The 113,420-nt window shown below is 44.3% G+C and carries 120 protein-coding genes, 1 tRNA gene, 2 pseudogenes, 2 riboswitches and 1 other annotated feature (1 of these 126 running past the window's edge); of the genes and pseudogenes, 83 read left to right on the forward strand and 40 right to left on the reverse strand.

Annotation, left to right across the window (positions count from 1 at the left end; genetic code table 11):
- The 6 genes and pseudogenes from N6H06_RS20340 to yhfH all read right to left on the reverse strand — a co-directional run.
- Positions 1-457 (reverse strand): annotated as a pseudogene (locus tag N6H06_RS20340) (collagen-like protein); the annotation flags it as partial.
- A 266-nt stretch (positions 458-723) separates the two neighbouring features.
- Entirely contained in the window at positions 724-1,530 is an 807-nt protein-coding gene (locus N6H06_RS20345; protein WP_263707830.1) for a polysaccharide deacetylase family protein, read from the reverse strand.
- Positions 1,531-1,669: 139 nt separating this feature from the next.
- Positions 1,670-3,529, reverse strand: a complete 1,860-nt coding sequence (locus tag N6H06_RS20350) for a sensor histidine kinase (RefSeq protein WP_062749909.1) — start codon at positions 3,527-3,529, stop codon at positions 1,670-1,672.
- Positions 3,526-4,212, reverse strand: a complete 687-nt coding sequence (locus N6H06_RS20355) for a response regulator transcription factor (RefSeq protein ID WP_062749908.1) — start codon at positions 4,210-4,212, stop codon at positions 3,526-3,528. Before N6H06_RS20355 ends, N6H06_RS20350 begins: the two co-directional genes overlap by 4 nt.
- A 355-nt stretch (positions 4,213-4,567) precedes the next feature.
- The gene (gene aceA / locus N6H06_RS20360) at positions 4,568-5,839 is read right to left on the reverse strand and encodes an isocitrate lyase (RefSeq protein WP_062749907.1); all 1,272 of its coding nucleotides are present in this window, start codon (positions 5,837-5,839) and stop codon (positions 4,568-4,570) included.
- Between the two features lie 114 nt (positions 5,840-5,953).
- A complete protein-coding gene (gene yhfH / locus N6H06_RS20365) occupies positions 5,954-6,091 on the reverse strand; it encodes a protein YhfH (RefSeq protein ID WP_263707831.1) in 138 nt (45 codons plus the stop codon).
- Between the two features lie 514 nt (positions 6,092-6,605).
- On the opposite strand from yhfH, the gene licT reads away from it, so the two are divergent.
- The 8 genes from licT to N6H06_RS20405 all read left to right on the forward strand — a co-directional run bounded on the left by licT (position 6,606) and on the right by N6H06_RS20405 (position 16,548).
- Positions 6,606-7,463 (forward strand): BglG family transcription antiterminator LicT, encoded by an 858-nt coding sequence (gene licT / locus N6H06_RS20370; RefSeq protein ID WP_062749906.1) that lies wholly within the window; start codon positions 6,606-6,608, stop codon positions 7,461-7,463.
- A gap of 131 nt (positions 7,464-7,594) precedes the next feature.
- On the forward strand, positions 7,595-9,532 hold the full coding sequence (locus N6H06_RS20375) for a beta-glucoside-specific PTS transporter subunit IIABC (RefSeq protein WP_062749905.1): 1,938 nt from the start codon (positions 7,595-7,597) through the stop codon (positions 9,530-9,532).
- A gap of 76 nt (positions 9,533-9,608) precedes the next feature.
- The gene (ascB, locus tag N6H06_RS20380) at positions 9,609-11,039 is read left to right on the forward strand and encodes a 6-phospho-beta-glucosidase (protein ID WP_263707832.1); all 1,431 of its coding nucleotides are present in this window, start codon (positions 9,609-9,611) and stop codon (positions 11,037-11,039) included.
- Positions 11,040-11,082: 43 nt separating this feature from the next.
- The gene (locus N6H06_RS20385) at positions 11,083-12,489 is read left to right on the forward strand and encodes a 6-phospho-beta-glucosidase (protein ID WP_263707833.1); all 1,407 of its coding nucleotides are present in this window, start codon (positions 11,083-11,085) and stop codon (positions 12,487-12,489) included.
- A 141-nt stretch (positions 12,490-12,630) separates the two neighbouring features.
- Complete coding sequence (locus N6H06_RS20390) at positions 12,631-13,365, forward strand: class I SAM-dependent methyltransferase (RefSeq protein WP_263707834.1); 735 nt, start codon at positions 12,631-12,633, stop codon at positions 13,363-13,365.
- Positions 13,366-13,477: 112 nt separating this feature from the next.
- Positions 13,478-14,467, forward strand: a complete 990-nt coding sequence (locus N6H06_RS20395) for an aldo/keto reductase (protein ID WP_263707835.1) — start codon at positions 13,478-13,480, stop codon at positions 14,465-14,467.
- A gap of 167 nt (positions 14,468-14,634) precedes the next feature.
- Positions 14,635-15,453, forward strand: a complete 819-nt coding sequence (locus N6H06_RS20400) for an AraC family transcriptional regulator (RefSeq protein WP_062749900.1) — start codon at positions 14,635-14,637, stop codon at positions 15,451-15,453.
- Between the two features lie 111 nt (positions 15,454-15,564).
- Positions 15,565-16,548, forward strand: coding sequence for an ABC transporter substrate-binding protein (locus tag N6H06_RS20405; RefSeq protein WP_062749899.1), 984 nt, complete (start codon positions 15,565-15,567; stop codon positions 16,546-16,548).
- 116 nt (positions 16,549-16,664) lie between these two features.
- On the opposite strand, the gene N6H06_RS20410 is transcribed toward N6H06_RS20405, so the two are convergent.
- On the reverse strand, positions 16,665-17,843 hold the full coding sequence (locus tag N6H06_RS20410) for an MFS transporter (RefSeq protein WP_062749898.1): 1,179 nt from the start codon (positions 17,841-17,843) through the stop codon (positions 16,665-16,667).
- Positions 17,844-17,940: 97 nt separating this feature from the next.
- Here N6H06_RS20410 and N6H06_RS20415 point away from each other — a divergent pair, with 97 nt between their 5' ends.
- Both N6H06_RS20415 and N6H06_RS20420 read left to right on the forward strand, forming a co-directional pair.
- Positions 17,941-18,810 carry a LysR family transcriptional regulator gene (locus N6H06_RS20415; RefSeq protein WP_263707836.1) on the forward strand — a complete coding sequence of 290 codons (870 nt, stop codon included), beginning with the start codon at positions 17,941-17,943 and terminating at the stop codon, positions 18,808-18,810.
- 170 nt (positions 18,811-18,980) lie between these two features.
- The gene (locus tag N6H06_RS20420) at positions 18,981-19,835 is read left to right on the forward strand and encodes an aminoglycoside phosphotransferase family protein (RefSeq protein ID WP_062749896.1); all 855 of its coding nucleotides are present in this window, start codon (positions 18,981-18,983) and stop codon (positions 19,833-19,835) included.
- Between the two features lie 137 nt (positions 19,836-19,972).
- On the opposite strand, the gene N6H06_RS20425 is transcribed toward N6H06_RS20420, so the two are convergent.
- Positions 19,973-20,524 carry a dihydrofolate reductase family protein gene (locus N6H06_RS20425; protein WP_062749895.1) on the reverse strand — a complete coding sequence of 184 codons (552 nt, stop codon included), beginning with the start codon at positions 20,522-20,524 and terminating at the stop codon, positions 19,973-19,975.
- Between the two features lie 298 nt (positions 20,525-20,822).
- On the opposite strand from N6H06_RS20425, the gene N6H06_RS20430 reads away from it, so the two are divergent.
- The 12 genes from N6H06_RS20430 to N6H06_RS20485 all read left to right on the forward strand — a co-directional run bounded on the left by N6H06_RS20430 (position 20,823) and on the right by N6H06_RS20485 (position 31,024).
- Complete coding sequence (locus tag N6H06_RS20430; RefSeq protein WP_263707837.1) at positions 20,823-21,293, forward strand: helix-hairpin-helix domain-containing protein; 471 nt, start codon at positions 20,823-20,825, stop codon at positions 21,291-21,293.
- A 527-nt stretch (positions 21,294-21,820) separates the two neighbouring features.
- On the forward strand, positions 21,821-22,135 hold the full coding sequence (locus tag N6H06_RS20435; RefSeq protein WP_263707838.1) for a hypothetical protein: 315 nt from the start codon (positions 21,821-21,823) through the stop codon (positions 22,133-22,135).
- Positions 22,136-22,341: 206 nt separating this feature from the next.
- A complete protein-coding gene (locus tag N6H06_RS20440) occupies positions 22,342-22,794 on the forward strand; it encodes a PH domain-containing protein (protein ID WP_062749892.1) in 453 nt (150 codons plus the stop codon).
- A gap of 11 nt (positions 22,795-22,805) precedes the next feature.
- Positions 22,806-23,189, forward strand: a complete 384-nt coding sequence (locus N6H06_RS20445) for a DUF5082 domain-containing protein (protein ID WP_263707839.1) — start codon at positions 22,806-22,808, stop codon at positions 23,187-23,189.
- Positions 23,190-23,388: 199 nt separating this feature from the next.
- The gene (locus N6H06_RS20450; RefSeq protein WP_263707840.1) at positions 23,389-24,240 is read left to right on the forward strand and encodes a DUF72 domain-containing protein; all 852 of its coding nucleotides are present in this window, start codon (positions 23,389-23,391) and stop codon (positions 24,238-24,240) included.
- Between the two features lie 77 nt (positions 24,241-24,317).
- The gene (locus N6H06_RS20455) at positions 24,318-25,163 is read left to right on the forward strand and encodes a sulfite exporter TauE/SafE family protein (protein WP_258184696.1); all 846 of its coding nucleotides are present in this window, start codon (positions 24,318-24,320) and stop codon (positions 25,161-25,163) included.
- 44 nt (positions 25,164-25,207) lie between these two features.
- The gene (locus N6H06_RS20460) at positions 25,208-26,554 is read left to right on the forward strand and encodes a bifunctional metallophosphatase/5'-nucleotidase (protein ID WP_263707841.1); all 1,347 of its coding nucleotides are present in this window, start codon (positions 25,208-25,210) and stop codon (positions 26,552-26,554) included.
- A gap of 54 nt (positions 26,555-26,608) precedes the next feature.
- Positions 26,609-26,920, forward strand: coding sequence for a YunC family protein (locus N6H06_RS20465; protein ID WP_094426374.1), 312 nt, complete (start codon positions 26,609-26,611; stop codon positions 26,918-26,920).
- 29 nt (positions 26,921-26,949) lie between these two features.
- Entirely contained in the window at positions 26,950-27,744 is a 795-nt protein-coding gene (locus N6H06_RS20470) for a thymidylate synthase (protein WP_263707842.1), read from the forward strand.
- Entirely contained in the window at positions 27,741-28,229 is a 489-nt protein-coding gene (locus tag N6H06_RS20475) for a dihydrofolate reductase (protein WP_263707843.1), read from the forward strand. Before N6H06_RS20470 ends, N6H06_RS20475 begins: the two co-directional genes overlap by 4 nt.
- A gap of 55 nt (positions 28,230-28,284) precedes the next feature.
- Positions 28,285-29,049: a sporulation protein YunB gene (gene yunB / locus N6H06_RS20480; RefSeq protein WP_062749885.1), complete on the forward strand. Its 765-nt coding sequence runs from the start codon at positions 28,285-28,287 to the stop codon at positions 29,047-29,049.
- Between the two features lie 77 nt (positions 29,050-29,126).
- Positions 29,127-29,300, forward strand: a riboswitch (Lysine riboswitch).
- Between the two features lie 89 nt (positions 29,301-29,389).
- Entirely contained in the window at positions 29,390-31,024 is a 1,635-nt protein-coding gene (locus N6H06_RS20485; protein WP_263707844.1) for a Na+/H+ antiporter NhaC family protein, read from the forward strand.
- A gap of 53 nt (positions 31,025-31,077) precedes the next feature.
- Here N6H06_RS20485 and N6H06_RS20490 read toward each other — a convergent pair whose 3' ends face one another.
- On the reverse strand, positions 31,078-32,088 hold the full coding sequence (locus N6H06_RS20490; RefSeq protein WP_062749942.1) for a M23 family metallopeptidase: 1,011 nt from the start codon (positions 32,086-32,088) through the stop codon (positions 31,078-31,080).
- 199 nt (positions 32,089-32,287) lie between these two features.
- Here N6H06_RS20490 and lipA point away from each other — a divergent pair, with 199 nt between their 5' ends.
- On the forward strand, positions 32,288-33,217 hold the full coding sequence (lipA, locus tag N6H06_RS20495) for a lipoyl synthase (RefSeq protein ID WP_062749883.1): 930 nt from the start codon (positions 32,288-32,290) through the stop codon (positions 33,215-33,217).
- 93 nt (positions 33,218-33,310) lie between these two features.
- Here the strand turns inward: lipA and N6H06_RS20500 are convergent, their stop codons facing one another.
- The gene (locus tag N6H06_RS20500; RefSeq protein WP_212954106.1) at positions 33,311-33,856 is read right to left on the reverse strand and encodes a YhcN/YlaJ family sporulation lipoprotein; all 546 of its coding nucleotides are present in this window, start codon (positions 33,854-33,856) and stop codon (positions 33,311-33,313) included.
- Between the two features lie 136 nt (positions 33,857-33,992).
- On the opposite strand from N6H06_RS20500, the gene N6H06_RS20505 reads away from it, so the two are divergent.
- Complete coding sequence (locus N6H06_RS20505) at positions 33,993-34,277, forward strand: YutD family protein (RefSeq protein ID WP_011247790.1); 285 nt, start codon at positions 33,993-33,995, stop codon at positions 34,275-34,277.
- A gap of 101 nt (positions 34,278-34,378) precedes the next feature.
- Here N6H06_RS20505 and N6H06_RS20510 read toward each other — a convergent pair whose 3' ends face one another.
- Entirely contained in the window at positions 34,379-34,642 is a 264-nt protein-coding gene (locus N6H06_RS20510) for a hypothetical protein (protein WP_318527600.1), read from the reverse strand.
- Positions 34,643-34,702: 60 nt separating this feature from the next.
- On the opposite strand from N6H06_RS20510, the gene N6H06_RS20515 reads away from it, so the two are divergent.
- Together N6H06_RS20515 and N6H06_RS20520 are read left to right on the forward strand one after the other, a co-directional pair.
- A complete protein-coding gene (locus tag N6H06_RS20515) occupies positions 34,703-35,155 on the forward strand; it encodes a DUF86 domain-containing protein (RefSeq protein WP_062749880.1) in 453 nt (150 codons plus the stop codon).
- Positions 35,156-35,171: 16 nt separating this feature from the next.
- The gene (locus tag N6H06_RS20520) at positions 35,172-35,924 is read left to right on the forward strand and encodes a TIGR01457 family HAD-type hydrolase (RefSeq protein ID WP_212954104.1); all 753 of its coding nucleotides are present in this window, start codon (positions 35,172-35,174) and stop codon (positions 35,922-35,924) included.
- 101 nt (positions 35,925-36,025) lie between these two features.
- Here N6H06_RS20520 and N6H06_RS20525 read toward each other — a convergent pair whose 3' ends face one another.
- On the reverse strand, positions 36,026-36,514 hold the full coding sequence (locus N6H06_RS20525; RefSeq protein WP_062749878.1) for a phosphatidylglycerophosphatase A family protein: 489 nt from the start codon (positions 36,512-36,514) through the stop codon (positions 36,026-36,028).
- 101 nt (positions 36,515-36,615) lie between these two features.
- Here N6H06_RS20525 and yutH point away from each other — a divergent pair, with 101 nt between their 5' ends.
- From yutH to thrB, 4 genes are all read left to right on the forward strand, one after another.
- A complete protein-coding gene (gene yutH / locus N6H06_RS20530) occupies positions 36,616-37,656 on the forward strand; it encodes a spore coat putative kinase YutH (protein ID WP_263707846.1) in 1,041 nt (346 codons plus the stop codon).
- Between the two features lie 104 nt (positions 37,657-37,760).
- On the forward strand, positions 37,761-39,062 hold the full coding sequence (locus N6H06_RS20535; protein ID WP_062749876.1) for a homoserine dehydrogenase: 1,302 nt from the start codon (positions 37,761-37,763) through the stop codon (positions 39,060-39,062).
- Positions 39,062-40,132: a threonine synthase gene (thrC, locus tag N6H06_RS20540; protein WP_062749875.1), complete on the forward strand. Its 1,071-nt coding sequence runs from the start codon at positions 39,062-39,064 to the stop codon at positions 40,130-40,132. The genes N6H06_RS20535 and thrC overlap by 1 nt, the downstream gene beginning before the upstream one ends.
- Complete coding sequence (thrB, locus tag N6H06_RS20545) at positions 40,132-41,025, forward strand: homoserine kinase (RefSeq protein ID WP_062749874.1); 894 nt, start codon at positions 40,132-40,134, stop codon at positions 41,023-41,025. Before thrC ends, thrB begins: the two co-directional genes overlap by 1 nt.
- A 128-nt stretch (positions 41,026-41,153) precedes the next feature.
- On the opposite strand, the gene N6H06_RS20550 is transcribed toward thrB, so the two are convergent.
- Positions 41,154-41,393 carry a NifU family protein gene (locus N6H06_RS20550; RefSeq protein ID WP_011247781.1) on the reverse strand — a complete coding sequence of 80 codons (240 nt, stop codon included), beginning with the start codon at positions 41,391-41,393 and terminating at the stop codon, positions 41,154-41,156.
- Positions 41,394-41,545: 152 nt separating this feature from the next.
- On the opposite strand from N6H06_RS20550, the gene N6H06_RS20555 reads away from it, so the two are divergent.
- Positions 41,546-41,860: a YuzD family protein gene (locus N6H06_RS20555; RefSeq protein WP_062749873.1), complete on the forward strand. Its 315-nt coding sequence runs from the start codon at positions 41,546-41,548 to the stop codon at positions 41,858-41,860.
- A gap of 41 nt (positions 41,861-41,901) precedes the next feature.
- Here N6H06_RS20555 and N6H06_RS20560 read toward each other — a convergent pair whose 3' ends face one another.
- Both N6H06_RS20560 and N6H06_RS23205 read right to left on the reverse strand, forming a co-directional pair.
- Positions 41,902-42,969: an NAD(P)/FAD-dependent oxidoreductase gene (locus N6H06_RS20560; RefSeq protein WP_062749941.1), complete on the reverse strand. Its 1,068-nt coding sequence runs from the start codon at positions 42,967-42,969 to the stop codon at positions 41,902-41,904.
- A 399-nt stretch (positions 42,970-43,368) separates the two neighbouring features.
- Positions 43,369-43,536 (reverse strand): annotated as a pseudogene (locus N6H06_RS23205) (TetR/AcrR family transcriptional regulator); the annotation flags it as partial.
- A gap of 221 nt (positions 43,537-43,757) precedes the next feature.
- Between N6H06_RS23205 and N6H06_RS20565 the strand changes: the two are divergent.
- From N6H06_RS20565 to dapF, 3 genes are all read left to right on the forward strand, one after another.
- Positions 43,758-43,994 carry a YuzB family protein gene (locus N6H06_RS20565; RefSeq protein WP_062749872.1) on the forward strand — a complete coding sequence of 79 codons (237 nt, stop codon included), beginning with the start codon at positions 43,758-43,760 and terminating at the stop codon, positions 43,992-43,994.
- 63 nt (positions 43,995-44,057) lie between these two features.
- Positions 44,058-44,297: a hypothetical protein gene (locus N6H06_RS20570; RefSeq protein ID WP_062749871.1), complete on the forward strand. Its 240-nt coding sequence runs from the start codon at positions 44,058-44,060 to the stop codon at positions 44,295-44,297.
- 8 nt (positions 44,298-44,305) lie between these two features.
- Positions 44,306-45,154: a diaminopimelate epimerase gene (gene dapF / locus N6H06_RS20575; RefSeq protein WP_212954101.1), complete on the forward strand. Its 849-nt coding sequence runs from the start codon at positions 44,306-44,308 to the stop codon at positions 45,152-45,154.
- 51 nt (positions 45,155-45,205) lie between these two features.
- Here dapF and mqnE read toward each other — a convergent pair whose 3' ends face one another.
- On the reverse strand, positions 45,206-46,300 hold the full coding sequence (gene mqnE / locus N6H06_RS20580) for an aminofutalosine synthase MqnE (protein WP_062749869.1): 1,095 nt from the start codon (positions 46,298-46,300) through the stop codon (positions 45,206-45,208).
- A gap of 230 nt (positions 46,301-46,530) precedes the next feature.
- Between mqnE and N6H06_RS20585 the strand changes: the two genes are divergently transcribed.
- Positions 46,531-46,719 carry a Spo0E family sporulation regulatory protein-aspartic acid phosphatase gene (locus N6H06_RS20585; RefSeq protein ID WP_051881153.1) on the forward strand — a complete coding sequence of 63 codons (189 nt, stop codon included), beginning with the start codon at positions 46,531-46,533 and terminating at the stop codon, positions 46,717-46,719.
- A 53-nt stretch (positions 46,720-46,772) separates the two neighbouring features.
- Complete coding sequence (locus N6H06_RS20590; protein ID WP_062749868.1) at positions 46,773-47,126, forward strand: HesB/IscA family protein; 354 nt, start codon at positions 46,773-46,775, stop codon at positions 47,124-47,126.
- Between the two features lie 455 nt (positions 47,127-47,581).
- Here the strand turns inward: N6H06_RS20590 and N6H06_RS20595 are convergent, their stop codons facing one another.
- On the reverse strand, positions 47,582-48,247 hold the full coding sequence (locus N6H06_RS20595) for an amino acid ABC transporter permease (protein ID WP_062749867.1): 666 nt from the start codon (positions 48,245-48,247) through the stop codon (positions 47,582-47,584).
- An 11-nt stretch (positions 48,248-48,258) separates the two neighbouring features.
- Positions 48,259-49,098, reverse strand: coding sequence for a transporter substrate-binding domain-containing protein (locus N6H06_RS20600; RefSeq protein ID WP_062749866.1), 840 nt, complete (start codon positions 49,096-49,098; stop codon positions 48,259-48,261).
- 235 nt (positions 49,099-49,333) lie between these two features.
- On the opposite strand from N6H06_RS20600, the gene N6H06_RS20605 reads away from it, so the two are divergent.
- The 4 genes from N6H06_RS20605 (at position 49,334) to N6H06_RS20620 (ending at position 54,718) form a co-directional block, all read left to right on the forward strand.
- Positions 49,334-51,040 carry a PTS mannitol-specific transporter subunit IIBC gene (locus N6H06_RS20605; protein WP_212954100.1) on the forward strand — a complete coding sequence of 569 codons (1,707 nt, stop codon included), beginning with the start codon at positions 49,334-49,336 and terminating at the stop codon, positions 51,038-51,040.
- Between the two features lie 65 nt (positions 51,041-51,105).
- Entirely contained in the window at positions 51,106-53,166 is a 2,061-nt protein-coding gene (locus N6H06_RS20610) for a BglG family transcription antiterminator (protein ID WP_263707900.1), read from the forward strand.
- Positions 53,163-53,594 carry a PTS sugar transporter subunit IIA gene (locus tag N6H06_RS20615; RefSeq protein WP_263707847.1) on the forward strand — a complete coding sequence of 144 codons (432 nt, stop codon included), beginning with the start codon at positions 53,163-53,165 and terminating at the stop codon, positions 53,592-53,594. The genes N6H06_RS20610 and N6H06_RS20615 overlap by 4 nt, the downstream gene beginning before the upstream one ends.
- Positions 53,594-54,718, forward strand: coding sequence for a mannitol-1-phosphate 5-dehydrogenase (locus N6H06_RS20620; RefSeq protein WP_263707901.1), 1,125 nt, complete (start codon positions 53,594-53,596; stop codon positions 54,716-54,718). Before N6H06_RS20615 ends, N6H06_RS20620 begins: the two co-directional genes overlap by 1 nt.
- A gap of 85 nt (positions 54,719-54,803) precedes the next feature.
- Here the strand turns inward: N6H06_RS20620 and N6H06_RS20625 are convergent, their stop codons facing one another.
- Entirely contained in the window at positions 54,804-55,841 is a 1,038-nt protein-coding gene (locus N6H06_RS20625; protein ID WP_179289391.1) for an NAD(P)/FAD-dependent oxidoreductase, read from the reverse strand.
- A 247-nt stretch (positions 55,842-56,088) separates the two neighbouring features.
- Between N6H06_RS20625 and N6H06_RS20630 the strand changes: the two genes are divergently transcribed.
- The 3 genes from N6H06_RS20630 to N6H06_RS20640 all read left to right on the forward strand — a co-directional run bounded on the left by N6H06_RS20630 (position 56,089) and on the right by N6H06_RS20640 (position 58,568).
- Positions 56,089-57,291 carry an NAD(P)/FAD-dependent oxidoreductase gene (locus N6H06_RS20630; RefSeq protein ID WP_082808396.1) on the forward strand — a complete coding sequence of 401 codons (1,203 nt, stop codon included), beginning with the start codon at positions 56,089-56,091 and terminating at the stop codon, positions 57,289-57,291.
- Between the two features lie 247 nt (positions 57,292-57,538).
- Positions 57,539-57,865, forward strand: a complete 327-nt coding sequence (locus N6H06_RS20635) for a YuiB family protein (protein WP_062749861.1) — start codon at positions 57,539-57,541, stop codon at positions 57,863-57,865.
- Positions 57,866-57,947: 82 nt separating this feature from the next.
- Entirely contained in the window at positions 57,948-58,568 is a 621-nt protein-coding gene (locus N6H06_RS20640; protein WP_212954096.1) for a 3D domain-containing protein, read from the forward strand.
- Positions 58,569-58,608: 40 nt separating this feature from the next.
- On the opposite strand, the gene N6H06_RS20645 is transcribed toward N6H06_RS20640, so the two are convergent.
- Positions 58,609-59,079, reverse strand: a complete 471-nt coding sequence (locus N6H06_RS20645; protein WP_062749859.1) for a divergent PAP2 family protein — start codon at positions 59,077-59,079, stop codon at positions 58,609-58,611.
- A gap of 137 nt (positions 59,080-59,216) precedes the next feature.
- On the opposite strand from N6H06_RS20645, the gene N6H06_RS20650 reads away from it, so the two are divergent.
- The 3 genes from N6H06_RS20650 to N6H06_RS20660 all read left to right on the forward strand — a co-directional run bounded on the left by N6H06_RS20650 (position 59,217) and on the right by N6H06_RS20660 (position 62,634).
- Positions 59,217-60,707 carry a leucyl aminopeptidase gene (locus N6H06_RS20650; RefSeq protein WP_263707848.1) on the forward strand — a complete coding sequence of 497 codons (1,491 nt, stop codon included), beginning with the start codon at positions 59,217-59,219 and terminating at the stop codon, positions 60,705-60,707.
- Between the two features lie 110 nt (positions 60,708-60,817).
- Entirely contained in the window at positions 60,818-61,099 is a 282-nt protein-coding gene (locus N6H06_RS20655) for a hypothetical protein (RefSeq protein WP_011247761.1), read from the forward strand.
- A gap of 206 nt (positions 61,100-61,305) precedes the next feature.
- Positions 61,306-62,634, forward strand: coding sequence for a Na+/H+ antiporter family protein (locus N6H06_RS20660; protein ID WP_062749857.1), 1,329 nt, complete (start codon positions 61,306-61,308; stop codon positions 62,632-62,634).
- Between the two features lie 54 nt (positions 62,635-62,688).
- On the opposite strand, the gene N6H06_RS20665 is transcribed toward N6H06_RS20660, so the two are convergent.
- Both N6H06_RS20665 and N6H06_RS20670 read right to left on the reverse strand, forming a co-directional pair.
- Positions 62,689-62,961 carry an HU family DNA-binding protein gene (locus N6H06_RS20665; RefSeq protein WP_011247759.1) on the reverse strand — a complete coding sequence of 91 codons (273 nt, stop codon included), beginning with the start codon at positions 62,959-62,961 and terminating at the stop codon, positions 62,689-62,691.
- 72 nt (positions 62,962-63,033) lie between these two features.
- Complete coding sequence (locus N6H06_RS20670) at positions 63,034-63,864, reverse strand: YihY/virulence factor BrkB family protein (RefSeq protein WP_062749856.1); 831 nt, start codon at positions 63,862-63,864, stop codon at positions 63,034-63,036.
- Positions 63,865-63,990: 126 nt separating this feature from the next.
- On the opposite strand from N6H06_RS20670, the gene N6H06_RS20675 reads away from it, so the two are divergent.
- The 6 genes from N6H06_RS20675 to yugI all read left to right on the forward strand — a co-directional run bounded on the left by N6H06_RS20675 (position 63,991) and on the right by yugI (position 68,879).
- Positions 63,991-64,461 carry an S-ribosylhomocysteine lyase gene (locus N6H06_RS20675; RefSeq protein WP_212954093.1) on the forward strand — a complete coding sequence of 157 codons (471 nt, stop codon included), beginning with the start codon at positions 63,991-63,993 and terminating at the stop codon, positions 64,459-64,461.
- 162 nt (positions 64,462-64,623) lie between these two features.
- Positions 64,624-65,121 (forward strand): Lrp/AsnC family transcriptional regulator, encoded by a 498-nt coding sequence (locus N6H06_RS20680; RefSeq protein ID WP_062749854.1) that lies wholly within the window; start codon positions 64,624-64,626, stop codon positions 65,119-65,121.
- On the forward strand, positions 65,121-66,308 hold the full coding sequence (locus N6H06_RS20685) for an aminotransferase (protein WP_404830371.1): 1,188 nt from the start codon (positions 65,121-65,123) through the stop codon (positions 66,306-66,308). Before N6H06_RS20680 ends, N6H06_RS20685 begins: the two co-directional genes overlap by 1 nt.
- 102 nt (positions 66,309-66,410) lie before the next feature.
- Entirely contained in the window at positions 66,411-67,193 is a 783-nt protein-coding gene (gene thiM, locus N6H06_RS20690; RefSeq protein ID WP_263707849.1) for a hydroxyethylthiazole kinase, read from the forward strand.
- A 63-nt stretch (positions 67,194-67,256) separates the two neighbouring features.
- The gene (locus tag N6H06_RS20695; protein ID WP_263707850.1) at positions 67,257-68,393 is read left to right on the forward strand and encodes a DEAD/DEAH box helicase; all 1,137 of its coding nucleotides are present in this window, start codon (positions 67,257-67,259) and stop codon (positions 68,391-68,393) included.
- An 84-nt stretch (positions 68,394-68,477) separates the two neighbouring features.
- Entirely contained in the window at positions 68,478-68,879 is a 402-nt protein-coding gene (gene yugI, locus N6H06_RS20700; RefSeq protein WP_011247752.1) for a S1 domain-containing post-transcriptional regulator GSP13, read from the forward strand.
- A gap of 38 nt (positions 68,880-68,917) precedes the next feature.
- On the opposite strand, the gene N6H06_RS20705 is transcribed toward yugI, so the two are convergent.
- Complete coding sequence (locus tag N6H06_RS20705; RefSeq protein WP_011247751.1) at positions 68,918-69,151, reverse strand: DUF378 domain-containing protein; 234 nt, start codon at positions 69,149-69,151, stop codon at positions 68,918-68,920.
- Between the two features lie 192 nt (positions 69,152-69,343).
- Between N6H06_RS20705 and N6H06_RS20710 the strand changes: the two genes are divergently transcribed.
- The 6 genes from N6H06_RS20710 to N6H06_RS20735 all read left to right on the forward strand — a co-directional run bounded on the left by N6H06_RS20710 (position 69,344) and on the right by N6H06_RS20735 (position 74,050).
- A complete protein-coding gene (locus tag N6H06_RS20710; protein ID WP_062749851.1) occupies positions 69,344-70,507 on the forward strand; it encodes an iron-containing alcohol dehydrogenase in 1,164 nt (387 codons plus the stop codon).
- Positions 70,508-70,580: 73 nt separating this feature from the next.
- The gene (ddlA, locus tag N6H06_RS20715) at positions 70,581-71,687 is read left to right on the forward strand and encodes a D-alanine--D-alanine ligase (RefSeq protein ID WP_062749850.1); all 1,107 of its coding nucleotides are present in this window, start codon (positions 70,581-70,583) and stop codon (positions 71,685-71,687) included.
- Positions 71,688-71,751: 64 nt separating this feature from the next.
- Entirely contained in the window at positions 71,752-73,107 is a 1,356-nt protein-coding gene (locus N6H06_RS20720) for a glucose-6-phosphate isomerase (protein ID WP_263707851.1), read from the forward strand.
- 122 nt (positions 73,108-73,229) lie between these two features.
- Complete coding sequence (locus tag N6H06_RS20725) at positions 73,230-73,643, forward strand: YugN-like family protein (protein ID WP_062749848.1); 414 nt, start codon at positions 73,230-73,232, stop codon at positions 73,641-73,643.
- Positions 73,644-73,700: 57 nt separating this feature from the next.
- A complete protein-coding gene (locus N6H06_RS20730) occupies positions 73,701-73,865 on the forward strand; it encodes a hypothetical protein (protein WP_213028963.1) in 165 nt (54 codons plus the stop codon).
- Between the two features lie 112 nt (positions 73,866-73,977).
- Positions 73,978-74,050 (forward strand) — tRNA-Ala (locus N6H06_RS20735).
- Positions 74,051-74,290: 240 nt separating this feature from the next.
- Here N6H06_RS20735 and N6H06_RS20740 read toward each other — a convergent pair.
- A complete protein-coding gene (locus tag N6H06_RS20740; RefSeq protein WP_263707852.1) occupies positions 74,291-75,106 on the reverse strand; it encodes an oxidoreductase in 816 nt (271 codons plus the stop codon).
- Between the two features lie 133 nt (positions 75,107-75,239).
- Between N6H06_RS20740 and N6H06_RS20745 the strand changes: the two genes are divergently transcribed.
- Positions 75,240-75,899 (forward strand): TetR/AcrR family transcriptional regulator, encoded by a 660-nt coding sequence (locus N6H06_RS20745; protein WP_062749846.1) that lies wholly within the window; start codon positions 75,240-75,242, stop codon positions 75,897-75,899.
- Between the two features lie 114 nt (positions 75,900-76,013).
- Here the strand turns inward: N6H06_RS20745 and N6H06_RS20750 are convergent, their stop codons facing one another.
- Both N6H06_RS20750 and N6H06_RS20755 read right to left on the reverse strand, forming a co-directional pair.
- Positions 76,014-76,439, reverse strand: a complete 426-nt coding sequence (locus N6H06_RS20750) for a DUF488 domain-containing protein (protein WP_238583357.1) — start codon at positions 76,437-76,439, stop codon at positions 76,014-76,016.
- Positions 76,440-76,568: 129 nt separating this feature from the next.
- A complete protein-coding gene (locus N6H06_RS20755; protein WP_263707853.1) occupies positions 76,569-77,504 on the reverse strand; it encodes a manganese-dependent inorganic pyrophosphatase in 936 nt (311 codons plus the stop codon).
- A 351-nt stretch (positions 77,505-77,855) separates the two neighbouring features.
- On the opposite strand from N6H06_RS20755, the gene cyoE reads away from it, so the two are divergent.
- The 3 genes from cyoE (at position 77,856) to N6H06_RS20770 (ending at position 79,817) form a co-directional block, all read left to right on the forward strand.
- Positions 77,856-78,791: a heme o synthase gene (cyoE, locus tag N6H06_RS20760; protein ID WP_062749843.1), complete on the forward strand. Its 936-nt coding sequence runs from the start codon at positions 77,856-77,858 to the stop codon at positions 78,789-78,791.
- Between the two features lie 73 nt (positions 78,792-78,864).
- Entirely contained in the window at positions 78,865-79,353 is a 489-nt protein-coding gene (locus N6H06_RS20765; RefSeq protein ID WP_062749842.1) for a CcdC family protein, read from the forward strand.
- An 83-nt stretch (positions 79,354-79,436) separates the two neighbouring features.
- On the forward strand, positions 79,437-79,817 hold the full coding sequence (locus N6H06_RS20770; RefSeq protein ID WP_062749841.1) for a YisL family protein: 381 nt from the start codon (positions 79,437-79,439) through the stop codon (positions 79,815-79,817).
- Positions 79,818-79,845: 28 nt separating this feature from the next.
- Here the strand turns inward: N6H06_RS20770 and N6H06_RS20775 are convergent, their stop codons facing one another.
- Positions 79,846-80,304 carry a DinB family protein gene (locus N6H06_RS20775; protein WP_062749840.1) on the reverse strand — a complete coding sequence of 153 codons (459 nt, stop codon included), beginning with the start codon at positions 80,302-80,304 and terminating at the stop codon, positions 79,846-79,848.
- 87 nt (positions 80,305-80,391) lie between these two features.
- Between N6H06_RS20775 and N6H06_RS20780 the strand changes: the two genes are divergently transcribed.
- Positions 80,392-80,865 (forward strand): small multi-drug export protein, encoded by a 474-nt coding sequence (locus tag N6H06_RS20780; RefSeq protein ID WP_062749839.1) that lies wholly within the window; start codon positions 80,392-80,394, stop codon positions 80,863-80,865.
- 208 nt (positions 80,866-81,073) lie between these two features.
- Here N6H06_RS20780 and N6H06_RS20785 read toward each other — a convergent pair whose 3' ends face one another.
- Positions 81,074-82,471 (reverse strand): L-cystine transporter, encoded by a 1,398-nt coding sequence (locus tag N6H06_RS20785; protein ID WP_062749838.1) that lies wholly within the window; start codon positions 82,469-82,471, stop codon positions 81,074-81,076.
- A 244-nt stretch (positions 82,472-82,715) separates the two neighbouring features.
- Between N6H06_RS20785 and N6H06_RS20790 the strand changes: the two genes are divergently transcribed.
- The 6 genes from N6H06_RS20790 to N6H06_RS20815 all read left to right on the forward strand — a co-directional run bounded on the left by N6H06_RS20790 (position 82,716) and on the right by N6H06_RS20815 (position 88,076).
- The gene (locus N6H06_RS20790) at positions 82,716-83,342 is read left to right on the forward strand and encodes a phosphatase PAP2 family protein (protein ID WP_212954087.1); all 627 of its coding nucleotides are present in this window, start codon (positions 82,716-82,718) and stop codon (positions 83,340-83,342) included.
- Between the two features lie 149 nt (positions 83,343-83,491).
- The gene (locus N6H06_RS20795) at positions 83,492-84,445 is read left to right on the forward strand and encodes an ABC transporter permease (RefSeq protein WP_062749836.1); all 954 of its coding nucleotides are present in this window, start codon (positions 83,492-83,494) and stop codon (positions 84,443-84,445) included.
- Positions 84,435-85,388: an iron chelate uptake ABC transporter family permease subunit gene (locus N6H06_RS20800; RefSeq protein ID WP_062749835.1), complete on the forward strand. Its 954-nt coding sequence runs from the start codon at positions 84,435-84,437 to the stop codon at positions 85,386-85,388. Before N6H06_RS20795 ends, N6H06_RS20800 begins: the two co-directional genes overlap by 11 nt.
- A complete protein-coding gene (locus N6H06_RS20805; RefSeq protein ID WP_202968026.1) occupies positions 85,385-86,206 on the forward strand; it encodes an iron ABC transporter ATP-binding protein in 822 nt (273 codons plus the stop codon). Before N6H06_RS20800 ends, N6H06_RS20805 begins: the two co-directional genes overlap by 4 nt.
- 116 nt (positions 86,207-86,322) lie before the next feature.
- Positions 86,323-87,294 carry a siderophore ABC transporter substrate-binding protein gene (locus N6H06_RS20810; RefSeq protein ID WP_062749834.1) on the forward strand — a complete coding sequence of 324 codons (972 nt, stop codon included), beginning with the start codon at positions 86,323-86,325 and terminating at the stop codon, positions 87,292-87,294.
- Positions 87,295-87,467: 173 nt separating this feature from the next.
- Positions 87,468-88,076, forward strand: coding sequence for a restriction endonuclease (locus N6H06_RS20815; RefSeq protein WP_212954086.1), 609 nt, complete (start codon positions 87,468-87,470; stop codon positions 88,074-88,076).
- A 36-nt stretch (positions 88,077-88,112) separates the two neighbouring features.
- Here the strand turns inward: N6H06_RS20815 and N6H06_RS20820 are convergent, their stop codons facing one another.
- Both N6H06_RS20820 and N6H06_RS20825 read right to left on the reverse strand, forming a co-directional pair.
- Complete coding sequence (locus N6H06_RS20820; RefSeq protein WP_212954085.1) at positions 88,113-88,742, reverse strand: deoxynucleoside kinase; 630 nt, start codon at positions 88,740-88,742, stop codon at positions 88,113-88,115.
- Between the two features lie 11 nt (positions 88,743-88,753).
- Positions 88,754-89,377 carry a deoxynucleoside kinase gene (locus N6H06_RS20825; protein WP_263707854.1) on the reverse strand — a complete coding sequence of 208 codons (624 nt, stop codon included), beginning with the start codon at positions 89,375-89,377 and terminating at the stop codon, positions 88,754-88,756.
- A gap of 155 nt (positions 89,378-89,532) precedes the next feature.
- Here N6H06_RS20825 and N6H06_RS20830 point away from each other — a divergent pair, with 155 nt between their 5' ends.
- The 5 genes from N6H06_RS20830 (at position 89,533) to ytkD (ending at position 93,363) form a co-directional block, all read left to right on the forward strand.
- The gene (locus N6H06_RS20830; RefSeq protein ID WP_263707855.1) at positions 89,533-90,708 is read left to right on the forward strand and encodes a MalY/PatB family protein; all 1,176 of its coding nucleotides are present in this window, start codon (positions 89,533-89,535) and stop codon (positions 90,706-90,708) included.
- Between the two features lie 85 nt (positions 90,709-90,793).
- Positions 90,794-90,946: a hypothetical protein gene (locus N6H06_RS20835; protein ID WP_193754518.1), complete on the forward strand. Its 153-nt coding sequence runs from the start codon at positions 90,794-90,796 to the stop codon at positions 90,944-90,946.
- Between the two features lie 39 nt (positions 90,947-90,985).
- Positions 90,986-91,477, forward strand: a complete 492-nt coding sequence (locus N6H06_RS20840; RefSeq protein WP_062749830.1) for a YwpF-like family protein — start codon at positions 90,986-90,988, stop codon at positions 91,475-91,477.
- 123 nt (positions 91,478-91,600) lie between these two features.
- Positions 91,601-92,815, forward strand: coding sequence for an MFS transporter (locus N6H06_RS20845; RefSeq protein ID WP_318527596.1), 1,215 nt, complete (start codon positions 91,601-91,603; stop codon positions 92,813-92,815).
- A gap of 65 nt (positions 92,816-92,880) precedes the next feature.
- Complete coding sequence (gene ytkD, locus N6H06_RS20850) at positions 92,881-93,363, forward strand: RNA deprotection pyrophosphohydrolase (protein ID WP_062749829.1); 483 nt, start codon at positions 92,881-92,883, stop codon at positions 93,361-93,363.
- Positions 93,364-93,388: 25 nt separating this feature from the next.
- On the opposite strand, the gene N6H06_RS20855 is transcribed toward ytkD, so the two are convergent.
- The 3 genes from N6H06_RS20855 to N6H06_RS20865 are packed head-to-tail and all read right to left on the reverse strand — an operon-like array spanning position 93,389 to position 95,930.
- Positions 93,389-94,156, reverse strand: coding sequence for an ABC transporter permease (locus N6H06_RS20855; protein ID WP_062749936.1), 768 nt, complete (start codon positions 94,154-94,156; stop codon positions 93,389-93,391).
- A gap of 16 nt (positions 94,157-94,172) precedes the next feature.
- Positions 94,173-94,931: an ABC transporter ATP-binding protein gene (locus N6H06_RS20860; RefSeq protein WP_212954081.1), complete on the reverse strand. Its 759-nt coding sequence runs from the start codon at positions 94,929-94,931 to the stop codon at positions 94,173-94,175.
- 12 nt (positions 94,932-94,943) lie between these two features.
- Positions 94,944-95,930, reverse strand: coding sequence for an ABC transporter substrate-binding protein (locus N6H06_RS20865; RefSeq protein ID WP_263707857.1), 987 nt, complete (start codon positions 95,928-95,930; stop codon positions 94,944-94,946).
- Between the two features lie 97 nt (positions 95,931-96,027).
- Here N6H06_RS20865 and N6H06_RS20870 point away from each other — a divergent pair, with 97 nt between their 5' ends.
- On the forward strand, positions 96,028-96,810 hold the full coding sequence (locus N6H06_RS20870) for an alpha/beta hydrolase family protein (protein WP_263707858.1): 783 nt from the start codon (positions 96,028-96,030) through the stop codon (positions 96,808-96,810).
- A 94-nt stretch (positions 96,811-96,904) separates the two neighbouring features.
- Here the strand turns inward: N6H06_RS20870 and pckA are convergent, their stop codons facing one another.
- Complete coding sequence (gene pckA, locus N6H06_RS20875; protein ID WP_062749825.1) at positions 96,905-98,488, reverse strand: phosphoenolpyruvate carboxykinase (ATP); 1,584 nt, start codon at positions 98,486-98,488, stop codon at positions 96,905-96,907.
- A gap of 253 nt (positions 98,489-98,741) precedes the next feature.
- Positions 98,742-98,849: riboswitch (SAM riboswitch) on the forward strand.
- Between the two features lie 175 nt (positions 98,850-99,024).
- On the opposite strand from pckA, the gene metK reads away from it, so the two are divergent.
- Positions 99,025-100,242, forward strand: coding sequence for a methionine adenosyltransferase (gene metK / locus N6H06_RS20880; RefSeq protein WP_062749824.1), 1,218 nt, complete (start codon positions 99,025-99,027; stop codon positions 100,240-100,242).
- A 97-nt stretch (positions 100,243-100,339) separates the two neighbouring features.
- Here metK and N6H06_RS20885 read toward each other — a convergent pair whose 3' ends face one another.
- Entirely contained in the window at positions 100,340-100,879 is a 540-nt protein-coding gene (locus N6H06_RS20885) for a gamma carbonic anhydrase (RefSeq protein WP_062749823.1), read from the reverse strand.
- 93 nt (positions 100,880-100,972) lie between these two features.
- On the opposite strand from N6H06_RS20885, the gene N6H06_RS20890 reads away from it, so the two are divergent.
- A complete protein-coding gene (locus tag N6H06_RS20890) occupies positions 100,973-101,755 on the forward strand; it encodes an alpha/beta hydrolase (protein ID WP_062749822.1) in 783 nt (260 codons plus the stop codon).
- An 84-nt stretch (positions 101,756-101,839) separates the two neighbouring features.
- Here N6H06_RS20890 and N6H06_RS20895 read toward each other — a convergent pair whose 3' ends face one another.
- Genes N6H06_RS20895 through N6H06_RS20905 form a run of 3 tightly spaced genes read right to left on the reverse strand, consistent with a single transcriptional unit; the run spans position 101,840 to position 103,239 of the window.
- Positions 101,840-102,433, reverse strand: a complete 594-nt coding sequence (locus tag N6H06_RS20895) for a beta-class carbonic anhydrase (RefSeq protein ID WP_062749821.1) — start codon at positions 102,431-102,433, stop codon at positions 101,840-101,842.
- Between the two features lie 24 nt (positions 102,434-102,457).
- Positions 102,458-103,075, reverse strand: a complete 618-nt coding sequence (locus N6H06_RS20900) for a class I SAM-dependent methyltransferase (protein WP_062749820.1) — start codon at positions 103,073-103,075, stop codon at positions 102,458-102,460.
- Positions 103,072-103,239: a hypothetical protein gene (locus N6H06_RS20905; protein WP_263707859.1), complete on the reverse strand. Its 168-nt coding sequence runs from the start codon at positions 103,237-103,239 to the stop codon at positions 103,072-103,074. The genes N6H06_RS20900 and N6H06_RS20905 overlap by 4 nt, the downstream gene beginning before the upstream one ends.
- A 197-nt stretch (positions 103,240-103,436) precedes the next feature.
- Here N6H06_RS20905 and N6H06_RS20910 point away from each other — a divergent pair, with 197 nt between their 5' ends.
- From N6H06_RS20910 to N6H06_RS20935, 6 genes are all read left to right on the forward strand, one after another.
- A complete protein-coding gene (locus N6H06_RS20910; RefSeq protein WP_062749819.1) occupies positions 103,437-104,633 on the forward strand; it encodes an MDR family MFS transporter in 1,197 nt (398 codons plus the stop codon).
- Between the two features lie 183 nt (positions 104,634-104,816).
- Positions 104,817-105,815 (forward strand): L-lactate dehydrogenase, encoded by a 999-nt coding sequence (locus N6H06_RS20915; RefSeq protein WP_263707860.1) that lies wholly within the window; start codon positions 104,817-104,819, stop codon positions 105,813-105,815.
- A 77-nt stretch (positions 105,816-105,892) separates the two neighbouring features.
- Positions 105,893-106,116 (forward strand) — a binding site (T-box leader).
- Between the two features lie 44 nt (positions 106,117-106,160).
- Positions 106,161-108,575 (forward strand): leucine--tRNA ligase, encoded by a 2,415-nt coding sequence (leuS, locus tag N6H06_RS20920; protein ID WP_062749935.1) that lies wholly within the window; start codon positions 106,161-106,163, stop codon positions 108,573-108,575.
- A 194-nt stretch (positions 108,576-108,769) separates the two neighbouring features.
- Positions 108,770-110,041, forward strand: a complete 1,272-nt coding sequence (locus N6H06_RS20925) for a M20/M25/M40 family metallo-hydrolase (RefSeq protein ID WP_212954078.1) — start codon at positions 108,770-108,772, stop codon at positions 110,039-110,041.
- A 17-nt stretch (positions 110,042-110,058) separates the two neighbouring features.
- On the forward strand, positions 110,059-110,847 hold the full coding sequence (locus N6H06_RS20930; protein ID WP_263707861.1) for a DUF3100 domain-containing protein: 789 nt from the start codon (positions 110,059-110,061) through the stop codon (positions 110,845-110,847).
- A complete protein-coding gene (locus tag N6H06_RS20935; RefSeq protein WP_062749815.1) occupies positions 110,848-111,339 on the forward strand; it encodes a hypothetical protein in 492 nt (163 codons plus the stop codon). It abuts the gene before it with no gap.
- 94 nt (positions 111,340-111,433) lie between these two features.
- Here N6H06_RS20935 and N6H06_RS20940 read toward each other — a convergent pair whose 3' ends face one another.
- Both N6H06_RS20940 and N6H06_RS20945 read right to left on the reverse strand, forming a co-directional pair.
- Positions 111,434-112,705, reverse strand: coding sequence for a BaiN/RdsA family NAD(P)/FAD-dependent oxidoreductase (locus N6H06_RS20940; RefSeq protein WP_263707862.1), 1,272 nt, complete (start codon positions 112,703-112,705; stop codon positions 111,434-111,436).
- A gap of 9 nt (positions 112,706-112,714) precedes the next feature.
- Positions 112,715-113,420, reverse strand: the 3' portion of a protein-coding gene (locus N6H06_RS20945; RefSeq protein ID WP_263707863.1) for a recombinase family protein. It continues 698 nt past the right edge of the window; the window shows 706 of its 1,404 coding nt (coding positions 699-1,404); the start codon falls outside the window, past its right edge — the gene reads right to left on this strand; it ends in the stop codon at positions 112,715-112,717.

Here is a 113,420-nt window from a genome sequence, read left to right on the forward strand (position 1 = left end):
CTAACTGGTTGATGTTCGTATTGGATGCAACGGCCGTCGATAGCGGAAACGCGCCAACCGTATCGGCTTCTAACGTTACGACACCTGTTAAGCCATTGATGCTTTCAACTCCACCAGGCGCTCCTGTAGCTCCCCTTGGTCCTGCAGGTCCTTGGAGCGTTGGGATATTGGTCGCAGATCTCATTTTCGAATCCAACATCATTTCCTGTTTAAAAACCGTTTCTAACATCGATTGGGTGCTTTGATTCACGCTTAAAATATCTTGTAAGGTGACGCCTGTTGGTCCTGTGACCCCCTGCAAAGTGCCAAGGGCATACTGAATTTTTTCGCCTTCGGCATTGATAATATGGGATAGGCCCATTTCCTCCATGGCGATGGAGGCTAATAATAAGTTCACCACGTCATCCCGGGTTAATTGGATGTTGGGTGAAATATTTGGCAAGTTCGGTAGGGACACTCGCGTTCACTCCTTTGTTTTTGTTGACATAGATATTCCGTATCAATTTGTCTTCATGACAGACATTTATATTTATATGTGTTTTCTTAAAATTGGTTAGGCATTTTTATTAGCAAAATATGGTCTATTCTCTTTGGTTCAATTGGATATAAAGAAGCCCCGGCTATGTGGAACCGGGGCGTTTGATCCTATCTATGTAAGGAACAGGGAAGTTTCATTGACTAAACGACAAACTTTTTGTTCAAGCCTACACGCTTTTTAGTAGTTCAAGGAGTAAGGCTATAGCAGCGGTCATTACAGTTAAAGCTGTAAGGTTCTACTTCGTTGTCAATTTTTTCAGGTTTATAGCCATTTTCCAGAAGGTAGTTTAATAGGGGAGGGAGCTGCTTAGCGGTTTCTGTTCTGTCATGGAGAACGATAATGGGGGATTGGCCATTGTTTTCTACTTTTTCTATTTGTGCAATGACACTATCCAAAAAAGACCCTGATGATAAATTCCAATCTTCGCTATCGACATTCCAGTCCCACAATTTGAAGCCATTTTGATCAAATACCTCTCTGAAGCTATCTGTTAGATAAGGGATACTTCCATAAGGGGTGCGAATTAAATCCGATTCAATTCCGGCAATAGTGTACAAAGTTTCTTGGGCTTTAACCATTTCTTGAAGCGCCGCTTGTTCGGATTGATAAAATTGATCTTTGTCATGAGTAACGCCATGAAGGCCAGCGCTGTGACCGTCGCTTATCATTCGTTTTACGAGGTCTGGAGATTTTTTCATTTCAGGTTCGAGCATAAAAAAAGTCGCTTTCGCATTAAATTGATCCAGTATGTCTAAAATTTCGGATGTAGCGGAATTAGGCCCGTCGTCAAATGTTAAATAGACGACTTTCTCATTTTTTTCTGTTTTGTATTCTTCTTTGCTTTCCGCATGCCTACCTATTTTAGTTTGGAGTACTTCGTATGTTAGTTCAATTGGGAGCTCCGTTTTTTCTGAACTGGTGGCTTTTATGATTCCTAATATGGACATTATCAGCAATAGTCCGGCGGTAAAAAATAGCATTTTTTTCTTCATTTGAGGTCATCCTTTTCTGTTCATATAGTCATTGTGGTTCAAATTGAAATGGTATGTATAGACTAATTGAATGAAATAAAGATGAGATAAAGATAGAGTGGAGGTGAGTTAAAGTTTTATAAATAGAAAAAACAGCCAATCAACGTACGTTGATTGGCTGGTAAGATGATTCGCTCTTTTGTAAATAAAAGTAGAAGCAAACCCCTTTATCGGTATTCGTCACTCCATATTCTACATCATGTAGCTTTAAGATATTTTTCGTAATCGCTAGACCTAATCCTGTGCCTTCTTTGGAACGCTGCGTTTTTTTCTCTTGGTAAAACCGATCCCAAATGTTTCCGAGCTGGTCTGTATCGATGGGATGCCCCTCATTTTCAACGCTTATTTTTACCCTATTTCCTTCATCCTCAGTTGAGATGAAAATCATTCTTTCGACGGGTGTATGGCGAATGGCATTCGTCAAAAAATTTGTCATAACCTGTTCAATTTGATGTGGATTACCAACAACGTCAATCGGCTTTAGCTTGAGATTTATATGGAGCTGTTTATCACGAGCTTTAATTGATAGCTGATTGTTTACGCTATGAATGGAGTCCTTTATATTGAATACATCCATCTTAACTTTATAGGTACCTGACTCGAACTTTGCTAGTTCGAGCATATCGACAATCAATCGATCCATTCGATTCACTTCACTATTCATTGCCTGAAAATAATGGCCGCTTTTTTCAATCGCTACCCCGTCTTGCAGAATCGACATACAACTTTTTATAATGCTTAACGGTGTTTTTAATTCATGTGAAACGCCTGCTATAAATTCTTTTCGCGTTTTTTCGAGCTGTTTCTCTTTCTCGATATCCTGTTGTAATTTTTCAATGTGCATTTGCAATTTTTCAGAAAGGATGTTAATGCTTTCGGATAGCTGGCCAATTTCATCGCTTGATTTAATAGGAATGCGCTCTTTGAAATCCAAATTTGCCATTTGTTTCGCTGTATGGTTGATGTTTAATAACGGACTTGCGATTTTCTTGGAAAAATAAAACGAAACCAATAAAATTAAAAAGATAACAGCAACAAGAATATAAATAAAATACTCTTGCATCATTTCCGCTGCTTCATCAATTGGTTGCAGTGACGTCATTGTTAAGAAATAGAGTGAGTCTCCGTTTGAAGTCGTCTCTGAATGTGTAAGCAATTTATATTGAATGCCATTTTGCTCATAATCCTGAATAGATGTCCCGTTATCATTGGCTGGATTATTGTTAAAAAGCAAATCCGCTTGAAATGCTTTTATTCGCTCAAAAAACAACGAGTTCGATAAAGCCGTGACATAAAAATGACTGTAGTTTTCCGGTATGTTCACGGCAGCAATCGTCCCGTAAACGCTTTTTTGGGTATACGCTTCATTTTCATCAAATTGAGCCTTAAGGGCATCATTTCGCCAATAAATGATGCCCTCTATTCCGCTCTCTAACATCGTAAATGGAGTGGGCTCGACTTCGTCTTTACTTAAAATGATCTCATATGGGAAGAATTCTTTTTGTATTTCTACACCGCGAATCTCCATTTGGTGATTTTCATAGTCTTTTAAACTCTCAAGTTGTTGACTATCCTCAAAGGAATTTTCTAAGTAGCCGATAGGAATAACAAAGTTGTCATCGATGTAAGTGACTAATTCATCTTCTAATTCAAATATCCCATTTAATTCGATCGTATAATCTTTTGTTCCTTTTATATAGCCATTGTGGTCTAAAACGGTTATCCAAGCATTGTTTTCTCGATAAAATGTTTGTTCCAATTCTTGAAGCTTTGTTTCATTTCCTTCGTTTTGCCGATAAGTTTTTGTGAACGCTTGAATCGCTTCTGAAAGTCGTTCTTCTTTGTTTTTAGCATAGTATTGTTCAAAGAATAGCGTTTGACCAACAAAAATGCCAAATAAAATAAATAAGCATAACGACGATGTAAGAAGAAACCATTTCACTACAATCCGGTTTTTCATGGTAAATCCTCAAATTTATATCCTGCTCGAACGATTGTTTTTATTTGTTTAGCGCTGTCAGCCAGTTTGCTTCGCAAATTGCGAATATGGGTATTGACAGTACGGTCATCACCTACATACTCATAGCCCCAGACCTTAATAATGAGCTGTTGTCTTGAGATGACGATATTTTTGTTTCTCATTAGATACGTTAAAATTTCAAATTCTGTATGTGTTAATGGGACGACATTGCCTTTTACCTTAACTGTGCGTGAATGCAAATGGACTTCAAGTTCGTTGCTTGTTAAAATTTCTTGATCCCTGTCAAGACTTTCATTTGTTGCCTGAGTAGTAAGCAATCGCTTTGCTCGTGCTAGTAAAATTTTGGGGCTATAAGGTTTTGTGACATAGTCATCTGCGCCTAAATCAAACCCTAATAATGTATCTTCTTCATCTGAGCGGGCTGTCAACATAATGATCGGTACGACAGAATGTTCGCGTATCCTTTTGCAAACAGACCAGCCGTCCAACGTCGGCATCATAATATCTAAAACAATCAAATCAACGGTTGCTTGTTCAAATATGGCTAACGCTTCTTTTCCGTCTTTCGCTTCCAATACATCGTAACCAGCGTCTATAAAGTAGTCTTTGCTTATTTCTCTGAGGATGTCTTCATCTTCCACAATTAGTATCGTTTTTCCCAATGTAACCCTTCCTTACTTTCTCTTAATAGACTTATAGTAAGTATACTTTATCATCTTTTCAACTTGTAAATTTAGTTAAGTTCCCATAATCGTGGTCATCGGTTTGAGAGGTGACAGGGGGATGATTTCTTTTTAGATTAACGTAAGCTTAGAACGTGGGGCAACTTTTTTAGGGAGCTAGAGTCGTTAATCTATGTCAGATGGAATGACCATAGATGAGTGATCAGGTATGAATCGGATCAGGAAATGGTCTTAATGGGCAGGGGGCTTTTCAACCGGCAGCAGTTAACCGGATTAGATGGCGTTTACAGGAAGGCGGATAAGCCGCCCAATGATGGGCGGCTTTTTTATGTTTTTAGGATTGAAACTGTTCCGTTTCAGTTGATCCCTTCAGGGCAGTGGTTGATGAAGTCCCGCCTGTTACGACTTGGGCGACTTCATCAAAGTAGCTTGTTCCGACTTCGCGTTGATGCCTTGTTGCCGTATAGCCGTGGACTTCGCTGGCAAACTCGGCCTGCTGGAGATCAGAATATGCCGCCATTCCGCGGTCCTTATAGTGGCGGGATAATTCAAACATGCCGTGGTTTAAGGCGTGGAAGCCCGCCAGTGTGACAAATTGAAATTTATAGCCCATTTCACCGAGTTGTTTCTGGAAGTTCAAAATGGTGTGGTCATCCAGTTTGGCCTTCCAGTTGAACGAAGGGGAGCAATTGTAGGCGAGCAGCTTGCCTGGGTATTTCTCATGGATCGCTTGTGCGAATCGGCGTGCTTCTTCAATATTCGGCTCAGACGTTTCACACCAGATTAAATCAGCATACGGCGCATACGCTAAGCCTCTCGCAATCGCCTGATCAAGACCAGATTTTGTTTTGAAGAACCCTTCCGCTGTTCGTTCTCCCGTTAAAAACGGGGCATCATATGAATCGACATCGCTTGTAATCAGGTCAGCCGCATTCGCATCCGTACGGGCAATAAGAATGGTCGGGACTCCCATCACGTCTGCAGCGAGGCGAGCGGCAATTAAATTACGCACTGCCGTTTGCGTCGGGAGCAGCACTTTTCCGCCCAAATGCCCGCACTTTTTCTCAGAAGACAGCTGATCTTCAAAGTGAACCCCTGCGGCACCAGCTTCAATCATGCTTTTCATTAGCTCGAACACATTTAGCTGTCCGCCGAAGCCTGCTTCCGCATCGGCCACAATTGGCGCAAACCAATCGATGTCTTCTTTTCCTTCCATATGGTGAATTTGATCTGCGCGTTGCAATGTGCGATTGATTTTTTTGACGACTTCTGGCACGCTGTTTGCCGGATAAAGGCTTTGGTCAGGATACATGCTCCCTGACAAATTGGCATCAGCCGCTACCTGCCAGCCACTTAAATAAATTGCTTTCAATCCGGCTTTTACTTGCTGCATGGCTTGGTTTCCAGTTAAAGCGCCCAGAGCCGGGACGAAATCCTCTGTATGGAGAAGCTTCCACAGCTTTTCGGCGCCGTACCTTGCAATCGTATATTCAATTTCGAGCGTGCCCCTCAGGCGTAAGACATCAGCTGCTTCATACGGTCTTGTGATTCCTTTCCAACGTTCTTCATGCTCCCAGCTTTCCGCGAGTTGTTTTTCATTTAGCATCACACATTCCCCCATTATAAGTTTTGATCATCCAAAATCAGCTGCACAGTGAATGTCCTTCTCTTCTGTTGCATTCACCTCCTATAAAAATGTTTTGTTATAAAACAGTTTTAGCTACTCACCTTTTTTAGCAAGACAGCGCTCGCATTCCATGAAGTAAGATTTAGCTTGCTCTTCCATCTCTTCACCGCATTCAGGACACGTTTTTTTCGGAAGTGTTCTGTAAAATTCAATCGGATTTTTCACGTTCATTTGTTCTAACCTCCTTTTTATAGAACAGTTTATATTAACTGTTTCTGTTGTAGTACAGTATACAGGGCAAAAATGAAAATGTACACACTTTTTTTAAAAAATTTTTATTGTATTTCATTCAACCAGAAACTTAATAGAAATAGAGAGAGGTGAAAGTGAGGATGACAATGAAATGCAAGACTGGACGGGCATGCGGAAAACTTGGGGCTGATGTCGGGGCGGTATAAAGTCAAAAGCGAGCAAGGGCATTATGAGTGTATGTAAGGAAATCGGTGTTATCTCCGATTTTTTCTTTTGTTCCCTTGACAGGACCAAATAAGTGTGATAAAAGTAATAGTAAGCGATTTCATTTAATTTCATAACGATGGATTGTTACTGTTTAGCAGGCAAAACCTAAGTTTGTATGAGAATTTCTGTTGAGGGGATTCTATGTGCAAAGTTGGGTTTTTTTATTTTCGTTCTTACCATTCCCTACTAGAGAACTCTTTATGTCAGAAATAAAGGCGAGTGAATCATGCAAATTAAGAAAGTATTTAATAACAATGTTGTCCTAGCAAAGAATGAATGGGATCAAGAAATGGTCGTAATGGGCAGGGGCTTGGCTTTTCAAAAAAAGGCCGGTGAAACAATTGATACAGCAAAAATCGAAAAAACATTTGTTTTGGAAAAAAGGGGTGTGTCGGATAAGTTAGCGAAATTATTACGAGATACGTCGGAACTGTATTTAAACATTGCCTCTAAGATTTTAGATTATGCGAAATCACAATTGCCATATAAACTTGATGACTATTTGTATGTAGCCTTGACGGACCACATTAGTTTTGCAATTAAAAGACATAAAGAAAATGTGCATGTGAAAAATCCTTTAGTATGGGAAATTCGTAAGTACTACAAACAAGAGTATCAAGTTGCGCTAAAATGCCTAGACATCATTGAAGAACAAACGGGCGTCCGGTTCCCCGAAGATGAAGCGGCTTCGATTGCGCTCCACCTTGTCAACAGCGAGTTGTCAGGAGGAAATTTGGCGACAGCCGTTCAAGTGACGGAATTAGTCAACAATGTGCTAAACATCGTGAAATATCACTTTAAAATGGAATTAGATGAAACGTCGATTAATTATGAGCGTTTTTTAACCCATCTTCGCTTTTTTGCGATTCGCTTTATTCGCAAAGAAAGAATGACAGATAGTGAAGACAATTTCTTATACGAACAACTAAAGAGTAAATACCCTGAGTCGTTTCAATGCAGTCAAAAAATCAAGATCTATTTGGTTAAAAGCTATAATTGGTCTATTTCTAAAGATGAAGAAATGTATTTAACCCTTCATATACAAAGGGTAACGAAACGGCATTTGCAAGACCAGACGAATTGAATCAATGAGAATATGAATGGATGGAATGTTACCTTCAGTGGGCATAACCTGACCTAATTTGCAAACACTATGATGCAAATTGGTTCAGGTTTTTTTAGTTACCAAGTACAAAATGAAAAGAGCTGGTTCATATGAAGTACGAGCAGTTAGCAAAGGATATTATTGAAAAAGTTGGCGGCAAAGAAAATGTAAACAATGTCGTTCATTGTATTACGCGCTTGCGCTTTAAGTTAAAAGATGAGGGCAAAGCACAAACGGAAGCGTTAAAAAACATGGACGGCGTTGTGACCGTCATGCAAAGTGGCGGCCAATACCAAGTGGTTATCGGCAACCATGTTCCCGACGTTTATAAAGCTGTCGTAGAAGTCGGCGGCTTCGCAAACGTCGGACAAGTGGATGATGATGAACAAGAAAAAAGTGGGAACTTGTTTAATCGCTTTATAGACGTTATTGCCAGCATCTTCACACCCATCCTTGGCGTTTTAGCGGCAACAGGGATGATCAAAGGCTTCAACGCGCTATTTCTGGCAGTAGGATGGTTAGAGGAAGCCGATGGCACGTATCAAATACTAAACATTGTCGGCGATTCGTTGTTTCATTTCTTCCCCATTTTTCTTGGCTATACGGCCATTAAAAAGTTTGGCGGGACGCCCTTTATCGGAATTGCGATTGGCGCTTCCCTCGTTTACCCTGCTGTTGAAAGCTTAATGGAAGGAGATCCACTTTATGTATTATTTGCAGGAACGATTTTTGAGTCTCCTGTTTATATTACCTTTTTAGGAATTCCTGTTATTCTAATGAGTTATGCAACATCCGTTGTCCCGATTATCCTTGCGGCATTTTTTGCCTCAAAAGTAGAACGCTTCTTTAGAAAAGTGATTCCAGATGTCGTTAAAACATTTTTAGTTCCATTTTTTACACTTTTGGTCGTTGTCCCGTTGACGTTTATAATCATTGGGCCAATTGCGACTTGGGCTAGCCAGCTATTAGGCCAAGGAACCATTTTCGTTTATGAATTAAGTCCGACCATCGCGGGATTGGTGCTAGGCGCTTTCTGGCAAGTGATCGTCATTTTTGGATTGCACTGGGGGCTTATCCCGATCGCGATTAATAATCTCGTATCAACAGGCTCTGACCCTATATTAGCGATGATTTTTGCCGCTTCCTTTGCTCAAATCGGCGCTGTTCTTGCTGTTTGGATCAGAACAAACAACCAAAAACTTAAATCATTAAGTATTCCTGCCTTTATCTCGGGAATCTTTGGTGTAACAGAGCCTGCTATTTATGGGATCACACTACCGAAGAAAAAGCCGTTTATCTTTAGTTTAGTAGGAGCAGGCATCGGCGGTGCAATTATTGGCTTCTTTGGCGGCGCCGGCTATATGATTGGTGGGCTAGGTATTTTCCAAATCCCCGCTTTCATTGGGCCAGAAGGGATTGACACTGGCTTTTGGGGAGCGATTATTTCTATGCCTGTCGCGTTCGGAATTGGTTTTATCCTGACGTATTTGTTTGCTGGCATTAATAAAGAGGAAACACCGGTTGAACGTGGCGCTAATACTGAATCTGCCTCTCCAGATGCTACTGTAGAGAAAACGGTTGCCAAGGAAGTAGAAGCGGAAACCCTTGCTAGCCCATTAAAGGGAAAGGCTATACCACTAGAACGTATTAAAGATGAAGCATTCGCATCGTCTGCACTTGGCAAAGGGATCGCTATTCTGCCGACAGAAGGGAAAGTATTTGCACCTGCAAATGGAACGGTTACTGCTCTCTTTCCAACGAATCATGCGATTGGGATGACGACTGATAAAGGGGCTGAACTATTAATCCATGTTGGAATGGATACGGTTCAGTTACAAGGACAGTACTTCTCGTCCCATGTGAAACAAGGAGAGCGCGTTGAGAAAGGCCAATTGTTAATGGAGTTTGATATTGATAAAATTCAACAAGCAGGATTTATGCTCGATACACCAATTGTTGTAACCAACCACGAGCACTACACGGTTATAACGACTGAAGAGACCAATGTCCAAGTAGGAGACCATTTCCTCACATTAGAAAAAAAATAAGCTTTTACACAGGAGCTAGAAGGTTTCAAAGATTGTCTTCCTTCTAGCTCGTAAAGAATGGAAGGAGAAAATTTACATGAACACATTTCCAGAATCGTTTCTATGGGGTGGCGCGATTGCCGCTAACCAAGCAGAAGGGGCCTACTTAGAAGGAGGAAAAGGGCTGACAACCGTTGATTTATTGCCGACTGGCGAAAAGCGTTGGGAGATCATGTTAGGGAAGTTGAGCCGTTTTGAACCTGATGAACAGTTCTACTATCCTTCACACGAGGCAATTGATTTTTATCATCGCTATAAAGAAGATATTGCTTTGTTTGCTGAGATGGGTTTTAAGGCGTTGCGCGTATCGATCGCTTGGTCGCGCATCTTTCCAAATGGAGATGACGAAACGCCCAATGAAGCTGGCTTAGCATTTTACGATGAGCTATTTGACGAATTACGAAAACACGGGATTGAGCCTGTTGTGACAATGGCCCATTTTGATGTGCCGATCAACTTGGTCAAGAAGTACAAAAGTTGGCGAAATCGCAAGCTCGTCACTTTTTTTGAAACATATGCAAGAACGATTTTAGAGCGCTATAAACATAAAGTAAAATACTGGATGACGTTTAATGAAATCAATATGCTTCTCCATTTGCCTTATGTTGGCGCTGGCCTTGTATTTGAAAAAGGGGACGACGAAACACAAATTAAATACCAGGCGGCCCACCACCAACTCGTCGCTAGCGCACTAGCCGTCAAAGCCTGCCATGAGCTGATCCCTGATGCAAAAATTGGCTGCATGCTTGCTGCAGGGGCGACTTACGCTTATACATGTCATCCTGATGATGTGTTTGATGCGATGGAAAAAGACCGTGAATCGTTCTTCTTTATCGACGTCCAATCAAGAGGGGCTTATCCGGGATATGCGAAACGTTTCTTTAAAGAAAACAACATCACTGTAGAAATGGAAGAAGGAGACTTGGCGCTTCTGCAAGCAAATACAGTCGATTATATTGGCTTTAGCTATTATGCGAGCCGGGCGACAAGCACCGATCCTGACGTGTTGAAAAACCAAACGAGCGGCAACGTATTCGGTTCGGTGGAAAACCCTTATTTGGAGAAATCGGAGTGGGGCTGGACGATTGATCCAAAAGGCTTCCGCATAACGGCCAATCAGCTTTATGACCGCTACCAAAAGCCTCTGTTTGTTGTCGAAAATGGCTTAGGAGCTGTTGACGAAGTATCCGCAAATGGAGAAATCAATGATGACTATCGGATTGATTACTTGCGCCAGCATATTGAGGCAATGGGCGAAGCGATTGAAGACGGGGTGGAAATCATGGGTTACACGAGCTGGGGGCCGATAGACATCGTTAGTGCTTCCACAGGAGAAATGAAAAAGCGTTACGGCTATATTTATGTCGATCGCGACAATGAAGGCAATGGAACGTTGAAACGAATGAAAAAGAAAAGCTTCGATTGGTATAAAACGGTCATCAAATCGAACGGACAAGAGCTTAAATAAGACATTTTTCGGTAAACGATTAAATCATACGAGGTGACCACAGGTGACAAAAGCAACATTTCCAGAAGGGTTTTTATGGGGTGGTGCAGTAGCCGCTAACCAATTAGAAGGAGCTTATCAAGAGGACGGAAAAGGGTTGTCTACAGCCGATGTTTCGCCAAATGGAATTATGAACGAACCGGATTTCTCGATGAAAGAATTTAATCTCTACCATGAAGCAATTGATTTTTACCACACCTATAAAGAAGATATTGCCTTATTTGCAGAAATGGGATTTAAAGCGTTCCGCTTCTCCGTTGCTTGGACGCGCATTTTCCCTAATGGAGACGAAGCAACGCCGAACGAAAAAGGCTTGGCCTTCTACGACCAAGTCATTGATGAGCTATTAAAGTACAACATTGAACCTGTCATAACGATTTCACACTATGAAATGCCACTCGGTCTTGTGAAAAACTATGGCGGTTGGAAAAACAGGCAAGTTGTTCATTTTTATGAGCGGTTTGCGAAAACGATATTAGAACGGTACCATCATAAAGTCAAATATTGGATGACATTCAATGAAATCAATGTGCTCCTTCATGCGCCTTTTACAGGCGGAGGGCTTTTATTCGAAGCTGGTCAAAACAAGGAGCAAGCGATTTACCAAGCTGCACACCATCAGTTTGTGGCGAGTAGCCTCGCTGTTAAAGCAGGCCATGCATTAGATCCATCTTTGCAAATTGGCTGTATGATCGCGTCAATGGTGACATATCCGTATACGTCGAAGCCAGAAGACATGTTTGCTGCGCTAGAGCAAGATCGAAAAACGTTGTTCTTCTCTGATGTCCAATCACGTGGCTACTATCCTTCTTATATAAAAGCCTATTTTAAGGAAAAAGGCATTGACATTGAGATGGAAGCTGGCGATCTTGACCTCCTCCGTGAACATACGGTTGATTATATTGGCTTTAGTTACTACATGTCTTTTGTAGCAAGCACAGATCCAGAGCATCTAAAGATGCAAACGGCTGGCAATCTCTTTGCCGGTGTGAAGAATCCTTACTTGGAGGCATCCGAGTGGGGATGGCAAATTGATCCAATTGGTTTGCGCACGGTGTGCAACCAACTATATGATCGCTACCAAAAGCCTCTATTTATTGTCGAAAACGGCCTTGGCGCCGTTGATCAAATCGAGGAAGACGGCTCGATTCAGGATGACTACCGGATTGACTATTTGCGCGCGCACATTAAACAAATGAAGCTCGCTATTGCCGACGGCGTGGACTTGATCGGCTATACTTCCTGGGGGCCAATTGATTTAGTAAGCGCCTCAACAGCGGAACTAAAAAAGCGGTATGGGTTCATTTATGTCGATCGCGACAGCAATGGAAAAGGATCGAATAAACGTTATAAAAAGAAAAGCTTTAGCTGGTACCAAAATGTTATTGCCACTAATGGAGAACAGCTTTAGCTACTACAAGCGACTTGAGTTTTAAGCTCAAGTCGCTTTTTTGCAGTGCAACAAGGTTGATTTATAATAAAGGGAAGTGCTGCGTGCAGTTGCTCAAAATCAAACAATGGCGCTGGCTAGGAAGGAAGAGGAGACGGACGAATGAAGCAGAATAAGTATGACGATAAGGCGTTCTTTGCCGCTTATGAAAAAATGCCTCGCTCTGTAAAAGGGCTTGCCGGTGCAGGGGAATGGCATGTGCTAAAGGCACTATTACCTGATATGCGGGGGAAAGCAGTGCTTGACTTAGGCTGCGGTTTTGGCTGGCATTGCCGCTATGCCAGGGAACAACAGGCACGCTCTGTAGTAGGCGTTGATTTATCAGAAAACATGCTGGAAAAAGCACGTGAAACAACAAATGACCCGTTCATTTCTTATTTAAACATGGCGATCGAAGACATCGATTTCCCAAGGGCACAGTTCGATGTCGTCATCAGTTCGCTCGCTTTCCACTATATCAAGTCCTTTAGGCCAATTTGCAAGAACGTTTACGATTGGCTAAAAGCCGAGGGGACATTCGTCTTTTCAGTAGAACACCCGATTTTTACTTCTCGCCACCAACAAGATTGGTGTTACGATCACCAAGGGAACCGCCAGCATTGGCCTGTTGACCATTACCAATTAGAAGGAATGAGGGAAACGTCTTTTTTAGCTGAACATGTGATTAAGTACCATCATACACTTTCTACCTATATCAATGATTTGATAGAGGCTGGTTTTCGAATCAACGCTGTTAAAGAGCCCACTCCTTCTGAGGACAAGTCTGCCCTTAGCCAGGAAATGAAAGATGAATGGAGAAGGCCAATGTTCTTAATTATTTCTGCGCAAAAGCCATAACTGTAAACGATGAATGAGTAAAGCGCTTACGAAAATGCCATCATGCATCACATAGCCATATACGCCGTGCCCAAGCCATGCTAAAGTATAACAAAAAGGAGTGTCCTGCTCTATGTATACAGCAACGTCTTCACGTTATGATGATATGATATACAACCAATGCGGAAAAAGCGGCTTGAAGCTTCCAGCTATTTCATTGGGATTGTGGCAAAACTTTGGCGCCGACACGAGCCAGGCTAAAGTAAAAGAAAAAATTTTTCGTGCGTTTGATTTAGGGATTACTCATTTTGACTTGGCCAACAATTATGGCCCTCCTCCTGGTTCTGCCGAAACAGCAATGGGCACGATACTAAACAGCGAACTAAATCGCTATCGGGATGAACTCATTATTTCGACGAAAGCAGGCTACGACATGTGGCCTGGCCCATACGGGGATGGCGGTTCAAGAAAGTATCTCATCGCTAGCCTTGACCAAAGCCTAAAACGGCTAAAAGTTGATTATGTCGATATTTTCTATCATCATCGCTATGATCCAAACACGCCGCTGGAAGAGACAATGGCTGCACTCGACGCCATTGTCCGCCAAGGGAAGGCGCTCTATATTGGCTTATCGAATTACGGGCCTAAAGAAACAAAACAGGCGGCCACAATTTTAAAACAGTTAGGCACGCCTTGTGTCGTTAACCAGCCTTCGTATTCGATGTTGAACCGTTGGATTGAGGGAGGGCTGCAAGACGTCCTCGCTGAAGAAGGAATTGGCACTGTCGCTTTTGCGCCGCTGGCGATGGGTCTCTTAACTTCGAAATACTTACGCGCCATTCCAGAAGGCTCCAGAGCGGCTAAAAACGAATGGTTTAAAGCAAATGTGACCGAGGAGCAGGTAGGGAAAGTAAAAGAGCTTCATAAAATTGCCGAAAACCGCGGGCAAACAATGGCCCAGTTTGCTTTAGCATGGGTATTAAGAGATGGCCGTGTCACGTCTGCTTTAATCGGGGCGAGTTCCATCGAACAAATCGAAGAAAATGTAGCTGCATTGAACAATTTATCGTTTAGCCCAGAAGAATTAAATGCAATTGATTCGATCGTAGGCAGCGATAAATGATCAAAAAAAGGAGAGTGATGATCACTCTCCTTTTTTTGACCGCTAGGCCTAAATCGCTGTAACGACCCAGGCGACTTTCAAGGAAAATATCATCCAGTTATTGCTATGGACAGAGCAGCGGCAAACAATTACGCTAAGGAGCATAAAGCAAGAAAAGAGGTGTTTGCATGGAACGGTATAACCAGTTGGCAAAAGCTTTTGCGTACACACCTATCCATGTTTATGGAGTATATAAGAGCAGGCTTGAAGCCAATCGCCTTTATCGTGGCCATGTTGACCAGCCAACGGCTTATGGCGGGCTTATTCTTGGGCTTCGAGGTAGCGCACGTTTTACATTTAACGGTTCTAATTCAATCGAAGTCAGCCAAGGGAAAGCAATCATCGGTGGTTATCAAATGCGTTTAGAGTTAGAAGTCGGTGAAACGGGCTGTGAATACGCGCTTGTTCACTTTTTGCCAGACAGACGCTTGCCAGAGGCAACTTTGTTTCAAAAAGCCCACCAACTGGAGTACCTATTTGAACCGAGTGTGTTGCAAATGATTGATGAGCTTTTGCAAGCTGATGCGGCGCCAGGGGAGATAGCGGCACTGCAAAAAAAAGCGCTGTTCTACCAATTGCTTGCAAATGTCCTTCGATTAGCACAGTTGCAGCAGAAGCCTAAAAACAGCGAAGCGATGGAAGAGACAATCCGTTATATCCATGCCCATTACCATGAACCGTTAACATTACGGCAATTGGCTGCCCGTTACAATATGGCGCCTAAATATTTTTCTGCCGCTTTCCGTAAATGCACAGGAGTTGGTCCGATTGACTATGTGATCCATTGCCGTATGAAGCGAGCCCACCAACTACTAATGACAGGGGCGTTTACTGTCAGTGCGGTTGCCCGCAGCGTCGGGTATCAGGATCCCTATTATTTTAGCAGGTTGTTTAAAAAGCAGTTTGGAGTCGCTCCAAGCTACGTTCGCCTGGAAATGAAGAAATAATCCATCTGTAAAACAGGAAACTGTCTATTTTACATAAAGTCATTCCTTGTTATCATTTTAAATGATAATGATTATCACTATTAATAGATAAGAACGAAAGGAACGTACTTTATGCACCATTCACTTAAATCACTTGCTTTAAGCCTTTTGCCGCTAGTGCTTCTAGGAGCTTGTGCAGGTAATGTTGATAACGATGCCAATGACGATACAGAAAAAAGCAGTGAGCCCACTGTCTCAAGCGCGTTTCCGCGAACATTGGAAGATGCAAACGGAGACTTTACACTTGAAAAAGCGCCGCAAAAAGTAGCAATTGCCCATTGGGGATTTGTCGATTCTTTTTTGCTTTTTGACACGCCTTCCGCTGCGGTGGTGCTGCCTTTCTCAGAAGAACAATCTGTATTAAAAACGGAAGTGTACGAGCCTTATGTAGAATCGTTCGACGAGCTGGAAGTAGTTGGCGAAAATCAGCAAGTCAATTTGGAAGCGTTGCTTGCCTATGAACCAGACCTCATTATTGCAGGGAACCAAGTAAATGAGAATATCGACCAATTGCAGCAAATTGCGCCTGTTTTTGTCGTGGATGAGGAAGAAGTCAACGTGTGGGGAGATTGGCCTGCGCTTGTGTCTTTGTTTGGCGAGATTCTTGGCCAGGAAGATGCCGCTGAATCATTTATTCGTTCTTTTGAAGAAAAAGTCGCGGAAGGGCGCGAAAAATTAGTAAATACAGAAGGCGAAGTGGCTTTTTTGCAAGCACGAGAAGCAACAGCTTGGCTGCAAGGTACGAACTATTTGCCATTGTACTATGACCAGTTGGGGCTGCCTGTTGCAGATGCACCAATCATGAAAGAAGGGGCAGAAATCTCTCTTGAAGGGATAAGCGAATTAAACCCCGACCATCTTTTCATTGGCTATTTTCAAGGAGACAGCGACTCCTCTTCTTCAATCATTAGTGAATGGGAAGAGACGAATGTATGGAACAGCCTGCAAGCGGTAGAAAAAGGCCAAGTGTATGAAATGAATGGCGAACTTGCCCTTGGCTATGGGCCAATTGGGCAATCGTACGGGCTCGAACAAGTGGTAAAAGCATTGGAGTAATGAAATGCACAGCCTGCTAAACGCTGTAAAGCGCTTGGCAGGCTTTTCGTTTGTGAGCATTACAAACCCACAATAGAACGATTGGAAGACAGTTGTATCTATTGATTATCTTGCAGCTATCTATCTTGTCCGGAACGTAAACGACTTCGTTCCTGATGATGTAAGCGGAATGAGATCGTAGCTGTGATGAAAGCCAAAAAAACAAACAAAGACGCGATCAAGGTTAAATAAGTTATTGGGAAAGAAGCAATAACCGAACCGCCAAAGGCAGCCCCTAACGTCATACCGATGTTCATCAAAGCGGTATGAAAGCTTAATACGATCTCGGAAGAACGTGGTTTTAACGACGTTAAATAATATTGGTTTGCAGGTGTCGTAGTCCAGGTCGCTGCCCCCCATATCATGATCGTTAATAATAGTATATTTGGCCTGTTTACGGCGAAAAACATGCTTATTAAGGCAAGCGTATGAACCATTAAACTGATGCTTATTGTTTTTTTGGGTCCCCACCGATCAACAGCAAATCCGCCAACACGTGATCCTATTAAGGCGAATAAACCAAGGAGAAATAGCGCACTACTGATTTGTTCAATAGAAAAATGAGCCGTTTTGCTCAAGAACGGGGCAATATAGGCAAATAATAGTGTGTACCCTAAAATCCAGAGAATCGTTACGGTCAAACCAGTAAGTAACCGTTTATCACTTAGAATGCGCAGTTGCTGTTTAAGGGGTGTGCCTGGGTTTCCTTCTTTAGAAGGGATAAGGCGCATTAAAAAGATAAGTGTAATCAATGTGATAAAGGCTAAAAATAAGTATGTGTAACGCCAGTCTACATACGCAGACGCAAACGTGCCGATAGGGACACCAACAACCAAAGATAATGTAAATCCAGTGAGTACGATCGCCATTGCATTCCCTCGTTTTTCTGGGACTGCTAGGCTTGAAGCATAATGAGTAGCAATGACAATATAAAGTCCGCCACTCATAGCCATCATCATCCGTGCCATTAGCAGCATCCAATAATTAACACTCAAAAAGGCGATTAAATTTGATACGAAAAAGAGAGCGAGCGAAAGCAAAAGCATGTTTTTTCGGTTGTACTTGGCGGTTGCTAAGACTAAAACAAGCGCCCCAAAGGCGTATGCTAGCGAGTAAAAAGTTAATAATTGCCCAGCCGCTGAAATGGAAACGCCAAAATCGGCGGCGATGATTTCCAATATACCTGATACGATAAACTCAGCAGTGCCTGTTAGAAATGCACCAAGAGCTAGCAAATATGTTAATAATCTGTTCATATGCACTCTCCCTTACTTCCATTATGTGTTCCAGTTTATATGTTGTTTGTTCATAAATAAAATGCTAAATTTTTATTAAGGAGATGAACAAATACTTATGACCATTTCTAGATTTGAAGTTTTCACGACTGTCGTCGATTTAGGGAGTTTTACGAAAGCAGCAAAAAAATTAAACATGACTCAACCTGCTGTTAGTCATGCGGTGTCAAGTCTTGAATCAGAATGGGGTGTATCGTTATTAATTAGAGACAAGAAAAAAGGGTTGCGCCTTACGGAAATAGGCCAGAAAACGGTTATTCACATGAGGGAAATAGTAAGTCGGATTGAAAAAATAAATCAAGAAATTGCTTTTGCCTCTAACATAGAGAAAGGCACAGTCCGCCTTGGCATTTTTTATAGCGCATCGGCTTGTTTACTACCGAAGATACTAGCTCAATTTCAGAGAAAGTATCCGAATATCGAATTTGTACTTTTTGAAGGCACTTATGAAGAAATAAACGATTGGTTAGAATCAGGGGTCGTTGATGTCGGGTTTATTATAGAGACTAATGAGACAACAGCGTATGAAACGCTGCCGCTCGTTAAGGATGACATTGTCGTTGCTTTTTCTGAGCGGCATTTTTTAAATAAGTACGAGTCTGTAACGATTAAGGATATTGCCAATGAACCATTCATTATGCCAAAAGGCATGTATGCGCCATATATATTCGAAATATTTAAAGATGCTCATACAGAGCCCAATATTTGTTTTGAAGTGCAAGATTGCACAACAATTGCAAACTTAGTGAAAGAAGGGCTTGGTATCACGATTGGCTCAAAATTATTCCTAAAAACTCATAGTCAACTAAAGTATAGGGATCTAACGGTCAAAAATGTACGTGATATTTCTTTAGCGTTTAATAGCAGCAAAACGTCTCCAGCAGTGCAAGCCTTTCTAAAAGAGGCAAGGCGCGTTTTTGATCGTTAAACGAAAACAGAGCTAAACAGAAGAACAGGGCTTTGGGTAGTGGCAGGAACGTCATCGATGTAAAGCGAATCTAGGTGAAAGACAAATTAGGGGTGGTCGTATGAAAAATACAAGACAAGCAGATAGGCTTATGGCTTCTGAAATAAAATTTGTTATAAAATGGAGGGCTTATGGAACCGACGATTGAATTGGCGAGAAAATTAATCGATGAACAGTTTCCAGAGTGGTCAAACCTAGAGATTAAACATGTGCAAAAAAGCGGTCATGACAATCGGACTTTTCGCCTTGGCGATACGATGAGTATACGCTTGCCTAGTCATGAGGCATACGCGCCTCAAGTTGAGAAAGAGGCAAAATGGTTGCCTATGCTTGCCCCTCATTTTGACTTGCCAATAACAGTACCAATTGCGAAAGGGAAGCCTTCTCGTTTGTACCCGTATTCTTGGTCTGTCAATCGATGGATTGAAGGCCAAACTCTGGACAGAAGCAACACTGATTTACAACAATTAGCCGTTGATTTAGCTGCTTTCTTAAAAAAACTGCAATCGATTGACTGTAAAAATGGCCCATTAGCAGGCAAACATAACTTTTTCCGTGGCGGAGATTTAGCAGTTTATAAACGTGAAACAGAAAGGGCAATGGCAACGTTAGGCGAGCAAATCGATGGGAAAACATGTGCACAAATTTTTAAAGAAGCATTAAGCTCAAAATGGAGCAAACCGTCAGTGTGGGTGCATGGAGACGTAGCTCCAGGGAATTTATTAGTCAAAAACCGAAAACTGGCTGGTGTCATTGATTTCGGCAGTTCAGGTGTAGGCGACCCTGCATGCGATTTAGTGATGGCATGGACATTTTTTGACAAAGACAGCCGAAACATATTTAAAGAGGAAATGGGTCTTGATGCAGATACGTGGAATCGCGGGAAAGGGTGGGCTTTATGGAAAGCGTTAATTACGTATAATTCCGAAGTCGATGACGTTCGTCAAAATGCTCATTTCACAATTAAAGAAATCTTACAAGATTAGCGAGTTGAAAGAGAGATGGATGGATAGCCTCTCTCTTTTCTTTTAGGGATGTTCCAGCTATGCAAGGCGGCGGTCAACTGCAGTTCCTTGAAGCGTCTAGAGCCCGCAGACAAGGCTTTAGAAACGAACCAATCGCTTTATCGGTAAACCAACAGCACGTTCCCGCATTGAAACGCTTTTGATTCGACTAATGTAAGCTTTTTCGTAGTATTGTTAAATAACCGTTGTCCCTTTCCAATACAGACAGGATTGACGATGAGGCGGTACTCATCAATTAAGTCATGTTTGATAAAAGTTTGCGCAATGTGTGCACCGGCAAAGAGGGCAATATTTTTACCAGGCTGAAGCTTTAGTTTTTCCGCTTCCAAAGGCACATTTCCCTTTACCACTCTCGCATTCCACTCAGCCTTTTCTAGCGTGCGAGAAAAAACAACTTTGTTCATCTGATTCATTTTCCTAGCAAATAACCGGTTTTTTTCTGTGCTCGTTTGCTCAAATTCAGCCGAAGGCCAATACTGGAGCATTTTCTCGTAGGCAATCCGTCCATACAATAACGTATCCACAGTATCCAAAAAGCGATCCATAAAATCGTGCATTTCCTCATCCATTACATGCCACGAACAATCTCCTTCTTTCCCAGCAACAAATCCATCCAAAGACATAACCATTGACAAGGTAATCTTTCGCATTGGCCTCATCCTTTCCAATTACTAAATTTCGTTAGAGATACTAAAAATAATGAGTCAATAGATGCGAAGCAACCATTTTGCACTCCGTTTTATTATAAGGTAGAAGAAATGAATCGATTTCTTTTTAATTGCTAACAAGTCGCATTTAGCAAGTGTTGTTGAGATCGGTTTAACCGAGGGAGATCGATGTGTCTAACAATGTGTAGAAGGGGTGAAAAAGAAAAAGGAGAATCAAAGAATATCCAAATTTCCTTTAACGCCACAAGTTCGTAAATCACAAAAATTGGGAGGGTTCATTGTGTCTGCTAAACTTGGACTTACAGACGAACAGAAGAAAAAATTAAGAAAAAGTAAAATAAGCATGTCTACTATACATACGATAAATCCTATCGATTTAGCTGACATATTAGAGATAACAGTAGAAGAAGCCCAACAAATGGTGGCCAGCGCACAATTTCAACGTTTGCCGTCAATCGGTCCTGTCTTAGCAGAGAACTTAGTCCATCTTGGTTTCTTGCATCTTAATGATGTGAAGGGGAAAAGTGGCAGTGAGTTAACCGATTTGTTGGAACAACATTGTGGCTGCTGGGTTGACCCTTGTGTCGAAGATCAACTTAGACTAGTCGTCCACTTTGCAGAAAAGCCCCATTCAAACAAAAAGTGGTGGGATTTTACAGAAGAACGGAAAAAATACCGAAAAGAACACGGATATCCAGCAGATCGGCCCAAAAAGCCTTGTAACAATCTAATGAAAACAAAACTCATTTAAAGGTGTTTACAGTTTTGATAGGGGCGTTTTTTGGAGGGACTGGGAAATAGTTAGCGCATCCATTGGAGTGACATTCGCCAATAGAGGAGAGCTTTTGTAGGTGCTACTATCGATTGGGTGATAGTCAGAAATCGGGAAAGGAGAAAAATTAATGATCCTTTACGCTACTGTTCTGTTTTTATTATCCATATGTCTTGCCTTTCAATATGTAACAGCATTTATGTTTCTCATGTTTGGAAGAAACACCCCATATGCTCGTTTTGTAGAAAATTTTTATGAACATCAGCCAAAAGATTGTATAAACGTTTTCTATATAGAAAATTATGGGTTAGCTATTTCTCATTATATTAAAAGGGAATAAAGGGAAAAGTAGTTTACGCTTTTCAATGGCTTTTATTCATCATGATAGCGTTGGTCCTTCTTTCTTTAGCTAGACAAATAAGCGAGAGTTATTTCTAAATGTTATTTAGAGATAAATCCTACAGTTTTGACCATTAATTTTAGAAACTGAGGTGGGAGGAATAAAGTTGGCAAATGTTATCAGTTATATAATAGGGCTAGCCCTCGCTTTTCAGTTGATTATAGCTATGCTGCATCTCATTCTAGGTAAAAACACGCCTTTTGTTGTTTTAGTTAATAAGTTGTATGAAGAAACGCCAAGAGATATATACGATAAAATAATGAATGCATTTTATTATGCTTACTTTGGGCTTGCTGTACTTTTATTTCAGATTGCAATCGAAAGGTTTGGAGGCATAAAGGGCAGGTTCGTTTTCCTATTAGAAGGAATAGGGATACTTGTGGTACTCGCTATTTTAGTCAACATCCCCCACATGATCTAAAAATGGTAGCAAACAGAAACAAATTTAAATGGCCTGTTGTTCCATATGCCTGCACGGGATGGGGTTTGGTTTGTAAGATACAAAGATGTTCATTCAAACGAAGATGTGATCATTCAAAAAACCTCTTTTTCTAAATGGAAAGAAGTGTGTAACGAATTCCTTGAACGGACAGTCTTCCACGCTGCCAAATAAAGGAGGGGTGTTTTATGAACATATACAAAACATCAAGAGATAAGAAGGTTGTATTTGGTTACAGTGCGTTGGTTGCGGGGTTGACTGCTATTATGGCGATTGTGTTCATGGTCGAAGACTCCATTGGGCGTTTATTGTTTTTTGGCCTTTTATTTATGATTGGAATGATTTATTTTGTTGGCGGGATGGTGTTTATTACATATGAGTTGAAAGAAGAGGGTTTGTTTGTTCAAGCTGGTTTAATTAGCCGTTTTTACTCTTATGAAAGCATGACAGCGCTTGAACCGATGGGCAGTCCTTTTTCTGGAAAAGAGCGAATCGTTGGTTCTTCTCAAGGATTCACGATCAAGCATAATGGGCCAAAGGGAGAGGTGAAAATCTCGCCTGAGCGGATGGGAGAATTTAAGCAGGAGCTGCTCAAACGTGCGCCACATTTAGATGTGCAAGTGAAAGCAGATAGTCGATAGGAGGAAGACACATGTCGGTTGAATTTTATCGAAATCGAATTCGGGAGACGGAAAATGCCATCCAAGCAGCCAATGAAAAAATTGCTCGCTTAAGAGCGTGCAGGGCCCGCTTAATTGGGCAGGAAATCATCATGGGCGATACAAAACATACTTTTAAAGAACTGGAATTAACGAAAGAGAATTGGTATGGGAAGCATGCGGACGAATTTGATGCTGAGCGTGAATCGGAAGTGGTGAGCCCTTATCAAGATCTCCTTAATGAAGTCGGCAACACGATTGAAAAGGCGACGAACGAAATCAGTGCTACACAAGATGTCATCAACTTTCAAAGCAGTTTGCCAAGCAATTATCAAATTGGTCTTGAACGGGCGATCGAGAGGGAAAAGGAAGAGTAGGATTGCCGCTGTTTTTTGGTTTCCAGCGATATTCATGCATACAAACGCTCAGAGAATCGTTCTCTGGGCGTTTGTGGTATCTTTTCTAATGTTAATGGCTATGTTGTCCGTCTACGTTTCGTAAGTTTGCATAGGTGGAACTAACATTTTACAAGAGATTGCGTTAAAATAGAGAGAAATGTGCGGGAGGCGTTTTTTAGTGATTTACATAGGTTTAAGCGGCTGGGGTGACCATCATAGCTTATACGAAGGCGTAAAGCCAGCAGAAAAGTTGCAAACGTATGCGGGCTATTTTCCGATTGTGGAGTTGGATGCCTCGTTTTATGCCGTTCCACCCCAATCGTCGATCCGAAAGTGGTTAGACGAAACGCCGGCGTCCTTTCAATTTGTTGTCAAAGCGTATCAGGAAATAACAGGGCACCAGCGAGGAGAGACGCCTTCTCCTTTTCAATCGAAACAAGAAATGTTTGCTGCTTTTTTGGAGTCGATCCAACCGATGGCGGAAGCAGGCAAACTAGCGATGGTTTTATGCCAGTTTCCCCCTTGGTTTGATGTTCAGAAAAAACACGTTGCTTGGCTTCGTGTAGTGCGCGAGCAATTAAAAGATTTTCCAGTCGCGCTTGAATTCAGGCATGAATCGTGGTTTTTGCCTGCTTACCGTGAGAAAACGCTGGCGTTGATGCGCGAGGAAAATTGGATTCACAGCATTTGTGACGAACCGCAAGCTGGGGCACGCTCGATTCCAACTGTGCTCGAGCCAACAGACCGCCATAAGACATTGGTCCGTATGCATGGACGCAATGTCCATGGTTGGAATGGCCCGAGCAAAGGGCAAGAATGGCGTGATGTTCGCTATTTGTATGATTACAACGAACGGGAGCTTGCTGAATGGAAAACGCGCCTTCAGTCGCTCCGACAACAATGTGAACATGTTTATGTGATTTTTAATAACAATTCTGGTGGTCATGCGGCTCAAAACGCCCGCGCATTGATCGAGATGATGGGCATCGAATATACGGACCTGGCGCCAAGACAGTTGGATTTATTTTAAAAGCACACGAACAGCAAGCGTCTAAGCCTCGTGCTGTTTAAGGGTGACACTAGCTTTTTGGGTGTCCATATTTAAATATGATTATACAGAAAGCTGGTTTTTTAATGGAATATGTACTGCTCGTATTAGTAGGTTTTGCTGCAGCGGCGTTTGGGAGTTTGCTCGGTCTTGGGGGCGGTGTGGTCGTCGTGCCTGCTTTGCTTGGACTCGGTAGCTTGTTTGCCGCTGTCGACGTCATTTCTCCGCAAACAGCTGCAGGCACGTCTTTATTTGTTATGATTTTCACTGGCATTTCTTCTGTGCTCGCCTATCATAAACAGAAAACGATTGATTGGAAAAGCGCACTTCTTTTTTTGATTGGTATTGTTCCTGGGGCGATTCTTGGGACTAGCGCCAGCAAAGTGTTGTCAACGGATTCGTTTATGTTTTATTTCGGCCTTTTTATGCTCGTTATTGCGGGTAGTTTATTTTTGCGGGGAAAGCTAAAACGCAAAGATGCGCCTGTTAAAGGAGTGATTCGTGAAAGCACGGATGAAGCAGGAAATCGTTTTGTTTATGGCTATTCGCCTATTACCGCCATTCTAGTCAGCATTGGCGTTGGCTTTTTATCGAGCCTCTTCGGTGTCGGTGGAGGGGCGTTAATGGTTCCCGTCATGATTGTCTGGTTTGGGTTCCCTGCTAAAATAGCTGCCGCTACCGCCATGCTTGTTATTTTGTTTTCGGCCGTGTCAGGTTCAGCTGCCCATTTTGCGGCTGGTCACATCCACTGGCTTTATGCGCTGGCGCTTATTCCTGGCGCGTGGTTTGGTGGCAAGGCGGGTGCTTGGCTCAACCAACGAATTCGCTCTAACTTGCTCGTGTGGTTGATGAAGCTTGTCTTTATTGGGCTTGCGGTGCAGTTTATTCTCCAAGGCCTGTTATAATCACCACATATCAGGAACAGATCGAAATAAGAGGAGGCGACTTTGTGACCAAGACGGTTACCATTTATCATACAAACGACATCCACAGCGGTTTTGCCACATGGCCCCGGATTGTCTCATATATAAAGCGGCATCGCCATCCCCTTATGCGCTATGTCGATTTAGGAGACCATGCAGACAGGGCAAACCCGCTTACAGAAGCGACTTACGGAAAAGGAAACATTGAGCTTTTAAATGAAGCAGGCGTTGATTTTGCCGTACCTGGCAACAACGAAGGTGTGACATTTTCCAAACAAATGCTTCACGAGATGTACGAGCATGCTTCATTCCAAGTGCTTGCCGCCAATTTGATTGACCAACAAACAGGGACGTATCCGAACTGGGTCAAGCCTTATTGGGTCGATGAAATGGAAGGTGGCATTCGGATCGGCTATATTGGCTACACTGCCTCCATGATCCACTTCTATGAGCAGTTGGGTTGGGATGTTGCTTTTTCTATAGATAGACTTCGCCAGTTGGCGCAACAAGTTGCTGCCAAGGCAGATGCACTTATCCTTCTCTCCCATCTAGGGCTGCCTCGGGATGAACAAATTGCTGCTGAAATCGCTGAAATTGATGTCATTATCGGTGCCCATACACACCATGTCCTCCCACATGGAAAGCGCATAAGTGGGAAGCTGATCGCTCAAGCGGGCAAACATGGCCAATATTTAGGGAAATTGTCGCTTGAATTTGCAGAGGGAAGCCATGAATTTCTTTCCGCAGAAGAAGAACTGCTTGACCCCCGGAATTTTGATGAGGATCCGGGTGCGCGTATGCTCCTACAGTCGTTGCAAACAAAGGCGCAAGCTGCTTTAAGTGCTCCTGCGGCCGTGCTTACACGAAAGCTGGAAGTCAAATGGTTCGAACATTCGGCTGGGCCGCAAGCGCTGTGTGACGAACTGAGTGCTTGGTGCGGCGCTGAGCTTGGGATGCTAAATGCAGGCGTGCTGTTGGAAAGCTTGCCGGAAGGGCCAGTCACGTACGGTGATCTTCATCGCATTTGCCCTCATCCGATTAATCCGTGCATTGTTGAGTTGACCGGGGCGGAGCTGATCGAAACGATCGAGCGTGCGCAAACCGATGATATTGTACAATTGCAGTTAAAAGGATTTGGTTTCCGGGGGAAAGTGCTCGGGACGATGGTGTATACAGGAGTTGACGTCAAGCCTGAAGGAATCTTCGTTTGCGGCAAACCGATTGTTGACGAACACATATACAGACTGGCGACATTGGATATGTATACGTTTGGGTTTTTGTTTCCGAAAATTGCCGAGGCGAAAAAGAAAACGTATTTGCTCCCTGAATTTTTGCGCGATATTCTGCTGGACATGTTGAAAAAATGGCACTGATTTCTTTGCCTGCTCATATGTTGTGGTGAAACAACTTATAAAGGAGCGGGGCCAATGATTGATGTTCAGCCAATTACGATTGAGAAGGAAATGTTTGTCGCCATTACGGTCAAATTGCCGAAAACTAACTTTATGGCCGTGACATGCGACACAGGATACATTATGTGTGGCGCCCTTGACGTGAAGCTGTTAAACGAAAAGCTGAAAGAACGAGGCATTATCGCAGGACGTGCGGTTGGCGTTCGCACAATTGAACAGTTGCTTGAAGCGCCGCTGGAATCTGTTACACTCAAGTGTGAGGAGTTAGGCATTCACAAAGGAATGACAGGAAAAGACGCGCTTTTAAAAATGAAACAATCGATGTAAATGAGTTGAAAACAGGAGTTGACGTTTTTATGGAACAATACTTGCAGTTATGCGAGCACGTTTTGCAAAACGGCTCGCCAAAATCAGATCGGACAGGCACTGGCACCATTAGCGTATTTGGTTACCAGATGCGCTTTGATTTAGAAAAGGGTTTTCCAATTGTCACAACGAAAAAATTGCATATGCGTTCGATCATCCATGAATTGCTTTGGTTTCTAAAAGGCGACACGAACATCCGTTATTTGCAAGAAAATGGCGTTCGTATTTGGAATGAATGGGCGGATGAAAACGGCGACCTTGGGCCTGTTTACGGAAAACAATGGCGCTCCTGGGAAGGGGCAAACGGCAAAACAGTCGACCAAATTACTGAAGTGGTTGAGCAAATAAAAACGAATCCGAATTCTCGCCGCTTAATTGTCAATGCGTGGAATGTCGCGGAGATTGAAGAAATGGCGCTTGCGCCATGCCATTGCTTGTTTCAGTTTTATGTAAACGACGGAAAACTTTCTTGCCAATTGTACCAGCGCAGTGCCGATATTTTTCTTGGTGTTCCTTTTAATATATCGTCTTATGCACTGTTAACGATGGTGATTGCCCAAGTGTGCGGATTAAAGCCAGGCGAATTTATCCACACGTTTGGCGATGCCCATTTGTACAGCAACCATATTGAACAGACGAAGCTTCAATTAACGCGTAAACCAAAACAGCTGCCAACGATGCACATCAATCCAGAGGTAACAGACCTGTTTGCGTTTACTTATGACGATTTTGAACTGAAACATTATGATCCTCATCCGCATATTAAAGCAGAGGTGTCCGTATGATTGTGTTTGTTTATGCACGAGACGCCCACTATGGAATCGGCAAAGACAACGGATTGCCTTGGCATTTGCCTGCTGATTTGCGCCATTTTAAGCGGACAACGACAGGTAAAACCATTGTGATGGGACGAAAAACATTTGACTCTATGGGTGGGCGATTGCCAAATCGCAAAAATGTTGTTCTCACAAGGAGCCACTCTTTTCAAGCAGAAGGGGCAGAGGTCATCCATTCACTTGACGATGTCCTGCAACTCAGCAAACAGGAAGCGATTTACGTTATAGGTGGTGCTGAGATTTTTGCGCTGTTATGGGATATATGTGACAAACACATTGTCACGGTTATTGACGAAGAATTTGAAGCGGATACGTTTGTCCCCCCTCTTTCTGAGCAAGAATGGGAGCTAGTGGAAAGAGTGGCTGGACCAATTGATGAAAAAAACCGCTATCCCCACGAATATCGGACTTACGTACGTAAACAAGCAAAATAACAGGTAAGTGTCCCCTTTCTTTTGCATAGAGATGTAAGGAAAAGGAGGGGGACGTATGAAACGGTTTAAAGGAGGCCCGATTAAAGGCCAAAAACAAGAGAGAGGGCCGCTTCCTTTTCGCTATGTGCTGCTCATTTCATCGGTGCTATTCGCGATTTTGTCCCTGCAAGGGCTCTGGTTTGTCGACCATCAGCTTCGCCCGATTATTTCGCAAATCGCCCATCGGGAAATGGAGCGGATAGCGACGTATACGATTCAGCAAGCATTAACCGAAGAGCTAGGCAAAACCGATATGAACGATATGCTCATTACTGAAACGAACGGAGACGGACAGATTACGTATGTCACATTGGATAGTCAAAAATACAACAAGCTCCTTGGCAATGTCCAGCACCGTGTCCATGAGGCGATAAATGCGATCCAACGCAATGAAGACAATACATACGGGGCAAGCGAAGGTACAGTGGCGACGATTCCTTTAGGAAGAGCGCTCAACAACTCGCTCTTAAATGATGTTGGGCCAGGCATCCCTATGCGGTTTGCGTTGATTGGCGATGCAAAAGTAGGCATGAAGGACGAAACGGAGCAGCTCGGCATTAACAATACGAGGTTGTCTTTTTATGTCACGATCGAAGTGGGGATGGACGTGATTTTGCCCTTTTCTGAGACGGCCGATACAGTATCTGTCGAGTTGCCGGCAGGTTTTGCCTTTATTTCTGGAGAAGTGCCACAATTTTATGGAGGCCAACTGCCTATTGTCAATTATCCAGCACTTGAGGCGAATACAGAACAGGCCGAGGAAGAAAATGACAGCCAATAAAGTCGGATTTTGTCGTTGTCTGGCGTAAAAATATGTGATAAACTGATACAGAATTGAATAGGAACACCTCATCTGCCAGATGGGGTAGAGGCGCAAACACCATCAGTACCTTTTCCTAGCTAAGGCCAGCTTTGAAGAAAAGGGAAAGGGGTTTTTGCCGAAGCAAAAAGCAGGGCCTGCTGCTTTTTAGCTGGGCCGGCATTGAAGAAGTGTCGGACTGTCACAGGGAACTGTGGAGAACTACTATGGATGGGACTGTTTATTGTGCGAGACAATGATGGAAATCTCCATCATTGTCTTTTTTTATAGAGCAAACAGCCACGTTAAAGGAGAGGTTTTTTTGGAACATGCATTTGGATGGTGGTCGCTATTGCCGCCGATTCTGGCATTAACGCTCGTGATATTGACTCGAAAAGTGTTAATCTCTCTCGGGATTGCGATTTTGGTCGGTGCCTTTATGGTGTTTGACCAGCATATAGGGCAAGCACTGGCTGGCATATTTCAAACAATCGCCGGATTGGTGTTTTCCTTCGAGGCAGTTGCTTCGCCTACATTTTCCGGTGTTGGGCAAGCCATTACGGATGCAGGGTTTGCGTTAAATGACTGGGAATTGTATATTGTCTTATTCTTAATCCTGGTCGGCATGGTCGCGAGCCTGATTACCTTTTCCGGTGGAGGACAAGCGTTCAGTCGTTGGGCTTCTACGCGGATTACGACGAGAAAGTCATCGATGTTCTTGCCATTTGTGTTAGGGTTTATCATTTTTATCGACGATTATTTTAACTCCCTTACTGTCGGCAATATGAGCCGACCGTTAACGGATCGGTACCGAGTTTCCCGGGCGAAGCTGGCTTACATTGTCGATTCAACATCAGCGCCCATTTGTGTGATCACGCCTTTGTCTAGCTGGGGTGCTTTTATTATTGGGACGTTGGCGACTGTTTTAACAGCAAATCAGCTAAATGAATTTGGCGCTTTCCAAGCGTTTTTATACACAGTACCGATTAATTTTTATGCATTAATTTCGTTATTGTTTATCGTTCTAATTATTTTATTTAACATCGACATTGGCTTAATGAAACGTCATGAAGATCGGGCAAAAGCGACTGGTGAGTTGACGGACCCTGATAAAGGCGCAGTGCCTGGTGATTTGGATGAGGCGCTCGTCATGGAAAATGGGCGCGTTTATCAGCTATTTTTGCCCATCATGGCTCTTGTTGTCACAACTACTTCGCTTTTGTTTTACACCGGCGCGACGGCAGCCGCTGATGAAGGCTTGCCGGCGACACTACTCAATATGCTTGAGTACACGGATATCGGCTTTTCGTTGCTTCTTGGCAGTTGCATTGGCTTTATCGTTGCTGTTGCAACAACGTTAGCATCTAAGCCAAATTTGCCAGACTTCGGAAGAGCCTTAAAAGCCGGCGTGACGGCGATGATGCCAGCGATTTACATTCTAGTGCTTGCCTGGACGACCATCGACATGATTAATCGCCTAGGCACAGGTGCGTTTTTGGCATCACTGGTGAGCGATTCCGTCAATCCTGGCTTTTTGCCTGACATGCTGTTTTTCATTGCTTGCTTTTCTGGGCTTGCGACAGGAACGTCGTGGGGAACATTTGGCATTTTGCTGCCGATTGCTGGGCAAATGGCAGCGCTGATCGAGCCGTCGATGGCGATTCCAATGTTTGCTGCTGTTTTAGCTGGTTCGATTTTTGGCGACCATATTTCGCCGATTTCCGATACAACCGTTTTATCGGCAGCTGGTTCTGGCGCTCACCATATGGATCATGTGTTGACGCAGTTGCCTTATGCGGTTTTAACGGCCATAATCGCAGGCGTCGCGTTTCTCGTTCTTGGTTTCTTTGGCCCGATTTTTGCTTGGGTGGCTGCTGGTGCCCTCCTCGCTGCTACGGTGTTGGCCCTTCAAGCGCTAAACAAACAAGCTTCCGGTAAGCAAGCAACCCAATCATAATAAACAGCCTGCCAGGATTTCGACGAACGCGAGAGCCTGGCAGGCTTATTGATTTACGAACTGTTTTTTTTCGCTATTTTAGCAGCACGCTCCCATTGTTTTAATGAAGGAAATGGGTCAAATGACCATTCGGTGATGCCATTGTCTCTGTACATTCCGTAATGAAGATGAGGCGGGAATTTTCCTTGTGTTCCTGGTTTGCCGTAGCCTGAGCTGCCGCAATAACCGATGACTTGTCCTGCCTTAACAACCGATCCTTTCTCCAATCCTTTTTCATAGCCATTTAAGTGGGCGTAGTAGTGATAAATGTTGTCGAGGTCGCGTATGCCTACACGCCAGCCACCGTAAGGGTTCCAACCAATCGTTTCTACGATGCCATATGAAGAAGATTGGATAGGGACATTGTAATTAGCGAAAATGTCGGTTCCTTCATGAATGCGCCTACCGCCCCAGCCTCGCTTGTCGCCCCACGTACTGCGGTAACTATAATTATGATGAAGGGGCATGACAAAGGCATGTTGATGTAAGTCGAGCGTTTGAAACGTTTCATATACTTTGGCATGGCCACTGACAATGTTCACGCTTTGTTCCCGTTGGTAAAAATGCCAAAGAGCAATACGGAAATCCTCTTCTGAATAACCGTGAGACTCTAAATAGCGGGCAAATGTATAAAGGACGTCTTCATCATCCTCGATGTTCGCTTCCCCGTCGCCGTTGCCATCAAGGCCGATGCCTTCAAATAAGCTGATTGTCGTCGGATCATTGTCGTTTATGTTTGGATTGAGTGCGCCAACCCATTCTTCTTTTGGATAATAAATGGACACAAGGCCTTTTGCTTGTTCACGGTCCCTTAAAGCTTTCCGTAAACCCCGTTCGTAGGAGTCGACAGCTGCTAAATAGTGCCAAGGGACGCTCGTAAGAACTTCCATTTTTTTATACAAAGCAAGCCTTTCTGAATGTAAGTTTGGATCTGTCTGCTTTTGCGCACTTGCTACTGTGTCTGGCCAAAAAGTAGAAAAACTAAGAAGGACAATAAGCAAACATAGCCATACACGGCGTCGCAAATAAGACAATTGTGCCAGCTCCTTTCTATGGGGTTTTGTATAGTTTTCGGCCAATTGGATGAAATGATGACAGAAAATCTTTACCAGTTGTAGTTTGTACTCTTGTTGGAATAATTCCGTTTCCCTTGTTGGTTCGAATTAGAATTCATGGTACGATAACAGAAGAGATCGGTTTATTTGCAGAAGGGTGGGAGTGACAATGCCAGAAAAAGATGAAAAAGAGCAGCATATGCGCAAACCTGACTGGCTAAAAATCAAGCTGAATACAAACGAGTCTTATACAGGCTTGAAAAAAATGATGCGTGAGAAAAAACTACATACCGTATGTGAAGAAGCACGCTGCCCGAACATTCATGAATGTTGGGCGGTCCGAAAAACGGCCACTTTTATGATCCTCGGCGATATTTGTACACGAGGTTGCCGTTTTTGTGCAGTCAAGACAGGCTTGCCGACAGAACTTGACTTGCAAGAGCCTGAGCGCGTGGCAGAATCGGTGGAGACAATGGGATTAAAACATGTCGTCATTACCGCTGTTGCTCGTGATGATTTAAAAGATGGCGGTGCCGCGGTGTTTGCCGAAACGGTACGGGCCATACGCCGGAAAAACCCGTTTTGCACGATTGAAGTTTTGCCTTCTGACATGCTTGGCAATGAATCAAGCTTGCAAACATTAATGGATGCGCGCCCGAATATTATGAATCACAATATTGAAACCGTAAGAAGGCTGACGCCAAAAGTTAGAGCGAGAGCGAAATATGACCGTACACTCGAGTTTTTGCGAAGAGCAAAAGAGATGCATCCTGATATTCCGACTAAATCGAGCCTAATGGTAGGCCTAGGAGAAACAAAGGAAGAAATTTTAGAAACGATGGATGATTTGCGTGCTAATGATGTTGACATTTTGACGATTGGCCAATATTTACAACCGACAAAGAAACATTTAAAAGTGATTAAGTATTACCATCCAGACGAATTTGCCGAGTTAAAGGAAATCGCTATGCAAAAAGGCTTTAGTCATTGCGAGGCAGGACCGCTTGTCCGTTCGTCTTACCATGCAGACGAACAAGTGAACCAAGCGCAAGTGAACATGGAAGCGAGAAAAGTACAAGGGGAGCAACAGCGCGTATAAAACAAGATTGACGCTTATTGGCGAAGACGAACAAATGAAGGCGAGCGTTTGGCTGACAGTGTGGAACGATTATGCAAGAAGCATAATCGTTCTTTACTGATCGCCCTGTGGGTATTGTTTAAATGTCTCGATTGTATCTTGCAAAAGATGTTGGTAGCCATTTCCAGATGGCAGTGAAGCAAAACGCTCAATATCTCTTATGCGAGCACGGTCGTTTGCCACATATACCTCGTAAAAGCGCGGCAGTGAAGCCGATGCCGCCCGTTTAACTTGTTCGGCCACTTCCTCTTCTGTCATTTGCTCTGCTCGATGTTCATACACGACGAGCGCATATTTGTCAGTGACAAGCGCTGCGGCTTCTTCAATTTGCTCGAGGCTAAGCACTAACCGGGTGATCACATCGGCAAGCATCCCTCTATCAACTGTTAAGGCGCCAACGGTATGATTTGCCCGTCCTACTTCGTTTTCGGTATAGCGGGAAAACCCATAGCCAAAATCTCTGCCTGTTTCTTCCATAAGTGTATCATTGTCCAGTGTTTGCATGCGTTGACCATTTGCATCATTAAGACCAGCATTGTTGCCTGTGCAAGCGCACAGCAATAGGAGGCTTGCCACAGTAGGCACAAAGCGATTCTTCATTAGAACCAGCTCCTTTCATTCATAGCATGCGCACTTTTACGAAAAGCTAACTGTAACAAAATATGGCTAGAGACAAGCATGTCTTTTGTTCCTATGGTAAAATAACAGCAGACCAATCCGATTTGAGGTGCGTACGATGGTGACGATTTCAGGCATTGAATATGAAGTTCTCGAAAACGAGCGCAATGGTTGGAATGAGGAGGCATTCAAAGCGCGGTACAGCGATGTACTGAACAAATATGATTACATCGTCGGCGATTGGGGCTACAACCAACTGCGATTGCGCGGCTTTTTTGATGACAAAAACAAAAAATCGACATTCGATAAAAAAATTAGCACGTTGCCCGACTATCTTTACGAGTACTGCAATTTTGGTTGCGCTTATTTTGTCTTGCGAAAAGTAAGGAAACAAGCGATGTAAAAAACGGAGCGCAGCTCCGTTTTTGAGGTTGTCGACAAAATCGATAACCGCACTCAGATGATAGAAAACGCTTCTTGTCAAACGAGGAGTGCAGCTCCGTTTTATTTGTCGTGTGGTGGATGGTGATTCGGATACTTCCGGGGTAAGCCTGCATGAAGGTCTTTGTTTACATAATTAAAAGCACTATAAGTGCGCTGGCCTTCTTCCCATTCGGTTGTTTTATTCACGACCGGTCCCTCTTTTCCGACTGGTGCCCCGTAAGGCCCTTCAGGCAATTCTTCCGGAATGATATAATGGTGCATTGCTTCGACATTTGTGAATTCGTCATACGTTTGTCGGGCTTTCCTTTTTGCCAACTGATTCACCTCCATGCTCAGTCTGCCCGGAAAATGGCAAACAATAGCTGGGAAAAGGAGTAGGTATCCATGTATTTTGTTGACAGGCAGCGGATCGAACAAACGCTTGATTATATGGAACATTTATTAAAAATGATGAAGGAAGAGGCGTTCGGTACAAGCGACAAGGACCGTCTCGCATTAGAACGGACAGCCTCTGTGCTCATTGAAGCAGTCATTGACGTCGGCAATCAGATGATTGATGCCTTTATTATGCGTGATCCAGGGGGATACGAAGATATTATCGACATCTTGCTCGATGAAAACGTCATTCTAGACGAAACAGCAGCAGGATTAAAACAGTTGATTCGCCGCCGTAAAGCGCTTGTTTATCAGTATGCAAGCCTAGAGGCGAACGATGTTTGGAGCTGGCTTCAAGAAAGCCAGCCAAGTTTAGAGGCTTTCCCGCCTGCTGTCCGCCAATATTTAAAAAATGAACTTGGCGTCATTACTGCTTTTCTTCCAGATAAAGACAATCGTTAACGCAAAGAGGTGGACAATGAAGGCCTATAAAAGCTACTTATTTGATTTAGATGGGACCGTTTACCATGGCAGTGAGCCCATCGTAAGCGCGGTCCATTTTATCAATAAATTGGCCAAGTGCCATGTTCCTTATGGCTTTGTTACAAACAATTCAACAAGAAGTCCTGAACAAGTTGCCAAACGATTAAATGGAATGGGCATCTCAGCCGACCCTTGGCAAATTATGACATCAAGCGTAGCGACAGCCTCTTATTTACAAGCAAAGATGCCTCATTCCTCACTTTATGTGATTGGTGAAGAAGGGCTGTTTGAAGCATTGGCTGCGTTTACGCAGACAGAGGATAAGCCTGATGCCGTTGTCATTGGGCTGGATCGGGCAATTACCCATGAAAAACTGAGCAAAGCAGCCCGCTTCGTTGCAAGTGGAGCTGCTTTGATTGCAACAAATCCAGATGCGATGATTACAACCGAGTCAGGGCTTGTTGTCGGCAACGGCGCTCTTGTAGCAGCGGTGGCGTATGCAGCAAAAACAGAACCGATTGTTATTGGCAAGCCGGGAGCTGCGATTGTCGAAGCTGCCATCAAACAGTTAAAGCTTGACCCACGTTTTACTGTTTTTGTCGGAGACAATTATGATACAGACTTGCTCGCTGGCATCAATGCGGGCATCGACACAATCCATGTACAAACAGGGATCACAACCGATTTATCTGCATATAAAACTCAACCGACATATAGTATTCCTTCTTTAGCAGATTGGCCAATTTAAAGGGAGCTTTGCCGATCCCTTCGTTATAGGAAGTGCTGCTGTGTGCCTCGTTTGTTTTACGTTAATTGCCTATCAGCTAAGCCAGCCACTATGTGGCTGGCTTATTCCGTATTCGCTTTCCTGTGGGCGAGCCTGCTCGAAGCGGCGGCAGCAATCGCGCCGACAATATCATCTAAAAATGTATGACAAGCGCCTGTCGATTTATCGTTTAGTTTCTTTAAAATCCCTGGCTTTTGTTTATCAATATAACCATAATTGGTTAGCCCGATAGAGCCGTAGACGTTGACGATTGACAATGCGATAATTTCATCTACGCCATAAAGCCCTTCATCACGTGCTAAAATCTCTTGTAGAGGTGATTCCAGGCATTTCTTTTCAGTTAGCAAATCTAGTTGAATTCCTGTTAACACTGCATTTTGGACTTCCCGTTTGGAAAGAACACGCTCGACATTTTCCAAGCATAGCGCTAGTGATAAGTCAGGATGGTATTTTTCTTGCAGGAAATACACGAGAACGGCGATGTCATGCAAACTGACACCGCGATCTTGCAACCATTCTTTTGCTTTCTCTGCAACCGCGTCTTTTCCCATTATGTTCCTCCCTTAACCTTCTTTTTATAGTCTACGTGCAAGCACACATTTTATGCGATGCCCTCATAGACTAAAGGGATTGGAGCAAGGAGGGAACAACATTGCTAGAGCGGAATTTGTATGACCAGTATAAACTTTACTGTGACGAGCGTTTTACTGTTGGGCCGTATGAAGGTTTCAGAGCAAATAACCAAGCCTATCTCATTTTACCGAAGGATGAATGCATCGCCGAGGAAGTGGAAATGATGGCTTTTTGCGACTTTATGCGCCAAGCAGGCGATGAATCTGTCCTTGAGCTTGTACCAAATCGTGTTAACCAGTCTTCCGCCTTAATTGACGGTGTTGAGTCGTACGTGTTTAAAGTCCCTGAATTCAGCGAATTTCGCGGAGTCCGGATTCAATCGGATTGGGATTTAGGCGAGCAGCTTTATACCTGGCATAAGCGGGGGCAACAAGGGCGCCAACATTGGAAAAAAGCTAGCTTTACACCATGGCAAGAGCTCTGGGCGACAAGATTGGAGCAACTTGAAAATTGGTACCAAGTAATCGCTAATCAAGGACCACAGACGACAACCGATGAAGCGTTTCTCAGCACATACCCTTATTTTATGGGAATGACGGAAAATGCGATTCAATTTGCTGTTGATACGCAGTTCGATGTTAAAAAGGAGCTACACGACGAACCAACGATTTGCCATCGTCGTTTTGGGGAGACGAGTTGGCTTTATATGTCTGAGCGGGGGCATATTGTCAAACCACCTACTGCCTTTTTATATGACCACCCAGCACGAGATTTAGCAGAGTGGATCCGTGAGAACCGGCCCATGGGAGAGTCTAGGGAGAACTGGGAGCGGATCGCTTCATTCTGCGGGGGGTATGAAGAGTGGCAAGTGCTTACTCCCTATACATGGCAAATGATGTATGCCCGTTTGATTTTCCCGCTGCATTATTTTGAAGTGATTGAAAACTATTACCAAGCACAACTTCCCCATGAGCAACGTGAGTATGGAAAGCAATTCCAACAGTTGCTTGATTGGGAAACGAGCAATGCCAATTTCCTCGGCGAATTGGCAGAAGAGGCAAAACTGAGCCGTTATCCGGAAATGCCGTTGCTTGATTGGTTAAAAGGGCAGACTTTATAGAGCATTGCCTAAAAGTAATGCTTGAATTCGCTGGCAATTCCTTTTATAATGTCCATTATAAGAAAACACGTGTATTTCATATAAGGACAGTGGGGAGTGTTAGTGTGGGGGAGAGAGCGATTCAAGTTGGCCTTTTAGGTTTAGGAACGGTTGGCACTGGCGTAGTGTCGATTGTGGAACGGCATCAAAATGAATTGGCGCACCAAGCCGGAAGGCCTGTCGCGATAAAAAAAGCACTCGTCAAACAAATAGATAAAGTGCGAGGATCAGAAGTAAACGGTGTCGAATTGACAACAAATCCAGAAGACATTCTTGGCGACCCAGACCTGGATGTTGTCATTGAAGTCATGGGTGGAGTAACCGAGACGAAGCAACTGCTTGAAAAAGCAATTCGCCAGAAAAAGCATATTGTTACAGCCAATAAAGACCTTATGGCTGAATGGGGGGCTTCGCTTCTCGCGCTTGCGGCCGAGCAAGAGGTGGACGTTTATTATGAAGCGAGCGTAGCTGGAGGCATCCCGATTTTGCGGACGATCACGGAAGGGTTGTCGGCTGACCGGATTACAAAAATGATGGGAATTGTCAATGGCACGACCAACTATATTTTAACGAAAATGAGCCAGGAAAACCGCTCTTATGAAGATGTACTCAAGGAAGCGCAAGAGCTGGGGTTTGCTGAAGCGGATCCAACTGCTGACGTAGAAGGGCTGGACGCAGCTAGAAAAATGGCAATTTTAGCGACGCTTGGCTTTTCAGCGCCTGTCCAGCTTAGCGATGTAGCCGTGAAAGGGATAACCAATGTATCAGGCAAAGACTTGCATTTTTGCGAGCAACTCGGGCTCACCATGAAATTGATCGGCGTTGCGAAAAGGGATGAGGGGCGGTTGGAAGTATGTGTTGAACCAACACTCTTGCCATCGGACCATCCACTAGCCAGCGTGCAAAATGAATACAATGCTGTCTTTGTCCATGGAGAAGCCGTTGGCGAAACGATGTTTTACGGGCCTGGAGCTGGCTCGTTGCCGACTGCAACAGCAGTGGTAAGCGACCTCGTTTCGGTTATGAAAAATATGCGCCATCGCGTCAACGGCTATGCGGCAACGAAGCCACTATATGAAGCAGTGTTTAAAGAAGAGCAGGAAAAGCAATCACAGTTTTTTATTCGCTTGCATGTAGAGGACCGAACAGGCACGTTTTCAGGCATTACATCGTTATTTGCTAGATATGACGTCAGCTTTGAAAAGCTCTTGCAGCTTCCAATGGAAGATGAAGAAATGGCGGAAATTGTGATCATTACACATGTGACCAACCGAGCTGTATATAAGGAATTAATGGAAGAGCTTGAGCAGCTAGATGTAGTTAAAACGATAGCAAGCTCGTACCGAGTTGAGGGAGGAAAAAGATAATGGCTGCTTGGGCAGGACTTTTAAAAGAATACGGTTCGTATTTGCCGATTACGGAAAACACGCCGGCATTGACACTTGGCGAAGGCAATACGCCTTTACTTAAACTCGAGCATTTATCGGAGGAATGGGGCGTAGAGCTTTATGTGAAGTATGAAGGCGCAAACCCGACTGGATCGTTTAAAGACCGAGGAATGGTTGTCGCTGTGGCAAAAGCGAAAGAAGAAGGGGCGCAGGCGCTTATTTGCGCCTCAACAGGCAATACGTCCGCGGCAGCTTCCGCCTACGGAGCACGAGCGGGGCTGCGTTCGATTGTTGTTATTCCAAAAGGCAAAACGGCACTAGGGAAAGTAGCCCAGGCGGCGATGTACGGAGCAGAAATCATCGAAATTGAAGGGAACTTTGACCGTGCTCTTGCGCTCGTAAGAGAATTGTGCGAAACCGAGCCAATAGCCCTTGTCAACTCTGTCAATCCATATAGGCTCCATGGTCAAAAGACAGCAGCCTTTGAAATTTGTGATGCCTTAGGGGCTGCCCCAGATGTATTGGCAATCCCTGTCGGAAATGCTGGAAACATCTCTGCTTATTGGATGGGCTTTAAAGAATACGATGAGTTGTACCAAACGGGCCGGCCGCGTATGCATGGTTTTGAAGCGGAAGGGGCGGCAGCGATTGTGAAGCAGCATGTCATTGAGCATCCAGAGACGATTGCCACTGCCATCCGCATTGGCAATCCAGCGAGTTGGAAATTGGCTGTACAAGCTGCGAATGAGTCAAAAGGCGAAATCGACTCGGTGACGGACGAAGAAATTGTTGATGCGTACCGGGAAATAGCGAAAAAAGAAGGCGTGTTTGCTGAACCAGGTTCATGTGCATCATTAGCAGGCTTAAAAAAACAGATTCAAGCAGGGAAAGTAGCAAAGGGCTCCAAAATCGTCGCAGTTCTAACTGGCAATGGTTTAAAGGATCCGACAACGGCTATAGACCTCTCCAATGTGCAAACGACAACGGTTGAAGATTCAAAAACAGCGCTGGCCGATTATTTAATGGCCACAAAGCCGGCGGTAAAGTAATGGCTTTTTCGATTACTGTTCCCGCTAGCACAGCCAATTTAGGGCCAGGATTTGATTCAATTGGCCTTGCTTTAAACCGTTATTTGCACTTGGAAGTTGAACAAGCAAGCAAGTGGTCGTTTATTTGTTCTTCGCCTGGCTTGGAGAATATAGGTACCGATAATTTAGTGACAAAAGCCGCTGCTTTTGCGAGCAAAGAATGGGGAAAGGTTTTGCCCCCATGTCGCGTTGTCATGAATAATGGCATCCCTCTTTCAAAAGGATTCGGCAGCAGTGCCGCAGCGATCGTTGCTGGCATTGAATTGGCTGCTTCTGTTTGTGGCCAGTTTGCTTCAAAAGCGGAAAAGGCCCGTCTTGCTTCCTTATGGGAGGGGCATCCAGACAATGTAGCTGCTTCTATTTATGGGGGCTTAGTGATTGGCACACACAGCGAAGAATCGACGGAGATCCTTCATGTGGAAGCGCCAAACATCGACCTTGTTGCCCTTATCCCTCCGAAGACACTGGCTACGAAAAAAGCGCGTGCGGTTTTGCCAGATATGTTATCGTACAAGGAAGCCGTTCAGGCAAGTTCAGTCGCCAATGTACTGGCAGCGGCACTTGTAAAGCAAGATTGGGAACTAGTAGGAAAAATGATGTTAGCAGACCGCTTCCACCAGCCTTACCGTCAGCAGTTGATTCCCCACTTACCGGATGTTTGCGCCTATGCTCAAGCAGATGAGGACGCATACGGAGCGGCGCTTAGCGGCGCAGGGCCTATTATTCTTTGCTTAGTAAAAGAAGGGAAAGGCGAAGCATTTGCAAGCCGTCTAAATAAGCAGTTCCCTGCTTGCAGTGCGGAGGTCATGCGTCCAGCTGTTCAAGGATCAGCCGTGTCGATTGCACAAGCATAGTTTTTTCCTAGTATACAAGGAGGAGCGTTAGACAAACGACGCGAACACATAAAGAAGCCGACCCAGGGGGTCGGCTTTTGTGTGCAAAACAGCAGCATGGAAACGATGCTGCTGTTGATTTTCAGCTATTAAAAAACTTGTTCAATCTCCGTAATGCCTGGTACTTCTTCAAGAAGAGCACGTTCAATTCCAGCTTTCAACGTAATCGTTGAACTTGGGCATGAACCGCATGCACCTAGAAGGCGAACTTTTACGACGCCATCTTCTACGTCAATCAGCTCAACGTCGCCGCCGTCACGAAGCAAAAACGGACGAAGCTTGTCAAGTACTTCTTGGACTTGCTCCATCAACTCAGTGCTTGTTTCCATTCGAACCACTCCTTTCTGCTTATTCTCCATTATAATAGGCGCGTAAAAAAAAATCCATGCATTGCCACCATCTTTCTCGATTTTTATCACACAGGCGTTGCCAGATTTGCCGGTGCTCATGTAAGCTGTAAGAAAAGAATGGGGGAGAACAAATGGCTAAATCAATCATGTTTACCATTTATGGCGCTAAGCAAAAATGTGCTTCTTGCGTTCATTTGCCTAGTGCATTAGATACTAAGGAATGGCTCGAAGCGGCTTTACTACGGAAATTCCCACAGGCGCCTCTTGAGTTTGATTATGTCGACATTGACGAACCGCAATCATCGGAAGAAAAAAAGCGCTTGGCTGCGGCGATTTTAAATGAAGCGTATTTTTATCCGCTCGTTGTTCTAAATGGTGAAGTGGTTGCAGAAGGCAACCCGAATTTAAAAATGATTGTTGAAAAAGTGGAAGCGATTCTCGCATAGTAGAAGCACACTGTCGTCAAACAGTGTGCCTATAAAAGCCATCAACCAGAATGGTATTTGTACATCCACAGCACGCCGCTTTTTAGAATCCGCGGCACTCTACCGGTAAGGGGTCTTTCACCCATCATGCCGAAGCCGTGTTTTTTGCCAAGTGAACCGAGCACACCTTTTAATTTAATGCGCGGTAACGTCTCAGGCAATTCTTCTCCTTTCCATTGATGCTTTAAAATCGTCACAATTTGCTCTGCTTGTGATTCGGCAAGCTGGGCGCTTGGCGCATGAGGAAGGCTTGCGCAGTCGCCGACAACAAAAACATTAGGATGATCTGGTATAAAGTGTTGGGGAGTCAAGACAATCCGGCCAGAGCGGTCTTTTTCAACGTCAAGGGTGCGGACAACATCAACAGGCTGAACGCCGGCCGTCCAAATGACTGCATCTGTTTCGATGCGCTCGTCATGGTTATAAATCGCGCCGGGCTCGACTTTTGTAATGTTGGAATTGTTGCTGACATCGACTCCGTGTTCGACAAACCAGTTTTGCACATACGTGCTTAATTTTTTCGGAAACATCGACAAAATGTAATCGCCGCGGTCAAATAGGCGAATCGTCAAATCGGGCCGGCTTTCCCGCAGTTCACTAGCAAGCTCAACACCGCTTAAACCACCGCCAACAATGGAGACGACTCCCTCTGGACGAACATTGTTGAGCGCTTCATATGTTCTTCTTGTGGCGCCCATCGTTTGAATGCTGTACGTATACTGGTCAGCTCCAGGCACGCCGTGGTAATTATCTGTGCAACCGAGGCCAATAACGAGTTTGTCAAATGGAATCGACTCGCCATTGTCAAGGTCAATTGTTGAATCTTGCAAATGAATGGCAGTAACGGTCGCGTATTTGATGCGCAAGCGCTCATCTTCAGGGAAAGAGACGCGCAAATGGTGGTCTGATGCCGTTCCAGCGGCAAGGGCATAATATTCGGTTTTTAAACAATGGTAAGGGAGTTGATCGACAAGGATGATTTCCCAGTCCTTTGGCAAGTCGTTTGGCAATAAACGCTGTAACAAGCGCATGCCTCCATATCCTGCTCCTAATACGACGAGTTTCTTCATGGAAAAAGGTCTCCTTCTTTTTGAAATGGTGCCAAAACTTGTCTCTACAAGTGTCATTATTTTTTCTACAAGACCGATGCAAGTCGGTTCATAGCGAAATGCATGCAACCCATAAGCAACATGGCTGTTAATAATGTGGGCGAGTAAGCCGTGGTCGATGCCACTGGCAACCCACTCTTCTTTCGTTTCTTCTAGCAGCTGCTTCCAATGGGCGAACAGGCTATCTTCGTGCTCAGCAGCATGTTTCCAAATAAGCACCGTTAATGTAGGATGAATATCGTAGTCTTCCAATAAGTAGAGCAGGCTTGCCCGAATATTTGCTAGCAGTGACTGGCTGCCTGCGCCGGTGGATTGGCTGTTTGCCAGCAAGAGCAGCCGTTCTTCTGCAAGCGCATGCAAAATCGATTCTTTTGTAGGAAAATGGTTAAAAAATGTCCCCTTTGCTACATGTGCATGATTTGTAATTTCTTGTACCGTTGTTGAGTGAAACCCTTTTTGATGAAAAAGGGACACGGCCGCATTTAAAATGGCCAAACGGGTCTTCTTCTTTTTCTGGAGGACGGCCATAATGGTCCACCAATAACAGTGGCGGGTTCACCTCCAATTTTAGAGGATATGAAAAAGTGACCTCGGTCAGTTTTGATTATACCGATTGATGAGAGATCCGACAACCGTTTTTGAACGTTTTGTTACAAAATGAATGAGCGCTTCACTGTTCTGGAGGTCTTAAAAAGGGATGATTGACTTTAACGGACAGACAGAGTAGCATAACGGTTGAGGTGACGCACATGAGACCGATTATTGAATTTTGTTTAAGCAACTTGGCAAGCGGATCACATGATGCGATGGAAGAGCTAGAAAAAGACCCGAATTTAGATATAATTGAATACGGTTGCCTCAACCATTGCGGCACATGTGCGCTCGACTATTTCGCTCTCGTTAACGGCGAGTATATAGCTGGAGATACCCCAGAAGCGCTAGTTTCCAATATTTATAAATATTTAGAAGAAAATCCTATGTTTTAAGTGCTGCTAAGGAAGCTGCACCTACTTTGTTGCAGCTCCTTTCGATGATAAAGGAGCGATAAAATGGCCTTTTTACCTTTTAGCCACACATGGCCTTATGAGCAGCAAGGCAAAGACTTTTATATTGAAACATGCCCTTATTGCCAAACGGAACACGTGCTGACTCCCCTGAAAGAAAAGGATGTTGCACAGGCAAAAGAGTCATTCAAAGTTCGTCTTGTCATGCCATGTTGCCATAAAGTGATGACCATTCTTGAAGCGGATGATGATTATTTTTGGGCAGACGAACCGTTAAGAAAGTGAGGAAGAAAATGGAGTTTACAAAAATGCACGGCCTCGGCAACAGCTATATTTACATCAATCTATTTAAGGAATCTTTACCCGAAGAGCGCTTGGCTGAAACAGCGGTTTGGCTAGCTGATCCGAACCGAGGGATTGGCAGTGACGGCATGATATTGATTGGCCCTTCTACTTCATGCGCGATAAAAATGCGTATTTTTAATAATGATGGATCGGAAGCAAAAAATTGCGGGAATGGGTTGCGTTGCGTCGCAAAATATAGCTACGAACATGGGTTGGTTCACGAAAAGGCATTTTCGATTGAGACGTTGGGCGGTCCTGTTTTTGCTACTGTTGATGTGAATGAAGAGGGACGTGTCGGAGCAGTCACCATCAATATGGGACCGCCGCGTTTAATGAGGCAGGCAATTCCGATGATCGGCGGAGATGATAAGCCTGTTGTCGGTGAAAAGCTGGAGGCCAATGGCGAAACGGTTCAAGTGACGGCTGTTTCAATGGGAAATCCTCATGCAGTCATGTTTGTTAAGCAAATCGAGGAAGCGCCTGTTGAGACGCTTGGTCCTGTGATCGAAAAACATTCTCTGTTCCCAGACTGGGTTAACGCCGAGTGGGTAGAAGTGGTCAGCGAGACAGAACTTCATTTTCGCGTATGGGAACGAGGTTCAGGCATTACGCAAGCGTGCGGCACAGGGGCGTGCGCTGCAGTCGTCGCCAGTGTGTTAAATGGATATGCAAAACAGGGTGTCCCCGTTACGGTCCACTTGCTTGGCGGTGATCTAACAATTGTCTGGCAAGAAAATGGCGATGTGCTCATGAGTGGGCCAGCCGATTATATTTGCACAGGGAATGTCTTTCTTTAACGGATGCTTAAAAAGCCTGTTCCGCAAGTTTGCGGACAGGCTTTTTAAATGTTAATAGCGTTTTATTTCATTGTAGAATGTATCGCGTTCGATTGGTGTTTTGCCAGCTGTTTTGATCATATGAATCAGTTCTTTTCGCGTAATGCCTGCAGACGTTAATGCACCAACAGAATGGGAAATCCGTTCTTCAATTAATGTGCCATGGATGTCACTGGAGCCAAAAGTCAACGCCATTTGTGTCAACTGAACGCCAATGTTGATCCAATACGCTTTTATATGCTGGAAATTGTCGAGCATGAGGCGGCTGACAGCAATCGTACGCATATCATCGTAAGCGGAAGTACGACGGTTTAAGCCTGCCTTTACGTTTCGCGGCTGCATCGCTAGAGGAATGAAAACCATAAAACCGTTTGTACGGTCTTGCAAGTCGCGGACCCGTTGCATATGAATCAAGCGCTCTTCTTTCGTTTCAACTGAGCCGTAAAGCATCGTTGAATGAGTGCGCAAGCCAAGGTTGTGAGCCGTTTCGTGTGCTTCAAGCCATTGGTCTGTCGATGCTTTATCCGGGCTCATAATAGCACGGTACCGCTCAGTCAAAATTTCTGCACCGCCTCCAGTTAATGTGGCCAGCCCCGCGTCCATGAGCGTTTGGATCACTTCTTTCATAGAAATGCCAGCAAGGCGTGAGAAAAATTCAATCTCTGCTCCTGTATACGCTTTAATCGTTACTTGCGGGTAGTGCTTTTTCAACGTTTTTACGGTATTCACATAATACTCGAAACCGACTTCATTGTTGTGCCCGCCAACGATATGGAATTCGCGGATGTTGTCGTTCCAACGGTCTTCCACATATTTTAATAATGCTTCCTCATCCATCGTATAAGCGCCTTTTTCGCCTGGTTTGCGCTTAAAGCCACAAAATCCGCAGTTGGCTTCACACACGTTCGTTGGATTGATATAAAGGTTCTCGATAAAATAAACGTTTTGCCCGTTTTTCCGCTCGTTGACGATATTAGCCAGTTGTGCAACTCCGAGCAAATCAGGCGTTTCATATAAAACAAGGCCATCTTCTATCGAAAGGCGCTCGCCATGTAACACTTTTTCTTTCACTTCTTGAAGCTTCGTGTCTGCAAGTAGTACACTCATCTTCATTTCCTCCTTTTGGAACTCTTCACTTTTGCCATCGTGTTCCCTTCAAATCCGTACGAACCTATTATACTACTACCATTTTTAGAATGAAAGGCGCGTGAACCAGACGAAAAGGCAAAAGAAAACATTACAAACAAATAACAAATGGAAGATTATCGTTGCGTGGCAAGGGGATAATCTGTAAAATGTAGGCAATATGCGAAAAGGTGAATAGTTATAATAATGGGGTGGTCGTATTGCGTTTAACATATGAGGCTTGTCTAGAAAGGCTAGAGAGCCTAAGAGCTAAAATGCTCATCGCAGCAAAGCAGTACGGCATGTCACATCCTATTGTGTTAACATATAGCAAAGAAATTGACTTGATTCATAATTACTTGTTAGAAATGGAATCGAAGCGCTCGTTTCCGAAAACTTGAGTCTTCTTGCAAAACCCACTATACTGTAAGAATAAAGAAGGGAGGCATGTGGAATGATTACTCTTACGGATGCGGCTGTAAGCCAAATCGAAGCGATGAAAAAAGAGGAAGGCGATGCGTCCCTCATGCTTCGGATTGGCGTAAAAGGGGGCGGCTGTTCTGGCCTTTCCTACGCCATGGGTTTCGACAATGAGCAAGACGAAGAGGATACGAAAATCCATGTAAATGGCATCGACGTCTTGATCGACAAAGAAAGCGAGCCAATCGTAAAAGGATTGGTGATCGACTATAAACAAAACATGATGGGCGGCGGCTTTACACTCGATAATCCCAATGCGATTGCTAACTGCGGCTGCGGCGCATCTTTCCGTACAGCTGCTAACGCAGGGACGCCAGAGGATTGTTAATAAAAACGCTTGTCAGCAAAAACGAGCGTTTGTTTGCAACTTCCTTTAAACTGAAATACGTTTGTTAGACGAGGCGTGCATGTGAGGGAAGATTAAATAGAACAGGCGTTCATGAACATATGAGTGAGACAAACGACGAAGTATGCGAGCGTTTGTCTACAACTTTCCTTCAGACTGATAGAAAACGCTTGTCAGACGAGGAGTGCAGGCGAAGGAAGATGTGAATAGAACAGGTGTTCATGAACATATGAGTGAGACAAACGACGAAGTATGCGAGCGTTTGTCTACAACTTTCCTTCAGACTGATAGAAAACGCTTGTCAGACGAGGAGTGCAGGCGAAGGAAGATGTGAATAGAACAGGTGTTCATGAACATATGAGTGAGTCAAACGACGAAGTATGCGAGCGTTTGTCTACAGTCTGAACGGGCGGCAGAATTATTCTGCCGCCCGCTTCTTATGTTTCAATATAACGATTAAACCGTTTTTCTAAGTAGCGCTGCAAAAGAGACAGCAGTGAACAAATACCCCAATAGATCAAGGCGGCAACGATCAGAACGGTGAAATAATTAAATTCCCTGCCCCCGACGATCCGAGCCTGGTACATCAGCTCAGGCAAAGCAATGGTGGACGCGATCGACGTCATTTTAACTAGACCTAAAAAAATATTGCTGAGCGGTGGCAAAGCAATACGGACCGCCTGTGGCAAAATAATATGCTGCATCGCTTTTGCTTTCGACAATCCTAGGGAAGCAGCTGCTTCATGTTGTCCACGGTCAACAGCCGCCAAGGCGGAACGGTTCACTTCAGCGACGTACGCCGACGTATTAAGGCTGAAGCCTACAATAGCTGCAGCTACCGCGCTTAGCTGAAACCCAAATTCCGGCAAAGCGGCATACAGTAAAAACAATAAGAGCAAAATCGGCACGCCACGATTGAAAGAAATAAACAGCATACACGGTATGCGAACATAGGCTTGTTTTGACATACGTCCAAGCGCTAGTATAAACCCGAACACGAGTGCAATGGCCATGCTAATCACAGCAACAAAAAGCGTATATTGCAAGCCTTTTAAAATAAAGGGAAAGGATTCAATCGCAAGGTTTAGGTCAAATGAACGCATCTGCCAACACCCTATTGAAATTCAATATCATCAGGCAACGTTGTAACATCCTGGCCGTTAAAAAACTGTTTGGATAACTCACTGGCAGTGCCATCAGCGAGGAGCTGTTCAAGCGCTTCGTCGACTGCTTCTTTCAGACGGGGCTCTCCTTTTGCCATCATAAATGCTTGTTCACTAGGGTCGTAAAAGAGCGATGGGTGGACAACGACGTCTATTTCCGGCATCGCCTCAACTGTAATAGACTGCAAATAAAAATCATTTAAAATCACATCCCCTTGCCCTGTTTCGACTGCACGTAAATAAACATCATTTGTAACATTGTCAAAGAACAAAGGCTCTGCACCATACGATTCCGCTTTTTGCATATACGTTGTTGTTGGCGCGCCTAGAGCAATTTTGCCATCTAGGTCTTCCAATGTTTCGATGCCAGATAAATCATCAGCACGTACAATCGCGCTTCCATAAGAAAATTTATATGGCAATGAGAAATCAAAGTTTTTTTGCCGTTCCTCGGTAATGGCCAAACTGTTGGCGGCAAGGTGAACACGCCCGCTGTTTAGCGCTTGCGTCATCGTTTCCACGCCGATTTCTTCAAATGTTACATCGACATCGAGAAGGTCAGCTACTTCTTTAACGAGTTCGACTTCAAACCCCGTCAGTTCATTATCATCATCATGATAGGAAGTCGGAAACAAAGTCCCTGCAGTGGCAACGACGATCGTCCCCTTTTCTTCGATCGCATGCCATGCTTGGTTCTCGTCGCTCGCGTTTTCTTCAGCTGGTTCTTCTCCTTGGCAAGCGCTAAGCAAGCCAGCAGCAAGCCCAATGTAAGTAAACAGTTGCTTGTTCATCTATCATTCCTCCTGAAAGTATACGTCCTTTGTTAGTATGGGGATAAACGGACGAACAATCAAGAAACTTGTTTCTTCCATTATAAATAAGTCCAACAAATATAATCTTGTCGCGACAAAAACGACGAAATTGCATTTTTCTTTTATTGAAGGAGATGCTAAAGGCAATTAAGATGAAGCTCGAGAGATAGAACTCATCCATTTTTATGATTATCATTCTAAAGGAGGAAATAGAATGGCTGAAAAAGGGAGCATCCGTTCTCGAGTACAAAAATTTGGCAGTAATTTAAGTAGTATGATTATGCCAAATATCGGGGCTTTCATTGCATGGGGCTTGCTTACAGCAATTGCCGTACCGTCTGGCATTGAGTTGTTCCAAAACTTTGTTGACCCGATGATCACCTATTTGTTGCCCCTGTTAATTGCTTTTACCGGCGGGCGTCTCGTCCATGATTTTAGGGGCGGCGTTGTTGGCGCCACCGCAGCGATGGGTGTCATCGTTGCAGCTGATATGCCAATGTTTATCGGGGCAATGATTATGGGGCCTCTTGGTGGATATGTCATTAAAAAGTTTGACCAGGTGGTGGAAGGGAAAATCAAGCAAGGTTTTGAAATGCTTGTCAATAACTTTTCTGCCGGTATTCTTGGTGCAGCTTTAGCTTTATTTGGCTCTTTAGCGATTGGGCCCCTCGTCGCTGCCTTTACCCAAGTATTAGAAACTGGCGTTGACGCCATGATTAGCTGGGGCGTCTTGCCGCTCGTTTCGATTTTTATTGAACCAGCAAAAATTTTGTTTTTAAATAATGCGATTAACCACGGCGTCATTGGCCCAATTGCTGCTGGTCAAGTCGCTGAGTACGGCAAGTCCATCCTTTACTTGCTTGAAGCCAACCCTGGCCCAGGGATGGGCATCCTTCTCGCTTATATGATTTTTGGAAAAGGTGCGTCTCGTGCCTCGTCGTATGGAGCAGGGATTATCCATTTCTTTGGCGGCATCCACGAAATTTATTTCCCATATGTGTTGATGAAGCCATTGTTGATCGTAGCAGCCATTCTTGGCGGAGCAGGTGGTATTTTCACTTTGTCGCTGTTTAATGCTGGATTGGTGAGCGTCCCGTCTCCTGGAAGCATTATCTCCATTTTATTGCTTACAGCGTCAGATAGTTATGTGGGCGTCATTCTAAGCGTTCTTGTCGCAACGGCGATTTCGTTTGCTGTCGCATCCATGATTCTCAAATTTGACCGCAAGGGCGAGGAAGAGAATTTAGAGAAAGCACAAGGGAAAATCCAAGAAATGAAGGGGAAAACGACCGCTGCAGCCGAACCAAAAGCGACAGCAGAGGTCGACTATGGAAAGGTATCATCGATTATTTTTGCTTGTGACGCAGGAATGGGATCAAGTGCGATGGGCGCTTCAATTATGAAAGACCGCGTCAAAAAAGCAGGACTTGAAGGCATCTCGGTGGCCAATACAGCCATCAGCAACATACCAGATAGCGCAGATCTGATCATTACACACAAAGATTTAACAGAGCGTGCCAAACAAAAACAACCGAATGCGCTTCATGTATCGGTCGACAATTTTATGAACAGCCCTCGCTACCAAGAAATCATTGAGAAGCTGCAAGCGGCTCACACACAAGAGGAACAACAGCCTACAGACAAGCCGATCGAAAAAATTGTGTTTGCTTGCGATGCTGGTATGGGTTCTAGCGCAATGGGCGCTTCATTATTAAAAGACAAGTTTAAAAAAGCGGGCATTACGGGTATCCATGTATCGAATACGGCCATTAGCAACATTCCAGCAGACGCCGATCTTGTCGTTACTCATAAAGACTTAACAGAACGAGCGAAACAAAAACAGCCTGATGCTGAACATCTATCCGTAGAGAATTTCTTAAGCAGTCCCCGCTATGACGAGCTTGTGGAACGTCTAAAATAAATCGACATCCCCTTATAGGGGATGTTGTCTGTTTATTTAATAGGGAAGGGGGGATGAGTGTGCATATGACGGCAAGAGAACGCGTCTTGCTTCAGGCTTTGCTTGCCAACGAGCAGGGATTGACATTACAAGAGCTAGCTGATGTGGCCTCTGTCAGCGTACGGACGATACAACGAGACTTGCCAAGTTTGGCGAAAGTGGCCGCGCATTATCAACTCTCGTTAAACAGAGGTCATTTTCTTGTATTAGAAGGGGCGTCTAAGTATAAGCTAGCGTTAAAGGAGAAGCTGCAAACGATCGATGCTGCTGACTTCACCAGCGATGAACGTGTAGGGCTACTGTTGGCACTGCTTCTAGACGCCAATGAACCAGTTAAGCTGTTCGCTCTTGCAAAAGAGTTGAACGTCACGCCTGCCACTGTTGGCAGTGACTTGACAAAGGCGGCCGAATGGCTTGAACAGTTTGGCATTAAATTGATCCGTAAACGGGGCTACGGCATTGCCGTAAAAGGCACCGAAACGAATATTCGCCAAGCGATGTCGGCAATCTTAGCTGAAAACCTCACGGAGGAAGCGTTTTATGAAGCCGTCTATTCGGGGCAAATGCAAAATGAAGTCGCTAGCCGTCTTTTGCATTTTGTTGACTTAGATACAATCCGCCTTGTCCAGTCAACGATACAACGTGTGAAAGAAAAGCATTTTGATGACATGGCTGACCAATCATTTATTGCTCTTGTCGTCCATGCCACATTAGCGATTGAACGAATTAAGCAAGGCGAACAAATTAGAATGGACGCAGGCCAGCTTGAAGCATTGCATAAAGAAGACAGCCTGCCGATTGCACAGGAGTTGGCCGAGGCGCTTGCGCGAACGTTCCAAATAACAATTCCTGAGGCAGAGATTGGCTATTTAGTGATGCACTTGCGTGGGGCGCGGATTGGGCATATACAGAGAGAGCCGTTTGAGCAATCCAATGCAGAATTGGCAGGCAGATTAAAGCAGTTTATCGCCGGAATGGAACAGGAATTGTCTGTCTCTTTAGCCGAACCGTCCTTATTCCAAGGATTGCTCGCCCATCTTAAACCTGCTCTCTACCGGGTGAGACAAGGCATGAAAATCCATAATCCGCTGCTGGAAAAAGTAAAGGCCGATTATGCTGCTCTTTTTTCCGTGACAGCTAAACAAGCAAGTGAGGCGTTTGCGCCCCTTAAGCTGCCTGAAGAAGAAATTGGTTTTTTAACGCTTCATTTTGGGGCTGCACTTGAGCGGCGCAAACGATCCGTGTCTTTATCGGCATTGGTTGTATGTTCAAGTGGAATTGGTTCGGCCAAAATGTTGGCGAGCCGTATTAGACAAGAATTTCCCGAAATTTCCTCTATTACAAACGCCTCTTTGTTTGATTTGGACAAATATGACCCTGCCAGCTTTGATTTGTTCATTTCAACCGTCAAGGTGGAGACGAATAACAGGCAAGCGCTCCGTGTCAGCCCGATGTTAACTACTGACGAGGCCAGTTTAATTAAAGCAAATATCGATGAGCTTTTAAATGAGCAAACGATCACGGCAGCGCCGACTGTCCGAACAAACGTGGAAGAAAAGCGTTCATTTGCAGACATTAAACGGATGGCATCCTTTATCGAATCTTTTTTACAGTCGGTTCGCCTTGTCCCTGTGGATGAACTCCTTGCAGGCATTCGTGCTTGTTGCGCTATTCTTGAGGAAGAAGGGGCATTATCCGGGGCAAAACAAGTTTATGATGCGCTGCTTGCAAGGGAACGACTAGGTGGGATTGGCATTCCTGGTACAGGGTTGGCCTTGTTCCATACTCGTTTAAACGAAATAAAGCGGCCGACGTTTGTTTTTTTGGATCTAAAAACGGAAGCGCAAGTTGCTTCAATGGCAGATGGCAATGAAAGGATTAAACGGGCGATTCTCATGCTTGCTCCTGAACCTTTGGAAGAACAGGAGCTTGCGTTTATGAGTTTTGTTAGCATTTTGCTGATTGGCTCAGATGACGAAACGGCACTTTTCTATCAAGGAAGAGAGCGCGAGATTATACAGTTTCTTGAAGAAAAGTGCCGCGAGTTTATGATATCGTATATAAATGAAGGAGTGGACCAATCATGAGCATTTTAAAAGCAGAGAACATTAAAATTGGCGCGAGCGTGGCCTCGAAAGAAGAAGCGATTAAACTTGCCGGACAAGTGCTGGCTGACCAAGGCTATGTGAATGAACAGTACATTGACAAAATGTTTGCCCGGGAAGAATTGACGTCTACTTATATGGGGAACTTGCTTGCCATTCCTCATGGGACAGAGGATGCCCGAGAGGATGTTAAACAGTCGGGCTTATCGATTTTACTGCTTGATGATGAAATTGACTGGGACGGTAACCCTGTACAGCTTGTCATCGGCATTGCCGGCAAAGGAGATGAGCATTTAGAGATACTCTCCAAAATAGCGATCGCTTGCTCAGAAGAGGACAATGTTAGAGCACTTCTCCAAGTGAAAACAGCCGACGACGTACTTGACTTTTTTTCAGGAGTAACGGAATGATGAAGGCTGTTCATTTTGGCGCAGGCAATATCGGCCGTGGTTTTATTGGCGCCTTACTGGTCGATGCAGGTTATGAAGTGACATTTGTTGATGTAAACGAGGAGATCATAGACGCCCTTAACGAGCGAAATGAGTACGAAGTAACGATTGCGGGCGAAAGAAAAGAGACAGAGACGGTTACAAATGTGCGCGGAATTAACAGCAAAACAAATGAAAAGGAAGCGATTGACGCAATTGTCGAAGCGGAAATCGTTACAACTGCAGTAGGGCCGACTGTTTTGCCCTATATTGCTAAGACGATCGCACAAGGGTTAAAGCAACGGACTGCAGGTAAGCCAGTCAACATTATTGCTTGTGAAAATGCAATCCGGGCGACTTCTCAGTTGAAGAAAGACGTTTTGTCCTATCTTTCTGAAGAAGAAACGACAGCATTGTTGGAGGATGCTGGCTTCGCCGACGCTGCCGTCGATCGGATTGTGCCGAATGTCCAATCAGATGATATCCTTCATGTTACAGTAGAACCTTTTTTTGAGTGGGTCGTCGAAAAGCCTGCTCTGAAAGGAGATGCTGTACAGCTTGGCAAAGCAGTGCTTGTTGATGACCTAGCTCCATACATTGAGCGCAAGTTATTCACAGTTAACACTGGGCACGCCGTTGCCGCTTATGTTGGCTATCGCAAAGGAAAGAAAACAATTAAAGAGGCTTTGGCAGATGATTATATTAAACACCGTGTCCGCGGTGCTCTTAATGAGACGAAAGCGATGCTTGTAGAGGAATACCAGTTTGATGCCGAAGCCCATGAAGATTATATCGACAAAATTCTTCTCCGTTTTCAAAATCCTCATCTTGAAGACTTGGTTGAACGAGTTGGCCGCGGCCCTATCCGTAAGCTTGGACCAGCAGATCGACTCGTTAAACCTGCGAAGTATTTAGCCGAAAAAGGGCTTCATCCTGAGTCTTTGGCAGAAACGATTTTCGATGCCCTTCACTTTTATGCGGAAGGGGACCCAGAAAGCGAGCAGCTGCGAGCTCTTGTCGATGAAAAAGGGTATGTGGACGCGTTCTGTGAAATTTCTAAATTAGAAAAAGACCACCCGCTTGTTGAAATCGTCGCTAAAGAGTAGATGGCTTTGGCAAAGACATAGCAGGGAACGTAAAAATGAAAAGAAGCCAGCTAGGCGTTTCGCCGAAACTGGCTTCTTGTATGTTTTAAAACAGGCTTGTTGAATGTCCAGGGAATGCGCGAGCCGTCGGGTCAATATATACTTTCGCATTGTTGACAGCGGTAGGTGCTTCGCCAAAACCGGTGGCAATCAATTTGATTTTGCCGTCATACGTACTGACGTCGCCAGCGGCATAAACGCCAGGAATGTTTGTCTCCATTTTGGTGTTTACTGGAATCGCATTTTTGCGGATTTCCAGTCCCCACTCTTTAATAGGACCTAGCGTTGACACGAAGCCAAAGTTTACGATGACGTCATCGACGGCAATCGTTTCTGTCTGATCTCCTTTGACTTCTGAAAATGTTACCGCAGTTACACCGTTTTCGTCGCCCTGCAACTCTGCCGTTTCATAGGGCGTCAAAATTCGTACAGACGACTTTTTTAGCAAATCGACGCTGTGCTCATGGGCGCGGAACGCGTCACGGCGATGGACGAGCGTGACTTCTTTGGCAATTGGCTCAAGCATGAGCGCCCAGTCAACGGCTGAATCGCCGCCGCCGATAACGACAACACGTTTGCCGGTGAAAGCACTTAAGTCGCGAATAAAATAATGAATGTTTTTGTCTTCATAGAAGTCCGCTTTTTCGACTTGGAGCTTACGCGGGGCGAATGCGCCAGCTCCGGCCGTAATCAACACCGCTTTTGTATAATGGATATTGGCATCAGTGGTCAATACAAACGTTTCATCTTCTTGCTTTTCAAGCGTTTGCACTGCTTCTTCTAAAACAATTTCTGGCTGAAACTGTTGCGCTTGGGCAGTCAGTTGGTCAACCAAGTCCTGCGCTTTCACTTTTGGAAATCCAGCAACATCGTAAATGTATTTATCAGGATAAAGGGCTGAAAGCTGTCCGCCAAGTTGAGGCATGCTTTCAATCACTTTTACTTTCATTTTGCGCATTCCCGCATAAAAGGCAGCAAATAATCCAGCAGGACCGCCGCCGATAATGGTTAGATCAAACATGTCTTTCTGCTCTTGCAAAACCTCCACCCCCAAATGAAAATGAAATCCTTTCTCATTATACATGCACTTTCAGGCAAATACAAAGGACAGGTCTGTTTTTCCTTGCTCACATCCGTTTTCGCCGATGAAAGAAAAGGGAGCAGAAATAGCGGCTACTTTTTTTTATAGGGGAGTTGAAATTTGAACAAAAAACGAATATGATTAAAGTGTTAGAGATTGTGGCGAATTATTGAAAATGGGGATTCTCTGAAAGAGAAAGTGAAATGAATCACAAACACAAAAATATTTAACGAAAGCGGAAGTGATGAGAGTGAACAAGGCAAGAATTGTAATCGCTGGGGCAGGATATGGCGGCATGAATACAGCGGTTACGCTGTCAAAGAAGTTAGGGCCAAATGATGCATCCATTACCCTTGTAAACAAACATGATTACCACTACCAAACAACTTGGCTCCATGAACCGGCTGCGGGAACGCTTGAGCCCGACCGCACACGAGTCAAGATCACCGACGTTTTAAACACAAGTCGGGTCAACTTTGTGCAAGATGAAGTATTGGAAGTAAAAACCGACGAAAAGAAAGTGATGTTAAAAGATGGCGAGCTCGAATATGACTACTTAGTCCTAGCGCTAGGAGCAACTGCTGAGACGTTTGGCATTCCTGGCGTACACGAGCATGCCTTCACAAAATGGACGCTTAACGGAGCGCGCCAAGTCAAAGACCATATTGATGCCCAATTTGCCAACTATAACAATGTAGAAGACAAGCATGAAGGCTTGCTTACATTTGTTGTTGCAGGTGCAGGGTTTACAGGAATCGAGTTTATTGGCGAACTTTCAGAGCGTGTGCCTGAGCTTTGCAAAACATATGATGTGCCTCGTGAAAAAGTAAGGCTGTTTGTCGTTGAAGCAGCGCCAACTGCATTGCCTGGCTTCGATCCAGAGCTGGTCGAATACGCTATGAACTTGTTGGAAAGCCGCGGCGTTGAGTTTAAAATCAACACACCGATTAAAGAAGTCACTGCTTCTGGCGTCATTGTCGGCGAAGGTGAAGAAATTAAAGCAGAAACGGTTATTTGGGCGACTGGTGTGCGCGGAAACCCTGTTATTGAGAAATCAGGATTTGAAGCAATGCGCGGCCGTGTCAAAGTCAATCCTGACTTGCGTGCTCCAGGACATGAAGATGTCTTCATTATTGGCGATTGTGCACTCATCATCAATGAAGAAACAGACAGGCCATATCCGCCGACTGCGCAAATCGCGATGCAAATGGCGAAAACTTGTTCGAATAACTTAATTGCCCTGAACAAGGGAAGCTCTAACCTCGAAACCTTCAAGTTTGATAATAAAGGGACTGTCGCTTCTCTTGGCGGAAAGCAAGCAATTGGCGTTGTTGGCTCCCGCAAAATTTACGGCGGCACAGCAAACTTTATGAAAAAAATGATTGATAACCGGGCACTCTTTATTCTTGGCGGCCCACTCCTCACGTTGAAAAAAGGCAAATTTCCTTTTTAATGAGCGAAACGGGACGAATTTTGCTTAGCCAAAATTCGTCCTTTTTCTATGTTCAAAAGCTCAGACTTTAGCCAAACGCTCGCAGACATCCCGCTTATAGACTTGTTCTATTGCTCATGGCTGTACGTTTGTATTTTCGTTTGCCTGGGCTTGTCTGACACGTTTTCTACCGTCTGGTTGATGTGTTCGACTTTGTCGACAACATCAAGCTTTTTTAGTACACTAAGTTTTGTAGGAGGGCGCTTACATGAATGAAATCCATATACTGCAACTGATCGTATCGATTTTGCTGTTTTTTGTTTTGTTTGCGGGTATCGGCTTTTTGCTTAATATGGTGCTGCGGTTAACATGGATTATGGCGTTTCTTTATCCAATTGTAGTGTTGCTGATTGTTAACGAAGAGCCTTATCGCCAATATATCGCTGCTCCAGGACAAGCATTTCCGGCTTTGTTTGAAAAAGTCGTGTCTCTTCATCTAGCAGACTTGATTATTTTAGCAAGCGGCTTTTTAGGGGCCGTTGCCTCGGGGATTATTATGAAACTGCTCCGCAAAGCGGGCTATCAAATGTTTTAAGCAAACAGGCGTGATTTTAGCCTGTTTTTTTGTGCATATTCTCTCTTTTGCTGGCAATGCTGTAAAAAGAGGAGTGTGACGTATGCTTAAATCAACCCACTTAAGAAAATGGATGTTTCGCGCGGTGATGGTCGTTTTGTTTATGGCCGCGCTGCTCACAACTGTTCATGTCTTTACTAATTTAACTGTCTTCCATTTTCATTCTCTACCAAGCGTAGAAAAGCGCACTGCTGTTCAAGCAAAGACGATTCCAGGCGTAACAGTGCCGGTTTACAAAATGATGGAAAAGGAATTGGATACCAGTCTTTATGAACGGACAAGAGTAACTGCCACTGGCTATACGGCAGGGGTCGAGTCAACTGGGAAAGCGCCTGGCGATCCTGCCTATGGCATCACGTATTCTGGCTTGCCGGTGGAGCGCAATACGTATTCAACGATTGCTGCAGACCCTGCTGTGTTTCCGATTGGCTCCATTTTATTTGTACCAGGTTACGGGTATGGGGTAGTGGCAGATACAGGATCCGCTATAAAGGGGAAACACATCGATTTATATTATCCTACCGTTGCGGATGTCTATAACGAGTGGGGGAAACAAGAGCTTGATGTGTATATGATTAAAAAAGGAAGCGGCGAATTGACGCAAAAAGAGCTTGATGATTTAAATAGCGCTGCATCTATACATGTGTTTCGTCGTCGCACATAATAGTGCGGACAGGCTGTTAAAAAAGCCTGTCCGCTCGCATTTAACCTATGAACCATGTATGCAATAGCAACGCGAGGATAATTCCCAGCAACGCGCCGAAAAATACTTCAATTGGCTGATGGCCAAGTAACTCTTTTAGTTTTTGTTCATTTTCTTTCTTAGGCCACGTTTTAATTTCTTCTACAAGCTTGTTGAAGTCTTGCACGAGCTGGTTTAACACAGTGGCATGGTAGCCTGCGTGGCGCCTAACGCCTGTAGCATCAAACATGACAATAATGCCAAGCACAGCGGATACGGCAAAAAGGGAAGAGTCCAACCCATGCTCAATCGCTACGGCAGTAGACAAGGCGGTAACAGCCGCCGAATGAGAGCTGGGCATCCCGCCTGTACTTGTGAACAATGAAAAATCAAGTTTTTTTGTAGCAAAAAAGGCGAGTGGAATCTTAATCGCTTGCGCAATAATAATTGCCGTAAATGCCGCCCAAAGCGGGAAATTATCCAAAATTTCCATGTTCTCTTCCTTTCGCTGATAAGCCTCTTTAATTCGTATAGTATAACATACGTTCATGGCGATTTCCTTGACGGGATATTGATTTTTTGTAAGGGATTTTAGCCGCTATGGTATACTGGCAGTGAGGAGGGAATTGCATGTTTTATCTAACAGATCAATGGACAATGGCTTCATCGGAGGAAGTGCTCGTTGTCGGAATATGGAAGAAAAAGCCTTTTAGCGGTATAGTGAAGTCGCTAGACGAGGCATTGGCAGGACAGTTGGGAGAGTTAAAAAAGCAAACCGTTTTTCCAAAGAAAAGCGGTGGTATCCTCACCATTCCTACGCTTGGTTTGATTGCTGCTAAACGTATTTATGCGATCTACTTAGGGGAAGAGGATGGATTCGGGACAGACGAGTTGCGGGAATGTCTCGGCCATGTAGGAAAGCAACTAAAAAAAGAACGTGTGGAAACTGCAGGGGTGTTGCTGGATAGTTTTGTGACAGACGCTGTTTCGGCGGAAGATGCTGCCTTTGGGATTGGAGAAGGCATAGCTCTTGGTAGCTACGATAAACAGACGTATAAAGAAAAGAGCAATGAACCGATTAGAACCCTTGCAAAAGTAACGCTTTATAGCAACAGAGAAGGGCTCACCTTTTATGCTGACCGGGGATATACATATGGAAAGGGGACAAATTTGGCGCGCAAGCTCGTGAATATGCCAGGCAACCTCTTGACGCCAAGCGACTTGGCCAATGAATCAGAGGCGCTTGCTAAAACATACGGCTTTGCATTCAATGTTCTTGAGCGAGAGGATATGGAACGCTTTGGAATGGGGGCGCTATTAGCTGTCGCTAATGGAAGCGATCAACCGCCGAAAATGATTATTATCCGCTACGATGGCAACCCTGAAAGCGACGATGTAACAGGGCTTGTCGGAAAAGGAATTACGTTTGATTCTGGCGGCTATTCGTTAAAACCTCCTGCCAACATGCATGAAATGAAAAACGATATGGGCGGAGCGGCAGCAGTGCTTGGGGCGATGGCCATTATTGGTGAAATGAAACCGAAAGTCAATGTATTGGCCGTCATTCCATCAAGTGAAAATTTAATTAATGGCTCCGCGATGAAGCCAGGTGATGTCATCTGTTCACTAAGCGGCAAAACAATTGAAATGCGCAATGCAGACGCCGAGGGGCGTTTGGTTTTAGCAGATGGGATTACGTATGCGAAACAGCTTGGCGCCAAACGGCTTATCGATGTAGCAACGTTAACAGGCGCTTGTGTTGTGGCTCTTGGCCACGAAACGACTGGAGGAGTCGCTAACGATGATGCGCTCATGGAGGCGGTTAAAGCAGCAGGCGATAAAGCAGGAGAGCCAATTTGGCAGTTTCCAAGTGGAAAAGGGTATAAAAAGCTGTTAGAATCGAGCGATATCGCCGACTTGAACAATTCACCTGGGCGTCCAGGCGCAAGCATAACAGCTGGGTTGTTTATCGGCGCCTTTGCCGAAAAAACGCCGTGGGTCCATCTCGACATTGCCGGAACGGGTTATTTAAACAAAGCAACAACCATTGGTCCGGCAGGAGCCACAGGGGTGATGGCGCGGACGTTAGCCCATTATGTTGAGTCGTTAAGCGAAGCATAACTTACTTTCGTTTCCCATTTTTTGTTCTTGTACGCATGGCGAAATAGGATTATAATACGGAGTAAGGATTCGTGTGAGCAGATTGTTTCTGGACGAGGAAGGAGAACAAAATGATTGAAACGGCCTATGTCGAAATAAAGCGTACGCGAGAACTTGGCACCATGGGGCGGAAATGCCGTGTTTTTCTTAACGACCATTTTGTCGGTGCATTAAAACGAAAACAAAAAATGACGATCGAAGTTCCAGCAGGCACCCATACGCTTTTTGCTACAAATGATGCATCCTTTACGGAACCAGTAAAATTGTCTGTTCAAGCAGGCGACACTATTTCTTACCAATTAAAAGGGCGCCGCAACAAATCATTATCGTTTACAAAAATCATTGCTTTTTAATCGAAGCGCTAAAGGTTATTCCTTTAGCGTTTTTTATTTTGCATATGCATATGTGTGTGCCGATCAATGTGAGGCGTGTTGATTTGATTCTAGATGGAGGCGTTTTTTTGGCAGCACGGCAATGGTTGACAGAAAAAAACGGGCATGGTAACGTAGTAAATGTTTTCGTTGTTTAATGATTTAATAAGATAAAGGAATTGGTATGTATGAATGCTGTTGTCGTCGCAGTTGGCTTAATGCTGCTTTTGAGTTTGCTACGTGTGCACGTTGTGTTGGCTTTAGCGATATCGGCTATTGTTGGCGGGCTTGTTGGTGGGCTAAGTTTTAACACAACAGTCCAAGTGTTTACAGCTGGATTGGGAGGCAATGCAGAAATTGCTTTTAGCTACGCTCTGTTGGGCGGATTTGCTATTGCACTAGCTAAAACAGGGCTACCAGACTTTTTAATTGGCAAACTCCAGCAGTGGATGGAACGAAAAGGAGAGAGCAGGCGGCAGACGTTGACAAAAATGTTGCTTTTTCTAATGTTGACCATTGTCGCGTGCATGTCACAAAATCTGATACCGATCCACATTGCTTTTATTCCAATTTTAATTCCGCCAATTTTAACCATCTTAAATCAGCTACAAGTAGACAGACGTTTAATTGCTTGTATTCTCACCTTTGGCCTCACAGCTCCTTATATGCTTCTCCCTTATGGGTTCGGCCAACTTTTTCATCGTATCATTGCCGACAATATGGCACAAAGCGGGCTTGTAATCGATATGGCGATGATACCTGAAGCCATGCTTCTGCCGACAGCAAGTTCTGTACTTGGCTTGGCGATTGCCGTATTTGTAAGTTATCGCAAAAACAGAGCGTATGATGACGAACCACTGGCCGGCTTTGGGCATGTACAAGAACAGCAGTCCTATACAAAGTGGACACTGACCGCCGCTGGGGTGGCAGTTGTCGTTACAGTTGCTGTGCAATGGGCATATAGCGACTCGATGGTACCAGCTGCGTTGTCTGGCATTTTCGTATTGTTGGCTACGAGAGCCGTGCAATTTCGAATTGCCGACGACATGATTACCGACGGTATGAAAATGATGGCTTTTATCGGCTTTGTTATGCTTGCCGCTGCCGGTTTTGCTGATGTAATTAGGGAAACGGGGCACGTAGAAACACTTGTGGCCGACGTCGTCGCTGCCCTTGGAGGCAATAAAGCGATTGCGGTAGTGGCGATGCTTGCTGTTGGGCTAGTTATTACTTTAGGCATTGGCTCATCGTTTTCGACAATTCCGATCATTGCAGTGTTATTTGTGCCCCTTGGCATGGAGCTAGGTTTATCCACAATGGCGATTATTTCGCTCATTGGTTCAGCAGGGGCAATTGGCGATGCAGGAGCGCCTGCATCTGATTCAACTCTAGGCTCTACTGCAGGCTTAAATGCCGACGGCCAACACAACCATATTTGGGATACATGTGTGCCGACTTTTCTCCACTTTACCGTTCCGTTGTTTGTATTTGGTTGGATCGCAGCAATGGTCTTGTAGGGAAGGGTGGGAACGAAAAAACGCAAGCGTTCGCGGGCGAGCGCTTGCGTTCTCTTATTTTACAGCGTCTTTTAGTTGTTTGCCCGCTTTAAATGCAGGCGTTTTTGTGGCGGCGATATCGATTTCTTCACCTGTTTGTGGATTGCGGCCTTTTCTTGCTGCTCGCTCGCGGACTTCAAAGTTGCCGAAGCCAATTAGTTGGACACTTTCACCTTTGCCAAGTGACTCTGAAATTAAATCAAACATGCTGTTAACGGCAGCCGATGCATCTTTTTTTGAAAGCTGGGTGCGTTCAGCAAGGGCATTAATCAATTCTGTTTTATTCATCATACCACTCCTCAAATGACTAATTGGTAAGTTCTGCTACCATCATACCCACATAACTCGTTTCTATACGTTTTAAGCGCTTTTTTTTCGCAAATGGTGCAAAGTCGCGTTTATTTCCGCTCCTACAATGAGGATAATCCCGGTCAGAAAGAACCAAAACATAAGAATGATCACGCCTGCCAGCGGGCCGTATGTGCTTTCATAATTGGCGTAATGACTGACATATAGGGAGAAGAAAAAGGAAATTAACTGCCAACCGATTGTGGCGAAAATAGCCCCTGTTAGCCCGTCGCGAAAGCGCTGTTTCGTGTTAGGTGCAATCCAGTACAACGCCATTAGAGCGACAATCATGATTGCAAATGCTGCAACCCAGCGCAAATTGTCGAGTGCGGAAACGAGCTCGGTTGGAAGAAGCAAAAACGCCTCAAGAATGGTTAAAATTTGATTCCCAAATACGGGAAGAGCGAGTGTGATGATAATAAGCAACACCATACCAATTGTCAATCCAATCGCAATGCTGCGGAGCTTTAAAAAATGTCTCGTCTCTTCAATGTTGTAAGCGCGGTTTACTGAACGAATAAAAGCGTTGATCCCGTTTGAAGCCGACCAGAGCGTGCCTAAGATCCCAATTGACAGCAAGCCTGCTTGTGGTTCACCAATGGTATTTAGGACAATTCGGCTGAACGTGTCGCCAATTTCACCAGGAAAATAGGCATTAATTAAGTTTTGTACTTCATCATTGTTAATTTCAAAAAAGGATACGCCGGCGAGCACAAAAATCATGAGTGGAAAAATCGATAAAATAAAATAAAAAGCAAGCGTAGCCGCCAAGTCAGGAATAGGATCGCTTTTTATTTGGGCAATCAATTTCTTTGTAAACAAACGAGCAAAACGCAAGTCCATATTCTCCCTCCAGACATGAAACAACCCATTCATTTATACCCGATCTTCTAAAATCATAAACAAACACTTCGACAGGACGACTCATTATCCTATATACTAAAAGGAAATACAAAAGGAGTGGATACGATGCCTTCAGTAGAAAGTTTTGAACTTGACCATACGATTGTAAAGGCCCCGTATGTCCGCCATTGTGGGAAACACAAGATTGGCAGTGACGGCGAAGTGAATAAGTTTGACATTCGGTTTTGCCAGCCTAATAAAGAAGCGCTAAAACCTGGTGTGATTCATACGTTAGAACATTTGCTTGCTATTAACATTCGCCGCTTTTCAGAGGAATATGACCATTTTGATGTCATCGATATTTCCCCAATGGGCTGCCAAACCGGCTATTATTTAATTATGAGCGGAACCCCGTCTGTCGAAGAAATCATCGATGTGCTTGAAAAGACAATGACGTATTCGCTGTCGATTGAAACCGTTCCTGCGGCAACGGAAAAAGAATGTGGGCAAGCGGCATTGCATGATTTGGAAGGAACGAAAGAAGTCATGCGCAAATGGCTTACTGAGGATAAACGTTCGTTAAAGCAAGTATTTTAAAGTGTTAAAAGCTGCATATTGATGTGCGGCTTTTTTTTATAGACACAAGTAAGGCAGGCGTTTTTCCTTCATTTTTCATTAGACCAATTTAGCTGCTTGTGTGGTATCATTAGGAATACAAAAATGCTGCAAGAAAGAACAAACGATGGGGGGAGAGCGTCCATGTTAGACCAAAAAGCTTATGAAATTTTACAGATTATTGAAGCGAATGGACGTATGGAATCAAGCAAAATTGCAAAAATGGTTGATTTGACAAGCGAAGAAGTCGATCAATATGTAAAAGAGCTAGAAGATAAAAATGTCATCCTCAGCTATTCGGCAGTCGTTGACTGGACGAAATTGCCTGCCAAAGAAACGGTTACAGCGACAATTGATGTGAAAGTCGCTCCAAAAAGAGGCGTGGGCTTTGATGAAGTTGCCGAACGAATTTACCGTTTTCCAGAAGTGAAGGCACTCTATTTAATGTCTGGCGCCTATGACTTGTCCGTCGTGATCGAAGGCAAGACGATGCAAGAAACAGCCCGTTTTGTGTCAGAACGTCTATCGACGATTGATTCAGTCCTATCAACAACAACCCATTTTCAATTAAAAACATATAAGCATGATGGCGTGATTTTTAAAGAGCCAGAGTCTGATAAACGAATCGTGGTGAGCCCATAATGGAGAAAGTAGCGATGACTTCCTATTCCCGCTTATCAGACCGTGTTTCAGAAATCAAGCCTTCGGGCATCCGTCGCTTTTTCGATTTAGCTTCGCAAATGGAGAATGTGATTTCATTAGGTGTCGGTGAACCGGATTTTGTGACACCATGGAATATTAGAGAAGAAAGCATTTTCTCTCTTGAGCGAGGGTATACTGCTTATTCAGCGAATGCCGGTTTGATTGAATTGCGTGAGGCGATTTCGAATTACATGGAAGCAAGATTTGCCGTTTCATACAATCCAGAAACAGAAATTTTAGTGACAGTAGGAGCTAGCGAAGCAATTGATCTTGGCATGCGGGCGATTTTAAATGAAGGGGACGAAGTGATTATCGTTGAGCCGACTTTTGTTTCTTATGCCCCCCTTGTCACTATGGCAGGTGGCGTTCCTGTGCCGGTAGGGACGTCGGCTGAAACAAATTTTGAAGTGCGGCCTGCTGATATTGAAGCAGCTGTTACCGATAAAACAAAGGCAATTATGATTTGTTACCCAAATAACCCAACAGGATCCTCGATTAGCAAAAAGTGTCTAGAGGAAATTGCCGCCATCGTCCGCAAGCACAATCTGTTTGTTTTTTCTGATGAAATTTATGCCGAACTCGCCTACGACAAAGAGCATGTTTGCTTTGCTACCCTTCCTGGCATGAAAGAGCAAACGATTGTTATTAATGGGTTTTCGAAAGCATTTGCGATGACAGGCTGGCGTGTCGGTTTTGCGCTAGCACCTCCTGATCTCTTAGGAGCGATGTTGAAAATCCACCAATACAGCCTCATGTGTGCGCCAACAATGGCCCAATATGGAGCGCTTGAAGCGTTGCAACACGGAATGGATGATGTAGAACGGATGAAGCTGTCTTATCAACAAAGGCGCAACTTTTTTGTGAAAACGGCGAAAGAAATTGGTTTGCCGTGCCATCATCCAGACGGCGCCCTTTATGCATTTCCATCCATTGCCCATACAGGGTTTACGTCAGAAGAATTTGCGGAAGCCTTATTAAAGGAAGAACGTGTCGCTGTTGTGCCAGGTTCTGTGTTTGGTGAGGGCGGAGAAGGGCATATTCGTTGCTCTTATGCAACTTCGCTAACCCACTTAGAAGAAGCGCTTGAGCGGATTGGACGCTTTTTAAGAAGGCTCGAGTTGCGCTAAAAGAACAAAGATAAACGACCACAAATTGAAAGGATCGTATAGATCTAGCGTTGCTTTGCAAAATAAGGCTATGCTTGCTATGTGTGTTTGGAGGGAGACAAATTGGAACTGGTAAGGCAAAACAACCCGTTAATCCACTGTATGACAAACGACGTGGTGATGAATTTTACCGCCAATGGCTTGCTTGCTATTGGCGCTTCGCCAGTAATGGCCTTTTCCGCTGCAGAAACTGAAGACATGGCCTCTGTGGCAGATGCGCTTCTCCTTAATATAGGCACACCCTCAAACGAAGGTGTCGACTCAATGGTTTTAGCGGGAAAAGCGGCAAACAAAGCAGGCAAACCTGTCATTTTTGACCCTGTTGGAGTAGGGGCTACGCCATTTCGCAACGAAATATCAAAACGAATTTTAAACGAAGTCGATGTTGCCGTCGTTCGCGGAAATGCTGGGGAAATTGCTGCCCTCCTTGGAGAGGCAGGTACAGTTAAAGGTGTTGATGGCAAGATCAATGCTGATGTGAAAGAGCTATGCCTGGAGGCAGCAAAATCGCTTGAGACCGTTGTCGTTGTAACAGGAGAGGTTGACGCTGTTTCAAATGGCGAACAACTAGTAGCAGTTGCAAATGGTCACGAGTGGCTCACGAAAGTCGTTGGTACAGGCTGTTTGCTCGGAGGTGTGATTGCTGCTTATGCTGCTGTTCAGCCTAATAGCCTTGTCGACGCTGCGGTTGAAGCACTTGCCTTTTACGGTGTATGCGCAGAACAGGCGTATAAGCAAACAAAGACCGAAGGAATCGGCTCTTTCCAGCAAACATTTTTAAATGAGCTCGGCAATATGACGGACGAAAAAGCGGTGGCATTGAAACGAGTAGAACAGATTTGTTAGGAAAGAAGCCAGCTAAGGCGAATGAGGCTGGGTAGCCTGATCGCCTATGTAAAGGAGCAACCAATGATTAACCATTTTCAATCGGCCAATTGGCCTGACGCCATTGGCGCCAATTTGCTTACCAAAGGGATAGAAGAGCCAACCCCCATTCAAGCTGCGGTTATTCCAGCAGCTTTGGCTGGTGGGAATATAGTGGCTCGTTCTCAAACGGGAACAGGGAAAACACTCGCTTATCTCATACCACTGCTTGCTAAAATCGATGTTTCCAAGCAGGCGACACAAGCAGTGATTGTGGCTCCGTCACAAGAATTGGCGATGCAAATTGTCCAAGTTTTAAAAGAAACAACGGAACATACAACGATTACAAGCATGCCGTTCATCGGAGGCGCCAATATAAAACGACAAATAGAGAAATTAAAAAAAGGCAAGCCCCATATTGTAGTAGGCACGCCTGGTCGGCTGCTTGAACTTGTGCGTTTGAAAAAAATCAAATTGGCAACGGTCCACACATGTGTGATTGATGAAGTTGACCGGTTTGTAGAAGATGAGCAGTGGGCAGAAATGGAAGAGCTCGGCAAACGCATCGGCCGAGATGCTCAGTATTTGTTTGTATCAGCGACTGTCCCGGATAAGCTCGAAGAAAAATTAGCGCTATTTGCGCCAGCGATTAAACGAATTGAAGCGAAAGGTTCCCTTGTTCCTGCCAGTGTCGAGCACTTATGCTTGTGGGTGGAAGCAAGGAATCGCGTTGATGTAACGAGAAAACTGATTGCTGCCGAGAACATTGAAAAAGGGATTGTGTTTGTCAACCATTTGCAAAAATTAAATGAGACGGTGGAAAAACTGCGCTTCCGCAAAGTGAAGGCGGTGGCACTCTCTTCTGAAAGTGGAAAACAAGAGCGGGAAAAAGCGATTGCTTCGTTTTCTGCAAACGAAGCCCATATTTTGGTGGCAACGGATGTGGCTGCACGAGGCCTCGACCTTGAAGGGGTGACGCATATTATCCAGTTAGAAGCGCCGTCCGATCCAGACAGTTATTTACATCGTGCAGGCCGTACAGGAAGAATGCAGCGCAGCGGTAAAGTCGTAACACTTTTTGAACAGCGAGAACACTATAAAAAAGAAAAATACGAAAAGCAACTCGGCATCGACATAAAAGCGGCTGCACTTGTACGCGGGCGCTTGGTTTTAACCGATTAGAAGGAAAAGTTCGATCTTCCTTTACTAAAAGGAAGGTCCTGTGGTAAAATCAAAAGGTTAAAACATGTTTAGGAGTTGTGATTTATGGCGAATTATGAGGAAGGCAGCATTGTTGAAGGAAAAGTTACCGGTATAAAGCCGTTCGGAGCTTTTGTCGCAATTGACGAAAAAAAACAAGGGCTTGTACACATTTCTGAAGTAGCGCACGGTTATGTAAAAGACATTGCCGATGTATTGGCAGTAGGAGATGAGGTAAAAGTAAAAATTATGTCTGTAGACGAGGAATCTGGAAAGATTTCCTTGTCGATCCGCGCGACACAAGAAGCGCCTGCTCGCCCGCAAGGGAAACCACGTGCCGGCAAGGGGAAACCTCAAGGTGCCCAACAAAAACAACAAGGCTTCAATACCCTTGAAGACAAGCTTAAAGAGTGGTTAAAACAGTCCAATGAAATTCAAGCTGATTTGAACAAACGCGCGAAAAAATAATAAGGTAAAAGCAGCTAGACGGTCTAGCTGCTTTTTTCTTATCGTTGTGGCTCAACTTCGTGGTCACGCCCAAGTTCTTCTTTCGGCTTCATTAAGATTGAAATAGCATACAATCCGGATAAACCGATAAGAGCGTAAATGAGGCGGGAAATAATCGATGCCTGGCCGTTAAAGATAAAAGCGACAAGGTCAAAACGGAAAAAACCGATTAGACCCCAATTGATCGCGCCGATAATCGCAAGGACCAGCGCAGTTCTTTGAATACCGCTCATCTTTTTCACCTCCCGTTCTGTGCACACATCTGTGATGTGGCTACCTTTATGGTGTGGAATAGCCTTCCAGAATATACGCAGCGCTAGTTGGCAATAATCGGTTGGTTGCAGATAAGCAGTTGTTTTGCAATGGAGTATAAGAAAAGATAGGATTAAAAAGGGTGCTTTTTAAGCAAAGGAGGAAATGAGCAAATGGATGCTTTTACTTTTTACAATCCGACCAAATTAATTTTTGGCCAAGGAAAAACCGAACATTTGGCAGAAGAGCTTGTTGTTTATGACCGTAATGTCTTGCTTGTTTACGGAGGCGGGAGCATCAAAAAGAACGGCTTGTATGAAAAAGTTACGAAACAATTAGAACTTGCCGGATGTACGGTCACCGAATTGGCAGGCGTAGAGCCAAACCCACGGCTGACAACTGTACAGAAAGGAATCGATTTGTGCAAAGAAAAGCAAATTGGCTTTATTCTAGCGGTTGGCGGCGGCAGTGTAATTGATGCCACCAAAGCAATTGCGGTAGGCGCCCGTCATGATGGCGACATTTGGGATATTATCACTAAGAAAGAAACGCCTATGGATGCGTTGCCGTTTGGCACCATTTTGACGCTTGCAGCAACGGGATCCGAGATGAATTCCGGCTCAGTGATTACCAATTGGGAAACCCATCAAAAAAAGGGCTGGGGTAGCATTTTTAGCTTTCCTAACTTTTCCATTCTCGACCCAATTAACACACTTTCGGTTCCAAAAGATCAAACCGTTTATGGCATTGTTGACATGATGAGCCATGTCCTAGAAGCCTATTTCCATCCAGCGGAGAATACGCCATTGCAAGACCGGATTTGCGAATCGATTTTGCATACAGTGATCGAAGCAGCTCTCCCGTTATTAGATGATCTCGAAAATGTAGAGTTGCGGGAAACGATTCTATATAGCGGAACAATGGCTTTAAATGGAATAACGCAAATGGGCGCACGAGGTGATTGGGGCACACATAACCTCGAACACGCGGTTTCTGCTGTTTTTGATATTCCACACGCTGGCGGGCTTGCGATTTTGTTTCCTCATTGGCTCCGCCACAGCGTCGATGTCAACCCAGAACGAAGTGCGATGCTTGCTGTAAACGTGTTTGGCGTTGATTCGACAGGCAGAGACAAACGTGATGTCGCTCTTGAGGGGATTGACAAGTTAGCTGCTTTTTGGAAACGTTTAGGGGCTCCAAGCCGTTTGGCTGATTATGGCATTGATGAAAGCAAACTGGAGCAAATTGCGGACATTGCTTGTGAGCACGGGATTTATGGCAATTACCATAAACTCGGAAAGCCTGAAACGCTTGAAATTTTAAAGGCGGCACTTTAAGTCAGTGGCCATATTTTTTCATTCTTCAACGAGCTTTTTCCGTGTATAATGTACGGGAAGGAGAGTGAAAAAAGTGGCCAAGAAACGAGTAGGCATTATTTTTGGAGGGAAATCGGCTGAGCATGAAGTTTCATTGCAATCAGCAAAAAATATTGTTGAGGCGATTGATAAAGATCGTTTTGACGTGACATTGATTGGCATTGATAAACAAGGCCAGTGGCATATAAATGAAGCGTCTAATTTTTTACTTAATGCAGACAATCCAGCTTTAATTGAGCTAAATAAATCGAATCAAGGCGTGGCCCTTATCCCTGGGAAGGAAGACAGGCAACTGGTAGGTACGTCAAACCAGTCGGTTCTTGACCAGCTTGATGTGGTATTTCCGATTGTACATGGTACCCTTGGAGAAGATGGGTCGCTGCAAGGGATGTTTCGTCTTGCCAATTTGCCGTTTGTCGGGTCAAATGTGCTTGGCTCGGCAGTCAGCATGGATAAAGACATTGCGAAGCGGCTTCTCCAAGGGGCTGGCCTCCATGTTGCAAGTGGGATGACGTTTACCCGTACTGCTAAGAAAACGATTGATTTTGAGAGCATTGCTGAACAATTGGGGCTGCCTCTATTTATAAAGCCTGCCAACCAAGGTTCTTCTGTCGGCGTCAACAAAGCAACGACTGAAGCGGAATTTATGGCTGCTATTGAGGAAGCATTCTCGTATGATCATAAAGTGCTTGTTGAAGCAGCCATTAAAGGGCGCGAAATTGAATGTGCCGTTCTCGGAAATGACTACCCGAAAGCGAGTACTTGCGGGGAAATTTTGCCGCAAGACGGGTTTTATTCGTATGATGCGAAGTACATTGATGAAGACGGCGCCAAATTGGCGATTCCTGCAGATTTGCCGGAAGAAGTCAATCGCCGTATCCAAGACATTGCCATTCAAGCTTACAAAACATTGAATTGCGAGGGCTTGGCTCGTGTTGATGTGTTTTTGACTGAAGCAGGCGAAGTGATCATTAATGAAGTGAATACATTGCCTGGCTTTACGAAAATTAGCATGTACCCGAAATTATGGGAAGCAAGTGGCGTTTCTTATCAAGACTTGATTACGACATTAATTGAGCTTGCGATTGAGCGCCATGAACGTGACAAACAGTTGAAAAGCTCGGTTTTTGACCGCAATTGACTTGTGTTTTTAGCCTCCGTTCGGTACATTTAAAAGGTACCGAACTCAAGGGAGGCTATTTTTTATGGCACATATTCAATTTGACTACAGCAAAGCTCTTTCCTTTTTCGGAGAGCATGAAGTTGCCTATATGGGAGAGGCAGTACGCGCTGCACATAAAGCGCTTCATGAAAAGACAGGCCAAGGAAATGACTTTTTAGGATGGATCGATTTGCCTGTCGATTACGATAAAGAAGAATTTGCCCGCATTCAAAAAGCGGCAGAAAAAATTCGCCAAGATTCCGATGTGTTGCTCGTTGTCGGCATTGGTGGTTCTTACTTAGGGGCACGCGCTGCGATTGAAGCGTTGAACCATTCTTTTTTTAACCAGCTTCCGAAAGAAAAGCGCAACGCACCGCAAGTCATTTTTGTTGGCCAAAACATTAGCTCAACGTATTTGAGCGATGTGCTTGATCTTCTAGATGGTAAGGATGTATCAGTCAACGTTATCTCTAAATCAGGAACGACAACAGAACCAGCGATTGCTTTCCGTGTTTTCCGCGACTATCTTGAAAAAAAATATGGAAAGGAAGAGGCGCGCAAACGCATTTACGCAACGACTGACAAAGAGCGCGGGGCCCTCAAAACATTGGCGAATGAAGAGGGATACGAATCTTTCGTTATTCCAGACGATGTTGGCGGTCGCTTTTCTGTATTGACAGCTGTAGGTCTCTTGCCAATTGCTGTAAGTGGCTTAGCGATTGAAGATATGATGAAGGGTGCGGCTGATGCAAGAGAAGCTTTTTCAACAGGTGAATTAACCGAAAATGCGGCTTATCAATACGCAGCCATTCGCAATATCCTTTACAATAAAGGCAAAACGATTGAATTGTTGGTGAACTATGAACCGCACCTCCATTATGTGTCTGAATGGTGGAAACAATTATTTGGCGAAAGCGAAGGGAAAGACCAAAAAGGGATTTACCCAGCATCAGTCGACTTTTCAACCGACCTTCATTCAATGGGCCAATATGTACAAGATGGGCGCCGTGATTTATTTGAAACCGTTCTTCATGTAGAGACGGTTGACAAGCATATTACGATTGAAGAAGCAGAAAGCGATCTTGATGGTTTAAACTATTTAGCAGGAAAAACAATGGATTTTGTCAATAAACAAGCGTTTAAAGGGACGATGCTTGCTCATACTGACGGGAATGTGCCAAACCTTGTCGTTTCCATTCCAAAATTGGATGAATACTCATTTGGTTATCTCGTTTACTTTTTCGAAAAAGCGGTTGCTATGAGCGGTTACTTGCTAGGCGTGAATCCATTTGACCAACCAGGCGTTGAAGCCTATAAGAAAAACATGTTTGCTTTGCTCGGAAAGCCAGGCTTCGAGGAAGAGAAAAACAAACTTGAAAGTCGCTTAACGGACAACTAAACATTGTGTAAATTGGCCAACGCAGTCCATTGGGCTGCGTTGTTTTTATGTCTTGCCGGTGTATAAGTTCGAGGCTCCTTTCCCACACTAATGGCGATGGAAAAACGAAGGGAGCGATTTGTTTGATCGCACTTGAATCAACAATCGAAGGCAAACAATTTAAAGCAAAAGAATTGCAAAGTGTATTGGAATCACTAGGCTACACACTCGGTGGCAATTGGGACTATGATCATGGCTATTACGATTACAAAATTTCGGCGGACAATGGATATACGTTTTTGCGTATTCCCGTTCAGGCAGTGGAAGGGGAGCTAGGCTCAAAAAACGCCGTCATCCAAGTTGGAACGTTGTACTTGCTAAACCATGTTTATCAACAAGACAATGATGAAGAGTCGTTAAGCGGTGTTGTGCCGGCGGTAGCCGAGGGGCTTGTAAACCAGTTTCAAGCACCTGTTGACAAGGACGGGGAGGTTTTCGACAAATACCGCTCGTTAGCGGACAACTTAGTAGCAGAGCTTGAGCAAACGCTTGCCTGATAATCATTGCTACATGGGAGAAAAGTTGCTAAAGTAATAGCGGGAGGGGGAGTGAAAATGGGTGAATCGATCATTATTGCTTTAGCTATTTTTTGCGGTTGGTTAATACTCGATTTTATAAAGGCGAAACGAATCACAAAGGAAGCTGCTATCCAATCTGCAGTCGTCGGTTTACTCGGCGGGTTGGTCTGGTTTATTATCGGTTTGTTTTTGCCTTCTTGATACTAGTAAATTTGTAAACGCGAGGCTGCGATTTTTTGTTTTTTTGTATTGCAAACAGCGGTGAGCTATGTTATATTATTGCAGTAACGTTATTGGACATACATAACCGTGTGGGGCCTTAGCTCAGCTGGGAGAGCGCAACGCTGGCAGCGTTGAGGTCAGGGGTTCGAGCCCCCTAGGCTCCATTAAATAAGATAAGAAAGGAAGTTGATTCAGACGATCAGCTTCCTTTTTTATTTTAAATTAGGTATCTGTTACTAAAGGATTTTCGCGCATACGAGATTAATGATTTATCTCATTGATCAAGCGTAAGCTCCGAGTTCTTTAATTGTATTTTTCCGGCTATTGTCGTCTTTGAGAAAGTTAAATGAAGAATGGGACATCCTCCTGGTTTTAACCTAACATACGTTACCTAAAGATCGAGTTTATATCTTAAACATTTGAGAGAGAACACGATCGAACATCCGATCGGATAAAATTTTTCGCAACATTAAAACTGGTATGGCATTGCCTGCCACGTATCTAGTTTTTGGTTTTTGGGATCGGATTGCCTTTAAAACCAATTGGGCAATCCGAGCAGGAGGATAAACTGCACCTGGTTTTTTTAACGTATTTATAAAAGCATCGGCCATTTTACTGTATGCTGTATTCCCTGATATTTTCCGAACGTGTTCAAATACAACCTCTGCCCATTCACTTTCGGTAGCCCCCGGCTCGATGATAATGACATCAATTCCGAATGGCTTGACTTCCACGCGCAGGCAATCAGAGAATCCTTCCAGCGCATGTTTTGCAGCATGATACCAAGCACCTAGGAGTGTATAAACTTTTCCGCCTGCAGACGAAGTATTCACGATCTTTCCTGATTGTTGTGTTCTCATATAGGGGAGAACCAATTGGGTCAGACGGCTTAATCCAAAAAGGTTGACTTCAAATTGACGTCTTGCTTCCTCCATTGGTACATCTTCGACCGCTCCATAAGCACCGTAACCCGCATTATTGAATAGCACGTCGATTCTGCCCTGTTCTTGTATGATTCGGTTAACGCCATTTCTCATGGACCGATCATCCGTTACATCCATTGCGAGAATATGTGCGCCTTTCGATTCAATATCCCTCATCTGATCGATGCGTCTGGCCGCTCCATATACAATGTATCCTTCTTTCAAAAGCAACTCTACAGTAGCTTTACCGATTCCTGCCGATGCCCCTGTGATCAAAACAACTTTTCTCATATGCATTGTTTACTCCTCCTGGCTTCCAAGCCACATAATTGACGTGACGTCACGTTACTTTAAACTGATTATAGATTGTAATTTATGGTTTCGCAAGTTCTTTGTGTTATAATTTTTTTCGAAAGGAGAGACATGAAAGATGGAATTCGATCGAGTCAGGAATGAAGAACAACGAAAGATTCGAGTAGAGCAAATTAAAAATGCGGCGATTAAGCTCTTTGATACATTGCAATTTCATGAAATTGACCTTGCTAAAATTGCCAACGAAACGACATTTACACGTGGAAATTTATATAAATATATCTCTTCAAAAGAAGAAATTTATCTTTTGGTCGCTTTGGATGAAATCAAAGACTGGGTTAGCGACATTAAGAAGACTTTTGTAACTGAAATGACTCACGATATACACAATTTTGCACGACAATGGGCTCAAGTATTAGATCGTCATCCACGGTTTTTAAAGCTTGTTTCCATGCTTTTCACAATGATTGAGAGAAATGTTTCACTGGAAAGGCTTGTAGATTTTAAAAAGCAATATCTTACCGCAATGACCGAGGTGAATGACGTCGTGAGGGTTGTGTTCCCAGCTTGGGACGATAAAACTGTCAATAAATTCCTTCAGCTTCAATCCCATTATGTGATCGGATTATTTCCTTATACATCACCTGCACCGATTCAAAAACAAGCCATGGAGCAATCTGGTATGAGTTACAAACCGATTCATTTTATTGATGACTTTTCCGAGTTCGTTGCTTATACGACAGATTATTTAAATAGTACGTTGAAAACAAGCAACTAAGTCACATGCTTGGTATATTCCGAAACCATTGGTGGTACGAAATCAGATAACTCTCCTATAATTCAAGTGCTGAGCGGAATATGCATCACTTCCTTTGGAGCGTCGTTTTTTGCTTTAGGCTTCATGCGAACAAGACTGAACTAGCCAATCCCGCAGAACATTAGCGTGGTTATGAACGGGATCTTTTGCGGCATATACAAGAGTAACGGGTTTCTGTACCGCCATCTCCCATATTCGAACCGCTCGTTCGTAGCGAATGGGGTCCTGCGCCAATTCTAACTCGTATTTCTTGGCGAATGATGCAAATCGCTCCGGCCGGTGGCTGAACCATATACGCAATTCGGGACTTGGCGCAATTTCCTTCATCCATTCATCAATGGCAGCTCGCTCTTTTGACACGCCACGGGGCCAGAGCCGGTCGACGAGAATTCGCACGCCATCTTCAGGAGAGGGCGTTTCGTAAATTCGTTTGACATCTATGGTAATCCGGTTCTCTTCGTTGTTTTGCTTTTCGGGACGATCGAACATTACAAAAGCCATCCTCCTTTTATTAGTTGTGTGCCTTGCATTGGAGATGGTTCACCATTTATCTTCGCTCTGGAAAGGTAAGGAGAAACAAGCCAGTTGAGAACATATCAACTGGCTTGTTTTTGATGAACATCGTGTGTTTTAGTTAATGTTGGCAATTGCTTCTGTGAGAGGCGGGACGACTTGTTTTTTCCGGGAAACAACGCCTTTGAGAATAGCCGTATGGTTTGTTAACGTTGTTTGGAAGGCTAGTTCAAATGCAGCTGTTTTGTCGCCGAGAACGAGGGCGACTGAATCATTTTCGAGGATGTCTGTAATAATAAAGACAAATAAGTCAAGCCCATTGTCATTGATTTTGGCGGTAATCACTTTTTCGAGTTCGCTTTGGCGAGCGAGCACGTCATTTGTATCAACAGTATTCACTTGGGCAATTTCAACTGTGGCAGCGCCCATTGCAAACGCTTTGGCATCCATTGTCAACAGCTCATCAGCCGTCTTATCAGAAATGTCAGCGCCTGCTTTTAGCATGTTTAATCCGTATTCTTCGGCATTGACGCCAGCAATTTCCGCTAATTCTTTGGCTGCTAGCTTGTCCTCTTCTGTGCATGTTGGCGACTTGAACAAAAGCGAATCAGAAATAATTGCAGAAAGCATCAAGCCTGCAATTGGTTTAGGAATGTCAAGGCCGTGTTCTTTGTAGAGCTTTTTAATAATCGTCGCCGTGCAGCCGACAGGTTCAGCACGATAATAAACGGGGTCAGCTGTTTCAAAGTTGGCAATGCGGTGATGGTCGATCACTTCTACAACTTGCACGTCGTCAATGTCGCTGACGCTTTGTTGGCGTTCATTGTGGTCAACAAGAATGACTCGGTCTGTTTCGTCTGCTGCCTTTTCGATGAAGCGTGGCGTGCTTACGCCGAATGCTTCAAGTGCATACAATGTCTCCCCATTCGGTTCACCTAGTCGTACGGCTTCTGTGTCGACACCAAGCTGACCTTTAAAATCGGCGTAAGCGATAGCTGAGCAAATCGTATCCGTGTCAGGATTTTTGTGGCCAAAAATAAGTGTTTTAGGCATCTGATAAAACTCCTTTTACATAGTATGTTCAACATTACTATAGTATCATCTTCGCTAGAAGACTTGAAGCATTTGTCGGTCGATTCGGTGAATCCTCCTTTAAACTCCTTTAAATAGGTAGTAAGCGATTTCATACTTTCCATTGGCCCGGAAAAAGCGTATAATAAAAAATGTGTGTGCGGAAACTGGACAGGCTGTAGCGTTTTTTCGGAAATTGGTCACAACTTCTTGACAGGACTTCGACAGTTTGTTTAAGTAGCTGCGCAATAAGCTGTCTATGCTAAAATAATAAAATAGGAATAATAGTGGTTATATTAAACAGTTTAATGAGACAGGAGGAAGAGGGGGTTTATGAGAACGGAAAAAATAGATAAGAGCATACACAATGCCTCTCTTGCTACGCCTAAACAAGCTTTTTCGCAAGTCCTCTCAGAAACATTAAAAACAGGGATCATTAAATCCAATCTGCTTGCGATGGCGGCGGGATTGAGCCTTGCTCTTTACGTTACGGGCATTCCTATTGGCGAAAAGCTTCCAGAAATTCTTTTTGCTATTTTTGGCTCAGCCTTTGTCATTGGGGCAGCAGGTGCCTTTAACAACATTTACGACCGTGACATTGACGCCATTATGGACCGGACGAAAAATCGGCCGACTGTAACAGGCAGAATGCAGCCTGCCAATGCGTTAGTGCTTGGCATATCTTTATCATTGCTTGGGTTGTTGCTTCTCGGAGTCGCTTCGCCACGTGCAGCGTTGTTTGGTTTCCTTGGCCTCTTTTTATATGTTGTGCCCTATACAATGTGGTCGAAACGGCGTACGATTTATAATACCGAAATTGGCAGTGTTGGCGGTGCAGTCCCACCCCTTATTGGCTGGGCCGCGATTTCAGGAGACTTGGTTCACCCGGCGATTATTGGCTTGTTTGTCGTTATGGTCCTTTGGCAAATGCCGCATTTTTATGCGATCGCCATTCGCCGCTATGACGAATACAAAGCGGCTAAAGTACCAATGTTGCCGGTCGTCAAAGGGTTCAAGCGGACGTTTATCCAAACGAATGTTTATTTGTTTGTCCTGGCTGCATCCAGCTTTTTCTTTGTTTCGTTAAGTTGGTTCATCACCATTGTCGCTCTTGTGTTGTCATTGATTTGGCTGACGTTGAGCTTAGCTGGTTATAAACGAATGGAGCCTAAAAAATGGGCGACCCTTATGTTTGTTTTTTCACTTAACTATCTTACGATTCTTTTTACGGTGATTATTGGTTTTTCACTGCTTTCTCCCTTGTTTTAACAAAGTGGTGTCTTGCCTAGGCAAGGCGCCATTTTTTTAGGGTTTAGCTTTTGGTTAGAAAGGGGATGTTTCAATGGAGAACAATTGGCTGTTAATTGCGGTTCCAACGCTAATCGCGGTTGCTATGGGAAGCGCAGCGCTCGTGATCCGCATGAAAGCATCGAAACGCCCTACTTCGGTGAAGCGGATTATGGTGCCGCCGCTAGCGATGTCAACTGGCTTCTTGATGTTTTTATATGAGCCAACAAGGCCTTCAGCCTTCCATGTTGGCGAAGCGCTTATTGTCGGTGCGCTTTTTTCGATCGTCCTCATTTGCACATCAAAATTTGAAGTGCGGGATGGTGCTATTTATTTAAAACGTTCGAAAGCGTTTGCTTATCTCTTAATCGGCTTGCTTGTGATAAGAGTGGCATTTCGAATCGTAATGGGGCAAGAGTTAAATCCTGAGGAACTGTCAGGGATGTTCTTTTTGCTTGCCTATGGAATGTTGTTGCCTTGGCGGGTGGCAATGCTCGTTCGTTATCTAAAACTCAAGCGTGATAGCGACAAGTTGGCCACTTAAAAGCCGTGACAGGCTATGGATAGCGTTTGAAAAACAGACACGCTATACTGGAATGGAAAGACAATCGTAAAGGAGGATATTCAATGAATTCTGGCGGGTTTATTCAAGATAACTTTTCCATTTTTCAAGCTTCCCATGAAGGTTCATGGGCGATTCTAGCAATTTTGTTTTTAGTTGCTTATTTTCTATTCCGCGGAGGTAAAAGCAAGGCTGGAACGATTATACATATGATTGCCCGGCTATTCTTTGTTATCATGCTCGTAACAGGCGCAAGCATGCTGATTGCCTACCAATTTGCTTATTTTTTCTTTATCAAAGGCCTCCTCGCCGTATTGCTTATCGGTTTTATGGAAGCAGCGCTTGGAAAAGCGAAACGGAATGAAAACAGCCTAGGCATGCTGTTTGCTGTCCTTGTGGTGCTTGTTGTCATCGTGCTGATGGGATATGGGATCATCCGCTTTTAAAACAAAGCATGCCATGGCATGCTTTGTTTTAGTTTAAGAACACGTTGCGGTAATGGAGGAGTGTGCGGTAATGCATGCCTTCATGGAAGGCGACGAAACTGAAAAGTTCATCTACTGTTTGAAACGATTGACCGTGTAAAGTAAAAGGAGCCGTTTTTTCGGTTCCTCCCGTTTCGGCGGCTAACTTCTCGGCTGCTTGTTTTTGTTTCGCTGCTGCTTCTTGAAGCGTTTCAATAGAGGGAACTTTGTCGGTCCATTGCAAAGGGCTCGATCCTTTAGCAAAAGGGTGGTAATACTCCTTTGGAACCGTTTTTTCAAAAGCTGGCGCATGCCCAAGAACATGGTCTGCGATGATCAAGATGTGCCCGTAATTCCAATGGACAGAGTTTTTGAAACCGGCGGGAATAATGTCGTGTTTTTCTGCAGGAATGGTCTGTATGACCTGTTCATTGGCCATGCGGGCAAAAGAAAAGGCGACGTGGGTCATCGTTTTTGCTCCCTTCGGTATGATGGTTAAAGTATAACGAAAACAGCTAAAGATTGCATTGATTTTAAGTGGGAAAGGGGAGTTAATATGGAAGCGGATAGTCTATGGCTCAGCTTACTGTTCGTGGCGAGCATGGTTCCCTTCATTGAGTATACACTTGCTGTACCAGTCGGTATTCTTTTTGTCAATCAACCCCCTGTACTGACCGTATTGGTATCGATTTTAGGCAATAGCCTCGGAGTCGTGCTTCTTGTGTTGCTTAGCGAAAAAATTCGCGGTTCGACACTGAAAAGACAAAACAGCCAGAAAAGCGGGCGACAGTCCAGCAAACAGATGGAAAAGACGAAGCATTTCCTAGAAAAGTATGGAATGCCAGGCGTAGGTATCCTTGCACCCATTTTGCTAAGCAGCCATATTGGCGCCGTAACCGCTGTTGCACTTGGCGTTTCACGCAGTTATGCGATTTTGTGGACGCTTATCGGTGTTGTCCTTTGGGCAATCCTTTTCGGCGTTGTTTGTGTGTATGCAAGCCATTGGCTTCTCCCGTTTTTTGGCCTATAGGCATAGGAAAAGCGCGGCAACTGATTAGATTGCCGCGCTTCAGACTGTAGGCAAACGCTCGCATACGTCGTCGTTTCCCTCACTCATATGCTTTGAAACGGTCGTTTCATGCGCAAGAAAACCGCTGTTCATGAACCCCCGTTTTATTCCCATCTTCCCTCGGCTGCACTCCTCGTCTGACAAGCGTTTTCTATCAGTCTGAGTAAGGTTAGCCTTGCATGTCTTGCGTGCCAAGTTGCTCGTTCGGATCTGAGAATACTTCTTTGTTAAGGTTGCCTGTCACTTTCGAAGTAAAGATGCCGGACACCATGCTGCCTGAAACGTTCAAAGCAGTGCGGCCCATATCAATAAGTGGTTCAACCGAAATAAGGAGGCCAGCAAGCGCAATTGGGAAATCAAGTGCGGACAAGACGAGAATGGCAGCGAAAGTTGCACCGCCGCCAACGCCTGCTACGCCAAACGAACTAATGGCAATGACCACAATTAACAGCAAAATAAACGTTGGTTCAAGGGGATTTTGTCCTACGGTTGGCGCAATCATAACGGCAAGCATGGCTGGATAAATCCCAGCACATCCATTTTGGCCGATTGATAAGCCGAATGAACCTGCAAAATTAGCGATGCCGTCTGGAACGCCTAATTTCTTTTGTGTCTGGATATTCATTGGCAACGCCCCTGCGCTCGTGCGTGAAGTGAACGCAAAAGCAAGCACCGGAAATGCCTTTTTTACATACGTAATTGGGCTGAGTCCAGTCGCTGCCAGAATGATCAAATGAATAACAAACATGACAATTAGTGCGATATAAGAAGCAAGTACAAACGTTCCAAGTGTGGAAATCGCCTGTAAATCACTTGTTGCAACTGTTTTAGTCATAATGGCCAAAACGCCATAAGGAGTCAACCGTAAAATTAATGTAACGACGCGCATAATGATCGCGTAAAGGGCATCAACGATGCTTTTAAACGTGTCGGCTGCTTCCGGCTGTTTGCGGCGTACACCTAAATAGGCGACGCCAAGAAAGGCAGAAAAGATCACAACACCAATGGCTGAAGTAGGTCGTTCGCCAGTTAGGTCAAGAAATGGATTAGCTGGGATTAGTTCGACAATTTGTTGCGGCAATGTCGCTGCTTCCATGCCAGCGTAACTTTCTTCAAGGGCATCGCCACGACTAAGTTCTGCTTCGCCTGCGGTAATGTCAATCGCTTCAAGTTGAAAGACGGATGAAGCAGTGATCCCAATGGCGGCGGCAATTGCTGTCGTAGCAATTAATGTGCCGAGAATCAAGGCGCTAATTTTTCCTAGATTCTTTGTTAACGTCATACGTGTAAACGCAGACAGAATTGAAATGAAAATTAACGGCATGACAATCATTTGCAAGAAACGGACATAACCGGTTCCTAAAATATTGACCCAATCCATTGATTGTTGGATAACAGATGAATCAGGGGCGAAGAAAAATTGGAGCAAAAGGCCGTATACAACGCCGGCTCCTAGCGCCAACAAAACACGAATCGAGAAAGATACGTGCTTTTTTTGCATGTAAAGCAACAGTCCAGCTATAGCGAGGACGATTGCAATAATCAACAAAGTTAAGAACAAGTCCATATGCTTAAACTCCTTTGGTTAAAATATACAACGTTCTTTATAGTATTCTGTATAATCATATGAGTCAAGTGGGAATTATATGTGAAGTGAGTGTATCATAGACTTTGTCCTACAGAAAAGGAAAACGCTCGGCGAATAAAGAAGGCATTGCCTATTCATTAGCGTTTTTTTAATAAGAAAAGTGGGAACGTTAAAAAGCAGTAAGCAATGTGAATGCATTAAATGATAAATGGTGGTGCTTGGAATGAAAATGAATACAAATTCGCTTACGATAAGCATCGTTTGCATGGCCTGTTTTTTAGTCGTAGCTTTTAGTTTAAACACCGCTTTTTTAGAGGAAGTCGACCAGTTGGCGTTAACATGGGCTGAGTCGATTCGTTTTGAACCGGTTACGACTCTCATGCATGTCTTTGCCTTTTTAGGGGCGACTAAAACGGTTTTCGTTTTGACAGGAGCGCTACTTATCATTTTGCTTGTTGTCCGTGCCTCGCACAAAGAATTAGCATTTACCGCTGTTACGATGGCGGCGACAGGTCTTGTTAATATGTTCGTAAAAGAATGGGTAGAGCGAGAGAGGCCAGCACAGTATATGCTAGTTGAATTGTCCTCGTACAGTTTTCCAAGCGGCCATTCAATGGGAGCAATGTCGTTTTACACGGTGCTCACCTTTCTGATTTGGAAGCGAGTGAACAAACAAAGGCACCGTGTAGCGTTTGTTGTTTTTGCGAGCCTCATGATTCTCATTATGGGATTTTCTAGACTATATCTTGGTGTTCATTATTTGAGCGATGTCATTGGCGGATATCTCTTAAGTGGTAGCCTTGTGTTTTTCTTGTTTTGGCTGTTCCAACCAAGAAAATCGAACGGATAAAAGGGGCATTTTTTATTGAGAGCGAGATTCTTTCTCATTTAGCCTTGATATTTTTTGTAAAAATGATAAGATAAATACGTAATTGATAATGAGTATCATTAGCTGTAGAGCAAAGGAGGCAAGCAGCATGTTTTATTCATGTTAACATTATGAAAATAAGATATTTACTCCCTTTGCTTTTGATTTTATCGTTTGCATCTTTATTTATTGGCGTACAGGATATATCGCCACTTGATTTGTTTCGTCTAGACGATGAAGATGTGCAAACACTCGTCATTAGCCGTATCCCTCGTCTATTAAGTGTATTGATTGTCGGTGTTAGTTTAAGCGTTTGCGGTTTAATTATGCAGCAGCTTACACAAAACAAATTTGTATCGCCGACAACAGCTGGAACAATGGATTGGGCTCGGCTTGGCATTCTTGTCGCCGTGGTTGTCTTTACTCAAGCAAGCACGTTGCAAAGGATGTTTATTGCATTTCTTTTTGCGTTGTTTGGAACGTTTCTTTTTATGAAAATACTGGAGCGCATTCGCTTTAAAAATGTCGTTTTTGTTCCGCTTGTCGGGCTTATGTTAGGTAGTGTGGTCAACTCAATCACAACTTTTCTAGCTTACCGATATGATTTAGTGCAAAGCTTATCTTCTTGGATGCAAGGGAGCTTTTCACTCGTTCTTAAAGGGCGCTATGAAATTTTATACATAGGCATTCCCCTTGTTGTCATTGCCTTTTTATTCGCAAATCGCTTTACAGTAGCAGGAATGGGGAAGGATTTTTCGACAAACTTAGGCTTAAATTATAACCAAATTATGAATATCGGCCTTTTCATTGTAGCGATGATCACGGCTACGATTGTCGTCACAATTGGCTCGATTCCTTTTTTAGGGCTAGTCATTCCAAACATCGTTTCGATTATAAGAGGGGACAACTTAAAAAACAGTTTGCCTCATACAGCGCTGTTAGGCGCCATTTTCTTGCTCGCTTGTGATATTTTAGGGCGTGTTCTCATTTATCCATATGAAATTCCGATTGGACTGGTCGTTGGGGTTGTCGGGAGCGCGATCTTTTTGTACTTGCTCTTAAGGAGACGATCTCATGCAGCCTAAATGGATCTATTTATTACTCGGCGCTGCGTTAGCAGCATTGATGGCTACTTTTTTGTTTATTGACATCGCCCCTGGAGCGTGGGACTATGCGTTGCCACGACGAGGAAGAAGCGTTGTGGCGATTATCATTGTCGGCGGGGCAATTGCTAGCTCTACCTTGTTTTTCCAAACAATCACAAACAACCGAATCCTGACGCCAAGCATCATAGGCCTTGATTCTTTATACATGCTTATTCAAACGTTGCTTGTTTTTTTGTTTGGGACGATCGGTCTTGTCGCGATAAACAAATATGTAAACTTTGGTTTATCCATTGTTTTTATGGTGTTGTTCGCTGTCTTGTTATATGCCTTGATGTTCAAAAAAGAAGGGCAAAATCTATACTTTTTGCTGCTTGTCGGCATTGTATTTGGCACATTGTTTTCAAGCCTATCGACGTTTCTGCAGGTCATGATTGACCCAAATGAATTTTTAACGATCCAAAATCGGATGTTTGCTAGTTTTAGCAATATCAATGTTGATTTGCTTTGGCTTTCTATCGTGATCCTAGCAGCAACAGTTCTTTACATTTGGCCGTATTTGAGATATTTGGATGCTATTTCCCTTGGGCGCGACCAGGCGATTAATTTAGGCGTTCCTTACGATAAGGCGATTAGAAAGTTTTTAGTTGTCATTGCTTTGCTTGTTTCTGTTTCAACAGCTCTTGTCGGCCCGGTATTGTTTTTAGGCCTACTTGTCGCGAACGTTGCAAGAGAGCTTATGCCAACCTATAAGCACACCCATTTAGCGATTACATCGGTTCTAGTTTCAAGCATTGCCTTGGTTGGCGGGACGTTGCTCGTCGAGCGCGTGTTCACTTACTCGGCTCCGCTGAGCGTTATCATTAACTTTGTTGGCGGAATTTATTTCATTTACTTGCTCTTAAGGGGGACGAAATCGACATGACCACCGCATTAATTGACCGAAATGCCATCCCGTTGCAAAAGCTTGATACACAGCCTGTAGGCATAGAAGTGACAAATGTCAGCAAACAATATGACGGAAAAAGAGTTGTCAACGATGTCTCGGTCAACGTCAGAAAAGGAACAATTACATCTTTTATTGGACCCAATGGTGCCGGAAAAAGTACACTGATTTCCATGATAAGCCGCTTGTCGAAAAAAGATGAAGGCACTATTTTGATTGAAGGACGTCCGCTTGAATCGTATCACAGCAAGGAACTGGCAAAGAAAGTTTCGATTTTAAAACAGGCAAACAACATCAACATCCGTTTGACCATTCGCGAACTTGTCAGCTTTGGCCGCTTTCCGTATTCACAAAACCGGCTAACGAAAAAGGATTGGACTTATGTCGAAGAGGCGATCGATTATATGGCGCTTCGCGACATTCAAGACAAATACTTAGACCAGTTGAGCGGTGGGCAGCGGCAACGTGCTTACATTGCAATGGTGCTTGCCCAAAATACCGATTATATCATTTTAGATGAACCGTTAAACAATTTGGATATGAAGCACTCTGTCTCGATTATGAAAACGTTGCGCCGTCTTGTTGATGAGCTAGGAAAAACGATTATGATTGTTGTCCATGACATTAATTTTGCCTCTTGTTACTCCGACTACATTGTGGCGATGAAAGACGGGGCAATTGTTGAAGAAGGTCGCTGCCATGAAATGATCAACTCAGACACACTCCGCAATGTGTACGATATGGAAATCGCAGTTGAAGAAGTGAATTGCAACCGCATTTGCGTCTATTTTAACTAAATAGTGGATGTCATTCATTTTGGAATGGAGGTGAAAAAGCAAAATCTTCAATCTAGAGAAATACTGACGATCGCATTAGGGGGCCTATAGAGAGAGAATAGAGGAGGCAATTAGACATGAAAAAACCATTTATGTGGGCATTAACAGCATTTGCAACAGTAAGTTTAGCCGCTTGCGGTACAAGTTCAGATGAAAATGAACAAACAAGTACTGGCGAAGGAACGAGCACAGAAGCGACTGAAGAAACGATCGAAGTGGAATCGATGAACGGCGAGATTGTTAAAGTACCGGTTAATCCAGAAGTGGTCGTTTCGTTTGACCATGGCATTACCGATTCGATTCGTGCGCTAGGTGGAGAAGTATCTGGAATCCCAAAAGCGAACAATCTCCCTGACTACTTGTCCGAGTTTGAAAGCGACGACTATGAGGATGTCGGTTCGTTGTTTGAACCAAACTTCGAGTTGATTCACAGCATGGAGCCAGACGTCATTTTCATTTCTGGCCGTGCGTCTGAGAACTATGAAGAATTAAGTGAAATTGCGCCAACGGTTTATATGGCAGTTGACAACGAAAACTTTATGGAATCGTTTGAAACCAATATGCGGACGCTAGGCGACATTTTTGAAGCGCAAGATGAAGTAGAAGAGCAGCTTGCAGGCATTCATGAAACGATCGATAAAGTAAAAGAGCGGGCAGACAACACAGATAAAAATGCATTGATTCTATCAGCCGATGAAGGGTCTGCCAGCGCATTCGGCGCAGGTTCGCGTTTTGGCATTATTCATGATGTCCTAGGTATCAAAACAGCAGATGACATTGAAGCTGAAAACCATGGGGAAACGGTTTCGTTTGAATACATTGCTGATGTAGACCCTGATTATATATTTATGATCGATCGAGGCGCTTCTATTGGCAACGAAGCAACAGCCACGCAAGTCATTGACAACGAGCTTGTCGACCGAACCAAAGCTGCACAAAACGATGACATTTATGTATTAGACGGCGAAGTTTGGTACTTAAGTGGTGGCGGCCTTGAATCGGTCAAGCTGATCGTTGATGAAATCGACGGCATGTTTGAGACAGAATAGGACGCTCCTTCTTAAAGTTGTCGACAAAGTCGATAACTTCTCCCAGAAACTTGGTTCCCATTAGGGAACCAAGTTTTTTGATTGGATGCCTTATGGTATACTAAGGCTTTCCTAGCGTTTCAGGAACTTGTAACAGCAGGAATCTAATTTGTTTTTTAAAAGGAACGGTTGATGTGGAAAGTACTTCATTCAGCTTATGGTTGCTCGCTTTAGCGGTATTGTTGGCTGCCGTTTGGGCGCTCCGTATCGCCTTTAGAAGAAAGAAGCGCACAGACGTAAGCAAAATCACGATAAAAGATATTGATCGCATGGAAGGCGGCGAGTTTGAGGACTATCTGGCAGTCGTGTTTGCGGCGCTTGGCTATGAAACGTACCAAACGGCGAAAGCGCGCGACTACGGTGCTGATTTAGTCGTTGTCGATGAAGAAGGGCACAAGTGGGTCATACAAGCGAAACGGTATAGCGCTAATCTTGGTTTAGCCTGTGTGCAAGAAGTGTATGGAGCGCAAATTTTTTATAAGGCTGACAAGTCATTGGTTATCACGTCTGCCGAAAAAGTGACAGAAGCATGCTGGAGGCTGGCCGCAGCGACAAACACCCATTTCTTACTACGTGAAGACCTCGAAGAGCTTGCTAGTTTGATACGTAAAGGCAAGCTTGAAGAAGCAAATTGGGTCGTGAAAACGCCGCAATTGCCTGAACCTGTTAAGGGAAAGCCAGCTTTAATCGAAGTCGAGCAGAGCCGAAAGCGTATTTCAGCCGGCGATTACTTCTACAAATAGCTAAAAAACAGCGAAGGCAACTTCGCTGTTTTTTAATTAAAAATAGGTGCTTAGTTCATGAACAATTCGTTTGATGCATGAATGGTCAGCCAGTAAATCGTATTCGCGAATATCGAGTCGCAAAACGGGGCAGGCAGAAAAGGAAGAAATCCAAGTTTCATAACGGTTGTACATTTCTTCCCAATAAGAAAGGGGCGTCTGTTTTTCCATTTCGCGACCTCGTGCTTGAATGCGGTCTAAAATCGAGTCAAAATCGCCATGCAAGTAAATCAGTACATCTGGACGGGGGAAGTAAGGCGTCATGACCATTGCTTCAAATAAACTTGTATAAGTTTGGTAATCGGTTTGCGTCATCGTACCTTTATCGGCGTGCATTTTCGCGAATATGCCTGTGTCTTCGTAGATCGAACGGTCTTGAATATAGCCACCACCTTCTTCTACCATTCGCTTCTGCTCTTTAAAGCGCTCAGCTAAAAAGTAAATTTGTAAGTGGAAGCTCCACCGTTCGAAATCGCGATAAAATTTGTCTAAGTATGGGTTGTTGTCTACTTTTTCAAAGGATGTTTTAAAATTTAGCTCGGCGGCAAGTGCGTGTGTCAAAGTTGTTTTTCCAACTCCAACTGTGCCAGCTACAGTAATGATAGCATTATTTGGGATATGTAACATTGGTAAGCTCCTTAATGGTTAACAGATGTAAGGCATGCATCAATTTTTGCAAACACAAAGTCCAAATCTTTCGGATTGGCGACAAAGTCAAGGTCGTCCGTGTCAATCGTTAAAACCGTTGTGTTCTCCTCTTTAGCGAGTTCTGCCATTGTCGCCTCATAATCGTCTGAGAGCTTGCGCAAATAATTGGGATCCATCTCTTTTTCAAAAGGACGCCCCCTTTTGGTAATACGGTTGGTTAGTGTCGACAAGCCTGCTTTTAAGTAAATGACGACTGTTGGCTTTGGCAATGGCTCGTTTAAAATTTGAAAAATACGTTTGTATTGGCGCCATTTGAACGCAGGCAGCGTTTGACGGGCAAAAATTAAGTTTTTGCATATGTGATAATCCGACACGACTGGTTTGTGATTAAGAACAGGGCAAATATCTTCTAATTGTTTGACGCGGTTGCACAGAAAGAACATTTCGGTTTGGAAACTCCATTCCTCCATATTGTCATAAAATTTTTCGAGAAAAGGGTTTTCTTCAACGATTTCAAGCAAGCATTCTCGCCCATAGTGGGTAGCAATCGCTTTGGCCAACGTTGTCTTTCCGACGCCAATCACTCCTTCTACACATATAAATGGGGTCGTCAATCCGTTTCCTCCTCGTTTTGCATGTTTACATGTGCTAGTGTACCACGTTTTGTGGTCAAGCAGTGTGAAAGTCGAACGTCAAAAAATGTGGTACACTTAAGGGAGTAAATGATGCGAAATGAGCAGAGGAGGGAGACTGCTGTAAGCAGTATGCGATGAACGAATTTGATAAAGTAATTGAACGCAGAGGAACCAATTCGATGAAATGGGATGGAACAAAAACGCTGTTTGGCGAAGATGACTTGTTGCCAATGTGGGTAGCAGATATGGATTTTAAAGCGCCGACCGCTGTTATTGAGGCTTTAAAGGCCAAAGTTGAGCATGGCGTTTATGGCTATGCGGCTCCTTCAATTGAGGCAGACGAAGCGATTGTGAACTGGGTTGACTCCCAGTACGGTTGGAAAATAGAAGCCGACTCGATCGTCCATGTCACAGGTGTTGTGCCGGCATTGAGCAATTTAATTAAAACCTTTACAAATGAAGGCGACGAAATCATTATTCAACCACCTGTATATTATCCGTTTTATAATGTTATCGAGAAAAACAAACGCCAACTTGTGAAAAATCCGCTTCTATTTGATGGAAGTCACTATAAAATGGATTTGGCTGGATTGGAGCAGGTGATCACAGACAATACAAAAATGCTTCTGTTGTGCCACCCACATAATCCAGGGGGACGCGTGTGGAGCAAAGAAGAGTTAAAAGCGCTGGCCGAAATATGTGAGCGTCACAACCTTTATGTGATTTCTGATGAAATCCATGCCGATTTGCTCTTTGAAGGGTACACACACACACCGTTTGCAACTGTTACAGAAACAATTGCAAACCGTACGTTTACAGCGCTTGCGCCAACGAAAACATTTAACTTGGCCGGCGTTCAAGGGGCCTACGTGATTATTGAAGATCCGAAGCTTCGGCTGGAATTCGTTAGAGAGCTGGAAGCCACATTTATGAATGGACGCAATATGTTCTCTGACATTGCCACCAAAGCTGCATACGAGCACGGAAAGCCTTGGTTAAAGGAGCTAATGGCATACATCCAAGCAAATTATCAGTATACTGTTGACTATTTGGCAACGTATATGCCGAAAATCGAGCCGATTCAACCACAAGGAACGTACTTATTGTGGCTCAATTGTCAAGAGCTCGGCCTTCACCCTGATGAACGGAAAAAATGGTTGCTCCAAGAAGCCAAAGTTGTACTCAACCCTGGTGCGATTTTCGGGGAAGAGGCTCGTGATTTCGAGCGTTTGAATTTGGCGACTTCTCGACAAACGCTTACTGAAGGGTTGGAGCGCATCCGGCGCGCTTATGAAAATAGGGGTTTTTGATGCAGGAAAGTCGTATTTAAAAGCGAATAAAATATATAGGTGTCTTGTCATCCTAATACGTCCGATTAAAGGAGTCGTTGCCTATATGAGCAAGCCTTTAAAATCATTGTCGGAAACCTTGGAGCAGGAATTTACACGCTCGTTGAACCGCGAATTAACCAAACCGGAAAAAGAACTGTTGGAATGGATTGAACAACGGCAGCTGTATCTCGCTTACGGGCAAATGAAGACATCTTAAATGACACTAGGGCAAGGCAAGACGTGGGGAGGAAGGTACTTGAAGACATTTAAACTGTATGCATTGCAAGTGATTGACGGGCAAGGGGGGAAAATGGAACAACACCCCGTTCCTTTTAATGACGGGCTCATTATCAATATGGAAAACGAAGACAAGACATGGTTTCTCGACGCCGTTGTCTCCAATGAAGATGCCCGTTTTTTTGAAAGGGAACAGGAAGCGGAGCGCCATATACTCGTTAGTGTCGTCATTACGAGCAAAAACAACCACCCCGCGGTTATGATTACTTCCATTGAAGCGATTACAGAATTGGATCAAGGAAAAAGTGTCGTATTAAAAGGGAAAATTGTTTCAGGCCGCGATGATGTGCTAGAGGATGTGTTTGAAGACATTCTCGCTGAAGGAATCGAACGGGATGACGTGGTGGATGAATTTAAACGGCGAGTCGAGAAGTTAGAGGCATATTCAGATAAAACCATTCAAGAAGTCTACCAAGACTTGAAAAAAGATAAAAATTACCATTTGCTTTAACCGAGGCAAAAGCAACGGAGACGCGTTCTTCCGTTGCTTTTTTCGTGGGCGGGCGGGTTGTATAGCTTTATCAATTTTGCTCCATAATAACAGGAAAATGAGTGGAAAAGGAGCGCCGTGATTGTGGGAAAAACAAAGAAAACATGGGGGTTGCTATCCCTTGCCTCCGTGCCGCTAGTCATGACGCTTGGAAACTCAATGTTGATTCCAGTGCTGCCGACTATTGGAAAACAATTGCAAATAAGCTCTTTTATGGTTAGTCTTCTTATTACTGTTTATTCCGTTGTGGCGATCGTGTTTATTCCCATTGCGGGCTATATTTCTGACCATGTAGGACGAAAGCCGGTCATCATCCCAAGTTTAATTGTTGCCGGGATTGGCGGACTGATGGCAGGGTTAGCCGCATGGAAAATGGACAATGCTTATTGGGTCATTTTAATTGGCCGGCTGTTGCAAGGAATCGGCGCGGCGGGGGCATCGCCGATTGTGATGCCTTTCGTCGGTGATTTGTTTAAAAACAACCAAGATGTTAGTGAAGGGTTGGGCATCATTGAGACTGCCAATACATTTGGCAAAGTGCTCAGCCCAATTTTTGGGGCAGTACTCGCTTCGATTATTTGGTATTTGCCGTTTTTTTCATTCCCTATCTTTTGTTTCGTCTCCATTTTTCTTGTCTTATTTTTAGTAGAAAGCCCGCCATTAGCCAAAAAGCCGAAAAACTTAACGCTTTTTTTAAAGTCGATGAAAAAGATTTTTAAACGGGAAGGGCGCTGGCTATATGTGGTGTTTTTTGTTGGTGGGATGTGTATGTACATTTTATTCGGCGTCCTTTTTTATTTGTCATCGTTTTTAGAAGAGACACACCATATTGATGGAATCAGAAAAGGCGTTATTTTAGCGTTTCCTTTAATGGCATTGTGCTTGGCGTCGTATGGGACAGGGCGGATCATTGGCCAAGACCAAATCAAAATGAAATGGATGACAGTGGCGGGGTTGTGCCTTCTTGCTGTTTCGACGTTTGTCGTTTCGTTTAATAAGGAATTGTATGTAATGCTGACAGCACTTTTTGCTGCAGGAGTAGGCATTGGCGCGGCGCTACCGAGCCTGGATGCGTTCGTGACAGAAGGGATTCCCATGGAACAGCGAGGGTCGGTTACATCATTTTATAACAGCATGCGCTTTGTAGGTGTAGCGATTGGCCCGCCATTGTTTGCTCTTTTTATGAAAGGGAACCATTTTTGGACATTTACGGGGAATGCACTCCTTGTGGTTTTGTCGGTTTTGCTTGTATTTTGGGGCGTACGGCCACATAAAAAAGTGTCACAGACTTGGCAATAATAGACGCATTGACCGCAATTGGCTATACTTTTAACAAAAGAGGAATACGAAAAAGGCGGTTGTATATGGAACATTTTATCGATCCCCAAGGGCAAAAGGTGAAACTGGTTCTCGGAAACGAAGAACGATTTACCGAGGCGGCGGGGCACGTCCTTGTGCTTCCCCGTTTTCAAAAGCAGTGGGTGCTCACTGAACACCGAGAGCGGGGCTATGAATTTCCAGGCGGAAAAGTGGAGGATGGCGAGACGACTAAAGATGCGGGTGTGCGCGAAGTTTGGGAAGAGACAGGGGCCCATATTGGCAGTATCGTTTATATTGGCCAATATCAGGTAGAGGGGCGGTCTGGAACGTCTTTTTGCAAGGATATTTTCGCAGCGGTTGTCACTGAAATGGAAAAAAAAGATTGCTATAAGGAAACAAAGGGGCCTCTTTTGCTAAAGGAGCTTCCGGCTACCTTGAAAGAGGACCCTCGTTTTAGCTTTATTATGAAAGACGAAGTTGTTCCCACAGCAACTGCCTATGCGATCGCACAAGGGCTTTTTTCGTAGCATGCAAAAGGGTACAAGGGCATGCTTAACGATGATGCTCGGTTATCCGTTTTTCGAAGCGCTCGACTGCAATGTACATAAGTGTTGCCAAAATCGCGATGACGAGCAGACTCATGAACACTAAGTTAAAGTTAAATACTTGGAATCCATAAATGATTAAGTAGCCTAACCCTTGCTTACTAACGAGGAATTCACCGACAATGACGCCGACCCACGATAACCCTACATTCATTTTTAGTGTTGAAACAATCACCGGTATGGTTGCTGGATACACGACGTGGCGGAATTGTTGCCATTTGGATGCAGAAAATGTTTGCAGTACTTTCAAATAGTTTTCATCTACTTCTTTAAATGCAGTGTAAACAACCATTGTTGTAATGATGACTGAAACGAGCATGCCCATAGCAATGACAGAAGTCATGTTTGGCCCAAGCCCAACGATCAAAATCGGGCCGATTGCTACTTTTGGCATTGAATTTAATACGACTAAAAACGGATCAAGGATTTCGGCCAGCCTTTTCGACCACCAAAGCAAAGCCGCCAATATCGTGCCGGCAAGCGTACCTAGCAGAAAACCAAGGACCGTTTCAAACATCGTCACTCCGGTATGGAGCCATAATGTCCCGGCGACAATATGCTCATAAAGCAAACCGAGGATGCGTGATGGCATGCTAAATAGCAGCGGGTCGATTAACGCTAAACGTGAGGCTGTTTCCCAACCGATAACAAGGGCAAATACAATCGCCAGCTGTGTGAGGCGAATGAATCGTTTTTCTTTTTGACGGGCAGTCATGTAATGTTGGTGCAGATCATGTGGTGTCAAGGCGTTCCAACTCCTTCCAAATGAGCTGAAATTGGTGGTTGAATTCTGGATGGTTTCGTACCTCAAAAGGAGAAAGTTGTTTCAGTGCTTGTGGAACTGAAAAAATTTGTGCGACACGCCCTGGCTTTTGCGTAAACAAAACGATCCGGTCGCTCATAGCAATCGCTTCGCCAATATCATGCGTTACAAGAATTGCTGTTTTCTGTTCCGACTTCAACGTTTTAAAAACGAGCTCCTCCAACTTTAGTTTTGTTTGTTGGTCCAATGCGGAAAAAGGTTCATCAAGCAATAGCAGCGACGGGTCAGTAGCCAACATGCGGACAAGGGCGACACGTTGGCGCATTCCTCCTGAAAGCGCTTGTGGGCGCTCGTGCCGTTTATCGCTAAGACCAAAGCGGTTCAGCCAACGCAGCGCTTTTTTTGCCGACAACTCTGTATAGCTGCCGCGAATCCGTTGACCGATGGTGATATTGTCTTCAATTGTTAGCCAAGGAAACAGATAATCATGTTGCAGCATATAGCCAATTTGGCCATTATTGGCGGTATCAAGAGACAGTGATCCTTCTGTCTGTTTAAGCAATCCAGCAATGATCGAAAGGATCGTTGTTTTGCCACAACCACTTGGGCCAATAAAAGAGACAAATTCCCCTTCTTTTACTTCAAGGGAAACATCTTTTAATGCTTGAAAAGCACCTGATTCGTTGACGTAAGTGAAAGAAAGTCGGTCAATGCGTAAGGATGCCATGATCGTGCCTCCTTATTCCATTCCTTGTTTGCTAATGTCATCATTGACAAGCTCGCTAAAGGGAATCGGTTCCGGTAGTTCTCCTGCTTCTTCCATGATTTCAAGCAACTGTGCCCATGCTTCTTCTGTTAACACAGGATCTTCGGCATATGAGCCTTGCTCTTTATAGCGTTCGACTGAACTTGCTAAAATGGCGGTAGGGGTGTCTTCAAAAAATGGCTCAATCGCTTTAGCCGTTTCCTCAGGAGACTGTGATTGGATTTGTTTTTGTCCTTCATAAAGGGCTGCACTAAAACGGACGAACAAGTCGGTATTCTGATCCAATACACTTTGTTTGGCCATAAAAGAAGTGTAGGGGACTTGCTTCACTTCAGTGCCGAAAGAGGCAACAACTGTACCAATTCCTTCCTCTTCAAAAAGCGAGGCTTGTGGCTCAAACAATTGAACATAATCACCTGTGCCAGAAGCGAAAGAACTGGAGATGTTGGCGAACTCGATATTCTGCAAAAGCGCTAAATCTGCGTGAGGGTCGATGTCATGCTGTTTCAGCACATATTCGCCAACCATTTGCGGCATGCCGCCTTTGCGTTGGCCTAAAAACGTGCTTCCCTTCAAATCTTCCCACTGAAAATCGCCTGTATCTTCTCTGGCAACGAGGAATGTTCCGTCTGTTTGCGTCAATGCTGCAAAGTTGATCGCCGGATCAGCAGCTTCCTGAGAAGCGACATAAATGGATGTTTCTGACCCTACTAGAGCGATATCAGCCCCGTCAGATAAAAGGGAAGTCATCGTTTTATCGCCTCCCCAAGTAGTTGTCAGTTCGATGTCAATCCCGTTATCGGCAAAATAGCCTTCGGCGATAGCGAGATAAAAAGGGGCGTAGAAGACAGACCGAGTCACTTCGGCAACACGCACCGTTTCTTTGTCCGTATTTTGACTACATGCCGCCAAAATAAGGCAGGCAATCGCTGTGCCAACAGCGATATTCCGTTTTTTCACGAGTTTTTCACTCCTTTCAATTGCCTTTGCCTTTGCTTACATTATGCAAGCACGAAAAAAAGGGTGTTTGCCCATTTCAATAAAAGGGGTTTTTTTTATGATCATCTCAAAAGAACGTGTTCCGTCGCCCCATCCGAATATTCATTTATACGAGACGTCTTACAAAAGTGGCACGTTAACGGTATACGGTTTATTAGCAGAACCGAAGTCTCGAAACAAACAACCAGGGTTATTGTATTTGCGCGGAGGCATTAAATCAGTTGGCATGGTCAGGACACAGCGTATTATCCAGTGGGCTCACGAAGGATTTGTTGTGTTTGCTCCTTATTACCGGGGCAATCGTGGTGGCGAAGGCAGAGAGGATTTTTGTGGGGATGATCGTTTTGACGCATACAGCGGTTTTGATGTGCTAAGCAGTCATCCTCTTGTTGACAAAGAAGCAGGCGTCCATGTAGTTGGATTTTCAAGAGGAGGAATCATGGCGCTTTGGACAGGGCTTATGCGGCCGGAAGCGACTAGTGTGGTCTGTTGGAGTGGCGTCACCGATATGGTATTAACCTATAAAGAGCGTGTTGACTTACGGAGAATGATGAAACGCGTGATTGGTGGAACGCCGTGGAAACGACCGGAACTATATGAAAAACGGACCCCACTTCGCCATTTAAGCGATTTTCAGCCCGCCCTTCTGTTCATTCATGGCGAAAAAGATGAACATGTTTCCATTGTACACGCTCAAAAAGCGCTTCGTGCTGCCAAGCGTAGCCAGAATATCGAATCATGGTTTTTCGACGATTTTTCGCATCATTTCCCAGCAGATGAGCAAGAAAAAGTACTGAGAAAGGCAGCGTCATGGATGAAGGCAAAACACCACTCAAACTGAGGGGAAATGTGGTACTCGGTACGAACAATGAAGGACGGGAGCGTTTGTCTATAGTCTGAAGCAGGCAGCTTTTTAGCTGCCTGCTTATTAAAGGTTATGAAAGGCGTGGTCCAGCAAGACGGACGCTGTCTTTTGCGGCCGGAAAGGCGGAAAAATTTTCGTGGAACTGTTTAGCAAGACGTATGGCGGTCGCTTCATAAGCTGCTTTGTCCTTCCAAACGCGTCGTGGGGTCAACAGTTCATCTGGGACGCCAGGGCAGTGTGTTGGGACATAAAGGCCAAAAATGGGGTCGCACACCGTTTCAATCTCATCCAATTCCCCTTGCAAAGCGGCTTCTACCATAGCACGTGTGTAAGCAAGCTTAATGCGTGTGCCAGTTCCATAGCTACCCCCTGTCCAGCCTGTGTTCACAAGAAACACTTGGACGTCATCATTTTCCAATTTGTCCCCTAGCATGGTGGCATACTCTTCTGGTTTGCGTGGCAAAAACGGAGCGCCAAAGCAAGTCGAAAATGTCGCTTCAGGTTGGGTGATGCCACGTTCGGTTCCCGCTAGTTTTGACGTATAGCCAGATAAGAAATGGTACATCGCTTGTTCTTTTGTCAACTTGCTGATTGGCGGCAATACGCCAAATGCATCAGCAGTTAGGAATATAATTGCTTTCGGAGGCCCGGCAACACTAGGCAGCAAAGCATTTGGAATCGCTTCAAGCGGGTATGCAGCCCGCGTATTTTCTGTCAACTCGCCGCTTTTAAAGTCAGGTTTTCCAGTGTGTGGATCGACGACAACATTTTCAAGAACTGCCCCAAAGGCAATGGCGTTCCAAATTTGCGGTTCGCTTTCTTTTGAGAGGCCGATGCATTTGGCGTAGCAGCCCCCTTCAATGTTAAAGATGCCTTTTTCTGACCAGCCGTGCTCGTCGTCGCCGATCAGGCGCCTATGTTCGGAAGCTGACAGTGTCGTTTTGCCGGTACCTGAGAGGCCAAAAAAGAGTGCCGTTTCTCCTTCATCGTTTGTATTGGCTGAGCAGTGCATTGGCAGCACGCCTGCTTCAGGGAGCAAGTAATTCATCACGGAAAAGATCGCTTTTTTCATTTCACCGGCGTATTCAGTACCGCCAATTAAAATAATGCGTTGCTCAAATGAGATGATGACAAACGCTTCTGAGCGAGTGCCGTCGACAGATGGATCGGCTTTAAAAGTCGGTGCGCTAATGATCGTAAATGGTTCCAAGCCATTGTTTGAAGGAGCTTGCTCACGAATAAATAGCTGTCTAGCAAACAAGTGATGCCAAGCAAACTCATTTAAATACGTAATCGGAAGTTGGAATGAAGGATCAGCGCCAGCGAAGCCAACTGATGCGTAACGGACATCTTTTTGTTGCAAATAATGTAACACTTTGTCTTTTAGCCGGGTGAACACTTCCGCCGAAATGGACTTATTCGTTGCCCCCCAATGAATGGAATCTCTAGTCGTTGGTTCATCGACAATAAACTTGTCTTGAGGCGAACGGCCTGTGTAAAGACCTGTTTTGACAGCGAGTGCGCCAGAATCGGTCAATATGCCTTCGTTCCGTTGGAGTGCATGCTCGACCAGTGTCGGGGCAGGCAATTGGCGCAACGTTTTAGGACTTGAAAGCAATTGTTCTAGTAAAGCTGAACGGTGAAGCATTTTCATGTTTAATGGCTCCTTTTTGCAATTTTAAGTGGCTTTAGTATAACACATTTTATTTAATAGTCCATACTAAAGTGAGTAAATATGTCATTCTTTTTTAGATTAGGCGACAAAGCAGGCAGGCTGGTGAAAAGCTTTTAGAAATGCCTTTTCTTCTATGGTGGAATATGTTAAACTTAGTCGCGAAACGAACGAAGCGCCAGCATCCTATAACAAAGGGAACGCTGGGTGTTATCGAGATGCAGTTAACATAACGCTTTTATCCAGAGATGGCGGAGGGACAGGCCCGAAGAAGCCCAGCAACCAACACGTAACGTGAAAAGGTGCTAACCTGCAGAACGCATGGCGTTCTGGAAGATAAGAGGCGAAAGGTAAATGGACAGCCCTTTTCCTCATGGAAAAGGGCTTTTGTTGTGCCCAAGGCTTTTGCGCCAACTAACCGCCTTTGCAAGACAGAAACAAAAGAGGCGAATAACCCTCTGTATTGTTCGTTCTATTTGGGCTAAGCAACTGGCCATATTAAAAGGAGGAGCTGCACAATGTCTGTAAAAAGAGGTAGACATTTATTTACATCTGAGTCTGTTACGGAAGGGCATCCCGATAAAATTTGTGATCAAATTTCCGACGCTATATTAGATGAAATCTTAAAGAAAGACCCGAATGCACGAGTCGCTTGCGAAACGTCTGTCACCACTGGTTTGGTGCTAGTAGCGGGTGAAATTACGACAAATACGTATGTGGACATACCGAGTGTCGTTCGCCAAACGATCAAGGGAATTGGCTACACACGCGCCAAGTATGGTTTTGATGCAGAAACATGCGCAGTATTGACATCAATTGATGAACAATCTGCGGATATTGCCCAAGGCGTGGACAAAGCCCTAGAAGCTCGGGAAGGACAAATGACCGATGCAGAAATAGAAGCCATCGGCGCCGGTGACCAAGGGCTGATGTTTGGATTTGCAACAAATGAAACGGAAGAACTGATGCCCCTTCCCATCTCACTTAGCCATAAACTCTCCCGTCGCTTAACGGAAGTCCGTAAAAATGGGACACTCGGATATTTGCGCCCTGATGGGAAAACGCAAGTGACGATTGAATATGATGAAAACGATACGCCGATTCGTGTCGATACAATTGTTCTTTCAACACAGCATGCTCCTGAAGTGACGCTAGAGCAAATTCAAGCAGACTTAAAAGAGCATGTGATCGAAGCTGTCGTGCCAAGCGCATTAATCGATGAAGAAACAAAATACTTTATTAACCCAACTGGCCGTTTTGTCATTGGCGGCCCTCAGGGAGACGCTGGCTTAACGGGGCGCAAAATTATTGTTGATACGTATGGCGGGTATGCTCGCCATGGCGGCGGCGCTTTTTCTGGCAAGGATGCAACGAAAGTGGACCGTTCGGGCGCTTATGCCGCACGTTATGTGGCCAAAAATATTGTAGCAGCAGGCCTTGCTGATAAATGCGAAGTACAGCTCGCTTATGCAATTGGCGTTGCCCAGCCTGTTTCTATTGCTGTCAATACGTTTGGAACTGGTAAAGCAGCGGAAGAGATCCTCGTCGAGGTGATTCGCAAACATTTTGATCTTCGCCCAGCTGGCATTATTCGCATGCTCGATTTGCGCCGCCCGATTTATAAGCAAACGGCTGCTTACGGCCATTTTGGTCGCACTGATGTTCCACTTCCATGGGAAGCCACAGATAAGGCAGCAGCTTTAAAAGAAGATGCTTTAAAATTAGAAGCAAACTAAGAAAAACAGTATAAAAGCCTGTCGGCGAAACGAGCCGACAGGCTTTTTAGCATTTGTGTGTGATGGCGATTGCTTTGTGCCTCCATGAGCATAGGGATTATTGGTCGCTGTTTTTTGTCGCTGTCTGTTGCTGCAACAATTTGTAGTCTTGGCCTTTTTCTACGTATTCGCGGCGAATTCGTGCCATTTCTTTTTTGTCTGTTTCATTTAAAGGACGGACGACTTTCGCAGGCCGTCCAAAAGCAAGCGTTCCAGGCGGAATCGACTTACCAGGAGGGACAAGACTGCCGGCGCCAATAAATGCGCCCTCGCCAATTTCGGCGCCGTCTAGAATCGTGGAACCCATGCCAATCAGTGCTTGTTTACGGATGATTGCACTATGGAGCATTGCTTGATGACCTATTGTGACATCATCTTCAATAATAAGAGGCGAATTGGGGCTTTGGTGGAGCATTGATTGATCTTGAATGTTGACACGTTTTCCAATGATTGTCGGGGCCACGTCACCGCGAATGACTGTATGGAACCATACGCTTGATTGAGCACCAATCGTAACATCGCCTGTGACGATCGCTCCCTCAGCTAAGTATACAGAGGGGTCAATAGTTGGAACAACGCCCTTGTATGGTAGGATCATGTTGTCACATCCTTTTCGTTTAATGAAAAAACAGCTATACTAAGTGTAACGCATAATGTAGCGAAGCAACAGCTTGTATAAGGAGGAGTGGCTGTGCGCTATTTTGACGTTCCAGACGCCAGAGGCGTTGCTGTTATTGTTCATGGAGCCGGGGAACATAGCGGTCGGTACCGTTGGCTTGTTGAAAAATGGAATCATCATGGGTTTGATTGCCTGCTAGGGGATTTGCCAGGACAAGGGGAGTCGCGAGGAAAGCGTGGGCATATCGACTCATTTCAAAAATACATAAAAACGGTTGACGTCTGGCTTAAGCATGCAAGGGCAAAGCAATTGCCGATTGTACTTGTTGGTCACAGCATGGGCGGCCTCATTTCTATTCGTACATTAATGGAAAAAGATCATTCGTTTGTAGAAGCGCTCGTGCTTTCTTCGCCTTGTTTGGATCTCGCTATGGACATTCCTGCGCCGAAAAAGGCGGCAGCAAAAATGCTCAATCATGTAGCACCTGCGTTTAGCATGAACGCTGGTTTGTCTCCAGAACAAACGACGAGGAGCGAACAAGTCCGTGAAGAATATGCACGGGATCCGTTGCGTGTAACGAAAGTGTCAGCTCGTTGGTACCACGAATTGGAAAAAGCGATGCGCCTTACGAGGCGTTACCCGGAGAAAATGCCGAATATCCCAGTGTTATTGCTTGCTGCAGGAGAAGACTATGTGATTGATAAACAAGCAGGCATGGCTTGGTTTAATGATTTGCAGATCAACCATAAAATGTACAAAGAATGGGATGGCCTTTACCATGAGCTCTTTAACGAACCTGAAAAAGAAGAAGTGTTTCGCTTTACGATTGGCTTTGTAAATATGCTGTTTCCGTAACATGCAATCATCCAGACAAAAAGATGACCTTAGGTGGCAACCAAGGTCATCTTTTTGCTGTCTAATTACATCGTTTGCATTTTGTTATACGTCTTGCGGCTGCTTGGCGTTTGCCCCTTTTTGCAAATCACGTTGCAGCAAATCGAGCTTTCCTGTTTCTGGATCGATGACAAGGCCGTGAACGCGCACATCCTTTGGCAAAAGCGGGTGGTTAACAACCATATCGACACTGTGGTTGACGCTTTCGGTCACATTTTCAAAACCAGTTAAAAACTTGTTAACGTCTACGCCAGCGTATTGGAGCGCATTGATTTCATCCATATCAATGCCCCGTTCCTCTGCCTTTTGGAGAACAGAATTTGCGGAAAGACCCGTCATTCCACAGCCATAGTGGCCAATAACAAACACTTCTTCGGCACCTAATTCATAAATGGCAACAAGAATGCTCCGCATGATGCTGCCGAATGGATGGGAGATGACAGCACCGGCATTGCGAATAATTTTAGCGTCGCCATTTTTTAAATTCATCGCATTGTGGAGCAGTTCAACGAGCCGCGTGTCCATGCATGTTAAAATAACGATTTTCTTTTGCGGGAATTTGTCTGCTTTAAAGCGCTCATATTCTTTATTGGCTACAAATGCTTCATTAAAAGCTAAAATTGATTCAAGTTTGCTCATTGGGATCACTTCTCCTTCTTTCTATTATTTGCAAAATCCAGTGTTTCCTCTCGCTTGGACGCTTAAGGAATCAGTCCGTTTTTCAATCGCTACCACAAAAGGAGGATCGTTCTTTTGATTAATAAATTGGTAAGTCGCTACATGTGCGATTTCTTGAGGGAGCGATTCGACATAAGCCAATAAGTCGTTTTTTTCCTTTTTGCCTTGTGGGTGTCCATGGTAGACGACGAGAACAATCAGGCCACCTTGCTTTAAACGGTTAAACAGTTGCTCAATCGCTGCAATCGTCGTTTTCCCTGTTGTTGTAACAGCTTTGTCTCCGCCAGGCAAATAGCCTAAATTAAAGATGGCAGCGGCGATGTTTGAGTTTACAAACAACGGCAAAGTCGCCAACTTTTCATGGCCGATTTGGAATAGGGATACTTGCTTGTCCAAACCTGCCTTTTGAAGGCGTGCCTCTGTAGAGGTTAGCGCGGATGCTTGGATGTCGCAGCCGATAACAACCCCCGTTTCACCAACAAGTTTAGCCAAAAACAAGGTATCGTGTCCATTTCCAGTTGTGGCATCAACGACGGTATCCCCTGGCTGTACGACGCTGGAAAGCAACGAATGGGCAAATGGCAGGACGCCAAGTAGATTCAAGGCCCCTCCCCCCAAAGGGTGGAACATGTTCCAGACAGTTTAATCAACGCAAGTGCGTCAGGCAAATGGCGAAAGCGGTTGATTGGGCCAGCTAGGGGAGCTGTGGGGAACGGGAACACGGCAACAGGATTATAAGCGATGTCGGTGCCGCAGTGGTTTTTCATCATTTAGACGACTCCCCTTTCATCTGGTAGCTATCGCCGTTTTACAAGACAGAGGCAATGTGCTTCTCTCTCTTTTGGCGAATTTTTGTTCTTAGTTTACCATAATTGCAGCGAATATGCTTGTTGCTTATTTGCTGAATTTCTCCTACACTATCATAGGCACAATGTAAGAAAGGAAAAAAGAGGAGGCGCGTGTTTTGCCGAAATCAATATGGATTTTAATGGTGGCGACAGCCATTAACATTACCGGCGCTTCGTTTTTATGGCCACTCAATGCAATCATTATGACGCAACTGCTTGGGCAAAGTTTAACGGCTTCGGGAGCTGTGCTTATGCTAAATGCAGGGGCAGGCGTACTTGGCAGCTTGATCGGTGGCAGATTGTTTGATCGGATTGGTGCCTATCGCACGATTTCGCTTGGGTGTGTTCTTTCTGCGGCCTCTGCTGTTTTACTCGCTTTCTATTATGGAGAGTATGGATGGTACGCTGTTTTTCTAACGGGGATGGGGTTTGGTTCTGGAATGATGGCCCCTTCCATGTATGCACTCGCTGGAAGCTTGTGGCCAGAAGGTGGGAGAAAGTCAGCAAATGCGATTTATGTAGCGCAAAATGTGGGTGTATCGCTAGGGACGGCATTAATTGGCGTTGTTACGCTGGTGCGTTTGACAGACGTTTTTGTCGCCAATGCAGCCATGCATGTGTTGCTACTCGTCTACATTGCCGTGTTTTTTCGGAATTGGACAGGAAGCAAAGGAAGAACCGCTGGAGCAGGAATTCAACATGCCAACAAAGCGTCTAAGTACCGTTTGCAAGCGCTATGGATTGTTTCAGCAGCTTTTTTCATTTCTTGGCTTGGCTATACGCAGTGGCAGGCCAATGTTTCCGTCTACATTCAGTCACTCGGCATTCCATTGCACGCTTACAGTATATTATGGACGATGAACGGATTGTTAATTGTCTTTGCACAGCCCCTGATCCATTGGGTGATCCAAAAGGGGAAGCTAACGCTTAAAGGGCAAATGGGGCTTGGGTTGTTCATTTTCGCTTTGTCCTATCTTGTATTAACACAAGCCCAAGCGTTCAGTGGCTTTTTTGTCGCTATGCTGATTTTGACAATCGGCGAAATGTTTGTCTGGCCTGCAGTCCCAACAATCGCCAATGCCCTTGCTCCATCTGGACGGGAAGGAGCGTACCAAGGCATTGTCAATAGCGTAGCCACTGGCGGCCGCATGATTGGCCCGTTGCTCGGCGGTATAGTAGTAGATGGGTTTTCAATCCAAGTGCTGTTTGTCCTCATCAGTATTTTACTCCTATTGGCGATTCCACTAGCCCGTATTTATGACCGGCCGCTATTAAAAGAGCATCAGAATGATAACCTGAACAACGTTCAATAGAGCGTTGTTCAGACTGTAGACAAGCGTTTTCTATAGAGCGTTGTTCAGACTGTAGACAAGCGTTTTCTATCAGTCTGAGTGCGGTTATCGACTTTGTTGGTGGGTACTTGAAAATTTATGTGAAACAATGCACAATATATATGTGAATAATTTCACAAAATCCTAGTTGGGATGTGGTTGATTATGGTCAGAATGCCGAGTAAAGCAAAACGGGATCGCGTTGTCGTTATTGGAACGGGGTATGTAGGCAGCAGCTATGCCTTCGCACTGATGAACCAAGGGGTGGCAAAGGAGCTTGTCATTATTGATATAGATCAGGAAAAAGCAAGTGGTGATGTGATGGATTTAAATCATGGACAAGCTTTCGCTCCTTCCGTGACATCAATGTGGCACGGCGATTACGAGGACTGCAAAGAGGCAGATGTGGTTTGCATTAGCGCTGGGGCGAATCAGAAGCCTGGCGAGACACGTCTAGATCTTCTAGAAAAAAATCTGAGTATTTTTAAGGAAATAGTGGATGCCGTTATGGCAAATGGCTTTAAAGGTATTTTTCTGATCGCTACAAACCCTGTTGATCTATTAACGCAAGCGACACAATCATTTAGCGGCCTGCCGAAAAAACGAGTCATCGGCAGCGGGACAACGTTAGATACAGCAAGGCTACGGTTTATGCTAAGCGAGTACTTCCAGATTTCCGCTAAACACGTCCATGCTTATGTAGTAGGCGAACATGGCGATAGCGCACTGCCTTTATGGAGCACCGCAACAATTGGGAATGTTCCACTTTCTCACTATATGCTACGTGACAAAGCATATAAAAAAGCCGATTTAGATGACATTTTTGCCAACGTCCGTGATGCTGCCTATGAAATTATTCATAAAAAAGGCGCCACTTATTATGGGATTGCCATGAGTTTAGTCCGCATCACAAAAGCGCTTTTAAAAAATGAAAATGCAGTCATGACCGTCAGCACATTTCTAAACGGCGAGTTTGGAGCGCAAGAAGTGTGCATAGCTGTGCCTGCAATTGTAAACCGTAATGGTGTCCGCGAAGTGCTGGAACTAAAGTTGAACGACTGTGAGCGACAACAGTTCACTGAGAGCGTCCAGATGTTAAAAGGCACTTATGAGTCTATCATGCAAAAAGGGCACTCTTTTTTAGAAACAAACTGCTCGTGTTGAATCGAATCGCTAAAATAGGTATATGTTTGCTTGACTTTGGAAAAGACTTTTCATACAATGAGCATATCGTAAACTAGGGAAATACAAGGATAAAGGAGTAGTAGCATCACTTTGGAAAGCAAGAGAGCTGGCGGACGGTGCAAGCCAGCCTGAGAAGAGATGTGAACTCGCCTTTTAGTTGTAAGAGCGAACCGCATTGCCAGTAGCTCTTAACGGGACACACCGTTATGTGTAAGTGAACAGGCGATGCCTGTTAATGTGGGTGGCACCGCGGGAATGTATGCAAACTCTCGTCCCTTTTGGGAGAGAGTTTTTTTGTTGGAAGCAGCAGAAGGAGGAAAAGGAATGTCGTTTTCACATCAGGAAATTGAAAAAAAGTGGCAAGCATTTTGGGAAGAAAACAAAACCTTTAAAACAGATGAACAAGCAGATGGGCCGCATTTTTATGCATTAGATATGTTTCCCTATCCATCGGGGGCTGGTCTTCATGTCGGCCATCCAGAAGGATACACGGCAACCGATATTTTGGCGCGGATGAAGCGGATGCAAGGCTACAACGTGCTTCACCCTATGGGTTGGGATGCTTTTGGCTTGCCAGCTGAGCAGTACGCTCTAGATACAGGCAAACATCCGGCTACGTTTACAAAACAAAACATTGACACATTTAAACGGCAAATTAAAGAACTTGGTTTTTCTTATGATTGGGACCGTGAAATTAGCACAACCGACCCTCAATATTACAAATGGACACAATGGATTTTTCTAAAACTATATGAAAAAGGGCTTGCTTATATAGACGAAGTAGCCGTGAACTGGTGCCCTGCGCTTGGAACGGTGCTAGCCAATGAGGAAATTGTCGACGGTGTCAGCGAACGAGGAGGCCATCCAGTTGAACGGCGCCCAATGAAGCAATGGGTGTTGCGCATTACGGCTTATGCTGAGCGCTTGCTCGAAGACCTTGAAGAGCTCGAATGGCCGGAAAGCCTAAAAGATATGCAGCGCAACTGGATCGGCAAATCGGAAGGCGCTGAAGTGACATTTAAGATCAATGAACACTCCGTTAACGTGTTTACGACGCGGCCAGACACGTTGTTTGGCGCTACTTATATGGTGCTTGCCCCTGAGCATAAGCTCGTGTCAGAGATCACTACTGATGAGCAACGGGAAGCGGTAGAAGCATACCAAAAGCAAGTCTCACTCAAAAGTGACATTGAACGGACAGATTTGGCAAAAGAAAAAACAGGCGCGTTTACTGGCGCTTATGCCATCAATCCTGTAAATGGTGAAAAGATACCAGTTTGGATAGCTGATTATGTATTAATCAGTTATGGTACTGGAGCTGTCATGGCTGTCCCCGCTCATGATGAGCGCGATTTCGAATTTGCCAATGCATTTGGCTTGCCAATAAAAGAAGTAGTCGCAGGCGGCGATGTCTCAAAAGCTGCTTACACAGGCGACGGAGAACATGTCAATTCTGATTTTCTCAATGGGTTGAACAAGCAAGAAGCGGTTGAGAAAATGATTGTTTGGCTAGAGGAAAATGGCGCTGGGCAAAGAAAGGTCACATACCGTTTGCGTGATTGGCTCTTTAGCCGCCAGCGTTATTGGGGCGAACCGATTCCAATCATCCACTGGGAAGATGGCTCTATGTCAGCTTTGGATGAGAGCGAATTGCCGCTGATGTTGCCTGATTTAGAGGAAATCAAACCTTCTGGTACAGGCGAATCGCCGCTTGCCAATGCGAAAGATTGGCTGGAAGTTGTTGATCCTAAAACAGGTATGCGCGGTCGCCGTGAAACGAACACGATGCCCCAATGGGCAGGTAGCTGCTGGTATTATTTGCGCTATATTGACCCGACGAACGACGAAGCATTGGCTGATCCTGAAAAACTAAAAAATTGGCTGCCTGTCGATACGTATATTGGCGGTGCAGAACATGCAGTCTTGCATTTGCTATATGCTCGTTTTTGGCATAAGTTTTTGTATGATATTGGCGTTGTGCCGACAAAAGAACCATTCCAAAAAGTGTTTAACCAAGGCATGATCCTTGGCGAAAATAACGAAAAGATGAGCAAGTCAAAAGGCAATGTTGTCAACCCTGACGAGATTATTGCCAGCCACGGGGCTGACACGCTCCGCCTGTATGAAATGTTTATGGGCCCTCTAGATGCATCTGTAGCTTGGTCAACAAACGGCCTTGATGGCTCGCGCCGTTTTCTTGAACGGGTTTGGCGCTTAATTGTGAACGAAGAAACAGGCAAGCTGAACAGCAACGTCAAAGATGTAGAAGGCAATGAAGCGTTTGTGCGCACTTACCACCAAACGGTGAAAAAAGTTACCGAAGACTTTGCCGAGCTGCGCTTTAATACAGGCATTTCCCAATTAATGGTGTTTGTAAACGAGGGAAATAAGCAAAAGGTATTGCCAAAAGCGCTAATAGAGGGCTTTGTAAAGCTTTTGTCGCCAGTTGCTCCTCATATTGCCGAAGAGCTTTGGGAGAAGCTTGGCCATACAGATACGATTACGTATGAAGCTTGGCCGACATATGATGAGTCGTTGCTCGTTGAAAACGAAGTCGAAGTCGTCGTGCAAATGAATGGCAAAGTTAAAACAAAGCTCGTCGTAAACAAAGGAGCCTCAAAAGAAGAAATGGAAGCAGCAGCACTCGCTGATGAAAAAGTGCAAGCAGCTATTGGCGAGAAAACGATTCGCAAAGTCATTGCTGTTCCTGGAAAGCTTGTCAACATTGTTGTTGCCTAATCATAGGCAATAAACGTCGATCATGCTATTCGTCCCCTATCCTCTTAGTAAGAAGAGGATAGGGTTTTTTTGCGGAAAACAGGCGAAATCCGAACATTAGAGCGTATGAACGGATAAATGTAAAGAATTCGTGTTGACGAATATTGTCGAAAGGTGTAAGATGACGAGTGTAAAACAAGGGAGGATGACAATCTGTGATCTTTGAACAGCAATACGAAGAAATTCTTGCCATCGCTCGTGACATTTTTGCCCATCCTGAACTTGGCTATAAAGAAACGCGCACTAGTGAAACAGTCCGTACATTTATTGAACAGAAAAACCCCGCAGCTATCATTGAACCTTTTAGCACAACAGGGCTAAAAACGCAATTAACGACGGACAAGCATAAGACAATCGCTTTTATTGCCGAATTGGATGCGGTTTATGCGCCTAGCCACCATATGGCCGACAAAAAGACTGGCGCAGCCCATAACTGTGGCCATTATACACAAGTAGCAATTGCCCTTGCGTTGTACAATTATTTCGTACAAACTGGCGAGCACCTTCAGTTTGATTTTAATGTAGCTTTTGTATTTGTTCCGGCAGAGGAATATCTCGATCTTGCTTACCGTGAAGAGTTGCTTAATAACGGCACGATTGGCCACTATGGCGGCAAGCCAGAAGCGATGAGACTCGGAATGTTTGACAACATCGACGCGAGTATTTGCATCCATGCCATCGGTGGAACATTTGAAAAACGGACAGTGGAAATCAATTGTGATTTAGCAGGTTTTTTGTATAAATATTATGACTTTAATGGGGAAGCAGCACATGCAGGCTTCGATCCGTTTGCCGGCAAAAATGCTTACAGCATGTCAACTTTGTTTAATGTTGCTTTAGGACTTGTACGCCAGCAGCTAAAGGACAGTGAAAATGTGCGCATAAACCCAATTGTCTCAGCTAGCGATATGTCCACAAATGTGATTCCAAACGCGATTCGTATTGGCTCCGATTTGCGAACAAAAACGTTATCCTACATGGGAGAAGTCGCTAAAAAAATGGACGCTGCTGCACGTGGAAGCGCCCACGCTCTTCAAGGCGAAGTCGCTATTCATACGCAAATGGGCTACCTTCCTTTTGTACAAGACCGCTACTTGTCCACCTTTGTAAAACAGGCGTTTGCAAAAATAGAGGAAGTGGAAGATTTGCTGGAAAACAACGCGATTAGTGCTGCTGGTGATATTGGCGATTTGTCGTACATGATGCCATGTATTCAAATTGGCCATAGCGGTTTTGCTGGCACAATCCACGGCGACGATTTTGTCGATATTGATCCACATTTTCTGTTTGCAGTGTTCCCGCGGTTTCTCACTCAAGTATTTGCTGAGTTAAATGGAGCCATAGACTGGAGTCGTCTGTATAAACGGAGTTATGACGACTATTTAGCCGTAATTGAAACAGTGATGTCGAGCAACGCCAATTTATAAATGAACAGGGGTGCACTATGAAAGGCACATTTATTTATTTGCTTTTGTTTTCTCTGGTTGTGATTGCCATCTCTGAAATGATTGGCTTTCAAAGCATTGCGATTGGTTCCCTATCGATTAACCTCTTACCGCTATTATTTGCGATCTTAATTACAATGGTGTTTGCGTTTTCGATTTTTCGTAAAGGAATCCTTAAAAAAGTCTACAGTAAAAGCAATGTTTCTTTTTCAGGCACATATTTAATTATCATTATGTTGCCACTTATGGCTCGCTACGGCGCAGATGTAGCCCCGCAAATCCGGGAAATCCTCAGTATTGGCTGGATTTTTATTGTCCAAGAATTTGGCAATTTAGGCACAGTTTTATTAGGCTTGCCTGCTGCACTATTGCTTGGTTTGCGGCGTGAGGCGATTGGCGCCACGCTTGGAATTGGGCGCGAAGGCGAACTCGCCTATATTTCCGAAAAATATACGTTAAACTCTGACGAAGGTAGAGGGGTCTTGTCGCTTTACATTATCGGTACGTTATTTGGTGCGATCTTTTTTAGCATTTTGCCGCCAGTTTTGTTGCATTTCGGATTTAGTGTTGAGTCGCTGGCGATTTCTGCAGGCGTTGGTTCAGGTAGTATGATGACAGGCGCCTCTTCATCACTCGTAGCAAGCCATCCAGACAAAGAGAGCCTCATTCTTGCTTATGCTTCGGCAAGCCAACTACTCACAAGCTTTATTGGCACGTTTACGATGGTGTTTTTGGCGGCTCCTTTGCAACGGTTCATGTATCGCACGCTGACACGGAGGGAGTCCTAAATGCTAGCATTCATTGTAAAAAACAATTATATGAAAATGAGTCTAATTCTATTACTTAGTATCATGTTGATTCTCTTTACCCATAGCATGAAGCTTCTATTTCACCCTGGATCGGTCGGGAGTATTTCGATGATGACGATAGCAGGCCTCGGCTCGCTTTGGCTGTTTTCCTTAATCGGTTTGTTTATTGGCGATTTAGCTAAAAAACTTCCGATCGGCTTTATTGCAAATTTTCCTGTCCTTGGCTGGGTTAGCATTACGTCTCTCATCCTGTGTTTGTTGTTTGATGGATTCGTCCAAGCCATTCAAGCAGTTGATTTTTTGTCAATAACGACGCCCATTTTAACGTATGCCGGCATTTCTATTGCTGACCGCCTTGTCGAGTTGCGGAAGCTGTCCTGGAAAATTGCGATTGTGGCGATCTTCGTTTTTACAGGCACATATTTGATAAGTGCCGTGCTAGCCGAGATTGGTTTGCGTATGGCATCATAAATGAAAAGAATCTCAATAAAAAACATCCACAGGGAAGCAATAGACATTCCTTGTGGATGTTTTCTTTTCTAGTCATAATGACGACTATTTGTCGTTAAAACATTGGGCTCTTTGCAAAAAGGGCTGCTGACTGCCCGGCTGTATAACCAGTCGAGAAAGCGCATGTAATGTTGAAGCCGCCTGTATAGCCATGGATGTCGAGCACTTCCCCACAAAAATACAAGCCTGTTGTTTTTTTGGAGTGCATGGTTTTTGGCTCAATTTCTTTAATTGATACGCCGCCACCTGTGACAAATGCTTTTTCAATCGACAATGTCCCATTGGCATGCAATGGCAGCGCATCTAATGCTGATGCTAATTTTCGAAAGGCATCGTGTGGGGTATTGGCGCACATTTCACTGGAATCGATCTCTAATGACCCATATAAGTATAAAAGCAATCGCTCAGGGGCCATCCCTTTTAACGCTGTTTTTAACGTTTTTTTAGGCTCTGCCTTTGCCCGTTTGACGAGCGCTTGGAAAAGGCTCTCTGCCGATTGTTCGGGGAACAACTTAATCGACATTGGGATCGTAGGCGTTTTGAACTTTTTCAGCGCCTTGACAACAAACTGGCTACAGCGTAATGCCGCGGGACCGGATATGCCGAAATGGGTAAAAATCATGTCGCCTTCATGGGAAATGATTTTTTTGCCGTTTGGCCTCAGTACCGCTAGTTCAATTCCGCGTAAAGACAGGCCTTGAAGAGACTGATCGCTGATAAAGGAATCGGCAAGGGTAATGGGCACTTCCGTCGGATAAAGCTCAGTAATTGTGTGGCCGGCTTTTTTGGCCCACGGGTATCCGTCGCCAGTAGATCCTGTGTGTCCCATAGACATCCCTCCAGTCGCGACTATGACACTTTTAGACCGGACAATTTCCTCTGAAAACAGCTCTACACCAATGGTTTTGCCGTTTTCGTATAGGATAGTCTTGACAGGGGTATTAACTCGCTTTCTTACTCCTAATGAATCAACCTTTTTTAATAGTGTGTTTACAACGTCTTTAGAGCTATCTGATACCGGAAACATCCGTCCTCTATCTTCTTCTTTTAAGCGAATTCCTAAGCCTTCAAAAAAAGCAATAATCGATTCATTGTCAAATACAGCGAATGGGCTATGCATAAAGCGGCCATTCCCTGGAATGTTTTCAATCAACTGTTTCCTTTCCATCCGGTTGGTGACATTGCAGCGCCCTCCGCCAGAAATCCTTAACTTTCTTCCGAGCTTGTCACCTTTATCCAAGAGCAAAACCTTAGCGCCGTTTTTAGCGGCGGCTACAGACGCCATTAAGCCAGAGGGGCCGCCTCCGATAACAATTACATCATACATAACTTAACCTCACTTGAACTTCACGTCTAATATTTTCACACGATCTTTTTGCCGCTGAGCAGCAACTTTGTCGACTCTAATTGATTCTACAGTGTTTTGAATAAAAGTTTTTTTCTCAAGTACATCAAGCTTATTCCATTGCTCAGTAATAAAAGCCGACAAGATGCTAACTTCTTCAGCCGATGTTTGTTTTTGTTTGTTATCTATTACTTTGAGTAATTCTTCCTCTTTCGCCTCTTCTTCACGAATGCGTTCGGTATACTCTTCATCACTCATTAGATCATTAGCCCAGGCGTATTGCCATTTTTTTCGACGTTTTTTAATCTGATCCAATTCTTCTTCGACGTTTAGTGGGCTTTCTTCATTTTCTTTTGGTGGTTGGTAACTGCCAACAATTTCAACATCTTTAAAGTAAGTGATGAAGGTTTCTTCCAAAATTTTTTGGCTAATCATTGGCATATCGCAGGTATGATTGTAACGGTTGATGCAACGATAAGAACGGTACTCTTTGCCTTTTTCTGTCTTTTTGTGTCCCTTCATTGCCGCCCCACAACGTGCGCAGCGTAAAGCCCCCGAAAAGATATGTTTACTTGTTGCCTGTCTTGGGTGAACTCTAGCTCTACCTTTTCTAATAGATTGAGCTTTATCAAATATGCCCTGTTCGATTATTTTTGGCATTGCACCATCTACAGAAAAGGCATTTTCTTTATTAACT

Origin of the sequence: Shouchella tritolerans (genome assembly GCF_025770735.1) — a bacterium.
Lineage (GTDB): Bacteria > Bacillota > Bacilli > Bacillales > Bacillaceae_D > Shouchella > Shouchella tritolerans.

Excerpts from the sequence above, each read along its gene's own strand:
- N6H06_RS20345 (WP_263707830.1), bottom strand. The coding sequence starts at position 1,530 with ATGAAGAAAAAAATGCTATTTTTTACCGCCGGACTATTGCTGATAATG.
- N6H06_RS20350 (WP_062749909.1), bottom strand. The coding sequence starts at position 3,529 with ATGAAAAACCGGATTGTAGTGAAATGGTTTCTTCTTACATCGTCGTTA.
- aceA (WP_062749907.1), bottom strand. The coding sequence starts at position 5,839 with ATGCTAAATGAAAAACAACTCGCGGAAAGCTGGGAGCATGAAGAACGT.
- yhfH (WP_263707831.1), bottom strand. The coding sequence starts at position 6,091 with ATGAACGTGAAAAATCCGATTGAATTTTACAGAACACTTCCGAAAAAA.
- licT (WP_062749906.1), top strand. The coding sequence starts at position 6,606 with ATGCAAATTAAGAAAGTATTTAATAACAATGTTGTCCTAGCAAAGAAT.
- N6H06_RS20375 (WP_062749905.1), top strand. The coding sequence starts at position 7,595 with ATGAAGTACGAGCAGTTAGCAAAGGATATTATTGAAAAAGTTGGCGGC.
- ascB (WP_263707832.1), top strand. The coding sequence starts at position 9,609 with ATGAACACATTTCCAGAATCGTTTCTATGGGGTGGCGCGATTGCCGCT.
- N6H06_RS20390 (WP_263707834.1), top strand. The coding sequence starts at position 12,631 with ATGAAGCAGAATAAGTATGACGATAAGGCGTTCTTTGCCGCTTATGAA.
- N6H06_RS20395 (WP_263707835.1), top strand. The coding sequence starts at position 13,478 with ATGTATACAGCAACGTCTTCACGTTATGATGATATGATATACAACCAA.
- N6H06_RS20400 (WP_062749900.1), top strand. The coding sequence starts at position 14,635 with ATGGAACGGTATAACCAGTTGGCAAAAGCTTTTGCGTACACACCTATC.
- N6H06_RS20405 (WP_062749899.1), top strand. The coding sequence starts at position 15,565 with ATGCACCATTCACTTAAATCACTTGCTTTAAGCCTTTTGCCGCTAGTG.
- N6H06_RS20410 (WP_062749898.1), bottom strand. The coding sequence starts at position 17,843 with ATGAACAGATTATTAACATATTTGCTAGCTCTTGGTGCATTTCTAACA.
- N6H06_RS20415 (WP_263707836.1), top strand. The coding sequence starts at position 17,941 with ATGACCATTTCTAGATTTGAAGTTTTCACGACTGTCGTCGATTTAGGG.
- N6H06_RS20420 (WP_062749896.1), top strand. The coding sequence starts at position 18,981 with ATGGAACCGACGATTGAATTGGCGAGAAAATTAATCGATGAACAGTTT.
- N6H06_RS20425 (WP_062749895.1), bottom strand. The coding sequence starts at position 20,524 with ATGCGAAAGATTACCTTGTCAATGGTTATGTCTTTGGATGGATTTGTT.
- N6H06_RS20440 (WP_062749892.1), top strand. The coding sequence starts at position 22,342 with ATGAACATATACAAAACATCAAGAGATAAGAAGGTTGTATTTGGTTAC.
- N6H06_RS20445 (WP_263707839.1), top strand. The coding sequence starts at position 22,806 with ATGTCGGTTGAATTTTATCGAAATCGAATTCGGGAGACGGAAAATGCC.
- N6H06_RS20455 (WP_258184696.1), top strand. The coding sequence starts at position 24,318 with ATGATTATACAGAAAGCTGGTTTTTTAATGGAATATGTACTGCTCGTA.
- N6H06_RS20465 (WP_094426374.1), top strand. The coding sequence starts at position 26,609 with ATGATTGATGTTCAGCCAATTACGATTGAGAAGGAAATGTTTGTCGCC.
- N6H06_RS20470 (WP_263707842.1), top strand. The coding sequence starts at position 26,950 with ATGGAACAATACTTGCAGTTATGCGAGCACGTTTTGCAAAACGGCTCG.
- N6H06_RS20475 (WP_263707843.1), top strand. The coding sequence starts at position 27,741 with ATGATTGTGTTTGTTTATGCACGAGACGCCCACTATGGAATCGGCAAA.
- yunB (WP_062749885.1), top strand. The coding sequence starts at position 28,285 with ATGAAACGGTTTAAAGGAGGCCCGATTAAAGGCCAAAAACAAGAGAGA.
- lipA (WP_062749883.1), top strand. The coding sequence starts at position 32,288 with ATGCCAGAAAAAGATGAAAAAGAGCAGCATATGCGCAAACCTGACTGG.
- N6H06_RS20500 (WP_212954106.1), bottom strand. The coding sequence starts at position 33,856 with ATGAAGAATCGCTTTGTGCCTACTGTGGCAAGCCTCCTATTGCTGTGC.
- N6H06_RS20505 (WP_011247790.1), top strand. The coding sequence starts at position 33,993 with ATGGTGACGATTTCAGGCATTGAATATGAAGTTCTCGAAAACGAGCGC.
- N6H06_RS20515 (WP_062749880.1), top strand. The coding sequence starts at position 34,703 with ATGTATTTTGTTGACAGGCAGCGGATCGAACAAACGCTTGATTATATG.
- N6H06_RS20520 (WP_212954104.1), top strand. The coding sequence starts at position 35,172 with ATGAAGGCCTATAAAAGCTACTTATTTGATTTAGATGGGACCGTTTAC.
- N6H06_RS20525 (WP_062749878.1), bottom strand. The coding sequence starts at position 36,514 with ATGGGAAAAGACGCGGTTGCAGAGAAAGCAAAAGAATGGTTGCAAGAT.
- thrC (WP_062749875.1), top strand. The coding sequence starts at position 39,062 with ATGGCTGCTTGGGCAGGACTTTTAAAAGAATACGGTTCGTATTTGCCG.
- thrB (WP_062749874.1), top strand. The coding sequence starts at position 40,132 with ATGGCTTTTTCGATTACTGTTCCCGCTAGCACAGCCAATTTAGGGCCA.
- N6H06_RS20550 (WP_011247781.1), bottom strand. The coding sequence starts at position 41,393 with ATGGAAACAAGCACTGAGTTGATGGAGCAAGTCCAAGAAGTACTTGAC.
- N6H06_RS20555 (WP_062749873.1), top strand. The coding sequence starts at position 41,546 with ATGGCTAAATCAATCATGTTTACCATTTATGGCGCTAAGCAAAAATGT.
- N6H06_RS20560 (WP_062749941.1), bottom strand. The coding sequence starts at position 42,969 with ATGAAGAAACTCGTCGTATTAGGAGCAGGATATGGAGGCATGCGCTTG.
- N6H06_RS20565 (WP_062749872.1), top strand. The coding sequence starts at position 43,758 with ATGAGACCGATTATTGAATTTTGTTTAAGCAACTTGGCAAGCGGATCA.
- N6H06_RS20570 (WP_062749871.1), top strand. The coding sequence starts at position 44,058 with ATGGCCTTTTTACCTTTTAGCCACACATGGCCTTATGAGCAGCAAGGC.
- dapF (WP_212954101.1), top strand. The coding sequence starts at position 44,306 with ATGGAGTTTACAAAAATGCACGGCCTCGGCAACAGCTATATTTACATC.
- mqnE (WP_062749869.1), bottom strand. The coding sequence starts at position 46,300 with ATGAGTGTACTACTTGCAGACACGAAGCTTCAAGAAGTGAAAGAAAAA.
- N6H06_RS20590 (WP_062749868.1), top strand. The coding sequence starts at position 46,773 with ATGATTACTCTTACGGATGCGGCTGTAAGCCAAATCGAAGCGATGAAA.
- N6H06_RS20595 (WP_062749867.1), bottom strand. The coding sequence starts at position 48,247 with ATGCGTTCATTTGACCTAAACCTTGCGATTGAATCCTTTCCCTTTATT.
- N6H06_RS20600 (WP_062749866.1), bottom strand. The coding sequence starts at position 49,098 with ATGAACAAGCAACTGTTTACTTACATTGGGCTTGCTGCTGGCTTGCTT.
- N6H06_RS20605 (WP_212954100.1), top strand. The coding sequence starts at position 49,334 with ATGGCTGAAAAAGGGAGCATCCGTTCTCGAGTACAAAAATTTGGCAGT.
- N6H06_RS20610 (WP_263707900.1), top strand. The coding sequence starts at position 51,106 with ATGACGGCAAGAGAACGCGTCTTGCTTCAGGCTTTGCTTGCCAACGAG.
- N6H06_RS20615 (WP_263707847.1), top strand. The coding sequence starts at position 53,163 with ATGAGCATTTTAAAAGCAGAGAACATTAAAATTGGCGCGAGCGTGGCC.
- N6H06_RS20620 (WP_263707901.1), top strand. The coding sequence starts at position 53,594 with ATGAAGGCTGTTCATTTTGGCGCAGGCAATATCGGCCGTGGTTTTATT.
- N6H06_RS20625 (WP_179289391.1), bottom strand. The coding sequence starts at position 55,841 with ATGTATAATGAGAAAGGATTTCATTTTCATTTGGGGGTGGAGGTTTTG.
- N6H06_RS20635 (WP_062749861.1), top strand. The coding sequence starts at position 57,539 with ATGAATGAAATCCATATACTGCAACTGATCGTATCGATTTTGCTGTTT.
- N6H06_RS20640 (WP_212954096.1), top strand. The coding sequence starts at position 57,948 with ATGCTTAAATCAACCCACTTAAGAAAATGGATGTTTCGCGCGGTGATG.
- N6H06_RS20645 (WP_062749859.1), bottom strand. The coding sequence starts at position 59,079 with ATGGAAATTTTGGATAATTTCCCGCTTTGGGCGGCATTTACGGCAATT.
- N6H06_RS20650 (WP_263707848.1), top strand. The coding sequence starts at position 59,217 with ATGTTTTATCTAACAGATCAATGGACAATGGCTTCATCGGAGGAAGTG.
- N6H06_RS20655 (WP_011247761.1), top strand. The coding sequence starts at position 60,818 with ATGATTGAAACGGCCTATGTCGAAATAAAGCGTACGCGAGAACTTGGC.
- N6H06_RS20660 (WP_062749857.1), top strand. The coding sequence starts at position 61,306 with ATGAATGCTGTTGTCGTCGCAGTTGGCTTAATGCTGCTTTTGAGTTTG.
- N6H06_RS20665 (WP_011247759.1), bottom strand. The coding sequence starts at position 62,961 with ATGAATAAAACAGAATTGATTAATGCCCTTGCTGAACGCACCCAGCTT.
- N6H06_RS20670 (WP_062749856.1), bottom strand. The coding sequence starts at position 63,864 with ATGGACTTGCGTTTTGCTCGTTTGTTTACAAAGAAATTGATTGCCCAA.
- N6H06_RS20675 (WP_212954093.1), top strand. The coding sequence starts at position 63,991 with ATGCCTTCAGTAGAAAGTTTTGAACTTGACCATACGATTGTAAAGGCC.
- N6H06_RS20680 (WP_062749854.1), top strand. The coding sequence starts at position 64,624 with ATGTTAGACCAAAAAGCTTATGAAATTTTACAGATTATTGAAGCGAAT.
- N6H06_RS20685 (WP_404830371.1), top strand. The coding sequence starts at position 65,121 with ATGGAGAAAGTAGCGATGACTTCCTATTCCCGCTTATCAGACCGTGTT.
- N6H06_RS20695 (WP_263707850.1), top strand. The coding sequence starts at position 67,257 with ATGATTAACCATTTTCAATCGGCCAATTGGCCTGACGCCATTGGCGCC.
- yugI (WP_011247752.1), top strand. The coding sequence starts at position 68,478 with ATGGCGAATTATGAGGAAGGCAGCATTGTTGAAGGAAAAGTTACCGGT.
- N6H06_RS20705 (WP_011247751.1), bottom strand. The coding sequence starts at position 69,151 with ATGAGCGGTATTCAAAGAACTGCGCTGGTCCTTGCGATTATCGGCGCG.
- N6H06_RS20710 (WP_062749851.1), top strand. The coding sequence starts at position 69,344 with ATGGATGCTTTTACTTTTTACAATCCGACCAAATTAATTTTTGGCCAA.
- N6H06_RS20720 (WP_263707851.1), top strand. The coding sequence starts at position 71,752 with ATGGCACATATTCAATTTGACTACAGCAAAGCTCTTTCCTTTTTCGGA.
- N6H06_RS20730 (WP_213028963.1), top strand. The coding sequence starts at position 73,701 with ATGGGTGAATCGATCATTATTGCTTTAGCTATTTTTTGCGGTTGGTTA.
- N6H06_RS20740 (WP_263707852.1), bottom strand. The coding sequence starts at position 75,106 with ATGCATATGAGAAAAGTTGTTTTGATCACAGGGGCATCGGCAGGAATC.
- N6H06_RS20745 (WP_062749846.1), top strand. The coding sequence starts at position 75,240 with ATGGAATTCGATCGAGTCAGGAATGAAGAACAACGAAAGATTCGAGTA.
- N6H06_RS20750 (WP_238583357.1), bottom strand. The coding sequence starts at position 76,439 with ATGGCTTTTGTAATGTTCGATCGTCCCGAAAAGCAAAACAACGAAGAG.
- N6H06_RS20755 (WP_263707853.1), bottom strand. The coding sequence starts at position 77,504 with ATGCCTAAAACACTTATTTTTGGCCACAAAAATCCTGACACGGATACG.
- cyoE (WP_062749843.1), top strand. The coding sequence starts at position 77,856 with ATGAGAACGGAAAAAATAGATAAGAGCATACACAATGCCTCTCTTGCT.
- N6H06_RS20765 (WP_062749842.1), top strand. The coding sequence starts at position 78,865 with ATGGAGAACAATTGGCTGTTAATTGCGGTTCCAACGCTAATCGCGGTT.
- N6H06_RS20770 (WP_062749841.1), top strand. The coding sequence starts at position 79,437 with ATGAATTCTGGCGGGTTTATTCAAGATAACTTTTCCATTTTTCAAGCT.
- N6H06_RS20775 (WP_062749840.1), bottom strand. The coding sequence starts at position 80,304 with ATGACCCACGTCGCCTTTTCTTTTGCCCGCATGGCCAATGAACAGGTC.
- N6H06_RS20780 (WP_062749839.1), top strand. The coding sequence starts at position 80,392 with ATGGAAGCGGATAGTCTATGGCTCAGCTTACTGTTCGTGGCGAGCATG.
- N6H06_RS20785 (WP_062749838.1), bottom strand. The coding sequence starts at position 82,471 with ATGGACTTGTTCTTAACTTTGTTGATTATTGCAATCGTCCTCGCTATA.
- N6H06_RS20790 (WP_212954087.1), top strand. The coding sequence starts at position 82,716 with ATGAAAATGAATACAAATTCGCTTACGATAAGCATCGTTTGCATGGCC.
- N6H06_RS20795 (WP_062749836.1), top strand. The coding sequence starts at position 83,492 with ATGAAAATAAGATATTTACTCCCTTTGCTTTTGATTTTATCGTTTGCA.
- N6H06_RS20800 (WP_062749835.1), top strand. The coding sequence starts at position 84,435 with ATGCAGCCTAAATGGATCTATTTATTACTCGGCGCTGCGTTAGCAGCA.
- N6H06_RS20805 (WP_202968026.1), top strand. The coding sequence starts at position 85,385 with ATGACCACCGCATTAATTGACCGAAATGCCATCCCGTTGCAAAAGCTT.
- N6H06_RS20810 (WP_062749834.1), top strand. The coding sequence starts at position 86,323 with ATGAAAAAACCATTTATGTGGGCATTAACAGCATTTGCAACAGTAAGT.
- N6H06_RS20820 (WP_212954085.1), bottom strand. The coding sequence starts at position 88,742 with ATGTTACATATCCCAAATAATGCTATCATTACTGTAGCTGGCACAGTT.
- N6H06_RS20830 (WP_263707855.1), top strand. The coding sequence starts at position 89,533 with ATGAACGAATTTGATAAAGTAATTGAACGCAGAGGAACCAATTCGATG.
- N6H06_RS20835 (WP_193754518.1), top strand. The coding sequence starts at position 90,794 with ATGAGCAAGCCTTTAAAATCATTGTCGGAAACCTTGGAGCAGGAATTT.
- ytkD (WP_062749829.1), top strand. The coding sequence starts at position 92,881 with ATGGAACATTTTATCGATCCCCAAGGGCAAAAGGTGAAACTGGTTCTC.
- N6H06_RS20855 (WP_062749936.1), bottom strand. The coding sequence starts at position 94,156 with ATGACTGCCCGTCAAAAAGAAAAACGATTCATTCGCCTCACACAGCTG.
- N6H06_RS20860 (WP_212954081.1), bottom strand. The coding sequence starts at position 94,931 with ATGGCATCCTTACGCATTGACCGACTTTCTTTCACTTACGTCAACGAA.
- N6H06_RS20870 (WP_263707858.1), top strand. The coding sequence starts at position 96,028 with ATGATCATCTCAAAAGAACGTGTTCCGTCGCCCCATCCGAATATTCAT.
- pckA (WP_062749825.1), bottom strand. The coding sequence starts at position 98,488 with ATGAAAATGCTTCACCGTTCAGCTTTACTAGAACAATTGCTTTCAAGT.
- metK (WP_062749824.1), top strand. The coding sequence starts at position 99,025 with ATGTCTGTAAAAAGAGGTAGACATTTATTTACATCTGAGTCTGTTACG.
- N6H06_RS20885 (WP_062749823.1), bottom strand. The coding sequence starts at position 100,879 with ATGATCCTACCATACAAGGGCGTTGTTCCAACTATTGACCCCTCTGTA.
- N6H06_RS20895 (WP_062749821.1), bottom strand. The coding sequence starts at position 102,433 with ATGAGCAAACTTGAATCAATTTTAGCTTTTAATGAAGCATTTGTAGCC.
- N6H06_RS20905 (WP_263707859.1), bottom strand. The coding sequence starts at position 103,239 with ATGAAAAACCACTGCGGCACCGACATCGCTTATAATCCTGTTGCCGTG.
- N6H06_RS20915 (WP_263707860.1), top strand. The coding sequence starts at position 104,817 with ATGGTCAGAATGCCGAGTAAAGCAAAACGGGATCGCGTTGTCGTTATT.
- leuS (WP_062749935.1), top strand. The coding sequence starts at position 106,161 with ATGTCGTTTTCACATCAGGAAATTGAAAAAAAGTGGCAAGCATTTTGG.
- N6H06_RS20930 (WP_263707861.1), top strand. The coding sequence starts at position 110,059 with ATGAAAGGCACATTTATTTATTTGCTTTTGTTTTCTCTGGTTGTGATT.
- N6H06_RS20935 (WP_062749815.1), top strand. The coding sequence starts at position 110,848 with ATGCTAGCATTCATTGTAAAAAACAATTATATGAAAATGAGTCTAATT.
- N6H06_RS20940 (WP_263707862.1), bottom strand. The coding sequence starts at position 112,705 with ATGTATGATGTAATTGTTATCGGAGGCGGCCCCTCTGGCTTAATGGCG.